Origin of the sequence: Rhodococcus sp. BP-261 (assembly GCF_019835205.1) — a bacterium.
Lineage (GTDB): Bacteria > Actinomycetota > Actinomycetes > Mycobacteriales > Mycobacteriaceae > Rhodococcoides > Rhodococcoides kyotonensis_B.
The window spans coordinates 1-107146 of the sequence record NZ_JABUCO010000018.1; the positions used below are offsets into that span (position 1 = coordinate 1).

At 65.3% G+C, this 107146-nt stretch carries 93 protein-coding genes, 4 tRNA genes and 2 pseudogenes; 61 read left to right on the top strand and 38 right to left on the bottom strand.

All coding sequences use genetic code 11. The features are described from left to right. Positions 1 to 1257, top strand: a pseudogene (locus HQ354_RS18185) (hypothetical protein); the annotation flags it as partial. Positions 1258 to 1303: 46 nt separating this feature from the next. On the opposite strand, the gene menE reads toward HQ354_RS18185, so the two are convergent. Genes menE through HQ354_RS18210 form a run of 5 tightly spaced genes read right to left on the bottom strand, consistent with a single transcriptional unit; the run spans position 1304 to position 4618 of the window. Then, a complete protein-coding gene (menE, locus tag HQ354_RS18190) occupies positions 1304 to 2461 on the bottom strand; it encodes an o-succinylbenzoate--CoA ligase (protein WP_167679245.1) in 1158 nt (385 codons plus the stop codon). A gap of 9 nt (positions 2462 to 2470) precedes the next feature. Further along, entirely contained in the window at positions 2471 to 2785 is a 315-nt protein-coding gene (locus tag HQ354_RS18195) for a DUF3349 domain-containing protein (protein WP_114328202.1), read from the bottom strand. Continuing rightward, positions 2786 to 3112 (bottom strand): DUF3349 domain-containing protein, encoded by a 327-nt coding sequence (locus HQ354_RS18200; RefSeq protein WP_167679243.1) that lies wholly within the window; start codon positions 3110 to 3112, stop codon positions 2786 to 2788. It abuts the gene before it with no gap. A 17-nt stretch (positions 3113 to 3129) separates the two neighbouring features. Beyond that, positions 3130 to 3441 carry a hypothetical protein gene (locus HQ354_RS18205; RefSeq protein ID WP_167679241.1) on the bottom strand — a complete coding sequence of 104 codons (312 nt, stop codon included), beginning with the start codon at positions 3439 to 3441 and terminating at the stop codon, positions 3130 to 3132. A 10-nt stretch (positions 3442 to 3451) separates the two neighbouring features. Continuing rightward, positions 3452 to 4618 (bottom strand): inorganic phosphate transporter, encoded by a 1167-nt coding sequence (locus HQ354_RS18210; RefSeq protein ID WP_167679239.1) that lies wholly within the window; start codon positions 4616 to 4618, stop codon positions 3452 to 3454. A gap of 198 nt (positions 4619 to 4816) precedes the next feature. Between HQ354_RS18210 and HQ354_RS18215 the strand changes: the two genes are divergently transcribed. Both HQ354_RS18215 and HQ354_RS18220 read left to right on the top strand, forming a co-directional pair. Then, on the top strand, positions 4817 to 6022 hold the full coding sequence (locus HQ354_RS18215) for a hypothetical protein (RefSeq protein WP_167679236.1): 1206 nt from the start codon (positions 4817 to 4819) through the stop codon (positions 6020 to 6022). 69 nt (positions 6023 to 6091) lie between these two features. Further along, positions 6092 to 7363, top strand: coding sequence for an EAL domain-containing protein (locus tag HQ354_RS18220; protein WP_167679234.1), 1272 nt, complete (start codon positions 6092 to 6094; stop codon positions 7361 to 7363). On the opposite strand, the gene HQ354_RS18225 is transcribed toward HQ354_RS18220, so the two are convergent. From HQ354_RS18225 to HQ354_RS18235, 3 genes are all read right to left on the bottom strand, one after another. Next, complete coding sequence (locus HQ354_RS18225; protein WP_068429270.1) at positions 7364 to 7750, bottom strand: VOC family protein; 387 nt, start codon at positions 7748 to 7750, stop codon at positions 7364 to 7366. A 56-nt stretch (positions 7751 to 7806) separates the two neighbouring features. Further along, on the bottom strand, positions 7807 to 8877 hold the full coding sequence (locus HQ354_RS18230; RefSeq protein ID WP_308115227.1) for a GGDEF domain-containing protein: 1071 nt from the start codon (positions 8875 to 8877) through the stop codon (positions 7807 to 7809). Positions 8878 to 8960: 83 nt separating this feature from the next. Beyond that, positions 8961 to 9854: a 1,4-dihydroxy-2-naphthoyl-CoA synthase gene (locus HQ354_RS18235; protein ID WP_167679230.1), complete on the bottom strand. Its 894-nt coding sequence runs from the start codon at positions 9852 to 9854 to the stop codon at positions 8961 to 8963. A gap of 83 nt (positions 9855 to 9937) precedes the next feature. Here HQ354_RS18235 and HQ354_RS18240 point away from each other — a divergent pair, with 83 nt between their 5' ends. The 3 genes from HQ354_RS18240 to HQ354_RS18250 are packed head-to-tail and all read left to right on the top strand — an operon-like array spanning position 9938 to position 12032. Continuing rightward, positions 9938 to 10567, top strand: a complete 630-nt coding sequence (locus HQ354_RS18240; protein ID WP_167679229.1) for a PaaI family thioesterase — start codon at positions 9938 to 9940, stop codon at positions 10565 to 10567. Beyond that, a complete protein-coding gene (locus tag HQ354_RS18245) occupies positions 10564 to 11535 on the top strand; it encodes an o-succinylbenzoate synthase (RefSeq protein ID WP_222635346.1) in 972 nt (323 codons plus the stop codon). Before HQ354_RS18240 ends, HQ354_RS18245 begins: the two co-directional genes overlap by 4 nt. A 50-nt stretch (positions 11536 to 11585) precedes the next feature. Beyond that, positions 11586 to 12032 (top strand): hypothetical protein, encoded by a 447-nt coding sequence (locus HQ354_RS18250; protein ID WP_068429278.1) that lies wholly within the window; start codon positions 11586 to 11588, stop codon positions 12030 to 12032. Between the two features lie 62 nt (positions 12033 to 12094). On the opposite strand, the gene HQ354_RS18255 is transcribed toward HQ354_RS18250, so the two are convergent. Together HQ354_RS18255 and HQ354_RS18260 are read right to left on the bottom strand one after the other, a co-directional pair. Beyond that, entirely contained in the window at positions 12095 to 13528 is a 1434-nt protein-coding gene (locus HQ354_RS18255; RefSeq protein WP_222635345.1) for a DUF2252 domain-containing protein, read from the bottom strand. A 34-nt stretch (positions 13529 to 13562) separates the two neighbouring features. Continuing rightward, entirely contained in the window at positions 13563 to 14159 is a 597-nt protein-coding gene (locus HQ354_RS18260) for a flavin reductase family protein (RefSeq protein WP_068429284.1), read from the bottom strand. Positions 14160 to 14232: 73 nt separating this feature from the next. Here HQ354_RS18260 and menD point away from each other — a divergent pair, with 73 nt between their 5' ends. The 4 genes from menD to HQ354_RS18280 all read left to right on the top strand — a co-directional run bounded on the left by menD (position 14233) and on the right by HQ354_RS18280 (position 20319). Continuing rightward, positions 14233 to 15843 carry a 2-succinyl-5-enolpyruvyl-6-hydroxy-3-cyclohexene-1-carboxylic-acid synthase gene (gene menD / locus HQ354_RS18265; RefSeq protein WP_222635344.1) on the top strand — a complete coding sequence of 537 codons (1611 nt, stop codon included), beginning with the start codon at positions 14233 to 14235 and terminating at the stop codon, positions 15841 to 15843. A 229-nt stretch (positions 15844 to 16072) separates the two neighbouring features. Continuing rightward, entirely contained in the window at positions 16073 to 17572 is a 1500-nt protein-coding gene (locus HQ354_RS18270) for a sigma-54-dependent Fis family transcriptional regulator (protein WP_254303584.1), read from the top strand. Positions 17573 to 17678: 106 nt separating this feature from the next. Then, the gene (locus tag HQ354_RS18275; protein WP_068429331.1) at positions 17679 to 19178 is read left to right on the top strand and encodes an aldehyde dehydrogenase family protein; all 1500 of its coding nucleotides are present in this window, start codon (positions 17679 to 17681) and stop codon (positions 19176 to 19178) included. A 28-nt stretch (positions 19179 to 19206) separates the two neighbouring features. Beyond that, positions 19207 to 20319: an NDMA-dependent alcohol dehydrogenase gene (locus tag HQ354_RS18280; RefSeq protein WP_068429294.1), complete on the top strand. Its 1113-nt coding sequence runs from the start codon at positions 19207 to 19209 to the stop codon at positions 20317 to 20319. Between the two features lie 40 nt (positions 20320 to 20359). On the opposite strand, the gene HQ354_RS18285 is transcribed toward HQ354_RS18280, so the two are convergent. After that, a complete protein-coding gene (locus tag HQ354_RS18285; protein WP_068429297.1) occupies positions 20360 to 20878 on the bottom strand; it encodes a DUF2505 domain-containing protein in 519 nt (172 codons plus the stop codon). Positions 20879 to 20936: 58 nt separating this feature from the next. On the opposite strand from HQ354_RS18285, the gene HQ354_RS18290 reads away from it, so the two are divergent. After that, positions 20937 to 21386, top strand: a complete 450-nt coding sequence (locus tag HQ354_RS18290) for a DUF3592 domain-containing protein (RefSeq protein ID WP_068429299.1) — start codon at positions 20937 to 20939, stop codon at positions 21384 to 21386. Positions 21387 to 21490: 104 nt separating this feature from the next. After that, complete coding sequence (locus HQ354_RS18295; protein ID WP_068429302.1) at positions 21491 to 22441, top strand: ferritin-like domain-containing protein; 951 nt, start codon at positions 21491 to 21493, stop codon at positions 22439 to 22441. 71 nt (positions 22442 to 22512) lie between these two features. Here HQ354_RS18295 and HQ354_RS18300 read toward each other — a convergent pair whose 3' ends face one another. Further along, positions 22513 to 23097: a TetR/AcrR family transcriptional regulator gene (locus tag HQ354_RS18300; RefSeq protein WP_084423893.1), complete on the bottom strand. Its 585-nt coding sequence runs from the start codon at positions 23095 to 23097 to the stop codon at positions 22513 to 22515. Positions 23098 to 23234: 137 nt separating this feature from the next. On the opposite strand from HQ354_RS18300, the gene HQ354_RS18305 reads away from it, so the two are divergent. Both HQ354_RS18305 and HQ354_RS18310 read left to right on the top strand, forming a co-directional pair. After that, complete coding sequence (locus HQ354_RS18305) at positions 23235 to 24371, top strand: glycosyltransferase family 1 protein (RefSeq protein ID WP_222635343.1); 1137 nt, start codon at positions 23235 to 23237, stop codon at positions 24369 to 24371. 13 nt (positions 24372 to 24384) lie between these two features. After that, the gene (locus HQ354_RS18310) at positions 24385 to 25077 is read left to right on the top strand and encodes a demethylmenaquinone methyltransferase (protein ID WP_084423894.1); all 693 of its coding nucleotides are present in this window, start codon (positions 24385 to 24387) and stop codon (positions 25075 to 25077) included. A gap of 27 nt (positions 25078 to 25104) precedes the next feature. Here HQ354_RS18310 and HQ354_RS18315 read toward each other — a convergent pair whose 3' ends face one another. Next, positions 25105 to 26328, bottom strand: coding sequence for a geranylgeranyl reductase family protein (locus tag HQ354_RS18315; protein WP_068429340.1), 1224 nt, complete (start codon positions 26326 to 26328; stop codon positions 25105 to 25107). A 170-nt stretch (positions 26329 to 26498) separates the two neighbouring features. Here HQ354_RS18315 and HQ354_RS18320 point away from each other — a divergent pair, with 170 nt between their 5' ends. Both HQ354_RS18320 and htpX read left to right on the top strand, forming a co-directional pair. Beyond that, positions 26499 to 27518, top strand: a complete 1020-nt coding sequence (locus HQ354_RS18320) for a polyprenyl synthetase family protein (protein WP_308115228.1) — start codon at positions 26499 to 26501, stop codon at positions 27516 to 27518. 130 nt (positions 27519 to 27648) lie between these two features. Then, positions 27649 to 28509 carry a zinc metalloprotease HtpX gene (gene htpX, locus HQ354_RS18325; RefSeq protein ID WP_068429310.1) on the top strand — a complete coding sequence of 287 codons (861 nt, stop codon included), beginning with the start codon at positions 27649 to 27651 and terminating at the stop codon, positions 28507 to 28509. A gap of 61 nt (positions 28510 to 28570) precedes the next feature. Here htpX and HQ354_RS18330 read toward each other — a convergent pair whose 3' ends face one another. Continuing rightward, a complete protein-coding gene (locus tag HQ354_RS18330) occupies positions 28571 to 29071 on the bottom strand; it encodes a YajQ family cyclic di-GMP-binding protein (RefSeq protein ID WP_068429313.1) in 501 nt (166 codons plus the stop codon). Between the two features lie 155 nt (positions 29072 to 29226). Between HQ354_RS18330 and HQ354_RS18335 the strand changes: the two genes are divergently transcribed. The 11 genes from HQ354_RS18335 (at position 29227) to rplA (ending at position 33966) form a co-directional block, all read left to right on the top strand. Next, a tRNA-Tyr gene (locus HQ354_RS18335) sits at positions 29227 to 29309 on the top strand. 151 nt (positions 29310 to 29460) lie between these two features. After that, positions 29461 to 29533: transfer RNA gene (locus HQ354_RS18340), tRNA-Thr, on the top strand. 81 nt (positions 29534 to 29614) lie between these two features. After that, positions 29615 to 29687 (top strand) — tRNA-Met (locus HQ354_RS18345). Between the two features lie 60 nt (positions 29688 to 29747). Next, positions 29748 to 29915, top strand: a complete 168-nt coding sequence (gene rpmG / locus HQ354_RS18350) for a 50S ribosomal protein L33 (RefSeq protein ID WP_027498281.1) — start codon at positions 29748 to 29750, stop codon at positions 29913 to 29915. Between the two features lie 209 nt (positions 29916 to 30124). After that, positions 30125 to 30610 carry a (3R)-hydroxyacyl-ACP dehydratase subunit HadA gene (gene hadA / locus HQ354_RS18355; RefSeq protein ID WP_174551472.1) on the top strand — a complete coding sequence of 162 codons (486 nt, stop codon included), beginning with the start codon at positions 30125 to 30127 and terminating at the stop codon, positions 30608 to 30610. Continuing rightward, positions 30597 to 31022: a (3R)-hydroxyacyl-ACP dehydratase subunit HadB gene (gene hadB / locus HQ354_RS18360; protein WP_068429316.1), complete on the top strand. Its 426-nt coding sequence runs from the start codon at positions 30597 to 30599 to the stop codon at positions 31020 to 31022. Before hadA ends, hadB begins: the two co-directional genes overlap by 14 nt. 158 nt (positions 31023 to 31180) lie before the next feature. Continuing rightward, positions 31181 to 31253: transfer RNA gene (locus HQ354_RS18365), tRNA-Trp, on the top strand. Positions 31254 to 31318: 65 nt separating this feature from the next. Beyond that, complete coding sequence (gene secE / locus HQ354_RS18370) at positions 31319 to 31774, top strand: preprotein translocase subunit SecE (RefSeq protein ID WP_068429319.1); 456 nt, start codon at positions 31319 to 31321, stop codon at positions 31772 to 31774. A gap of 61 nt (positions 31775 to 31835) precedes the next feature. Then, the gene (gene nusG / locus HQ354_RS18375; protein WP_068429322.1) at positions 31836 to 32666 is read left to right on the top strand and encodes a transcription termination/antitermination protein NusG; all 831 of its coding nucleotides are present in this window, start codon (positions 31836 to 31838) and stop codon (positions 32664 to 32666) included. A 65-nt stretch (positions 32667 to 32731) separates the two neighbouring features. Further along, the gene (gene rplK, locus HQ354_RS18380) at positions 32732 to 33166 is read left to right on the top strand and encodes a 50S ribosomal protein L11 (RefSeq protein WP_068099499.1); all 435 of its coding nucleotides are present in this window, start codon (positions 32732 to 32734) and stop codon (positions 33164 to 33166) included. Between the two features lie 80 nt (positions 33167 to 33246). Next, positions 33247 to 33966, top strand: coding sequence for a 50S ribosomal protein L1 (gene rplA / locus HQ354_RS18385; RefSeq protein WP_068429325.1), 720 nt, complete (start codon positions 33247 to 33249; stop codon positions 33964 to 33966). Between the two features lie 216 nt (positions 33967 to 34182). On the opposite strand, the gene HQ354_RS18390 is transcribed toward rplA, so the two are convergent. Next, positions 34183 to 35085, bottom strand: a complete 903-nt coding sequence (locus HQ354_RS18390; protein ID WP_068427686.1) for an alpha/beta fold hydrolase — start codon at positions 35083 to 35085, stop codon at positions 34183 to 34185. Positions 35086 to 35097: 12 nt separating this feature from the next. Further along, a complete protein-coding gene (locus tag HQ354_RS18395) occupies positions 35098 to 37062 on the bottom strand; it encodes a CocE/NonD family hydrolase (protein WP_068427687.1) in 1965 nt (654 codons plus the stop codon). A gap of 430 nt (positions 37063 to 37492) precedes the next feature. On the opposite strand from HQ354_RS18395, the gene rplJ reads away from it, so the two are divergent. From rplJ to HQ354_RS18460, 13 genes are all read left to right on the top strand, one after another. Beyond that, positions 37493 to 38068 (top strand): 50S ribosomal protein L10, encoded by a 576-nt coding sequence (gene rplJ, locus HQ354_RS18400; protein WP_068427689.1) that lies wholly within the window; start codon positions 37493 to 37495, stop codon positions 38066 to 38068. A gap of 81 nt (positions 38069 to 38149) precedes the next feature. Further along, the gene (gene rplL, locus HQ354_RS18405; RefSeq protein ID WP_068427691.1) at positions 38150 to 38539 is read left to right on the top strand and encodes a 50S ribosomal protein L7/L12; all 390 of its coding nucleotides are present in this window, start codon (positions 38150 to 38152) and stop codon (positions 38537 to 38539) included. Between the two features lie 341 nt (positions 38540 to 38880). Next, entirely contained in the window at positions 38881 to 40077 is a 1197-nt protein-coding gene (locus tag HQ354_RS18410) for an ABC transporter ATP-binding protein (protein WP_174551439.1), read from the top strand. 5 nt (positions 40078 to 40082) lie between these two features. Continuing rightward, positions 40083 to 40877, top strand: a complete 795-nt coding sequence (locus HQ354_RS18415) for an ABC transporter permease (RefSeq protein WP_068427693.1) — start codon at positions 40083 to 40085, stop codon at positions 40875 to 40877. 6 nt (positions 40878 to 40883) lie between these two features. Next, positions 40884 to 41744 (top strand): ABC transporter permease, encoded by an 861-nt coding sequence (locus tag HQ354_RS18420; protein WP_068427695.1) that lies wholly within the window; start codon positions 40884 to 40886, stop codon positions 41742 to 41744. Continuing rightward, positions 41741 to 43102, top strand: a complete 1362-nt coding sequence (locus HQ354_RS18425; RefSeq protein ID WP_114328238.1) for an MCE family protein — start codon at positions 41741 to 41743, stop codon at positions 43100 to 43102. The genes HQ354_RS18420 and HQ354_RS18425 overlap by 4 nt, the downstream gene beginning before the upstream one ends. Then, a complete protein-coding gene (locus HQ354_RS18430) occupies positions 43099 to 44166 on the top strand; it encodes an MCE family protein (RefSeq protein WP_068427698.1) in 1068 nt (355 codons plus the stop codon). Before HQ354_RS18425 ends, HQ354_RS18430 begins: the two co-directional genes overlap by 4 nt. Next, positions 44163 to 45155 carry an MCE family protein gene (locus HQ354_RS18435; RefSeq protein WP_068427700.1) on the top strand — a complete coding sequence of 331 codons (993 nt, stop codon included), beginning with the start codon at positions 44163 to 44165 and terminating at the stop codon, positions 45153 to 45155. The genes HQ354_RS18430 and HQ354_RS18435 overlap by 4 nt, the downstream gene beginning before the upstream one ends. Continuing rightward, positions 45155 to 46435, top strand: a complete 1281-nt coding sequence (locus HQ354_RS18440; RefSeq protein WP_114328240.1) for an MCE family protein — start codon at positions 45155 to 45157, stop codon at positions 46433 to 46435. Before HQ354_RS18435 ends, HQ354_RS18440 begins: the two co-directional genes overlap by 1 nt. 14 nt (positions 46436 to 46449) lie before the next feature. Beyond that, positions 46450 to 47721 (top strand): MCE family protein, encoded by a 1272-nt coding sequence (locus tag HQ354_RS18445; protein ID WP_165839480.1) that lies wholly within the window; start codon positions 46450 to 46452, stop codon positions 47719 to 47721. Continuing rightward, entirely contained in the window at positions 47718 to 48965 is a 1248-nt protein-coding gene (locus HQ354_RS18450; protein ID WP_068427706.1) for an MCE family protein, read from the top strand. The genes HQ354_RS18445 and HQ354_RS18450 overlap by 4 nt, the downstream gene beginning before the upstream one ends. Positions 48966 to 49006: 41 nt before the next feature. Next, positions 49007 to 49738, top strand: coding sequence for a hypothetical protein (locus tag HQ354_RS18455; RefSeq protein ID WP_308115229.1), 732 nt, complete (start codon positions 49007 to 49009; stop codon positions 49736 to 49738). A gap of 65 nt (positions 49739 to 49803) precedes the next feature. Further along, on the top strand, positions 49804 to 50607 hold the full coding sequence (locus HQ354_RS18460) for a hypothetical protein (protein WP_222635341.1): 804 nt from the start codon (positions 49804 to 49806) through the stop codon (positions 50605 to 50607). Between the two features lie 65 nt (positions 50608 to 50672). Here HQ354_RS18460 and HQ354_RS18465 read toward each other — a convergent pair whose 3' ends face one another. After that, a complete protein-coding gene (locus HQ354_RS18465) occupies positions 50673 to 51296 on the bottom strand; it encodes an N-acetyltransferase (RefSeq protein ID WP_068427712.1) in 624 nt (207 codons plus the stop codon). Further along, positions 51286 to 53454: an MMPL family transporter gene (locus HQ354_RS18470; RefSeq protein ID WP_222635340.1), complete on the bottom strand. Its 2169-nt coding sequence runs from the start codon at positions 53452 to 53454 to the stop codon at positions 51286 to 51288. The genes HQ354_RS18465 and HQ354_RS18470 overlap by 11 nt, the downstream gene beginning before the upstream one ends. Positions 53455 to 53645: 191 nt before the next feature. Between HQ354_RS18470 and HQ354_RS18475 the strand changes: the two genes are divergently transcribed. Beyond that, positions 53646 to 54635 (top strand): 3-oxoacyl-ACP synthase III family protein, encoded by a 990-nt coding sequence (locus HQ354_RS18475; protein ID WP_222635339.1) that lies wholly within the window; start codon positions 53646 to 53648, stop codon positions 54633 to 54635. A gap of 68 nt (positions 54636 to 54703) precedes the next feature. Here HQ354_RS18475 and HQ354_RS18480 read toward each other — a convergent pair whose 3' ends face one another. Both HQ354_RS18480 and HQ354_RS18485 read right to left on the bottom strand, forming a co-directional pair. Next, positions 54704 to 56047, bottom strand: a complete 1344-nt coding sequence (locus HQ354_RS18480) for an aminotransferase class I/II-fold pyridoxal phosphate-dependent enzyme (protein ID WP_068427716.1) — start codon at positions 56045 to 56047, stop codon at positions 54704 to 54706. Then, positions 56044 to 62475 (bottom strand): type I polyketide synthase, encoded by a 6432-nt coding sequence (locus tag HQ354_RS18485; protein ID WP_068427718.1) that lies wholly within the window; start codon positions 62473 to 62475, stop codon positions 56044 to 56046. Before HQ354_RS18485 ends, HQ354_RS18480 begins: the two co-directional genes overlap by 4 nt. A 1088-nt stretch (positions 62476 to 63563) precedes the next feature. On the opposite strand from HQ354_RS18485, the gene HQ354_RS18490 reads away from it, so the two are divergent. Both HQ354_RS18490 and HQ354_RS18495 read left to right on the top strand, forming a co-directional pair. Continuing rightward, entirely contained in the window at positions 63564 to 67070 is a 3507-nt protein-coding gene (locus HQ354_RS18490; RefSeq protein ID WP_068427720.1) for a DNA-directed RNA polymerase subunit beta, read from the top strand. A 97-nt stretch (positions 67071 to 67167) separates the two neighbouring features. Further along, the gene (locus tag HQ354_RS18495) at positions 67168 to 71124 is read left to right on the top strand and encodes a DNA-directed RNA polymerase subunit beta' (RefSeq protein WP_068427722.1); all 3957 of its coding nucleotides are present in this window, start codon (positions 67168 to 67170) and stop codon (positions 71122 to 71124) included. A 96-nt stretch (positions 71125 to 71220) separates the two neighbouring features. On the opposite strand, the gene HQ354_RS18500 is transcribed toward HQ354_RS18495, so the two are convergent. Then, entirely contained in the window at positions 71221 to 71634 is a 414-nt protein-coding gene (locus HQ354_RS18500; RefSeq protein WP_068427724.1) for a VOC family protein, read from the bottom strand. 110 nt (positions 71635 to 71744) lie between these two features. Between HQ354_RS18500 and HQ354_RS18505 the strand changes: the two genes are divergently transcribed. Beyond that, positions 71745 to 73361, top strand: coding sequence for an alkaline phosphatase (locus HQ354_RS18505; RefSeq protein WP_222635338.1), 1617 nt, complete (start codon positions 71745 to 71747; stop codon positions 73359 to 73361). 54 nt (positions 73362 to 73415) lie between these two features. On the opposite strand, the gene HQ354_RS18510 is transcribed toward HQ354_RS18505, so the two are convergent. Together HQ354_RS18510 and HQ354_RS18515 are read right to left on the bottom strand one after the other, a co-directional pair. Beyond that, positions 73416 to 75038 carry a GMC oxidoreductase gene (locus HQ354_RS18510; protein WP_068427728.1) on the bottom strand — a complete coding sequence of 541 codons (1623 nt, stop codon included), beginning with the start codon at positions 75036 to 75038 and terminating at the stop codon, positions 73416 to 73418. 120 nt (positions 75039 to 75158) lie between these two features. Continuing rightward, on the bottom strand, positions 75159 to 75524 hold the full coding sequence (locus HQ354_RS18515) for a VOC family protein (protein ID WP_222635337.1): 366 nt from the start codon (positions 75522 to 75524) through the stop codon (positions 75159 to 75161). 145 nt (positions 75525 to 75669) lie between these two features. Here HQ354_RS18515 and HQ354_RS18520 point away from each other — a divergent pair, with 145 nt between their 5' ends. Continuing rightward, positions 75670 to 76173, top strand: a complete 504-nt coding sequence (locus tag HQ354_RS18520) for an SRPBCC family protein (protein ID WP_114328256.1) — start codon at positions 75670 to 75672, stop codon at positions 76171 to 76173. Between the two features lie 41 nt (positions 76174 to 76214). Continuing rightward, complete coding sequence (locus HQ354_RS18525; RefSeq protein WP_222635336.1) at positions 76215 to 77186, top strand: MsnO8 family LLM class oxidoreductase; 972 nt, start codon at positions 76215 to 76217, stop codon at positions 77184 to 77186. On the opposite strand, the gene HQ354_RS18530 is transcribed toward HQ354_RS18525, so the two are convergent. Next, entirely contained in the window at positions 77165 to 77302 is a 138-nt protein-coding gene (locus tag HQ354_RS18530; RefSeq protein ID WP_157105363.1) for a hypothetical protein, read from the bottom strand. The two genes, HQ354_RS18525 and HQ354_RS18530, sit on opposite strands and share 22 nt — an antisense overlap. Positions 77303 to 77310: 8 nt before the next feature. Here HQ354_RS18530 and HQ354_RS18535 point away from each other — a divergent pair, with 8 nt between their 5' ends. Further along, positions 77311 to 78162, top strand: a complete 852-nt coding sequence (locus HQ354_RS18535; protein WP_068427732.1) for a helix-turn-helix transcriptional regulator — start codon at positions 77311 to 77313, stop codon at positions 78160 to 78162. A 30-nt stretch (positions 78163 to 78192) separates the two neighbouring features. Beyond that, positions 78193 to 78396, top strand: coding sequence for a hypothetical protein (locus tag HQ354_RS18540; RefSeq protein WP_068428988.1), 204 nt, complete (start codon positions 78193 to 78195; stop codon positions 78394 to 78396). A 1-nt stretch (position 78397) separates the two neighbouring features. Here the strand turns inward: HQ354_RS18540 and HQ354_RS18545 are convergent, their stop codons facing one another. After that, entirely contained in the window at positions 78398 to 78889 is a 492-nt protein-coding gene (locus HQ354_RS18545) for a histidine phosphatase family protein (protein ID WP_068428990.1), read from the bottom strand. A 120-nt stretch (positions 78890 to 79009) separates the two neighbouring features. On the opposite strand from HQ354_RS18545, the gene HQ354_RS18550 reads away from it, so the two are divergent. Further along, positions 79010 to 80680 carry a hypothetical protein gene (locus HQ354_RS18550; RefSeq protein ID WP_222635335.1) on the top strand — a complete coding sequence of 557 codons (1671 nt, stop codon included), beginning with the start codon at positions 79010 to 79012 and terminating at the stop codon, positions 80678 to 80680. 141 nt (positions 80681 to 80821) lie between these two features. Here the strand turns inward: HQ354_RS18550 and HQ354_RS18555 are convergent, their stop codons facing one another. Next, a complete protein-coding gene (locus HQ354_RS18555; RefSeq protein WP_157105364.1) occupies positions 80822 to 81004 on the bottom strand; it encodes a hypothetical protein in 183 nt (60 codons plus the stop codon). Positions 81005 to 81271: 267 nt separating this feature from the next. Here HQ354_RS18555 and HQ354_RS18560 point away from each other — a divergent pair, with 267 nt between their 5' ends. Together HQ354_RS18560 and HQ354_RS18565 are read left to right on the top strand one after the other, a co-directional pair. Continuing rightward, positions 81272 to 82462 carry a hypothetical protein gene (locus HQ354_RS18560; RefSeq protein ID WP_068427737.1) on the top strand — a complete coding sequence of 397 codons (1191 nt, stop codon included), beginning with the start codon at positions 81272 to 81274 and terminating at the stop codon, positions 82460 to 82462. Then, positions 82459 to 83958, top strand: coding sequence for a hypothetical protein (locus HQ354_RS18565; RefSeq protein WP_157105365.1), 1500 nt, complete (start codon positions 82459 to 82461; stop codon positions 83956 to 83958). The genes HQ354_RS18560 and HQ354_RS18565 overlap by 4 nt, the downstream gene beginning before the upstream one ends. Positions 83959 to 84151: 193 nt before the next feature. On the opposite strand, the gene HQ354_RS18570 is transcribed toward HQ354_RS18565, so the two are convergent. The 6 genes from HQ354_RS18570 to HQ354_RS18595 all read right to left on the bottom strand — a co-directional run bounded on the left by HQ354_RS18570 (position 84152) and on the right by HQ354_RS18595 (position 89639). Further along, the gene (locus HQ354_RS18570) at positions 84152 to 84637 is read right to left on the bottom strand and encodes a hypothetical protein (RefSeq protein WP_068427741.1); all 486 of its coding nucleotides are present in this window, start codon (positions 84635 to 84637) and stop codon (positions 84152 to 84154) included. Positions 84638 to 85279: 642 nt separating this feature from the next. After that, complete coding sequence (locus HQ354_RS18575) at positions 85280 to 85816, bottom strand: DUF2716 domain-containing protein (protein WP_254303572.1); 537 nt, start codon at positions 85814 to 85816, stop codon at positions 85280 to 85282. A gap of 290 nt (positions 85817 to 86106) precedes the next feature. Further along, a complete protein-coding gene (locus HQ354_RS18580; protein ID WP_068427747.1) occupies positions 86107 to 86640 on the bottom strand; it encodes a DUF488 family protein in 534 nt (177 codons plus the stop codon). A gap of 380 nt (positions 86641 to 87020) precedes the next feature. Next, positions 87021 to 88004, bottom strand: a complete 984-nt coding sequence (locus HQ354_RS18585) for an ANTAR domain-containing protein (protein WP_367946711.1) — start codon at positions 88002 to 88004, stop codon at positions 87021 to 87023. After that, complete coding sequence (locus HQ354_RS18590) at positions 87910 to 88389, bottom strand: GreA/GreB family elongation factor (protein ID WP_222635333.1); 480 nt, start codon at positions 88387 to 88389, stop codon at positions 87910 to 87912. The genes HQ354_RS18585 and HQ354_RS18590 overlap by 95 nt, the downstream gene beginning before the upstream one ends. A gap of 359 nt (positions 88390 to 88748) precedes the next feature. Next, positions 88749 to 89639, bottom strand: coding sequence for a LysR family transcriptional regulator (locus tag HQ354_RS18595; RefSeq protein WP_068427753.1), 891 nt, complete (start codon positions 89637 to 89639; stop codon positions 88749 to 88751). A 74-nt stretch (positions 89640 to 89713) separates the two neighbouring features. Between HQ354_RS18595 and HQ354_RS18600 the strand changes: the two genes are divergently transcribed. The 6 genes from HQ354_RS18600 to HQ354_RS18625 are packed head-to-tail and all read left to right on the top strand — an operon-like array spanning position 89714 to position 95034. After that, positions 89714 to 90913: an MFS transporter gene (locus HQ354_RS18600; RefSeq protein WP_174551442.1), complete on the top strand. Its 1200-nt coding sequence runs from the start codon at positions 89714 to 89716 to the stop codon at positions 90911 to 90913. A gap of 33 nt (positions 90914 to 90946) precedes the next feature. Continuing rightward, on the top strand, positions 90947 to 91537 hold the full coding sequence (locus HQ354_RS18605) for a biotin transporter BioY (RefSeq protein ID WP_254303556.1): 591 nt from the start codon (positions 90947 to 90949) through the stop codon (positions 91535 to 91537). After that, on the top strand, positions 91534 to 92634 hold the full coding sequence (locus tag HQ354_RS18610) for a class I adenylate-forming enzyme family protein (protein ID WP_068427757.1): 1101 nt from the start codon (positions 91534 to 91536) through the stop codon (positions 92632 to 92634). Before HQ354_RS18605 ends, HQ354_RS18610 begins: the two co-directional genes overlap by 4 nt. Then, positions 92631 to 93758, top strand: a complete 1128-nt coding sequence (locus tag HQ354_RS18615) for a thiolase family protein (RefSeq protein WP_222635332.1) — start codon at positions 92631 to 92633, stop codon at positions 93756 to 93758. Before HQ354_RS18610 ends, HQ354_RS18615 begins: the two co-directional genes overlap by 4 nt. Beyond that, entirely contained in the window at positions 93755 to 94435 is a 681-nt protein-coding gene (locus HQ354_RS18620) for an energy-coupling factor ABC transporter ATP-binding protein (protein WP_222635348.1), read from the top strand. Before HQ354_RS18615 ends, HQ354_RS18620 begins: the two co-directional genes overlap by 4 nt. Continuing rightward, positions 94432 to 95034, top strand: a complete 603-nt coding sequence (locus HQ354_RS18625) for an energy-coupling factor transporter transmembrane protein EcfT (RefSeq protein WP_068427763.1) — start codon at positions 94432 to 94434, stop codon at positions 95032 to 95034. Before HQ354_RS18620 ends, HQ354_RS18625 begins: the two co-directional genes overlap by 4 nt. 29 nt (positions 95035 to 95063) lie before the next feature. Here HQ354_RS18625 and HQ354_RS18630 read toward each other — a convergent pair whose 3' ends face one another. Beyond that, positions 95064 to 96506 (bottom strand): bifunctional lytic transglycosylase/C40 family peptidase, encoded by a 1443-nt coding sequence (locus HQ354_RS18630; RefSeq protein WP_068427766.1) that lies wholly within the window; start codon positions 96504 to 96506, stop codon positions 95064 to 95066. 192 nt (positions 96507 to 96698) lie between these two features. Between HQ354_RS18630 and HQ354_RS18635 the strand changes: the two genes are divergently transcribed. Then, complete coding sequence (locus HQ354_RS18635; RefSeq protein ID WP_243636595.1) at positions 96699 to 97082, top strand: RidA family protein; 384 nt, start codon at positions 96699 to 96701, stop codon at positions 97080 to 97082. 8 nt (positions 97083 to 97090) lie between these two features. Here HQ354_RS18635 and HQ354_RS18640 read toward each other — a convergent pair whose 3' ends face one another. The 3 genes from HQ354_RS18640 to aroQ are packed head-to-tail and all read right to left on the bottom strand — an operon-like array spanning position 97091 to position 98885. Beyond that, positions 97091 to 97660 carry a vitamin K epoxide reductase family protein gene (locus tag HQ354_RS18640; protein ID WP_068427769.1) on the bottom strand — a complete coding sequence of 190 codons (570 nt, stop codon included), beginning with the start codon at positions 97658 to 97660 and terminating at the stop codon, positions 97091 to 97093. Then, positions 97657 to 98388, bottom strand: coding sequence for a thioredoxin domain-containing protein (locus tag HQ354_RS18645; protein WP_167674894.1), 732 nt, complete (start codon positions 98386 to 98388; stop codon positions 97657 to 97659). Before HQ354_RS18645 ends, HQ354_RS18640 begins: the two co-directional genes overlap by 4 nt. A gap of 59 nt (positions 98389 to 98447) precedes the next feature. Then, positions 98448 to 98885, bottom strand: coding sequence for a type II 3-dehydroquinate dehydratase (gene aroQ / locus HQ354_RS18650; protein ID WP_222635331.1), 438 nt, complete (start codon positions 98883 to 98885; stop codon positions 98448 to 98450). Positions 98886 to 98951: 66 nt separating this feature from the next. On the opposite strand from aroQ, the gene HQ354_RS18655 reads away from it, so the two are divergent. Beyond that, positions 98952 to 100238 (top strand): nitrate/nitrite transporter, encoded by a 1287-nt coding sequence (locus HQ354_RS18655; protein WP_068427773.1) that lies wholly within the window; start codon positions 98952 to 98954, stop codon positions 100236 to 100238. On the opposite strand, the gene HQ354_RS18660 is transcribed toward HQ354_RS18655, so the two are convergent. Next, positions 100213 to 101730, bottom strand: a complete 1518-nt coding sequence (locus HQ354_RS18660; RefSeq protein ID WP_068427775.1) for an adenylate/guanylate cyclase domain-containing protein — start codon at positions 101728 to 101730, stop codon at positions 100213 to 100215. The genes HQ354_RS18655 and HQ354_RS18660 overlap by 26 nt on opposite strands. A gap of 195 nt (positions 101731 to 101925) precedes the next feature. On the opposite strand from HQ354_RS18660, the gene HQ354_RS18665 reads away from it, so the two are divergent. Together HQ354_RS18665 and HQ354_RS18670 are read left to right on the top strand one after the other, a co-directional pair. Continuing rightward, positions 101926 to 103593 carry an MDR family MFS transporter gene (locus tag HQ354_RS18665; RefSeq protein ID WP_222635347.1) on the top strand — a complete coding sequence of 556 codons (1668 nt, stop codon included), beginning with the start codon at positions 101926 to 101928 and terminating at the stop codon, positions 103591 to 103593. Positions 103594 to 103704: 111 nt separating this feature from the next. Then, positions 103705 to 105828, top strand: a complete 2124-nt coding sequence (locus tag HQ354_RS18670) for an ArnT family glycosyltransferase (protein WP_374107348.1) — start codon at positions 103705 to 103707, stop codon at positions 105826 to 105828. 109 nt (positions 105829 to 105937) lie between these two features. Here HQ354_RS18670 and HQ354_RS18675 read toward each other — a convergent pair. Next, positions 105938 to 107146 (bottom strand): annotated as a pseudogene (locus HQ354_RS18675) (hypothetical protein); the annotation flags it as partial.

The following is a 107146-nucleotide window of genomic DNA, read 5'->3' on the forward strand; positions in this document are numbered from 1 at the left end:
ACCACGGCCGACAACGACGACGAAGTAAGAGACGCGAGCGCAGTCAGCGATGCGGGCAACGACAGTGACGCGTGCGAGGCTGGCGACCAGAGTCAGGCTAGCGACGAGACCTGCAGCGGCGGAGGCGGCGAAAACGAGGCCGACGGCGAGAGCACGGGGACCGAGACCACCGAGAGTGAAAACACAGCGGCCAAGACCGCCGAGACCGCCCAGAGTGAAAACACGGCGGCCGAGACCGACGACCGGGTCGAGGAAAACGACGGCGACGCGGCTGACGACCGGGTCGAGGAAAACGACGGCGACGCGGCTGACGACCGGGTCGAGGAAAACGACGGCGACGCGGCTGACGACCAGGGCGACCAAAACGACTGCGACGCGGCCGAAGACACGGCTGCGGCCTCAAATGACGGGTGCGCGGCATCCGAAAGGGACGCCGCCGCAGCTACCGGAGGCTCGATACCCGTCGATCATCTGACGTTCCACCCACTCGGACGCGGGCGACGCCGACGCGGACTGAACCTACCAAAACCGGCTGCAGGCGCCGCTCGCGCACAGACCGTCCCCAACGACACCGGCCCCTACCGCGGCTCCTACACACTCATCGCCGCCCTCGAGAAAGCGATCGCCGCCAACCCTGCTGTCGCGCAAGCGCTCTACCCCGACGGTCACGGCGGATTCATCGAACCACCCGCCGGGGCGCTGCAGTACAAGCCCCGCGCACAGCTCGCCGACCTGGTCCGCCACCGCGACCGCACCTGCCGATTCCCCGGCTGCGACGTCCCCGCAGCCAGCTGCGAACTCGACCACATCATCCCCTACCTCCACCACGACCCCGCCCGCGGCGGCTGGACGATCCTGACCAACCTGCACTGCCTGTGCCGCTACCACCACTCCCTCAAAACCATGGGCGCCTGGCACACCACCACGCTCGCCGGAGCCATAGAACACTGGACATCGAACTCTGGCAGCACCGCCGTCACCCTCCCCGGAAACAGCGTCGGCGCAACCGATCTCACCGGCCACACACTCACACCACACATACCCCGCAAACGCAGACCCACATGCGAAAAGACATCACACGAACCGAAATCGACAGCCCCACCGCCCGTCGAGCCCGACAAAACCAGCGAGACAGAAAAGACCAGCCAGGCCGAGAAGGCCAGCGAGACAACCACCCACGATGAACCCACCGACCCCTGGAACGTCGACATCACCGGAAAAGAAAGGGTAGACGCCGATGACCCAGCACCGTTCTGAGCAGACGGCGACCCGCCAATATCGTTGTCGCCGTGCGGCGTCGGCGTTACGCGCCTCGGTGGAGAGGGTCGTCCAGCAGCTGTTTCCGCAGACCCGCGCGGTCCACTTTCCCCGGCCCACGCACGGGCAACGCGTCGACCAGGAAAAGCTCACGCGGCGCGGCAGTCGGATCGAGCGTCCGAATCACGTGCTCGCGCAACGACTCCAGTGTCAACGGCCCGGACGCGACGACCGCAGCCACGACGCGCTGGCCCAGCCGCTCGTCGGGCAGACCGAGAACCGCGCATTCACGCACCAACGGGTGTGTCACCAGCGCTGCCTCGACCACCTGCGGCACGACCGTCAGACCGCCGGTCGAGATGGCCTCGTCGAGCCTGCCCTGGATCGACAGCACGCCGTCGGTCAGGAGGCCGGCGTCGTCGGTGCGGAACCATCCCGGCTCGGCGAACGCGGGATGATCCGGCATGCCGCGATACCCGAGTGCCACGGTCGCGCCACCGAGCACGACGCGGCCGTCGTCGAGGCGAACGGTCACTCCGTCCAGCGGCACACCGTCGTAGACGCAGCCGCCCGCGGTCTCACTCATGCCGTACGTACGAACCAACCGTATTCCGGCCGCACATGCTCTCTCCCGCAACGGAACCGGCGTGGCCGCACCTCCGAGCAGGACGGCGTCGAACGACGCCAATGCCTCCGTAGCCGCGGGATCGTCGAGCACCTTGACCAACTGCGTCGGCACCAGCGACGTGTATCGACGCCCGGACATGCGCGCGACGGCACCCGGGAGCAACGACGGATCGAAGCCGGCCGCGACGTCGAGAATCACCGGATCGGTTCCGGCGAGAGCGCTACGCAGCAGCACCTGCATCCCGGCGATGTGATGGGCGGGCAACGCCAGCAACCACGAACCGGGCCCACCCAGCCGGTCGTACGTTGCTGTTCCACTGGCCCGCAGCGCCGACGCCGACAGCATCGCGCCCTTCGGTGTTCCCGTCGTCCCGGAGGTGGCGACCACCAACGCAGCCGCGTCGTAGATCTCGGTGCCCGGCGCGAGGGCGTCGCGCAGCCTGGCGGTTTCCCGCTCGTCGGCCGCGGGGACGGGCAGGACCGCAGGGGAGCTGCCGTCCAGAACCGAGCGAAGCCGCGGCAGGAGATCTGCCGCGGCTTCACCGGTGGGAATCTTCAATTCTTCGAGCAAGTTCACATTGCAAGCCTATTCCGGCGGCTCGATCGTGAACGGGTCGGCAAGCGGCCACCCACCCTTGGCGAGGTTGGCACGGACGCGGGCGATGTCCTCTTCCCGCGGCATCTCGTTGGTCACCTTCGTGATCGTCACCGCGATGCCCGCCTTGTCGGCTGGGATCTGACCGTCGGCGATGAGCGCGTCCATCACCGCCTGGACCTCGTCGTCCGACAGACGACGTGCCAAGAGCGCGAACAGCGGCACGTAATCCGAATCGGGCACACCCTCCGGATAGCCCACGCGAAGCCACCCGAGGATCGAGGCCAAGAACTGAGGCACTGCCATCTACTTCAGCGACGCGGGATCGGCGAGCGGCCAGCCACCGGCGGCGAGCCGAGCCGACACACGCGTGATGTCGTCGGCGGTGGGCTCGTGGTCGACGAGCTCGCGGATGTACGTGCTGATCTCCTCGTTCGAGATCGCGCCGTCCTGAAGCGCTCCGCTGACGGGGGAGACGAGGGACAGAACGACCTCGTGCACCTGCGCATCGGTCAGTTCGGCCTTGCGCAGCAACGCGACGAGCGGGAAACGATCCTTGGGCGGAACTCCCTCCGGGTAGCCGGCGCGAAGCCAGTTCAGGACGGAGCCGGGAAACGTGCTTGTCTCGGTCATGGAAGGTGTCCTTCTGATCAGAAGACGGAGATGCCGAAGGTGCTGTCCAGGAAGTCCTTCATGATGAAGAGAATTCCGGCGACGATGGCGACGATCACGACGGCGAAGCAGAGAGCTGCTGCCGCGGTGGCGACTACCGGACGTGCAGTGGTGGAGCCTGCTGAAAGACCCGACGAAGCGGTGGCGGTCGTCGAACCGTCGTCGCGCGCTTCACCGATGGACAGTGCTTTGAGCCCGACGGCGAAGATGGCCGGCAAACCCGCACCGAGGAGAAGTCCGACGAGGACGACCTGCCACAGCGAGTCGATCGTGTGCTTGAGCGTTTCCATTGTGTGTGTCCTAAACCGTTGTGGTCGTCTTGGCGTCGGCCGGAACCAGTCCGCCGTCCCACTCGTCGTTGACGTTGTTCGGGTCGATCGGCTGGCGGCGCGAGCGGATGTACATGAAGGCTGCCAGCGCGACGAGGATCGCGAAGACGACGAGGATGCCGGGGAGTCCGCCGATGACGTCGGCGAGGAACCAGCAGATCGCGCCGACGATGGCGGCCGACGGCAGAGTGACGACCCAGGCGACGGCCATGCGTCCGGCGACGCCCCAGCGCACTGCCGCGCCCGGCTTGCCGAGTCCCGATCCGAGGATCGAGCCGGTCGCGACCTGCGTCGTCGACAACGGGAGTCCGAGGTGGCTCGACGTGAGAATGATCGCGGCCGAGGAGGATTCGGCTGCCATACCCTGCGGCGACGCGATCTCGACGAGACCCTTTCCGAGGGTGCGGATGACGCGCCAACCACCGAGGTAGGTGCCGAGTGCGATCGCGAGAGCACAGGTGACCTTCACCCAGAGAGGCATCTCCGAGTCGGGGGTGACGGTGCCGTACGCGACGAGGGCCAAGAAGATGACGCCCATCGTCTTCTGCGCGTCGTTGGTGCCGTGAGCGAGCGAGACCAGCGACGCCGACCCGATCTGGCCCCAGCGGAATCCGCGTTCCTTCGACTTCTCGGGGACGGCGTTGGTGATGCGGTAGATGACCCACGTACCGACGGTGGCGACGAGGCCTGCGACGACGGGTGCGAGCACTGCGGGGAGGACGATCTTGCTCCACACGCCGTCCCAGACGACACCCGAGGTGCCGAGGCCGGCGATGGTGGCGCCGATCAGTCCACCGAAGAGAGCGTGCGACGAACTGGACGGAATGCCCAGCAGCCAGGTCGCGAGGTTCCACAGAATGCCGCCGACGAGTCCGGCGAAGATGATGGTCAGCAGTGCCTGACCTCCGGTGTCGCCCAGATTCACGATGCCCTTCGCGACCGTGGCTGCGACCTCTACGGAAAGAAAAGCGCCGACCAGATTCAGGACGGCGGACAGGGTGACCGCAACCTTGGGCTTCAGTGCCCCGGTTGCGATCGACGTCGCCATGGCGTTGGCGGTGTCGTGGAAACCGTTGGTGAAGTCGAAGGCCAGAGCCGTCACGACGACCACCAGAAGGACGAGGAATTCTGCGCTCACGAGAAAATTGTGGGGCCGGTCCCGCCGAAAACGATAATTTCGTTCGAAGTGTTCTTTTCGGGTTTCTGCAGGACCCCTCCCGTTCACCTTCCGTTCACTCTTTTGCCTTATATGTCCGATTTGCGTGCGACCCCCATCACTCGGCTACGAGCGTCGGCTCGAGCGACACTGTGGGACCGCTGTGGAACAGTGGAAAGCATGGATTTCGACGACGCTCCCAGCGGTGGGTTACCCAGCGGCGGGCACGGTGTGGACGAGGCCGTCGCGGCCGCGTTGTCGTACCTGGATTCGGTGGATCCCGCGACGGCTGCCGACGCTCGAACCGGCTGGGAGGGCCTGCGTCTCGTCTCGCCCGCCGCAGGTCCGACGCAGAGTTCGGTGCAGTCGTTCCTGTGGCTGCATCTGCGGGTTCTGGTCGACGACGCGGGTCGTGCCTGGGAGATCGCACAGGCGCTCGCCGACCTGCTCGATCGACTCGGTCACGCCCGCTACGCCGACATCGCGCGCGGCGAGAGCACCCGAACACTGCTGCATGCCGACGACGAAACGTGGCAGCAACTCTTGTCCGACGCCGTGGCGCGGTCGGGTATCGGTGCGGAGAACACCGAACTCGTCACGTGGCAGGAAACGCCCGTCGGCCCCGAGCGGGCGATGGTCGACCTGATCGGCGAAACGCTCGAAGTCGCAACGATCGCAGGCGAATTCGCCCCGAAGCGACTCGGCGGCGCGCCTCTGCGTGACACCACCCTCGCCTCGCGTCGGCGCGGCGTCACCGACTCGGTACTGCGGTCCGAGCGTGCGGGTGGTGTTCTCCTCGAGCAACTGCTCGATCACCGTCTCGAGCTCTGGACTCGATACAGTCCGCCGCGCGCCGAGCTGTATCGGGATCTCGCCCAGCCGCTGCACGACGCCGGTGAGCCTGCCTACGGATGTGTCCGACGGCTCGAAGGCCTGCTCGCTCAGGTCGGGGAGGGTGTCGACGTCGACGCCGACCTGTCGGATGTGTCCGGACGCCTGTTGCAGCGGCTCGGACTCGTCCGCAAACACCATCGTCGGCTCGTGCCGACGACGCGTGCCCGCGGCATCAGCGCCGATCGGATGTGGGCCACCGTCGTCAGTCGATTGATCGGTACCGACTACCACCCCGACGCCATAGCCGCCGAGGTGATGGTGGCCGAGGTCGCCCGTGGGCAGTGGCCCCACGGCACCACCATGTTGACCACCGCACTGCTGCGGGCGGAGGGATGGACCACCGATCCCGATCCGGACGCCGACGCCGTCCTCGTCGACCTCGTCACGCTCGGGTCGCCGCGTGAGACGGACACCCCGTCGTCGGACGCGATGCGGCTGGCTGCGGCCGTGCTCCGACACCGACTCCTCCATACTCGGCTTCCCGCTCTCTGATCGGAGGCCGCCGCTAAGCTGACAGCTGCCTGTCCCATCCGACGGGTGGGACCGTCATCGGGAGGCGCAGTGGAACACGATGCCGTCGAACCGAACCGACGGTCGCAGGCGCGACGTCAGAGCGACTCGGCACGTCGATACCTCGACCTCGAAGCGACGACGCTCGCCCTGCGGTCGACCGTGGAACTGGCTGCGCGCAGCGTCGGATTCGCGATCGCGCAGCTGAACGTTCTCGACGAGAACACTCAGTACACCCTCGTGAACATCGGTGGCCCTCCCGTGTCGACCGTCGATCGGTCGACGACCCTGTGCGACGACGTCGTCCGCTCCGAGAAGCCGGCCGTCGTCGCGCGCAACCGCATCGACGCGACGGTTCGCCAGCGAGGCATCCTCGACGAGGTCGGCGTCGCCGCATACGCGTCGGTGCCGCTGCGTGGTCGCGAAGGCCTGGTGATCGGAACGCTGTGTCTGCTCGACCGAATGCCGCGCGACTTCAGCGACGGGCAGTTCCAGGAACTGGAGCAGTTCGCGTCGATCCTCGAAGAACAGCTCGACCTGCACCGACGCGTCGGATCGAGCCCGACGCGACTCGACAACGACCACGACCTGACCGGAGCGCTGGACGCCGGACAGATGGTGCCGTGGTTCCAGCCCATCGTCGACATGCGCACCGAGAAGACCGTGGGGTTCGAGGCGTTGGCGCGCTGGCATCACCCCACGAAAGGGCTCGTCGCCCCTGCGGACTTCGTGCCGTTCGCCGAATCCACCGAGCTGATCATCGACGTCGACCTCGCCGTGATGCGGCAGGCGGTGAACGAAGCCGAGAAGTGGCATACCGTGCGCCCCGACCTGCGGCTGAGCGTCAACCTGTCCGGTCGTCATCTCAAGCACCCCGACGCGGTCGCGCAACTGCAGAGCTCGGTCGCCACGTCGTCGGTGTCGCCGTCCATGATCTCGTTGGAGCTGACGGAAACGACGTCGGTCAGCGACGGCCCGTTGATTCGCCGGCACATCGAGGACGTGCATGCCCTCGGGTTCCGTGTGCTGCTCGACGACTTCGGATCGGGATGGTCCTCGCTCGAACGCCTGGTGACGCTCGAGCCCGACGGCATCAAGATCGACGGCCAGCTCACCAAGTTCGTCGACACCGAGCGTGGCCGCGCGCTGCTGCGCGCGTTGTCGGTCGTCGCGCAGGATCTCGAGATGTCGATGATCATCGAAGGCGTCGAGACGCGGGAGCAGGCAGACATCGCGCTCGACCTCGGATGCACTCTGGCGCAAGGCTTTCTGTGGTCCAGGCCGCTGTCGGCGAGCGCGGTGCGGCGCTCGCTGAATCTGTAGTCAGTCGCCGCGCACGTCGCGTCGCAACGGATGATCCGACGGGATCTCGACGAGAACGATCGGAACGCCGTCGGGATCGCGCAGCCACATCTCGATCAGACCCCACGATTCCTGCTTCGGATCCCGGTCGACCGCGACGCCACGCTCGCGCAGCTCGGCGGCCGCGGCCTCGATGTCACGAACCTGGAGCCACAGGGCACCGTCGAACGTGCTCGGCGTCGACGAACCGCCGTGGGCCGCGACCTCGATGAGGCTCTGGCCCGCGAAGAAGACCGTCCCCGCGCCGTACTCGCGGTGCACGGCGAGTCCGAGGTCGTCGCGGTAGAACGCGAGCGTGCGGTCGTAGTCGGCGGGACGCAGGATGGTTCGACCGCTCAGTATCTCCACGACACATCGATACCACAGGATTCGGACATCACGCGGTGAACCGATGCGTGCACAGGTCAGATCAACTGCGTCGCCACGCGGTTTCCGCCTGCGGCCTTCGCCTTGTACATCATCGAATCCGCCACGCGCGACGCGGTTTCGACGGTGTCCGCGCCGTTGATCCACAGGTCGGAATCGGCGTACAGGATCGCGGCCCCCACGCTGACCGTCACCGGAACCGCGTCGTTCTCGCCGTGCAGCGCGCGCCGAATTCCGTGGATCAGCGCGTCGATGTGCAACCGGGAGGTGACGACCGCCGCCAGATACTCCTCACCGCCGGTGCGTCCCAGAATGCCGTAGCGCGCGACGTGCGCGGTGAGGCGTTCGGCGACGCGGCAGATCACGGCGTCGCCCTCGTCGTGCCCGTAGACGTCGTTCACGGACTTGAACCTGTCGATGTCGACGACGATGATCGCCGCGCACCGACCTTCCTGTCGTCCCTGCTCCCACAGAACCGCGAGTCCGTTGTCGAGGCCGCGACGGTTGAGCAGTCCGGTCAGCGGGTCGAGGACCGAACTGCGGGCGTCGGCGGACAACGTCGTCAAGAAGATGTGCGACGTGACGGGCACGCTCATGATGCCGAGAAGGACGACGTTGGTCTGCACGAGCAGCGTGATCGGATCGACGTCGCCGCGGAGCCAGAGCGCCGTCGCGAACGTCAGCGTCGTCACCGACGCGAACACCAGGTGCGCGACGACCCAGCGCGGGCTGAGGAAGAACGTCACGAACGCGCCGATGACGGAGAACAGGACGCACCCCAACAACGCGTTGTGCCAATCGAAGACACTGAGCTCGGCGGCGACGCCGAGGTCCGCGTACAGCGCGAACGCGACGACGCCTTTCTTGCCGGGGAACGGAAGCAGCAGCCACATCGCGGCGATGACGATGTTGGCGGTGCTCAGTGTCAGCGTCAGCACCGTTGCGGCGGTGCCCGTCGGCCCGCCCTCGGCGAACAAGCTGAGAAACGCCATCAGGCTGATGTTGAGCATCGACAGCGCGACGATGGCCCGGACGATCCGCCCCGACGGATGCGTGTTCTGGAACTCGGTCATCCATTCGTAGTCGTGAGACTGAACGAACCACTCCACCACGGACTCCCACGCGCCGCCGGGGCGTTCGCTCCGACGGCGTGTGAGGGGGTCACGAGAGAGGGACAATGCGGCGCCCGGGCTCAGAAGTAGCGCGGGAACGGCGACCAGTCCGGGTCGCGCTTCTGCAGGAACGAGTCACGGCCTTCGACGGCTTCGTCCGTCATGTACGCCAGGCGCGTCGCCTCACCGGCGAACAACTGCTGTCCGACCAGCCCGTCGTCCTGAAGATTGAACGCGTACTTGAGCATTCGCTGAGCCTGCGGCGACTTCGAGTTGATCTTCTTCGCCCAATCGATGGCCACGTTCTCGAGTTCGTCGTGATCGACGACGCGGTTGACGGCGCCCATGGTGTGCATCTCCTCGGCCGTGTACACCTCGCCGAGGAAGAATATCTCGCGAGCGAACTTCTGGCCCACCATCTTCGCGAGATACGCACTGCCGTAACCGCCGTCGAAGCTGCCGACGTCGGCGTCGGTCTGCTTGAACCGCGCGTGTTCCCGGCTCGCGAGGGTCAGATCGCACACGACGTGGAGGCTGTGTCCGCCGCCCGCGGCCCACCCGTTGACGAGACAGATGACGACCTTGGGCATGAATCGGATCAGGCGCTGGACCTCGAGGATGTGCAGTCGGCCCGCCCGTGCTTTGTCGACGGTGTCTGCAGTGTCGCCTTCCGCGTACTGGTAGCCGCTGCGTCCACGGATGCGCTGATCCCCGCCCGAGCAGAACGACCACACGCCGTCCTTGGGTGCGGGACCGTTACCGGTGAGCAGCACGGTGCCGACGTCGGAGCTGACGCGCGCGTGCTCGAGCGTCCGGTACAGCTCGTCGACGGTGTGCGGGCGAAAAGCGTTCCTGACCTCGGGCCGATCGAACGCCACGCGCACCGTGTCGTCGGTGACATGACGGTGGTACGTGATGTCGGTGAGATCCTCGAAGCCGGGAACGGGTTGCCACAGAGCAGGGTTGAAGGTCACCCAGTTCACGATAGAGCCACCTGCCGACGTCGGAACCGGTACGCCTGACAATTGTGCGATTCGAGGAGAGATACGGTGAGGCGGTGACGGATAGTGCAGGTAAAAACGACTACGAGCACCACGGCGGATTCCCTCGGTACACCCCCGCAGAGGTCGGGCCCGAGTACGGCAGACTCGTCGACGCCCTCAGGACGCTGCAGGACCTGGCGGTCAGCACGGCGCCGACGCCCGAGGTGACCGAGGACGCCGCCGAACGCGTCGAAGCTCTGATCGACCTGTTGAAGCCGTTCACCGTTCCGGAGGGCGAGCAGCCTGCAGGCCGCGTCCTGTCGCTGCCGGGACGCGGCTCGCTGCTGATGCTGCCGTGGACCGTCGAGAAGTTCGACGCCGAAGGTGTCCGTAGCCGTGGCATGTTCCGGCGCTATCACCTCGGCGGCAACGGCGCTGCGCACGGCGGGACGCTCCCGCTGCTGTTCGACGACCTGTTCGGCATGATCCAGCATGCGTACGGCCGCCCGATCAGCCGTACTGCGTACCTGCACATCAACTACAGAAAGATCACGCCGCTCGACACCGAGCTCGTCGTCGAGGGCAGCGTCGACAAGGTGGAAGGTCGCAAGACGTTCATCAGCGCGGTGCTGAAAGACCGCGAGGGCACGGTCCTCGCCGACTGCGAGGCTCTCATGGTCCAGCTGTTGAAGGGCCAACCGTGATCCCGTCCATCGACGAACTGCTCGCCGAGTCGGCTGTTCTCTCGTTGCCGATGCGGACGAAGTTTCGCGGCATCACCACACGCGAGGTCATGCTGATTCGCGGGCCGGGCGGGTGGGGCGAGTTCTCGCCGTTCGTCGAGTACGACGACCAGGAGTCGGCGCCGTGGCTGCGTTCGGCGATCGAAGCTGCATGGGACGGACCGCCCGAGCCCTATCGCGCACGAGTGCGCGTGAACGCGACCGTGCCTGCCGTCTCCGCGGCCGACGTACCCGGCATTCTCGCGCGGTACCCCGGCGTCGACACCGCGAAGGTGAAGGTCGCAGAAAAAGGACAGACGCTGGCCGACGACGTCGAACGCGTCCGGGCAGTGCGCGCCGAGATCCCGCGGGTGCGCGTCGACGCCAACGGCGGATGGACCGTCGACCAGGCAGTCGAAGCCCTCACGTTGCTGACCGAGGACGGAGACCTCGAATACGCCGAACAACCCTGCGCGACGGTTCCCGAGCTCGTCGAGGTCCGCAGGAGGCTGCCCGGAGTGCGCATCGCCGCCGACGAGAGCATCAGGCGCGCCGAGGACCCGCTGCGCGTCGTGCGGGCCGGGGGAGCGGACGTCGCTGTGCTCAAGGTCGCCCCGCTGGGCGGTATGCGAGCGCTGCTCGAGCTGGCCGGTGAACTCGGCGAATACGGCGTGCCCGTCGTCGTCTCCAGCGCACTCGATTCGGCCGTCGGGATGGCGTCGGGACTCGCGGCCGCGTCGGCGATTCCACGGCTCGAGTTCGCGTGTGGACTCGGCACCGGAAGCCTGCTGGAAACGGACGTCGCGGACGGGGCCGAACTGGTCGACGGAACCCTCCCGGCCGGACCCGTCGAACCCGCCCCCGAACGGTTGCGCGCACTCGCCGCGTCCGACGAGCGAACCAGGTGGTGGCACCAGCGACTTCGGCGGACCTACACGCACCTGCGGTAATCTTCCGGCGGTTACGTACTGACCTGTAAATACCCGGGAGGAAAGTCGAAGTGGTTGCTGCTCTGAAGGAATCGTTGCTCGACGAGTCGAAGCGCGACGTGCTGCTCGCCGACGTCATCGAACTGATCGACGCCGAGGTGTCGGACAAGAAGGGCGCAAGCGGCCTCGCCGTCAAGGGCGGCTACGGTGCCGTCAAGAAGGTCGGACCGTCGTACATCGAGCGGGCCGTGGAAGCGCTGTGGCCCGACTTCGTCACGCAGCTCGAGCCGTTCTGGCAGTCCTACAACGCTGCGCCGGCAGGAACGTTCGCCGACTACCTCGTCGCGAACTCCGACCAGGTCTCGAACGCGCTGCTGTCGGTCACCGACTCGCGCATCGAGGAGACCGACAAGGGCGTCGTGAAGAAGTTCTACGGCAGCCTGCGCGGTTCGGCGCAGAAGAACGTCGCCGAGGCGCTCCCGCGTCTGGGCGCACTGGTCACCAAGTACGCCGGATAGGCGCCTTCGGCGCACGTGCACGGAAATGCATAGCCCGCTATGTATTTCCGTGCACGTGGCGGCTATGTATTTCCGTGCACGTGGGTCGCGAAGCGGCCCGCCCGCACAGCCTCGACCAGCAACGCGTGATCGGCCTCGGTCTGATCCGCGTACAACCGTGCGAACCTGCTCAACGCGACGTCCACCGCATCGGACGTGCCCAGGTAACCCGCGATCATCGACGCCCCACTCGTGCGGGCGTGTCCCTTCGCCAACAGCCGGCCGACGACGCCCGCATAGTCCACGAGCGCAGGCGCATCGATCGATCCGAGGTCGATCGTGCCCTTCATGTTCCTGAACTGCCGCACGTAGTACTGACGCCCGTCGATCGTCGTCCACCCCAGCAGAGGGTCGCTCACCGTCTGCAGATCTTGCTGGTACTCGACGACGCGTTGTCCCTGATGCGCGTGCCACGCCGACTCACCGTGCACGTACGGCGCCAGCACCGAACGCCTGGCCTGCTTGAGCTGCAGGAACACGACGTCGTCGGGACTCGATCCCTCCAGCAGTGCGACGTAGGCGCGCAGCCCGACACTGCCGACGCCCACGACCCGATGCGCGACGTCGATCAACGTGTATCCGCCGAGCACTCGCCGCCAGTGCGGAGACAGCGTCGTCAGATACTCGTCGAGTCCTTCGGCGAGCAGCTCCTCGTCGCGCGCCGAGATGCGCGTGGTGATCGGCGGCTCCTCGACGAGCCGCCGCTTGCCCTCGTGCTCCTCGGTGAACTGCGGCAGCACGCGGTCGCTCGTGCGTCGCCTGGCCTTCTTGGTCGCCCGTTTGATCTCCTTGCGCAGCGAACCCTCGGTGGCGTCGGCCTCGAGCTTGTCGGCGGTCAGACGCTGGAACGAGCGCGACATCAGCGGCTCGTCCGCCAGACGCGACACCTCGATGCGATACGCCCGAACACACGCGACGACGGCTTCCTCGCACTGCTGCTCGGTGCGTCCGTTCTGCCGGCCCGCCACCCAGATGCTGGCGGCGAGGCGTCGTAGATCCCATTCCCACGCGCCGGGGTGGGCCTCGTCGAAGTCGTTGAGGTCGATGACCAGATCGCGTTCGGGGGAGGCGTAGAAGCCGAAGTTACCGAGGTGCGAGTCACCGCTGACGACGGGCGTTATCCCCGTCGACGGCAACATCGCGACGTCGCGTGCCATGACGATCGCGGTTCCACGCAGGAACCCGTACGGCGATTCGACCATCCGCTCGACGCGGACAGGGATCAGCCAGTCGATGCGCCCGTCGTGCGAGAACTCGATCTGACGGATCGGATCGAGTCGGTTCGCGGGCGGTGTCCAGTCGCCCATCGACTCACGAGACACCCTGTCCCGCAGGCTCTTTCCGAGACGATAGCGCTCCTCGCGCGGAACCGGTCGGGCCCGGAGAGTGGCGAACGATCTGCCGTCGACGTCGACGATGTCGGGGACGACGGTGTGGCCGTGTCGAGCTTCGTGCATGAATGAACTGTAAAACCGAGCGTCGGCCTGCGCGTCAGGAAGGGGTGCCGGGACGCTCGATCGACGTCACCGCGGGCGGCAGTCCCCACTCGGTACGCCCGAGTCGGCTCAGCGGAGCGATCGCCTCGAACGACGGCAGCCCGTCGGCAGCGAGGAACTCGGGACGGACGGCCACCGCGACGACGTCGCCCATCACGACGAACGAGTTACCGACCTCGACGACGCGGTGAAGCGTCGCCTCGATCGCGATCGGTGATGCCGCGACGCGAGGCGCCTTGACTCTCTCGCTCGGTTCGCTCGCGATGCCGAGCTCGTCCAGCTCACTGACACCGTGGTCGTAGCCGGCGGACGACGCGTTGACCTGTTCGAGCAACGGCTCGGTGGCCAGGTTGATCACGAACTCGCCCGTCGCCTCGATGTTCCGCAGGCTGTCCTTGCGGCCGACGGACGTGAATTGCACGACAGGCGGGTTCGCCGACGACACCGAGAAGAAGCTGTAGGGCGCGAGATTGGCCACGCCGTCGGCCGACACCGTCGACACCCACGCGATGGGACGCGGCACGACGGACGCCGTGAGCAGGGGATAGAAGGCGCGTGACGGCAACTCGGCCGCATCGAAGACTGTTCGCACCGATCCATCCTGTCAAAGACCATGCACTCGGGCCGACCGACGCCTCCACCCGAGAATCTGACAATCTGAAGTAGTGAACCCATCCACTGCTCAGGCTGCCGCCGTCGTCGACGAACTCGTGCGCGGCGGCGTCCGCGACGTCGTGTTGTGCCCAGGCTCCCGGAACGCGCCGCTGGCGTTCGCGCTGCAGGAAGCCGACGCCGAGGGCCGTCTGAGTCTGCACATGCGCATCGACGAGCGGACCGCGGGCTTCCTCGCGATCGGCCTGATCATGGGCAGTGGCCGTCCGGTTCCGGTCGTCATGACGTCGGGCACGGCCGTCGCGAATCTCGGTCCCGCGGTCCTCGAAGCCAACTACGCGCGCGTCCCGCTGATCGTGCTGAGCGCGAACCGGCCTTACGAGATGCTCGGGACCGGCGCGAACCAGACCATCGAGCAGCTCGGTCTGTTCGGCAGCCAGGTGCGCGCGACGATCAGCCTCGGCCTCGCCGAGGACGACGCAGGCCAGAACAGCCAGTGGCGTAGCGCGGTGTGCCGCGTCCTCGCCGCAGCCCGCGGCACGCGATCCGGGAACGCAGGCCCGGTGCATTTCGACATCCCGCTGCGTGAGCCGCTCGTGCCGGATCTCGCCGACCCCACACCCGCGCCCGAAGGTCGCGACGGCGGCGCAGCATGGACGACGACGCAGCAGGCGACCCTCGACGTTCCCGTCGACATCGATCTGTCGGTCGACACGATCGTCGTCTCCGGTCACGGTGCGGCGCTGCGCCCCGAGCTCGCAGGTCTGCCGACCGTCGCCGAGCCGACCGCGCCGCTGCACGGTCTCCCGCTGCACCCGATGGCTCTGGCGCAGCTGAAGCCGCGGCAGGCGATCATTACCGGACGTCCGACGCTGCACCGACCGGTGTCGGCCCTCCTCGCGGATCCGGCTGTCGACGTCTTCGCTCTGACGACGGGTCCGCGCTGGCCCGACGTCTCCGGCAACGTCCTCGCGACGGGCACGCGTGCGGTCGTGTCGGGCTCCCCGCGGGACGCGTGGATCGAACGCTGCCGGACGCTGTCGGCCAAGGCCGATCTCGCGGTCCGCGACCAGCTCGCGTCGCACCCGAAGCCGACGGGTCTGCACGTGGCTGCGACGGTCATGTCGTCCTTGCGTGACGGCGACCAACTGCTGCTCGGCGCCTCCAACCCCGTGCGCGACGCCGCCCTGGTCAGCTATCCCGCGCCCGGCGTGCGTGTGCTGTCCAACCGCGGCGTCGCGGGCATCGACGGAACCGTGTCGACGGCCGTCGGCGCGGCGTTGTCCCGGGGTGGGCGCACGATCGCGCTGCTCGGCGACCTGACGTTCCTGCACGACGCGTCGGGCCTGCTGATCGGGTCCGGCGAGCCGCGGCCGAAGGATCTGACGATCGTCGTGGCCAACGACGACGGCGGCGGCATCTTCGAACTGCTCGAGCAGGGCGATCCGCAGTACGCGGGCGCATTCGAGCGCGTGTTCGGCACGCCGCACGGCATGGATCTCGCGGCACTGTGCGCGGCGTATCGGATCGAGCACAGGAGTGTGGACACAGCCCAGCTCGCCACCGCCCTCCAGGACAACGCGGATCAGATCAGGGTGCTCGAAGTGACGACCGAACGCTCCGGCCTGCGCGAACTGCACGCGGGGATCAGGGCGCGCCTCTAGCTGTACGAATTCCGAACAGTTCCGGGTCACTCCGACGCGAGACTATGATCTGGAACACAGTAGGAACGTCGGAGGTGCCACGATCGTCACTATCGAACAGCACCCGGTCCGTCCCGAGATCGCACTGTCGTGGAAGCGGTCGCTTCTCAGCGGTGTCGACCCGTCGGCGACGGTCGCCGTCGATGTCCAGGTCGAGATCGACAGCAGGCTGCTGCGCGCCGCCGCGCCGGTGCTCGAACAAGTCGGTCAACAGATCGCGGGCACCGGGTTCTGCGTGCTGCTGGCCGACCGCGACTGCCGCGTCGTCGCCTCCGTGTACGCCGACGGGACGATCCGCCGTGCCGTCGAGCGTCTCGGAGTGTTCGACGGCGCGCTGCTGGGCGAGGACTCGGCCGGGACCAACGCGGTCGGCACGCCACTCGAGACCGGGCGAAGCATGGTCATCCACGGCGACGAACACTTTCTGGAGAGCTTCAAGGGTCTCAGCTGCTACGGACACCCGGTGATCCATCCGGTCACGGGGCGCGTCGAAGGCATTCTGGACATGACCGGCGTTGGAGCACACGCCAATCCGCTGTTCGCCCCGTTCCTGGCGAGAGCCGCGTCGGACATCGAGGCACGGTTGCTCGAGGGCTCGAAAGCGTCCGAACGACGGCTCGTCGACGCCTTTCAGCGCATCTCGCACCACAAACACGTCGCGGTGGCAGCCATCAGCGACGACTTCCTGCTGACCAACCGAACCGCGATGGACGTGCTCGACACCGAGGATCACGCCACCTTGCGTGAGCTCGCGTTGGATCTGGGTGCCGACGGCAGCCGCGTCGTCGCCGTCGACCTCGCGTCGGGAATACGGGCGAAGGTCAAGGCCGACCGTGTGGCAGGGGCCGACGGCGGTGCCCTGTTCACCGTGTTCGCCGACAAGAAGCGATCACCGATCCGACGCAGCGAGCACTCGTCGCGTCGACAGCGCTACGAACACGACGTCCGACTCGCCCGCACCGACGCCGGTGCGCTGTCGATCAGCGGTGAGCCGGGGTCGGGTCGGACCACCGCCGCGGCGGAGGTCGCAGGCGACGGCCCGGTGACTTGGCACAACGCGACGTCGATCGCCTTCGACGGTGTCGACGACTGGACGCGCAGGCTCGTCGACGCCGGACGCGAACCGGGGGTCATCGTCGTCGAGAACGTCGAACTGGTGCCGGAAACGCTGCTGCCGATCCTCACCGACCTCGTGTCGACCCCGCGCGACGGGCACCGCGTCGTGCTGACCGGCGCACCCATGTCGCACCTGCCGACGGCGACGGCCGCGCTCGTCAGTCGGTGTCCGAGCAGGCTGCATCTCACTCCGCTGCGTGAGCGTCGACCCGAGATGGCCGAACTCGCTCGAACGATTCTCGACGACGTGGCACCCGGAGTTCGGTTGGCGCCCAGCGCACTCGACGCACTCGCGTCGGCGCACTGGCCGGGCAACTTCGCCGAACTGAAGGTGGTGCTGACCAGCGCGGCCGACGCCCGGTCGTCGGACCGCATCGACGTCGCCGATCTGCCCGAGGATTATCGGTCGAGTACGCGCGCGTCACGACTCGGCGGTCGAGAGCAAGCCGAACGGACGGCGATCATCGACGCTCTGAAAACGTGCGGCGGCAACAAGTCTCACGCCAGCATGCAGCTCGGCATCAGTCGCAGCACCCTCTACGCGCGGATGCGCGCGCTCGACGTGACCTGCTGACGGACGGCCCGTGTCGTGTGTTCGAAGATCGAACAGTTACATCGCCTCACACGACGGAAATATGGCCTGCATCACATGAGTGATCGACCATATGAAGGAGCGTTCGATGACGGCCGTTGCAGACCACCCCATCCCGAGCGAGGCACGACACTTCCTGGCAGGACCGAAGAAGCTGTACATCGACGGACAGTTCGTCGACGCGGCGTCCGGTCGGACGTTCGCGACGTACAACCCCGCCGACGGAGAGAAGTTGACCGACGTCGCCCACGGTGAGGCCGAGGACGTCGACCGCGCGGTGCGGGCAGCGCGTCGGGCGTTCGAGGACGGGCCGTGGTCGCGCATGAAAGCCAACGAACGCGAACGACTCATCTGGCGTGTCGGCGACATCCTCAGCGAACGCGCCGACGAGTTCGGGCAGCTGGAAGCGCTGGACAACGGAAAGTCCGCCGTCATCGCCAGTGCTGTCGACGTCGCCTGGGCTGCAGACGTTTTCCGCTATTACGCGGGCTGGGCGACGAAGATCGAGGGCAGCACGGTCAACGTCTCGATGCCCTTCGCGCCGGGCGGTGAATTCCACGCCTACACACTGCGCGAGGCGATCGGAGTGTGCGGCCTGATCATCCCGTGGAACTTCCCGATCCTGATGGCCTCGTGGAAGCTGGCACCGGCATTGGCCGCGGGCAACACCGTCGTCCTGAAGCCGGCCGAGCAGACACCGCTGACGGCTCTGCTGCTGGCCGAGGTCTTCGAGGAAGCGGGCTTCCCACCGGGAGTCGTCAACGTCGTGACCGGTTTCGGTGACGCGGGAGCGGCACTGTCCGGGCACGAGGACGTCGACAAGGTGGCGTTCACGGGGTCGACCGAGGTCGGCAAGAAGATCGTCGACGCGGCCAAGGGCAATCTGAAGAAGGTGACGCTCGAACTCGGTGGGAAGAGCCCGAACATCGTGTACGCGGACGCGGATTTCGATGCGGCAGTGGAAGGTTCGCTGAACGCGTGGCTGTTCAACCACGGACAGTGCTGCGTTGCGGGCACACGCCTCTACGTCGAGGACTCGATCTTCGAGAAGTTCACCGAGGCGGTCGCGCACGCGGCGAGCCAGGTCAAGATCGGACCCGGCCTCGACCCCACCACCCAGCTCGGCCCGTTGATCTCGCAGGAGCAGTTCGACAAGGTGACCGGCTACCTCCATGCGGGCATCGCCGACGGCGCACGCGCGCTGACCGGTGGAAAGCGTTGGGGCGACAAGGGATACTTCGTCGAGCCGACCGTGTTCGTCGACGTCGATCCGTCGTACTCGATCGTGCAGGAGGAGATCTTCGGCCCCGTCGTTGCGGCACTTCCGTTCTCGGCCGACGACGGCCCCATCGCCGCGGCCAACGATTCGATCTACGGCCTGGCCGCAGGCATCTGGACGCGCGACATCTCGAAAGCGCACAGGACGGCCAAGCGGCTCAAGGCCGGCTCGGTCTGGATCAACCAGTACAACGGCTTCGACACCGCCATGCCGTTCGGCGGATTCAAGCAGTCCGGTTGGGGTCGCGAGCTCGGCGCGTCGGCCATCGATCTGTACACCCAGACCAAAGCAGTGAACATCGCCCTCTGAATTTCACTTCGACCGACGGGACAAGAACATGAAGACCACAGCAGCAGTACTTCTCGAAGCAGGCAAGCCGTTCGAACTGATGGAGCTCGAACTCGACGGACCCGGTCCCGGTGAGGTGTTGATCAAGTACACGGCAGCGGGGCTGTGTCATTCGGATCTGCACCTGACCGACGGTGATCTGCCTCCACGCTTCCCGATCGTGGGCGGCCACGAGGGATCGGGCATCATCGAAGAAGTCGGCCCGGGCGTGACCAAGGTCAAGCCGGGGGATCACGTCGTCTGCAGTTTCATCCCCAACTGCGGGACGTGTCGCTATTGCGCGACGGGTCGACAGAACCTGTGCGACATGGGCGCCACCATTCTCGAGGGTTCGATGCCCGACGGTTCGTTCCGATTCCATTCCAAGGGAACGGATTTCGGCGCGATGTGCATGCTGGGCACGTTCGCCGAGCGGGCGACGATCTCGCAGCACTCCGTGGTCAAGGTCGACGACTGGCTGCCGCTCGAGACTGCCGTGCTCGTCGGATGCGGAGTGCCGTCGGGATGGGGAACCGCCGTCAACGCGGGCAACCTCCGAGCCGGCGACACCGCGATCATCTACGGAATCGGCGGCCTCGGCATCAACGCGGTGCAGGGCGCGGTCGCGGCGGGATGCAAGTACGTCGTGGTCGTCGACCCGGTTGCGCTCAAGCGCGAGACCGCGCTGAAGTTCGGTGCGACGCATGCCTTCGCCGACGCCGAGAGCGCCGCCGAGAAACTGAACGAGCTGACGTGGGGGCAGGGAGCCGACGCCGCGCTGATCCTCGTCGGAACCGTCGACGAAGACGTCGTCAGCGCAGCCACCGCAGCGATCGGCAAGGGCGGAACCGTCGTCATCACCGGGTTGGCGGATCCGACGAAGCTGACGGTGCACGTGTCCGGCACCGATCTGACGCTGAATCAGAAGACCATCAAGGGAACGCTGTTCGGATCGATGAACCCGCAGTACGACATCGTCCGGCTGCTGCGTCTCTACGACGCGGGTCAGTTGAAACTGGACGAGCTCATCACCAGCAAGTACAGCCTCGAGGACGTCAACCAGGGATACCAGGACCTGCGCGACGGCAAGAACATCCGCGGCGTGATCGTGCACGACGCGTAGTTCGACGATCGGGCCGGCAGCGCGTCCGCTGCCGGCCCGATCAGTCCTGGCCTTCCTGCTGTTCTCGCTCGGCCGCCCAGTCGTGTGTCTCCTGGGTTTCCTGCTCGACCATGTCTCGGACCATGTCGTTGATGAGCGACTCGATCTTGCCGCCGATGAGCGGAATCTTGACGGTCGACGTGCCCTTGACCGTGATGATCGAGCCGGTGCCGTCCGGGCGCAGTGACATGGTCCCGTTCACCGACGCGGGGATGGCCGTCGCGCCCCCGGCCAGGGTGCCGTCGGCGCGGTCGCCGTCGAACGGGCCCCACGAATCGGTTCGAGTGACGAGCAACCGACCTCGGACGACCTTCTTGACGAACCCGGGTAGCTCCGACGTGCCGACCTCGTCGGTGATGTCGACGGTCAGACCGCCGTGATCGTGTCTGGTCAGCTCGTACCCGTCGGTCTTCTGCGCCCTCTCGAACCGGGCGAGCCACTGCTCTTCGCTGTTCAGAGCCTCGTAGACCTCCTCGGGAGAGTGTTCCGACGAGACCGTGAACTCGAAGTCGCGCGACATAGCAGCAGAGGCTACCGGAGCAGACGCCCGTCGGCGCCCCTGAGTAACGTCTACCGTCGTGGCATCCAGGGACAGCGACGACGGCAGGTCGCAGGCGTGGCGTCGGGCACGAATCTGCGTGATCGTCGTGGCGACCGGCATCTCGGTGTTGGCCGTGCTGTTGGTCGTCGCCGCCTGGAAGAACGACCGCACCATCACCTCCGACGAAGGCACTGCCACGGCCGAGGTCCTCTCCGCCGGCAAGCTGCGTTCGGCCGTCAGCTTCGTCACCCCCGACGGCGTCACACACAACCCGCAGCTCGGAGTGCTGTACCCGACCAATCTGATCGCCGGCCAGCGCATCGACGTCGAATACGCGAAGTCCGATCCGGATCTCGTGCGGGTCTCCGGCCGCGACGCCTCCGTCGCCATCGTTCCCGCGGGCTCGGTCGTCGTCGTGACCTGGGCCGTCGCGGTTCCCGTGCTGCTCCTGCTGCGACGACGCGAGCGGCAGCACCTGGCCGTCTGAGCCGCACTTCGATGTTTGGGTTCGCTACTCGTGGGTAACGCAGCGCCCGTGTCCCGGTGACACGTCGAAACGAGAACGACCCAACGACCGAAGGGGCTTTAGCGATGACTTCATCCACGTTGCTCGCGCAGTTGCGGGCCGTACTACAACTCACGAACACCGAGATCCAGGTCGCGGAAACACGCGTGGCCCAGGCGCGCACGGACGCGGTGCGCACGGAACTACTTCAGAACGCCGAGAACGGTCGGAAGCGGGCGGCGGAGATCGAGACGACTCTGCGTGACCTCGGCGGACTGCCCGACGTCGTCGCACCGTTCCTCGGGCGCACGCTCGCGCTGTTCAAGACCGTCGCCGAGCAGGCGCAGCCGTTCGACGAGGCACTTCTCGGCGATCTGGCGCTGGAACAGCAGCTGCTCGGCCGCGCCAAGTACATCAAGGCGCTCGCGACGGCGGACGACGTCCCGTCGGCGGTGCGTCTGGCCGAACGCCTGATCACCGCGCACAGCGCGACCGTCGACTGGCTGCAGACGGTACTGGCCGAGGACGCCCTCGGTGGCCCCGCGGCTCTCCGACGGACTCCGCTGCAGGCGGCGGCAGGCAGCGCCGTCAAGCTCGTGAATACACCTGCCGCCTGGTCCGCACGCGGACTGGACTACGCCGTCGACGTCGCGCGCACGACCCCGAGCCGCCTCGGGGAGTTGCTCGGGAGGGGCGCACACGCGGGCACCATCGCAGCCCGAGCAGTGTCGGCCGGTGGCGACGCGGCACTCGAAGCAGCCGAGGACGTCGTCCGCGACGAAGGTGCGGATTCCGTCGCCGAAGCACTGCACTCGGTGCGGACGGGCACGGCGCTCGAACCAGGAGACCTGCCGATCGACGACTACGACACGCTCAACGTGAACGACGCCGTCGCGGAGATCAAGGAGCTGACGGACCCGGACGACATCAGAACGATCGTCGCGTTCGAAGAGGCGACCAAGAACCGTCAGGGCGTCGTCTCGGCTGCGCAGACGCGTCTCGCCGCACTGGCGAAGGACATCGTCGGGGTCGACTGACTGCTCGGACGGATGTCCGGTGCGGATGCGGCCCGTCGGTCGCATCCGCATCGTCGTCTTCTTCGGGCGGCCTACGCGATGACCGACACGAACGCCGCTTCCAGCACGGACGCCACCGAATCGGATTGTCCGAGATAGCCGTTCACCATCGCCCCGTCGCGCAACATCATCAGCTGTCGTGCTGCGGATGCGACCTCGGAGACACCGGCGTCGGCAGCGAGCGCGGCGAAGTACTGCAGAATCCACTGTCGGTGCGCGTCGACGGCCACGCGAACCGGGTCGGCGGGATCGGCGAACTCCGCTGCGGCGTTGATGAACGCACATCCTCGAAAGCCCGGCCTGCAGCTCGCGGCCCCGATTCCGGCGGCCAACGCACGAAGCGAACCGGCCGGATCGCCGTCGCGGCGAATGCTCGTCAACCACTCGCGTTCTGCTGCTGCCTGCCCTTCCAGATAGGCGACGACGAGATCGCTCTTGGTGCGAAAGTGGCGATAGAACGTCACCTTCGTGATACCGACCTGCTCGATGATCTTGTCCGCGCTCGTCGCGCGAATCCCGTTCGCGTAGAACTGTTCGTTCGCCGCGGTGAGGATGCGCGCCCGCGTGTCCGACGCCGACGGCCGCGGTGTCGTCTTCTCCGAAGTCTCGGCCTTCATGCCGGCAGTCTACGGTTCCGCGGTGGACGAACCAGTAACTATGTCGGCGCGACGCGACGGAAGCATTCGTGTGAACTTCGCTCGCCCGTAACGTCGCCGAAGCCGGCTGGCCCGAGACGCTCCTCACACTGAGGAACGTGCGAGTAGCCATCGTTGCGGAATCGTTCCTGCCCAACATGAACGGCGTCACCAACTCGATTCTCCGAGTGCTCGAACACCTGGAGCGAGGCGGACACGACGCCATGGTCGTCGCGCCGGACAACCCCGCAGGCAAGCCGCGGGCCGACGTCGAACACGGCCGCGTCCCCGTCAACCGTGTACCTGCGGTGATGGTCCCCAAGGTCAGCTCCCTCCCCGTCGGTGTTCCCGGACCCGGTCTGACGGCCACGATCCGGGCGTTCGAGCCCGACGTCGTTCATCTCGCGTCCCCATTCCTGCTCGGTGCAGGCGGACTGGCCGCGGCCAACCGCATCGGTGTTCCCGCGGTGGCCGTGTACCAGACCGACGTCGCCGGATTCGCCGAAAGCTACGGCCTCGGGCTGACATCCAAGGCCGCGTGGCGCTGGACGCGTCGCGTGCATCGCGGTGCCGCACGGACGTTGGCGCCGTCGTCGTCGGCTGTCGAAGCGCTCGAACACCACGGCGTTCCGCGGGTCCACCGGTGGGCGCGAGGCGTCGACGCCGTCCGATTCGCCCCCTCGGCGCGACGCGAGACGCTGCGTCGACGTTGGTCGCCCGACGGCAAGATGATCATCGGATTCGTCGGCAGGCTCGCCCCGGAGAAGCACGTCGAACGTCTCGCGTCCATCGCCGACGACGTGCAACTCGTCGTCGTCGGTGACGGTCCGGAACGGCACGCGTTGGAGAAGCTGATGCCGTCGGCGATCTTCCTGGGTCAGCTCGGGGGAGACGAACTCGCGCAGGCGTATGCCAGCTTCGACGTCTTCGTGCACCCGGGCGAGCACGAGACGTTCTGTCAGGCGGTCCAGGAAGCACTCGCCAGCGGCATCCCGGTCATCGGTCCCGACGCCGGAGGTCCGCGCGATTTGATCACGCACTGCCGCAACGGCTATCTGCTTCCCGTCGACCGGTTCGCCGAGCTGCTGCCGAGTGCCGTCGCCGCGCTGCGATCGCCGGTGACTCGCGCACGCTTCGGTGAGGCGGCGCGCAAGTCGGTACTCCACCGCACGTGGCCTGCGATCTGCGACGAACTGCTCGGGCACTACGACGACGTTCTCGGCTGGGAACGTCGCAGGACGCTGCGCACTGCATGAGTAAGCTCGAGACGTGCCAACAAGTTCGCGTGCAACGCTCGAGAAGGACCCACACGAGGTCGCGTCGATGTTCGACGGCGTCGCTCGCCGTTACGACATCACCAACACCGTGCTGTCGTTCGGCCAGGATCGGAGTTGGCGCAAGCTCACTCGGGCCGCGCTGAACCTGAAGCCGGGGGAGAAGGTCCTCGACCTCGCCGCGGGTACCGGGGTGTCGACGGTCGAGCTCGCACGCAGCGGCGCGTGGTGCGTCGCCACCGATTTTTCGAAAGGCATGCTGCACGCGGGTTCCGGACGGCCCGTGCCGATGGTCGCAGGCGACGCGATGCACCTGCCGTACGCCGATGCCAGCTTCGACGCGGCCACCATCTCGTTCGGGCTGCGCAACGTCTCCGACTTCCGGGCAGGCCTGCGAGAGATCGCCCGCGTCACCAAGCCCGGTGGCCGGCTCGTCGTCTGCGAGTTCTCGACGCCGGTCTTCACGCCGTTCCGCACGGTGTACATGGAGTACCTGATGAAGGCGCTCCCCGCCGTCGCCCGCGCGGTGTCCAGCAACCCGGATGCGTACGTCTACCTCGCGGAATCGATCCGCGCGTGGCCGACGCAGGAGGAGCTGGCGCGCACGATCGCCGACTGTGGGTGGTCGAACGTCCAGTGGCGCAACCTCACCGGAGGGGTCGTCGCGCTGCATCGCGCAGTGCGCTAGCGCGCCCGCACGGGTGGCGCAGCCGCATCACGCGAACGGCGGGCGTTCGTCGATCTTCAGCGACGCACTGCCCGACGCACGCCACGCGCGTGCGACGAGGTCCGAATCCGCCTCGGTGACAAGGTTTCCCATGACGCGGACGGCGACGGTCATCAGTGCGCGCGACCGCATTCCGATCGGACCGGTGGCGGGCAGGAACCGCGGCACCGTCAGTAGACCGGCGAGGCGTCGCGCGATCGAGAACGCCTGACCGTAGTGCTCGCGCAGAATCTTCGGCCACACCTCGGTGAGCTCGGCCTCGTCCAGGATGTCGACGACCAGGCGCCCGCCCTCGAGACCGTAGTCGATGCCCTCGCCGTTGAGCGGATTCACGCACGCGGCCGCGTCGCCGATGATCGCCCAGTTGGGGCCTGCGACGTTCGAGACCGCTCCGCCCATCGGCAGCAGCGCCGACGCGACGGCTCGGAGGTCGCCGGTCAGTTTCCAGTCGTCGCGACGCTGCGACGTGTACAGATCCAGTAGCGGCCGCAGCGCGCCGGATCCTGGGCGCTTGGCGGTCGCGAGTGTGCCGACGCCGATGTTCACCTCGCCGGTGCCGAGCGGGAAGATCCAGCCGTAACCGGGCTGAAGTGTTCCGTCGCCGTCGCGCAGTTCGAGATGCGACGAGATCCACGGATCCGACGAGCGTTCCGAGCCGATGTACGCCCGAGCGGCGACGCCGAACGTGGTGTCCCGATGCCACTCTCGACCGAGTTTCTTGCCGAGGGGGGAGCGCACACCGTCGGCGACGATCACCCTGGTGCACCGAATCTCGCGGCCGTCGGCGAACACGACTGCCGTGACCGCGTTTCCATCACGCCGGACGTCGACGGCTTTCGCGCCTTCGAGCATCGTTGCGCCGGATTCGATTGCGGCGCTGCGTATTCTGTCGTCGAGTTCCGTTCGGGGCACCGCGCTGCCGACGGCAGGCAACGACCCGCCCGGCCATTCGAGCTGCAGCTCCTGCCCGAATCCCGTCAACCGCAGACCGCGGTTCTCGGCCCGGCCGCGCACCCATTCGCCGAGACCCAGCCGATCGAGCTCGGCCATCGCCCGCGGGGTCAGACCGTCGCCGCACGTCTTGTCGCGGGGGAAGGTGGCGGCGTCGGCGAGGACGACGTCCCTGCCGGCGCGGGCAGCCCACGCGGCAGCAGCGGAGCCGGCCGGGCCGGCTCCGACGACGAGAACGTCGGTGGAAAGGGGAGCGTTCACGCCTTCCAGTAAAGCAGCGGCGCGACGGCCCTCGCCGACCGAACCGAACCTTCCGTCATGGGCTACGACACCTTCCAACCATGTCACCCACTAGGTTCACTACGGTAGAACGAGGTACGTCGAGAGACGCCGAGAATCCGCGGACGACGAAGAGGACAGGACCAACAACTGTGAGCACAGACGACACGACTGGAACGACGGTCGTTGCCGGGGTCGATCTGGTCGATCCAGAGCTTGCACGAACCGTGGCCGCAGGACTGGAGAACGTCGAGAGTCTGATGATCTCGGAACTCTCCGACGGCGAGGACTTCCTGACCGAGGCCGCCCTTCATCTCGCGAAGGCGGGTGGCAAGCGGTTCCGCCCGCTCTTCACCGTGCTGACCGCGCAGTTGGGACCGAACGCGTCGGACGAATCGGTGGTGACCGCGGCGACCGTCGTCGAACTCGTTCATCTCGCGACGCTGTATCACGACGACGTCATGGACGAAGCGTCCATGCGACGCGGCGCCGAGAGCGCGAACGCGCGTTGGGGCAACAGCGTCGCGATCCTGGCAGGTGACTACCTGTTCGCACACGCGTCACGACTGGTGTCGACGCTCGGTCCCGAGGCCGTGCGCATCATCGCCGACACGTTCGCCGAACTCGTCACCGGTCAGATGCGCGAGACGATCGGTGTCAAGAAGGATCAGGATCCCGTCGCACATTATCTGCGCGTCGTCTGGGAGAAGACCGGGTCGCTGATCGCGGCCTGCGGACGTTTCGGTGGCACGTTCTCCGGTGGCGACGCCGACCACATCGCCTCGCTCGAGCGACTGGGCGACGCCGTCGGCACCGCGTTCCAGATCTCCGACGACATCATCGACATCTCGTCGGTGTCCGCGCAGTCGGGCAAGACACCCGGCACCGACCTGCGTGAAGGCGTGCACACGCTGCCCGTTCTGTACGCGCTCCGCGAGGAGGGTCCCGACGGCGACAGGCTGCGCGAACTCCTCGACGGGCCCGTCACCGACGACGACGCCGTCACCGAGGCGTTGGCCCTGCTCGATCGCTCGCCCGGGATGGCGAAGGCGAAGGCGACGCTGTCCGATTTCGCCGCCAAGGCGCATGCCGAACTCGCGACGCTGCCCTCGGGGCCCGCGAACGACGCGCTGGGCCGGCTCGTCGACTACACCGTGGAACGGGTGGGCTGACGCAGTCAGTGGTGGGATCGGGCGCAGCTGGGCTGACATCTCGTTTCGGAAGGGCTGACGCGGGAACCTCGACAGGTGTCGCGGTCGTTTCTCGATTGAGGGAACGACGAAACGAAGGAAGTGGCGACCAATGAGCTTCGCGAACGGGGCAAAGACTTTCGGGCTGCTCGTGGGCATGTCGGCGCTCATCGTGTTCATCGGGTCGCTGTTCAACAGTCCGGGGATTCTGCTCGCGTCGGTCGCCCTCGCGGTCGGCGTGAACGGATGGGCGTACTTCAACAGCGCCAAGCTCGCGCTGCGGTCGATGCACGCGCAGCCGGTCACCGAGGTCGAACAGCCGGCGATGTACCGGATCGTCCGCGAACTGGCCACCACCGCTCATCAGCCGATGCCCGCGCTGTACATCAGCCCGACCAACAATCCCAATGCCTTCGCGACCGGCCGCAATCCTCGCAACGCGGCCGTCTGCTGCACGACGGGCATCCTGCAGATCCTCGACGAACGTGAACTCCGCGCCGTACTGGGTCACGAGCTGTCGCACGTCTACAACCGCGACATTCTGATCTCGTCCGTCGCCGGCGCGATGGCCGCGGTCATCTCGGGTTTGGCGAACTTCGCCATGTTCGCGTCGATGTTCGGCGGACGCGGCAACAACGGGGCCAATCCCATCGCGCTGCTGCTGGTCTCGTTGCTGGGACCGATTGCGGCGACCGTCGTGAAACTGGCTGTGTCGCGGTCGCGGGAGTATCAGGCCGACCAGTCCGGCGCCGAGCTGACCGGCGACCCGTTGGCACTGGCGTCGGCGCTACGGAAGCTGGAGCGAGGCGTGCAGGCTGCACCGCTGCCGCCCGAGCCGCGTCTGGCGTCCGAGTCGCATCTGATGATCGCCAACCCGTTCCGCGTGGGCGACCGCGTCGGGAAGCTGTTCTCGACGCACCCGCCCATGGCCGACCGGATCGAAAGGTTGGAACGGATGGCTCGGGGCGGCTGACGCCGCACGTGAGTGCGAATGTGCACTGGGCTATACATTCGCACTCACGGGTGCGAAGCACCTACCGGTAGTTGACGAACTGCAGCGCGATACCGAAGTCCTCGGCCTTCAGCAGCTGCTGGACGGCCTGCAGATCGTCGCGCTTCTTGCTGCTGACGCGCAGCTCGTCGCCCTGGATCTGAGCCTTGACGCCCTTGGGGCCGTCGTCGCGGATCTTCTTGGAGATCTTCTTCGCGTTCTCGCTCGTGATGCCCTGGAGGAGCTTTCCGGTGACCTTCCACACCTTGCCCGACGGGGCAGGGTCGTTGGTCTCGAACGCCTTCAGCGAGACGTCGCGACGGATCAGCTTCTCCTTGAACACGTCGAGGGCTGCCTTCACCTTCTCCTCGGACTCGGAGGTGATGACGATCACCTCCGACTCCCCGCTGCCGGACCACTCGATGGTGGTGCCCGAACCACGGAAGTCGAAGCGGGTCGCCAACTCCTTCGCAGCCTGACCGAGAGCGTTGTCGACCTCTTGCCGGTCGACCTTGCTGACGATGTCGAAGGAAGAATCTGCCACTGAGGAACTCCTGTGTCGTATCGAATGTTCACGTGCTGCGCACCCGACGTTAGCCGCTCCGCACCCCCGCTATCCACCCGGTTTGCGTTCTGGGGGCACAGTCGTTGTATTCTTTTCAGCGCATCGAAGAGAGCATGAATCTTCGACGTACACCCGGCAGATTGCCCGAGCGGCCAATGGGAGCGGACTGTAAATCCGTCGGCTTATGCCTACGTAGGTTCGAATCCTACATCTGCCACCCGAAGGGACCCCAGCGAGTTCGCTCGCTGGGGTTTCTCCGTGAAGAGGAAGTGCAGCGAGCCCGCTGACCACGTAATTTGGTAGTCGGCGTTCGAACTGTGTAACCTCTTGAAGGCTTCGGCGCACGGGAAACCGTGAACAGATGCCACGCCCCCTTAGCTCAGTCGGCAGAGCGTTTCCATGGTAAGGAAAAGGTCAACGGTTCGATTCCGTTAGGGGGCTCGCTGGATTGGATGGTTCGCCCAGACGATTCGCTACCGAGTCCGCCTCGGCAGTGAGAAGGTGTAGGGGTGAGCAACCTGAGGCGGTGTAGCTCAGTTGGTAGAGCAAACGACTCATAATCGTTGCGTCGCCGGTTCAAGTCCGGTCACCGCTACACAAGAAGAATGCACAGTCCTGATTCTCCGGATCAGAGTTACCTGAAAGTAGGCATCCAGTGGCCTCCTCCACCGATGTGCGGCCCAAGATCACCTTGGCCTGCGAGGTTTGCAAGCACCGTAACTACATCACGAAGAAGAACCGCCGCAACGATCCCGACCGCATCGAGCTGAAGAAGTTCTGCTCCAACTGCGGCACGCATCGCGCTCACCGCGAGTCTCGCTAGTAGCGAGCCTCTCGGCTGCAGGTTCTCGTTCGAAGTCGACGCCGCGCGTTAGGCTTACTTCTTCGCCCTAACGGATTTTGCGTCCTGGGTAGAAAAGGTACGAATTCCGCGTGACCGAAACCGATTTTCGCGTGACAGCGACGGCGCAGTCTGTTGCGCCGTCGCACAATTCAGAAGTTCCGCAGGATCCCGCTGCGCACGCCGCCGCGATGGTCGGCCACCATTACAAGGTGGATCAGCCGTACGAGGTGGGCCGGGAGAAAGTGCGTGAGTACGCGCGTGCAGTCCAGGACTGGCACCCTGCTCACCACGACGAAGAGGCAGCGAAGAGCTTCGGCTACGACGGGCTGATCGCGCCGCTCACCTTCATCTCGCTCGTCGGCATCATCGCGCAATCGCGGATGTTCAAAGAGTTCATCACCGGGTACGACCCGAGCCAGATTCTCCAGACCGACCAGCGTCTGCAGTTCCACAAGCCGATCCAGGTAGGCGACGAGCTCAGCTGCGAGGTCTTTCTCGAATCGTTCCGTCAGATGAGCGGCAGCGACATCATCACGACGAAGAACATCGTGACCGATCAGAACGGCGAGCTGGTGCAGACCACGTGGACCACACTGGTCGCCCGCACCGGTGGAGAAGTCGACGAAAACATCGCCCACGCAGTGAAGGAAGTGATCATGCATGGCGCTTCGTAATTTCGCGGACGTATCCGTGGGCGACGAGCTCCCCGAGCGCGTCGTCAAACTCACGCGCGGCGATCTGGTCAACTACGCCGGCGTGTCCGGTGACCCGAACCCGATCCACTGGAGCGACGAGGTCGTGAAGCTCGCGGGTCTGGACAACGTCATCGCTCACGGCATGTTGACGATGGGTCTCGGAGCAGGCTTCGTCACGTCGTGGCTCGGAGACCCCGGTGCCGTCACCGAATACAACGTGCGTTTCACGAGCTCGGTCTACGTGCCTGCGGACTCCGCTGCGTCGGTCGAGTACTCCGGCAAGATCAAGTCCGTCGACGCGGAAACGAAGTCGGCGGTCATCGCGATCACGGCCAAGTCCGAGGGCAAGAAGATCTTCGGACGCGCGACGGCCACCGTTCGCCTGGCCTGACCAGGTGGATTTCAAACTTTCATAGCCTGTGCAGTACACTGAGATTTCTGTGGTTGTCCAGCGCTGCGCGCTGCCTGAGTTCTCCTTTGGAGAGTTGTAGGGGTAGCGCGTATGTTGTGTGACCGCAGGACGGTCCGATCCAGTGCGGATCGAACCGAAGGGGCGTAGCTCAATTGGTAGAGCAACGGTCTCCAAAACCGTAGGTTGCAGGTTCAAGTCCTGTCGCCCCTGCCCACGTTGCACTCCCTCGCTCCGGCGAGGGTGTACGACAATTTCGGCTACTGAGAGGAACGACGGTGAGCGAGGAGCGCGGTAAGCGCGACGAGACGTCGGAAGATCTTTCCGCGTCGGACTCGTCGACATCCGACGACACTGCGTCCGCCACCGACGAGGCAGCTGCATCCCGATCGGGCGCTGCCGGTTCCGAAACCTCGGCCCGTCCGACCGGAAAGCGCACTACGCGCCGGACGCGCGCCGCATCGGTCGAGAAGACGCCGGCCGCCGCGTCGTCGGTCACCAAGGTCGCGACTCGCTCCGACAAGCCGCGTGAGCCGAAGCGCATGAACATCTTCAAGCGTCTGCGCAAGTTCCTCCGCGAGGTCGTTGCCGAGCTGCGCAAGGTCATCTGGCCCAATCGCAAGCAAATGGTCACCTACACGAGCGTTGTGCTCGTGTTCGTGGCATTCATGGTCGCGTTCATCAGCGGCCTGGATTTGGCGTTCACTCAGGGCGTCGAATGGCTGTTCGGCTGACCGGTATGGGTGAGCAGAACATGATCGACCCACGTACTGAACGAGAGAAAGGGTGCCTGCTGTGAGCACGCCGCACAACGACGCCACCGAAGTGGCCGCATTCGACGCCGATGTCGAGGCGACCCACCAGGGCCTCGAGGCGGAGCAGGCCGCTCAGGACCGCGAGACCGACGAGGCTATCGCCGACGCCGTCGAGGCAGAGGGCGCCGATGACGCGCAGGCCGACGATGCCGTCGCCGAAGGACTGGCCTCCGAGGCCGACGAGGTCGAAGACCCCGTCGCCGAGCTGAAGGCTGCGCTGCGACGCGCCCCCGGTGACTGGTACGTCATCCACTCGTACGCCGGTTACGAGAACAAGGTGAAGGCCAACCTCGAGACCCGCGTCCAGAACCTCGACGTCGGCGACTACATCTTCCAGGTCGAGGTTCCGACCGAAGAGGTCACCGAGATCAAGAACGGCCAGCGCAAGCAGGTCAACCGCAAGGTACTGCCCGGCTACATTCTGGTGCGTATGGACCTGAACGACGAGTCGTGGGGCGCGGTGCGCAACACGCCCGGTGTCACCGGATTCGTCGGCGCCACGTCGCGTCCGTCGCCGCTGACGATCAACGAGGTCGTCAAGTTCCTCATGCCGCAGCAGGGCGAGAAGAAGGAAGCCAAGGCTGCAGGCGCCACCACCGATGCCACCGCGGCGGAGACCACGGCGAAGCCGACCATCGAGGTCGACTTCGAGGTCGGCGAGTCGGTCACCGTCATGGACGGCCCGTTCGCGACGCTCCCCGCCAGCATCAGCGAGGTCAACGCCGAGCAGCAGAAGCTCAAGGTGCTGGTCTCCATCTTCGGCCGTGAAACTCCGGTCGAGCTCGGCTTCACGCAGGTCGCCAAGATCTAGCGGGCCGAACCACAGAACTTGCAGTAGTAACCGCAAGAAACCCGAGCGAATACAAGGAAAAAGAAATGCCCCCGAAGAAGAAGAAGCTAGCCGGGATCATCAAGCTTCAGATCCAGGCAGGACAGGCCAACCCTGCTCCTCCCGTCGGCCCCGCGCTGGGTCAGCACGGCGTCAACATCATGGAGTTCTGCAAGGCGTACAACGCCGCGACCGAGTCGCAGCGCGGAAACGTCGTGCCGGTGGAGATCTCGGTCTACGAAGACCGGACCTTCGACTTCAAGCTGAAGACCCCTCCGGCCGCCAAGCTGCTGCTCAAGGCTGCAGGCGTTGCCAAGGGCTCCGGCGAGCCGCACAAGACCAAGGTCGCCAAGGTCACCATGGACCAGGTGCGCGAGATCGCCAAGACCAAGCAGGAAGACCTCAACGCCAACGACATCGACCAGGCCGCGAAGATCATCGCCGGCACTGCTCGCTCGATGGGCATCACGGTCGAAGGCTGATCCTCAGCCGCAGCAGTACCCCCGTGGGAGGGCCGGCCAGGCCCGTCAACCACACTGAACTCACGATTGGACAGTAAGACATGGCAAAGCGCAGCAAGGCCTACCTCGAGCAGGCCGCAAAGGTCGACGCAGACAACCTGTACTCGCCGCTTCAGGCAGCGAAGTTGGCCAAGGACACCGCGTCGAGCAAGTTCGACGCAACCGTCGAGGTCGCCGTTCGTCTCGGCGTCGACCCTCGCAAGGCCGACCAGATGGTGCGCGGCACCGTCAACCTTCCCCACGGCACCGGCAAGACCGCTCGGGTCATCGTTTTCGCCGCTGGTGAGAAGGCTGTGGAGGCCGAAGCAGCAGGAGCCGACGTCGTCGGCGCCGAGGATCTGATCGAGCGCATCCAGGGCGGATTCCTGGACTTCGACGCCGCGATCGCGACCCCGGACCAGATGGCCAAGGTCGGCCGTATCGCCCGCGTCCTCGGACCGCGTGGCCTCATGCCGAACCCGAAGACGGGCACGGTCACCAACGACGTGACCAAGGCCGTCAACGACATCAAGGGCGGAAAGATCAACTTCCGCGTCGACAAGCAGGCCAACCTGCACTTCGTCATCGGCAAGGCATCGTTCGACGACGCCAAGCTGGTGGAGAACTACGGCGCCGCTCTCGACGAGATCCTCCGCGCGAAGCCGTCGTCGGCAAAGGGCCGCTACGTCAAGAAGGTCACCGTCTCGACGACGACCGGACCTGGCATCCCCGTCGACCCGAACCGCACGCGTAACCTGCTGTCGGACGACGTCGAGGCCTGATCCAGCTCGACTTACGAAAGCCGACTCCCATTCATGGGGGTCGGCTTTCGTCGTATCCGGGGGGCGGCGGCGGTCGGACCGAGGGCGTCCTTCGGTCACTCAGAGTGAGCGAGGGCGTCCTTCGGTCACCTGGAGAGTTTCGCCGGTCTGGAGCGAGGGCGTCCAATGGTCGCCCAGAGTGACCGGATGTGACATTCGGTCGGAGGGGCGGAGAGCTCAGACCCGCCCGAAGTTCGACGACAGTTCCCCGAGGATCTCGTCCCACAGAGGCCGCGGGAGGTCGTGGCCCATTCCGTCGATGAGGTGCAGCCTGGAATTCTTCGCCGCTCGGGCGACGGCTTTTCCACCGGTGGGCCGCATCAGCCGATCGGCGCGGCCGTGGACGACGACGGTCGGCCCTGCGATCTGCGTGGTGTATCGCCGCAGGCTTCCCGTGCCGGTGACCGCAGCCATCTGACGTAGTGCGCCTGCGGGACAGTAGTTGCGGTCGTACATCTGGCCCGCGGTCTCGAGGAGTTCGTCCATCGGCGTCGGGTAGGCCGGGCTGCCGATGATGCGCCGCGTGTTCGCGGAGTGCCGAACGATCTCCTCGCGCGACGCTCCTGGCCCTGGCCCCTTCATGAGCGGGATCAGGGCGCGCGGATCGGGCGGCGGTAGAAACGCTTCGTTGGTGCTGGAGAAGATGATCGCGGTGCTGAGCACTCGGTCCGGGTACAGCCCCGACAGAATTTGTGCGATCATTCCGCCCATCGATGCTCCGACGACGTGCACTCGGTCGATGTCGAGGTAGTCGAGCAACCCGATTGCGTCGGCTGTCATGTCCAGCAGCGTGTAGGGCACGGTGCTGGGTGCGCCGAGTCCGGTTCGCAGCAGTCGTAGCAGCGCCGAACCCTGGATGCGCATTGCGTCCATCTTGGTCGACAAGCCGATGTCGCGGTTGTCGAACCTGATCACTCGGAAACCCATGTCGACGATGCGTTCGCAGAACTCGTTGGGCCACAACGTCATCTGCGCACTGAGACCCATGATCATCAGCACGGCGGGATCGTCGGGGTTGCCCATGTCCTCGTACGCGATGTCGAGCGAGTTCGACGCCGCGAAGCCGGTTCGGGTCTGCACGATGACCTTCTTTCACCAACCGGGTGTGCCGAGCAGCGGGACGACGAGGAAGCTGGGCTCGTCGGCGTCGAGAACGACGTCCTGTCTGCGGCCCCTCGTGCGCAGCAGGTCGGGGAGTATCGGCATGAATCGTGGTGCGTCGGTCGCGAATACGTCGACGCGGAGGCGGTGACCTACTCGGACGACGGCCTCGGTCGTCAGCAGGTCGATGTCGAGAATCACCGGCTCGCCCACGGGCACATCCAGCATGGAGGCCTCGGTCAACGGGTGGTGCGGCTTGGTGTAGTCCCCGTTCGGCGCGAAGAGGGACTTCTCGTCGTCGATGGCCCGACGGGAGGTCAACAGTGCACCGTTCGTGATGACCGTCGAGGTGCCGTCGGGTGCGACGTCGCAGACCATGATGGCCCACAACGCTTCTCGCGCATGGCACACGACCTGCATGTGCAGATTCATCGGGCCGGAGACGACCGTGTCCGCGTGGGCAGGGCCGGTGGTGAACGTGGCGGCGGCGCCTTCCGCGAAGCGATTGTCGTAGGTGAACCCGCCGCCGAACACCGCGGTGATCCCGGCCAACACCTGCGTCGTGTCACGAGACACCGTCGGGCGAAGAGACGGACGAACGGTGAAGATTCCGCTGGATCCGTCGGGCGTGCCGACGAGACTGCCGTCGGCTACTGCATGCGCGGCGACGCCGGAAGTCTTGGCAGAGAGGTAGAGCCGCGTCGGCTGCGCGTGAGGAGCGGGAAATCGCCCATGCGCTGTCCACGTACCGCCCTGACTGCGGAGAGTGACGGGTCCGTACTTCTCGATTCCGTTGTCCTCGTCGCGGAGCCAACGATCGAACCAAGCGCGTTCGAGCACGTCGAGACGAGGTGGGAACCCCGGTCGTCCGAAACCGATCCCCGGATTGCCGTGATAGCCGTCGCCGACGAGAAGCTGTTTGTGGCCGCGTTCGAGCGCGAGCCGGTTGTAGATGTCGGGGGCCGAGCCTCCGAAGATGTCGTGCCAGCATCCGTAGACGAAGGTGGGTACGTCGATCTGTTCGATGTCGGCGTCGATGTTGTCGTAGTAGGGGTCGTCGTAGATTCTCGTGTCACCGCCGGTCAGGAATCCTCTGGCGAGATCGAGCATGTGAGTGGCGGGGGAGGACGCGCGATCTCGGAGCCAGGTGACGACGTCGAGGCCCTGCAGCGACGGCACCCATTTGAGCCCGTTCACGGTCGTCAACCACAGCTGTATGAAGAAGGACGGCGCACCGCCGGTCGCGAAGATCTCACGAACGATGTCGACCGATCCTTCGACGGCGAACACCGCCTCTAGCCCGTTCGGCCTCTTCGCTGCGGCCTGCAGTGCGTTGATCGCCGAGTACGAGATGCCCGTCATTCCGACGCGGCCGTTGCTCCACGGCTGGGAGGCACTCCATTCGATGATCTCGATGGAATCCAGCTGCTCTCGATTGCCGAGAACATCCCACTTGCCTGCCGACGACCCGGTGCCTCGTGCGTCGACGATGACCTGGACGTACCCGCTGCGGATCAGGTGACGATTGACCGACAACAGATCGGCTGCACCGCCGTCGACGATGCGGGTTATCTCCGTGATCCCTTCGAAGGGGGTGCCGCTGAGGTCGAGTCGGCGCGAGAGCCCACGGAGTGCTCGACCCAGCACGGGCGTCCCGAGAAGCGCATCGATGCCCGTCACGAGGCCCTTGTTGTACGGCGTGATGTTCAGAACCACCGGAAGCGGGGTCGCGACGGCAACTCCTGCGACATCGGCGGGGCGAAAGACGTCCGCCCGTAGAACGGTCCCGTCGCTCATCGTGATCGGAACGTTCGACGCTCGTGCGATCTCGGGATAGCGGGGCGGTGCCTCGACGAGGTTGCGCCACGCGGTCGCTGCGTCGCCACCGCTGGGGTCGCGTACTCGCTCCTGGGCGTGCCCAGGACGCAGGAGGGGACGTGGCTGCGCTGCCGTCATGTATCCGATTGAACCGTCAAAATGCTCGGTTGTCCTGTGAGCGGCGATTGTTGTGCGCAGCTGACAGCAACGCTCGGGCAAACTTGGTGGGCAGTCACATCCGAAAACGGTGAGGCGCACTGTCGGGCCGTTTTGGCGTAGTGGCACTGCTCGAGGTACTGTTGCCGACGGTTCGGATGTGGAATGCATCCGGTCCACCCAATCGAGTTCTACCCAAGACCGTTGGTCACCGCCTTCTCCAGGGAATGCGGTTGAAGGTCCGAGTTTCTCGGACGGCCCACGCAGGAGGACGAGGTAAGGGACCTGTTCGACGGCGTCTTCGCGACGCTGTTCTCATGTCTACGCCCCGTGTGCTTCTTGCGCCGGGGCGTTCGTCGTTTCTGCCGGACCTCTCGCGATCGACATTACTTCCCACGAGAGGAGGCGAAGTATGGCAAAGCCCGAAAAGGTCTCGGCAGTATCCGAGATCACCGAACAGTTCAAGGGTTCGACGGCTGCCGTCGTCACGGAATACCGTGGCCTGTCGGTGTCCGGTCTGACTCAGCTCCGGCGTGCGCTCGGCGAAGGTGCCACGTACTCCGTCGCCAAGAACACCCTGGTCAAGCGCGCTGCTGCCGAAGCCGGCATCACCGGGCTGGACGAGTTGTTCGTCGGACCGACCGCCATTGCATTCATCAAGGGCGAGCCGGTCGACGCTGCGAAGGCCATCAAGGCGTTCGCAAAGGACAACAAGGCCTTGGTCGTCAAGGGCGGCTACATGGACGGCGCGACGCTGTCCGTGGACGAGATCAACAAGATCGCGGACCTCGAGTCCCGCGAGATCTTGCTGGCAAAGCTTGCAGGTGCCATGAAGGGCAACCTGTCGAAGGCTGCCGGCCTGTTCAACGCTCCGGCGTCGCAGGTTGCACGTCTGGCCCAGGCATTGGCAGACAAGAAGGCCACCGAGGCACCGGCTTCTGCCGCTGCCGAGGCACCGGCAGAAGCAGACGCTCCCGCCGAAAGCTGATCCGCACTTTTCAGCGAACAGCTACACACCACCACCTGTGTCGCGGATCAGCGACTCGGTACTAAAGGAAGGACCGCCACCATGGCGAAGCTCAGCACCGAAGAATTGCTCGACCAGTTCAAGGAGCTCACCCTCCTCGAGCTCAGCGAGTTCGTGAAGGCATTCGAGGAGACCTTCGAGGTCACCGCAGCTGCTCCCGTCGCCGTCGCCGCTGCAGGCGCTCCGGCTGCCGGTGGCGCTGACGCTGCCGAGGAGCAGGACGAGTTCGACGTCGTCCTCGAGTCGGCCGGCGACAAGAAGATCCAGGTCATCAAGGTCGTCCGTGAGGTCGTTTCCGGCCTCGGCCTGAAGGAAGCCAAGGACCTCGTCGAGAGCGCTCCGAAGGCCATCCTGGAGAAGGTTGCCAAGGACGCAGCCGACGCTGCCAAGGAGAAGCTGGAAGCAGCCGGCGCCAAGATCACCGTCAAGTAATTCTTGCCGGGCCGATCACGGTCTGTCGCTTCATCGAAAGAGGGCCACCTCCCGTGCGGGAGGTGGCCCTCTTTCTTTCGTCCGTGCAGCGTCTTGTCGATGCGGAGCGGTCGGAAGCGCCATATTCTGTGGTCTGTCACAGTGCCGACACGTTGGTTTTCGTCACAAATCCGGCGAGTCGTACGCGTGTCTCAGTGACATGAGTCACACTAAGCTCAGGATCTCGGCCCGCCTCGGGGATTATATTACTGGGCAGTAAGCTCCTGTGTCGGTGCGGACACTCGTATGCGATAGAGTGACCGGGCCCACATCCGGTGATGTGTACGAACTTGGAGGTCAGAGTGGGAGTCGAGGTTTCGGTCGAGGGTCTGACCAAGTCTTTCGGTGTTCAGAAGATTTGGCAGGACGTATCGCTGACGCTGCCGTCGGGAGAGGTCAGTGCACTCCTCGGGCCGTCCGGCACCGGCAAGTCGGTGTTCCTGAAGTCCCTGATCGGTCTGCTGCGGCCCGAGCAGGGCAAGATCTTCATCGACGGAACCGACATCCTGCAGTGCTCGTCGCGTGAGCTCTACGAGATCCGCAAGCTGTTCGGCGTGCTGTTCCAGGACGGCGCTCTGTTCGGGTCGATGAATCTGTACGACAACGTCGCGTTCCCGCTTCGCGAGCACACCAAGAAGAGCGAATCCGACATCCGCAAGATCGTGATGGAGAAGCTGGAGCTGACGGGTCTCGTCGGCGCCGAGGACAAGCTTCCCGGTGAGATCTCCGGCGGTATGCGCAAGCGCGCGGGTCTGGCCCGTGCCCTCGTGCTCGATCCCGAGATCATCCTCGTCGACGAGCCGGACTCCGGTCTCGACCCGGTGCGCACCACGTACATCTCGCAGACGTTGATCGATATCAACGCCGAGATCGATGCGACCATTCTCATCGTGTCCCACAACATCAACCTCGCGCGGACGGTGCCGGACAACATCGGCATGCTGTTCCGTCGCCAGTTGGTCATGTTCGGTCCCCGTGAGGTCCTGTTGACCAGCGAGGAGCCCGTCGTCAAGCAGTTCTTGAACGGCACGATGATCGGCCCGATCGGCATGTCCGAGGAGAAGGACGAGGCGCAGATGGCGCACGAGCAGGCGCTCGTCGACGCCGGACACCATGCGGGCGGCGTCGACGACGTCGAAGGAATCGTGCCGCAGATGAAGGCGACGCCCGGGACGCCGGTTCGCCAGGCCGTTGCTCGCCGGCAGGAAAGGGTGCGACGCATCATGCACACGCTGCCGCACAGCGCGCAGGTCGCCATCCAGGAAGACCTCGACGCCACCAACTCGTCTCAGCAGGTTCCCGCCTATGCAGGACAGAGCTACGACGACGGCTCCGGTTACCAGCAGCAGTACGACCAGACCGGCTACGAGCAAGCGGGATACGACCAGCAAGCGGGCTACGACAATTCCGGGTACGAGCAGACCGGCTACGACAACTCGGGCTACGACACCGGATACAGCGACCAGGGCCGCGGCTCGTCGCAGGGGCGGGGACAGTAAGGGCTATGGGGGGTTCCAAGAAATCCGCGCTCGCACCGGCTAGCGCAGCACTGACGCAGGCCGGAAATATCGTCGAATTGTTGGTGGACGTCGTCCGCAACACGTTCAGGCGCCCGTTCCAGCTTCGCGAGTTCATCGAGCAGGCATGGTTCATCGCCAGCGTCACGATCCTGCCGACGGCACTCGTGGCCATTCCGTTCGGTGCCGTCGTGTCGCTGCAGACCGGCTCGTTGATCAAGCAGCTCGGAGCCGAGTCGTTCACCGGCGCCGCCAGCGTGCTCGCCGTCATCCAGCAGGGCAGTCCGATCGTGACGGCGCTGCTGATCGCCGGCGCCGCCGGGTCTGCTGTGACGGCAGACCTCGGGTCGCGCACCATCCGCGAGGAGATCGACGCGATGCGGGTGCTCGGTATCGATCCGATCCAGCGCCTCGTCGTTCCTCGTGTCCTTGCGATGATTCTCGTGGCCCTGCTGCTGAACGGTCTCGTGTCCGTCGTCGGCATCGCGGGCGGCTACTTCTTCAACGTCGTGCTGCAGGGCGGAACTCCCGGCGCGTACCTGGCGTCCTTCTCGGCGCTCGCGCAGTTGCCCGACCTCTACGTCGCCGAGTTGAAGGCCGCCATCTTCGGCCTGATCGCGGGAATCATCGCGTCGTACAAGGGTCTCAACCCGAATCCCGGCCCGAAGGGGGTCGGTGAGGCAGTGAATCAGACGGTCGTCATCACGTTCCTGTTGCTGTTCTTTGCCAACCTCATTCTCACCCTGGTGTATCTCCAGGTCGTGCCGGCGAAGGGAAGCTGACCCGCAATGACCATCGCCAAAGGTCGTGGCGACCGTACTCTCATGCGCGCGAAGCGAATTGCGAACGCGCCGCTGACCGTGCTCGACAGCGCGGGCGAACAGATGTCGTTCTACGCGCGAGCCATCGGATGGATCCCGCGCACGCTGATCCACTACAAGAAGGAAACCCTTCGTCTGCTCGCCGAGGTCACCTTCGGTAGCGGCGCGCTCGCCGTCATCGGCGGCACCATCGGCGTCATCGTGATGATGTCCGGCGCAACGGGTGTCGTCGTCGGCCTGCAGGGTTACGCAGCGCTCGAACAGCTCGGCAGCTCGGTGCTTACCGGCTTCCTGTCGGCGTACATCAACACCCGTGAGATCGCGCCCGTCGTCGCCGGTCTGGCGTTGTCGGCGACGGTCGGCGCAGGATTCACCGCGCAGCTCGGAGCCATGCGGATCTCCGAGGAGATCGACGCACTCGAGGTCATGGCGGTACCGAGTGTGCCGTTTCTCGTCACGACGCGCATGATCGCCGGATTCATCGCGGTCATCCCGCTCTACATCGTCGGTCTGCTCGCGTCGTACATCGCCTCTCGCGGCATCAGCACGATCTTCAACGGGCAGTCGGGCGGGTCGTACGACCACTACTTCAATCTGTTCCTACCGCCCGAGGACGTTCTCTATTCGTTCCTGAAGGTGTTGATCTTCGCCTTCGTGCTGATCATGATCCACTGCTACTACGGGTTCCATGCTTCGGGCGGACCTGCCGGAGTCGGTGTCGCAGTGGGTCGTGCCGTGAGGACCGCCATCGTGACGGTCGCTGTTCTGGACTTCTTCCTCAGTCTTGCCATCTGGGGAACCACCACCACAGTGAGGGTTGCAGGATGATCGACTCGCCGTCTCGCCTCAGGCGACTTCTGTTGGGTCTGGCATTCTTCTTGGTTCTCATCCTTTTCCTCGGGTGGTCCATCACGTCGTACAACAAGACGTTCAAGAAGGTCGTCAGCATCGATCTGATCACCGACTCGGTGGGCAACGCCCTGCCTGCCAACGCGGACGTGAAGGTCCGCGGGTTGATCGTGGGTGAGGTGCGCTCGGCGTCGACCGTCGACGGCGTCGTCACCGCGCATCTGGCGATCGATCCGGACAAGGCGGAGCTGATCCCGTCGAACACGACGGCGCGTTTGCTGCCGAAGACGCTGTTCGGTGAGCGCTACGTGTCGCTGATCGTCCCGGAAGGAGACACGGCGTCGCCCATCACGAACGGCACCGTGCTGCGCCAGGACACGAGCGGCGACGCCATCGAGGTGGGCCAGCTGCTGGACAACCTGCTGCCGCTGCTCGAAGCCATTCCGCCACAGGACCTGGCCAATACGCTCGGTGCGTTGGCGCAGGGATTGAGTGGCCGCGGTGCGGAACTCGGCATGACGATCGATCGGCTCGAACGCATCTTCGGGAGCTTGAACACCGAGTTGCCGAACATTCAGGAAGATCTGCGTGGTCTCGCCGACTTCTCGCAGACCTACTCCGACGCTGCCCCCCAACTGGTGGACGCGCTCGAGAACCTGAGTGTCACCGGCAACACGTTCGTCGAGCAGCGTCCTGCGGTCGACACGTTGATCGCGACGCTGACATCCACCAGCGGAACGACAGCGGACTTCCTGCAGGCCAATTCGAACAACCTGATCAACATCGCAGCGAATTCGCGTGAGGCACTGGAACTTCTGGCCAAGTACTCGCCGTCGTTCGGGTGCACGTTCTCGCAGTTCGTTCCGACCGTCGCCGAGGCGCAGAAGGTCATCGGCGTCGGAGACGAGTATCGGGGCATCAACGTGACCGCGTCGTTCGTCAACCCGAAGGGTCGTTACCTGCCCAACCAGGACGAGCCGCGTCTCTTCGACAACCGCGGACCGAAGTGCTACACCCCGGCGAACACCGATGCGGGCGAGTTCTTCCCGCAGTACCCGGGCGGATCGGCCAACGACGGGTCCTACCAGGTGCCGTCGAGAAACCCAGGACCGCAGGAGATCCCCGAACTTCCCGCACCGCAGCTGTCGGGCGTGCCTGCTGCGACGGGTACCGACGGCCAGGCGACGCCTGCGGGGTACGAAGGGTCCGATTTCGAGCGTGACACCCTCGCCGTAATCTACGGCGAGGCCGGGGGAGTGGCTCCAGGTGAGATCCCGTCGTGGACGACGACTCTCGGAGCGCCCGCACTGAGGGGAGCGGAGGTGACCATCAAATGAGAGGACTTGCAGCTCCACTCGTCAAACTGATCGTGTTCGCGGTGGTGACCATCCTGGCGACCGCCACGCTCGCGTTCTCGATCGCGAACATCAGCGGCGGAGGCGGCGAGAAGTACAGCGCGATCTTCAGCGACGTCGCGTCGCTCAACAAGGGCGACGAGGTGCGGATCGCCGGTGTTCGCGTCGGTGACGTCAAGAACATCGAAATCGTCAACGAACGCGAAGCACGCGTCGAGTTCAGTGTCAACGGTCGCGACTACCTCCCGTCGACCGTCACTGCGAACCTGCGATACCGCAACCTGGTGGGGCAGCGCTACATCGCCCTCGAACAGGGCTCCGGAGAGCAGGGCGGAAAGCTGAACCCGGGCGGGGAGATTCCGCTTTCGCAGACCAAGCCCGCCGTCAATCTGACGACGCTGTTCGACGGCTTCCGGCCGCTGTTCACGACGCTCAACGCCGACGACGTGAACAAGCTGTCGTACCAGATCATCCAGGTGTTCCAGGGCGAGGCGGGCACGATCTCCGACCTGGTGCGCAGCACCGCGAGCCTGACCAACACGGTCGCGGACAAGGATCGGGTCATCGGGGCCGTCATCACCAACCTGAACACGGTGTTGGAGACGGTGAACCAGCACGACAAGGATCTGGATTCGCTGATCGTCAACACGCAGCAGCTCGTGTCGGGGTTGTCGGCCGATCGTGACGTCGTCGGGTCCGCCGTCACGTCGCTGGCCGGTCTGACGGACGCGACCTCGGATCTGCTGGAGCCGACGCGACCCGCGATCCAAGGATCGATCGCGTCGTTGAACACGCTTGCGACGACGCTGAACAATCGCGAGGAAGACCTGACGAAGGTCATCCAGACACTGCCGAAGAAGCTCGACAAACTGATTCGCACCGCGCAGCAGGGATCGTGGTTCACGTTCTACCTGTGCGGCATCGACATTCAGGCCGGGCCGGGCACTTCGCCGAACTTGAACCTGCCGACGGGACTGCCGACTGTGAATCAACCGCTGTACACGAACGCGGCCGAGCGGTGCAAGGCTGGGGGGATCCAGGGATGAAAAAGCGTAGCCCGGTAGTGGCCGGTGCGCTCGGCATCATGATCGTGCTGCTCGCGACCGTCGCCGTGTTCTTCCTCGACCGTCTGCCCATTCTGGGTGCAGGGTCGGTGTACACCGCGGAGTTCTCCGAGGCAGCAGGTCTCAAGCCCGGCAACGAAGTGCGCATCGCGGGCGTCAAGGTCGGCAAGGTCGATTCCGTCGATCTCGCCGGCGACAAGGTGAACGTTCAATTCCGCGTGCAGGACGCGTGGATCGGCAACAACTCGTCGGCTTCGATCCAGATCAAGACGCTGCTCGGCCAGAAGTACCTGGCCATCGATCCGCGCGGCGACGAGGTCTTGAAGCCGAAGGATCCGATTCCGCTCGAGCGCACGACATCTCCGTACGACGTCATCGACGCGTTCTCGGACGCGGCGCGCACCATCACCGACATCGACACCGACCAGTTGGCGTCGAGCTTCCAGACGCTGTCGCAGGCGTTCTCGGAGACGCCGGACGACATTCGCGCATCGCTCGACGGTGTCAGCAGGCTGTCGCAGACCATCGCAAGTCGAGATGCCGAGTTGCAGAGGCTGTTCGAGGCGACCGGCAAGACCTCGAAGGTGCTGGCCGACCGTAACCAGGAGTTCAACCGCCTCATCGCCGACGCCGGTCCGTTGCTCGAAGAACTGAACAACAGGCAGCAGTCGATCTCACAACTGCTGACGGGTACGCAGCGGCTGTCCACGGAACTCACCGGATTGGTTCGCGACAACGAGCAGCAGATCAATCCGATGCTCCAGCAGTTGAACGGAGTCATCGACATCCTGAACGCGAACAACGACTCCCTGTCCAGGGCGCTCGAGCTCTATGCGCCGTTCGTGCGCTTGTACGCCAACGTCACGGCGAACGGCCGGTGGCTCGACATCACCCTCGCCAACCTGACGCCGCCCGGTCTGCCGCTCATTCCCGGCTACCGTCAGCCCGCACGCGATCTCGGGGGCAACTGATGACCGACACCGCACAGAAACAGAAGACGTCCGGCATCGGCAAGGGCGTCATCGCAGCCGTCGTGATCGTCGCGTTGGTCGTCGCAGCCGGTCTGTGGTGGCTGTTCACGCGCGCCGGCGCCACGAACATCACCGCGTACTTCGACAAGTCGGTCGGTATCTACGAGGGCTCGGATGTCCGTGTGCTCGGTGTCGCGGTCGGTGAGGTCACCTCGGTCACCCCTCAGGGCGACCAGGTCGAGGTCCAGATGCGCGTGAAGCGCGGCATCGACATCCCGGCCGACGCGAAGGCAGCGCAGATCACGCCGTCTCTGGTGTCGGACAGGTACATCCAGCTCGCGCCCGCGTACAGCGGTGGCGACACGATGGCCTCCGGCGCGGTCATTCCGCGCGATCGCACGGCAACTCCCGTCGAGGTCGACCAGATCTACGCGAGCATCGACGAACTCTCGACGGCTCTCGGCCCCGAGGGTGCCAACAAGGACGGCGCGCTGACCGATCTGGTGAACACCGGTGCTGCGAACCTCGATGGCAACGGAGAAGCGTTGGGCGACAGCATCACTCAGCTGTCCGAGGCGTCGCGCACACTCAACGAGTCGCGCGGCGACCTGTTCGACACGGTCAAGAACCTGCAGACGTTCGTGTCGGCGCTCGCCGCGAACGATCAACAGGTCCGAAACTTCAACAATCAGTTGTCGGATCTCACGAGCTTCCTGAACGGAGAACGCGAGGATCTCGGCGCGGCGCTGAACCAGCTGTCCATCACGCTCGGTGACGTCGCCGGATTCGTCGCGGACAATCGAGATCAGCTGGTGCAGGCCGCCGATGGTCTCGTTCAGCCGACGCAGACGTTGGCCGACGGCAAGGAATCGCTGGTGGAGACGCTGACGCTGCTTCCGCTCGCAATCAGTAACCTCGTCAACGCGTACGACGCCGAATCGGGAACGCTGGCGTCCCGCGCCAACCTGCAGAACGAGACGCAGGACCCGTTGGGCACGGTGTGCAGATTGATCGACCTCGGCAAACTGGTGCCGGGAGATCCGCGCTTCGAGCAGCTCGGTGCGCAGATCCAGCCGATCATCGATCGATGCAGCGAATTCACGACCTTGATTCAAGGGCCCGTGCGGGATTCGGGCGTCGTTCTGCCGTTCGGTGTCCTCAGCGGTACGACCGAACAGAACGCCGTCGTGCCGGGAACGGTGCCCGGCACCGTGTCGCCGCGTCTCGGCGAGAACAACACGCTGCCCGGTTTGCAGCAGTCGCTCGGAGGGGGACAGTGATGGGGAGGTCGGTCATGCGTACGCGTCCACTCGTCGTGCTCGCCGGTGCGACGGTCGTCGGCTTGTCGGCGACGGCGTGTTCGCAGGGCGTCTACGGCATTCCGCTGCCCGGTGGCGCGGACACCGGAAGCAACCCGATGCATCTGACCATTCAGTTCCAGGACGTGCTCGACCTTGTCCCGCAGTCGACGGTGAAGGTCGACGGTGTCGAGGTCGGCCGAGTCGATTCGATTTCGGTGCCGAACGGTGAGTGGACCGCGAACGTGAACGTCATCGTCGACAATTCGGTGGATCTGCCCGCCAATGCGCTTGCCGCAGTGGAGCAGACGTCGATCCTCGGTGAGAAGTTCGTTCAGCTGACGGTGCCTGCGGGTGACGCCGATCCGCAGAAACTGCAGGACGGCGACACGATCCCGCTGGATCGCACGCGGTCGACGACGAACATCGAGCAGGTGCTCGGCGCGTTGTCGATGGTCCTCAACGGCGGTGGCGTCGGCCAGCTCGCTCCGGTCGTCAAGGAACTGAGTGCTGCGTTCGACGGTCGCGAGGGCAAGACACGCAGTCTGCTGGAACAGGCGAACACCCTCATCGGTGGCCTCGAAGAGCAGCGCGACGACATCACCCGGGCGCTCGACGGTCTCGACGTTCTGACGACCGAGGTCAGCGGCCAGACCGAGAAGATCGATCGTGTGCTGTCGGACCTTCCGATCGCGACGGACGTTCTCGAGCAGCAGCGTCCGCAGTTGACGCAGATGCTCGGCCAGCTGGATCGACTCGGCGCCGTCGGCACCGACGTGATCAATCGGTCCAAGGACAACCTGATCGCCGATCTGCGTGCGCTGCGGCCGACGTTGCAGGCGCTCGCCGAGTCGAGCGAGGACATCGTCACGACGCTGCCGCTCATCCCGACCCTCCCGTTCCCCGACGGCATCGAGCAGATCACACAGGGCGATTCGGCGAATCTGTACCTGTCGCTCGATCTGTCGATCGGCACCACGCTGCGCAATCTCGGTGTGGGAGAAGGCGATCCGGTCTACATCCCGCCGAAATACGGTGACACGCTGCCGCTGGTCGATCCGTCGAACCCGTACTACAACGGCAACGGACCGCGCCCGGGATGGCCGACGATCTCGCTGCTGCCGTTGCCGCCGATCATTCCCAATCCGTCGCCGCCGCCGGGAGTTCCGGTCGCGCCAGGAACCGAACCGGTGGACTCGCCCGTGAACGAACCGACTCCGTTCGCTCCGTTGAACGACCTGCTCGAACAATTCGGAGGTGGACAGTGAGATCGCGGCTGGTCAGGATTCAGCTGTTCGCATTCATCGCCGTCGCGGTGCTCGGCATCGTGTACGTCGGTGGAAAGTACGTCCGAATCGACAATCTGCTCGGCTTCGGGCAGTACGACGTCAATGCGCAGTTCGCGGACTCGGGCGGCATCTTCACCAACGCCGAGGTGACGTACCGCGGTGTGCCCGTCGGGACGGTCGGTGCGTTGTCGCTGACGTCGGACGGCGTGAACGTCGAACTGCTGTTGAACAACGGTGGGCCGGACATTCCGTCGTCGGCGAAGGCCGTCGTGGCCAACCGCTCTGCGATCGGTGAGCAGTACGTCGACCTGCAGCCGACCAGCGACGAGGGTCCGTACCTCGAAAGCGGTTCGGTCATCGTCGAGGCGGACACGGCAACGCCCGTTCCGGTCGAGAACGTGCTCGCGAGTGCGGACAGTCTCGTCAGTTCCGTTCCGTTGCAGAACTTGACGACGGTTGTCCAGGAACTGGGCACGGCATTGAACGGCAAGGGCGACGATCTGCAGGTCCTCCTGGACTCGCTGAACACGCTCACTCAGTCCGGTGACGAGGCGTTGCCCCAAACTCTCGCGCTCGTTCGGGACAGCCGGACGGTTCTCGACACCCAGTCGGATCAGGCGTCGGCCATCCGTCAGTTCAGCACCGACCTGAACAACGTGACGGCCCAGCTGCGCAGCAACGACCCGGACATTCGACGACTGATCAACACCGGCACTGCCGCCAGCGATCAGATCGGTGCGTTGATCGACGAGGGCGGTCCGGCGTTGACGACCGATCTGAACAACCTCAACGAGGTCACCGAGCTTGCCGCGCCGCGCACGCTCGCGTTGCAGCCGCTGCTGATCTTCCTGCCCGCGTTGGCCGCTGGATCGAGCACGTTGACCCCGGGCGACGGCACGATCCATCAGGGTCTGCTGCTCGAGACGAACAACCCGCCGCCGTGCACGGTCGGCTACGAGGGCACCCAGGCGATCCTCGCGGAGGAGAAGGCGAAGAACCCGAACTTCGACATGTCCGAGGACAACTACCCGCTGAACCTGCAGGCCAACTGCACGACGCCTCAGGGCAGCGTGACAGGTGTTCGTAGTTCCAACCGCATCGTCTTCGCGGATCCCGAAACCCCGCAGCCGTGGGATTCGAAGCCGAAGGTCGATCCGGACAAGCTCAACTTGAATCCGATTGCGACGCAGCTCGCACCGCTGATCGGTGTCACTCCGAAGTAAGCGGATCGGGTGACGAAGTTACCGAGTAGTAGGGTGTCAGTGTGACGTCAAACACCGAAGCCCAGGAGCCGACTTCCGGCGCTCCTGGGCCATCGAGCGAAAATGTCGGCCGAAAGAGCAGCAGGACTCCGGTTCTGATCGGCGTATCCGTCGTCGCGATCGTCGCCCTGGTAGCGGCCGTGTGGTTCGGAATCGGGTACGTGAACGCGCGATCCGACAAATCGGTTGCCGACACCCGCGACTCGGCACTCACCGGTGCCCAGCAGGTGGCGATCAACCTCAACACCGTCGACGCCGCCAACATCGATCAGTCGTTCGACGACATGAAGTCGTCCATTACCGGCGACACGATGCTGAACGATCTGGAAGCAACACGGTCGTCTATCGACGACGCGGTCCGCACGTCGGGAGCCAAGAGTTCGGCCGAGTTGATGCACTCGACCCTGACCGAACTCAGCGCCGACGAGGGCACAGCCACCGCACTGGTCGTCATCGCCGCGACGACGACGTGGCCTGACCGTCCGGCGCAGAAGGTCAAGCAGACCATGCGGTTGTTCATGGAAGACGTCGACGGTACGTGGAAGGCCAACAAGGTCGACCCGATCGGAACACCGATCGCGCTCGACGCGTCGGGCGGGCAGACGGACTCGAACGGATTGCCGCTCGACCCCAATGGAGCTCCCGCCCCGACCACTGAGCCCGCCGACCCGAACGCGGTCCCGTCCGAAACCGCGGAGCCTGCGCCCGCTCCCGATGCGACCGGCGGGCAGTGACATCCGTCCTGCCCTGACCATCGGATAGTGGCATTTTTCGAAAGAACTACGAGGAGTTGTCCGCAGTGCCTCCACAGCGCCGGAAGATCGTTCCCCCCAACACCACCAGCAAGGCTCGGAAGAAGGTGGCGGGCAGCAATCGCAGAACCGAGCCCGACGCCGTCGCGTCCGACGCAGCGACTCCGGACACCACGGCGACCTCGGATTCCACCACGCCGGTAGACCTTTCGAAGGCTGCGAAGCCCGACGCCGCCGCGCCTGAACCCGAGGCTCCCGCAGAACCGCCCGCTCCCGCGGAACCTGCCGCTCTCGCGGAACCTGCCGCTCCTGCGGAGCCCGCCGCTTCCGAGGCGCCTGCCGCTTCCGAGGAGCCTGCCGCGCGGACCAGCTGGACGCCGGTTGTCGCAGTGGGGGTCGCTGCCGTCGTGTTCGGTGCTGTCGCCGTCGTTGCTGCGCTGAAGCCCGGTGCGGACGTCGACAATTCGGCGTGGGTCGACCAGAACGCGACGTCCGAGGTCACCGCTGCGGCGACGGACGCATTGAAGACGCTCTACACCTACAGCGACGCGACGATCGACGAGGACTTCGACAAGGCCCGCGCCGTCCTCAACCCCGACATGCTCGCCGAGTTCGACCGAGTGGCCGACACGACGAAATCGGCTGTGCGCCAGACTCAGACCGCAACGCAGGCCGACATCTCCGATATCGGCGTCACGCGCCTCGAACCCGATCACGCCGAGATCGTCGCACTGCTCAATGTCAGTGCCACGCAAGCGGGCGTCGCGCAGGGAAATGCCGAGGGGCCCATCGTCGTGAACATGGAGAAGACCGACGGTAAGTGGATTCTTTCTGCCATCTCCGATCAGTAAGCGGTATCAGCAGCCCGAACCGGTTGATGATCTTCTCGCAGCCGCCACGACGGAAGGCGAGCCGGCTACGGCCCGCTCGTCACCTGCGCGGGCGGGCGGTTCATGCGGTACACGAGCGGACCTTTCGGCCCGATGGTCGTCGTGCCTACCGGTTCGAAACCCATTGCGGTCCAGAAGGGAATGTTTCCCTCCTTGCAGATCCCGTAGGTGATGCGACGTTCGTGGTCCATTCGCTCGAAGATGGAGCTCGTCAATGCCCGTCCGACGCCCGAACGATGCAGTGACGGCTCGATTCCCAGATACACCCACAGGACGGCCTGGTCGTCGGGGGCTCCGGCGAGCAGCGTCCTGTCCATCTGGATGCCGGGTCGGACGCCGCGTCCCATGGCCCACAACAGGTGCGGTCCGCTGATTGCCTTGCGCCACCACGGTTCCGGCGGTGAGTCGTGCGGATACCAGAGGCTGACGCCGACGATCCTGCCGTCGATGGTCGCGACCTCGGCCCCGTCGATGGGCAGATACCGATGACGGATCAACGCGGACATCATGCGTCGTTGCTTCTTCGGTCGTGTGCGGTCGTTCGGGAAGAAGTACCCGCTGACCGGATCCTCGACCTGGAATGCGCGGGCCATCACTTCGGACATCTCTCGGATGTCTGCTTTCGTGGCGTACCTGATCTCAACCGACATTCTCGTTGTCCTTTTCCAATCGGGTCGGAATAGACGCGTGCACAAGTTTTTTCGGGTGCAGCCACCAGTTGGCCTCGCCCATCAGCTTGACCGTTGCGGGGACGAGCAACATGCGTACGACGGTGGCGTCGAGTATCAGTCCGACGATGATGCCGATTCCGACGAGGCGCATCATCGCGAGTTCGGACAACGAGAAGAATGCGGTGACGGTGATGAGCAGCAGTGCGGCTGCCGTGACGACGCGGCCGGTGCGTGCGGCGCCGATTCTCACTGCGTCACGCGTACTCGCGCCTGCGTCGTGCGCTTCGACGATGCGGGACAGCAGGAAGATCTCGTAGTCCGTGGACAATCCGAACACGACGGCCATGATGAGGATGCTCATGGTGGCTTGCAGCGGCGCCGGTGTGATCCCGACGATCCCTGCCCCGTGGCCGTCGTGGAACACCCAGGTCAGCACGCCGAACGTCGCGGCCAGGCTGAGTATTGCCATGACGATTGCTTTGGTGGACAACACGATCGAGCGAAACGCGGCCGTCGTGACGACGAACGTCGCAGCGATCATGATCGCGAACATCCACGGAATGGTGTCGTAGATCGACGAGATGCCGTCCTGGCTCAACGCTGTCGCTCCGCCGATGCGGATCACGGTGCCGTCCGGCGCCTCGATGTCGCGAAGGCGGGACACGGTGTCGAGTGCGCTCTCGGTGCGATCCGGTGAGGTCAGGATGGCCCTGATGACCCCGTAGTTCTCGGCGCTGCCCGACGGTATGGCGGCCGCGATGCCGTCGACGCGTCCCATCTCGGCGGCCAGTTGCTGCACGACGAGGGCGTCCGGGGGAGAACCGTTGTCGGACTGGACCATCACCGTGACGCCCGAGTTGGCGAGAGGGAAATCGGCGAACAGCTTGTCGGTCGCGATGCGGGCGGGCGCGTCGGAGGGCAGTCCCTTGTGGTCGAGGTCGCCGAGTGCGACGCCGAAGATCGGCGCCGCGAGCAGTCCGAGGAACGCGAGAATCGAGACCGCGACGACGGCGGGCCGTCGCATCACGCGCTCGGCCACCGAACCCCAGAACCGTTCGGCGCGAGCGTCACCGCGCTCGGCTGCGCCCCTACGCCAACTCAACGAATCGATACGTGGCCCGAGCACTGCGAGTGTGGCGGGCAGCGCCGTCAGCGACACGAACGCCGACACCGCGACCGCAGCCATTCCGCCGAAACCGAGTGACCGAATCATCGCCTGCGGAAAGATCAGCATGCCGACGAAACCGCACACGAGCAGCAGCGCCGAGAACGCGACGGTGCGACCTGCCGTGGCCATCGTGCGATACACGGCCTGGTCGACGGCGGCGCCGCGTCGTAGCTCCTCCCTGAATCTCGTCAGGACGAACAAGCTGTAGTCGACGGCCATGCCGAGGCCGACGAGGCTCGCGATGTTCGTGGCGAAGATGCTCACCTCGGTGAACTGCGACAGCACTCGCATGACGGCAAGGGACGCCAGAATGCTGAGACCGCCGATGCACAGCGGGACGGCGGCGGCGGTGACGCCCCCGAAGATGACGAGCAGCAACACCATCAGGATCGGGAACGTGATGGTCTCGGCTCGGACGAGATCGGACCGCGCCTCGGTGTTGTACGCGTCGGCGATGGTCGAGAAGCCGCCGAACTGCACGTCGACACCGTCGATCTGCAGGTCGTCTCGAATGTCGACGAACGTCTTGACTCGCGCGTCCTCGTCGCCGGTCATCGTCAGGACGGCCAGCGCGGATCGTCCGTCGAACGACGTCAAGCCCTGGGCGATGGTCGGCGGCATGTTCCAGTACGTCACCGGATCGCGAGCGAGGAGCGAGGAGTCGATGCCCGCAAGGTTCTGCTCGACGTCGCCGCGGATGTCCTCGACGGTGCGGCCGTCGGTCGGCGTGTACAGAACGGCGACGTCCGGCACCTGACGACCGAACTGTGCCTCGACGATCCGGTCGACCTGCGCTGCCTCGCTGCCCGGGTCCGAGTATCCGCCCACGCTGAGCTGGCTCAGCACGCCGACGCCCCACACGCCTGCGACGACGATGACGGTGACGCATGTGGCGACCACGAATCGAGCACGGCGAACCACGAATTGCGCGAACGTGTTCGGACGCGCCGTTCGATCGCCACGTGTCATGAAGCCCCCCGGGTGACCGCGAAACGGCCTTGAATGAACGCGAGAGTACACCGATCGTCCGACGCGGGCGACACTGTCGACGAAGTCCGTGCGATGTTATCGTGCAGCCGCGCAAATATGTTCCGCTGCTGCACGTTTCGCACCGCACCATGATCAAGCGTTCAACTTCCGCGCCTACGATGTGGAGAAGTATGAATACCAGAAATTCTTCGGTGGCGGTCCGTCATTTCGCCGATGCACTCCCGGACCGAGTGGTGGACAACGCCGAGCTGTGTGCCACGGTCGATTCGAGCGACGAATGGATCAGAGCAAGGACCGGCATCGAGGCACGACGATTTCTCGAGGACGGTGCCGCGGCATCCGACCTGGCGCTGAGGGCCGCGAGATCCGTACTGCACCAGAGCGGCCTTGCGGCAATGGATCTGGACGCGATCGTGTTGGCGACAGTGAATCCGGATCAGCCGTTCCCGTCGACGGCGCTCACCGTTGCTCAGTCGCTCGGTGCGGTCCGGGCCGTTCCCATCGATCTGACGCAGGCGGCGTGTTCCGGCGGGCTGCTCGGGCTGGAACTGGCCGCGTCGATGATCGGAGATCGTTACCGAATCATCCTGGTGCTCGCGGTGGAAGTGCTGTCGCGCCAGACGAATCCGAACGATCGGACGACGCGCATCTTCTTCGGTGACGCGGCAGGCGGTGCGCTCGTGACCGCGGAGACGGATCCCGCGAGGGGGATCAGGTCGTCGACCATCGAATCGGAACTGGACATGTCCGTCGGTATCAGCGGCGGGGGATCGCGTCATCCTCTCACTGCCGACGCCGTCGCGGACGGTCGACACTTCGTGTACATGGACGGTCGACGAGTGTGGAAACTGGCGACGGTGCTGCTGCCTGCGGTGGTGCGCAAGGCCGTCGACGACGCGGGGTTGACGCTCGACGACGTCGATCATCTCGTTCTCCATCAGGCCAATCGCGCCATCATCGAGACCGTCGTCGACACGCTCGGTATGCCGCGGGAGAAGGCGCCCATCACGGTGGACAGACTCGGAAACACCGGCGCGGCCAGTATTTTCACGGTTCTTGCCGAGCTCGAGCGCGCGAAGCTCACGAGCCAGGGGAAGGTGACCGTCATCGCGACCATCGGTGCCGGATTCATCTGGGGCGCAATCGTTCTGATTCACTAGGGGCGTCGCCCTCGTGCGTGCGAATGTATAGCGGGCTATACATTCGCACGCACGTGCGCCGAAGGCGCCTACCCGAGAATCTCCGCAACCGTCGTCAACGCGGTGTCGATCTGCTCGCGCGTGTGTTCGCTCGAGATGAAAAACCGCAGGCGCTCCTCGCCGAGAGGCACCGACGGGTGGGTGATCGAATTCGCGTTGATGCCCGCCTGCAGCAGGCCGACTCCGGCCAGCACCGCCTTCTGCGTGTCACCGACGATGATCGGCAGAATCGGCGTGCCCTCGGCGAGGCCGGTGCGGAATCCGAGGGCTTGACTCTGCGCGAAGGCGTACGACGCGTTGTCCCGCAGTCGAGCAACGCGTTCCGGTTCGCGGTCGACGATGTCGAGCGCGGCAAGTGCGGCGGCGATCGACGCCGGAGCAGGTGCAGTCGCGAACATGCTGAGACCGGGCGCGGAGTACTTGAACGCACGAATCAGTTCGCGTGAGCCGGCGAGAAATCCGCCGACGCTGCCCAACGCCTTGGACATCGTGCCCATCCAGACGTCGACGGCGTCACCGGGGAGGCCGTACAGCTCGCGGATGCCGTGGCCGTGTTCGCCGAGGACGCCGAACGAATGTGCCTCGTCGATCATCACCGCGCAGTCGTACTTGCGTGCCACGTCGATCAGCGGGGGGAGCAGCGCGACGTCGCCGTCCATGCTGTAGTGGCTTTCCAGAACGACCATCGCACGCCTGAAGCTGCCGCGCGACATCTTCAAGACCGCTTCCAATGCGGCAGGATCGTTGTGTCGGAACGAGATTCGCCGACACCCCGCCCATTCGGTACCGGACACGATACTGCTGTGCACCAGGGCGTCGCAGACCGCGAGATCGCCCTGGCCCAGCAGATATCCGACGGCGGCTGCATTGGTCAGGTAGCCGCTCGTCGTGATGACGGCGTCGTCGACGTCGTACGTCTCGGCGATGCGACGTTCGAACTCGGCGTACAGCGGGATCTGCCCGGACACGATGCGGCTGGCCGATACCGACGTGCCGTACTCGTCGATCGCCGCCTTCGACGCCTCCGCGACCCGCTTGTCGGCGCTGAGCCCGAGGTAGTTGAAGCATCCGAAGTTGATCATGTCGCGATCGAGCTGGCGGATCGTGGGTCCGCTCGTGCCCTGGTGCGGCAGGTACAGCGGGTTCGGCACGTTCAGACTGTCGAACATGCGATCCACGCCGTCGAACTGCGCGACGGTGGCAACGATGTCCGGGTGCGCCAGCAGGCCACGGTCACCGGGGGCCGCGACACTGCTCGGTTGTGGGGTTCGCGGTGCCGTCGGTGCCGACTCGGCGGTCTCGGTCACCTGCACCGTCGAATAGCCGGTGCGTGCGAGCAACTGCCTCGCGATCTCGCGGGAGTCGGCGGTCACGATGCGGTCCCGACGGGCTCGTGCGCGGCGTCGGCGTCCGGTGCAGGCATGACGTCGACCGCGATGGGCGACGGTGCCGGTGCCGCCTCGCCCTCCGCCCGCGCGGTGAGTGTCGCCGCGAGCTTCGCGCCGATGGCCGAGAGGCCATGTCCTCGGCCGAATTCGAGCACCGACAGTTCGAGGCCGACGGCTTTGCCGACGCGCGCCGCGAATTCGACGGCCATCAGTGAGTCCAGTCCCAGCTCGGGCAACGGCGTCTGGACGTCGACTGCATCGGCGTCGATTCCCATCACGACGGCCAACTGCTCGGCGAGGACGAATGTCATGACCTCCGCGCGCTGCTCTTCCGGCAGGGCGAGGATCTCGGCTTGCAACGCCGAGATTCCCGAGCCTCCGGTGCTGGCCGCCGCGATGTGTGCAGCGAACCTCGGGATGTTGGCCGATGCCGGGTTGGCGACGCCCCACTGCTCCCAGTCGATGCCGACGAGGGCGACGTGTGGGATGTCGAGGGTCAGGGCTTCGCGAAGGTACAGCGTGGCGACGTCCATGTCGATGTTCCTGAACCCGAGCATCTCGAGATAACGCACCACTTCCGGCTTGGCTTCGGCCATCCCGCCACCGCCCATCGATCCCCAGCTGACGGTGAACGCGGACTTTCCCCGGTTCCGACGCGACCACGAGAGAGCGTCGAGCACCGAGTTGGCCGCCGAGTACGACACCTGGGGAGCGCCGCCGGTGAGACTGCTCATCGACGAGAACATCACGAAGATGTCCGGGTCGACGTGCGCCTCCTCGAGCGCGCGATCCATGTTCACCGCACCGCTGACTTTAGGGAGGAACACGCTGCGCAGCGAGTCCTGGTCGATGTCGGCGACCGGGTGGTTGTTGACCACGCCTGCCGTGTGGAAGACACCGCGGAGTGGATGCGCGTCGTCGATTCGGCCGATCATCGAGGCAACCGCGTCGTAGTCGGCGATGTCGACGAGTTCTTCGCTGACCAAAATGCCTGCAGCCGAGAACGATTCGAGATTCTCGCGGGCCCGATCCGTCGTCGCGCCATTGCGTCCGACAAGAACGAGATGACGGGCACCGGAGTCGACGAGCCACCGCGCGACGGCGGAACCGAAGGCGCCGAAGCCACCGGTGATCAGGTAGGTGGCGTCGGGATCGATGTCGACCGTCGGAATTCGGGGCTTCACGACGGGTGCGTCCTCGTCGAGGCTGAGCACGACGCGACCCGTGTGGCTCGATCTGACGACGGCGTCGAACGCCTCGCCGACCTGATCGAGCCGGTAGGTCGTGTACGGCAGGTGCACGTAGTCGCCTACCTTCATCTTGTCGACGACCTCGCGGGTGATCTGCCGGGCCAGATCGGGCTTGAAGTTGAACATGCGATCCATGTCGACCGCGTAGAACGTCAGGTTCTTGTCGAACGGTTTCAGGTCCATGACACCGCCGAAGTAGATGTCCGCCTTGCCGATCTCGACGATTCGCGCGAATTCGGCTGCCACATGCAGGTTCTGGGCCATGATTTCGCCGGGGGAGGAGTTGAACACGACGTCGACGCCCAGGCCGTCGGTGAGTGTCATGACGTCCTCGGAATAGTTCAGCGACCGCGACGCCAGCACGTCGTGCGCGCCCGCCTCACGGGCCACCTCCCGACGCTCGTCCGTGCCCGCCGTTCCGATGACCCTCGCGCCGAGCGCTCGTGCGACCTGAACGGCCGCGAGTCCCATGCCGCCTGCGGCGCCGTGCACGAGAACCGTCTCACCCGGTTGCACGCGCGCCAGGTGAACGAGGCCGTAGTGCGAACAGAGAAACGGCAGGATCGACGAGCACCAGCCCGCTTCCCAGCCGTCGGGAATGGGCATCGTGCCGCCTTCGTCGATGCCGACGGTGACGTAGCGACGCATCATGTCCCGGGCACACACGCCCATCTGATCACCGGGAGCGACCTCGGTGACGCCCGGTCCGACGCGGGTGACGACGCCCGCGCCTTCGAGTCCGAGTCGCGTCCCGAAGTAGGTGCCGTCGAGTTCCTTGTCGGTCAGCACTCCCATGACCTTCAGGGGATCCTTGTAGTTGAGGCCGATCGTCTCCATGCGCACCTCGACCTCACCCGGCCCGGGAGCGCGACGGTCGTGCACGCGAAAGGCCAGGTCCGACAGCAGCTTCGACTTCGGTACCTCGACCGCGAACGATTTTTCACGGTCGCGCAGGACGGTGGGCTGCTCCCGGACCGCGAGGTGCTCGTCCAGGTTGCTCTTCAACGTGATCACCCAGCGCGAGGTCTGCCGCAGTGCGACCTCGTCGGCGACATCGGAGGCGAACGATCCGCATGCGAACGTCTCGGTGACGAGTTCGGAGTCCGTAGTCGAGGGCTCGGTGTCGACGAGCCGCCATCCGGCGGCGGACTGCTCGTTCCGCAGCGAGCGCCTCGCGCCGACGAGTCCCGCGTGGGTCAGGTCGGCGCCGTCGATGTCGCCCGGCATGCAGAACGCCCGCTGGGTGACGACGGCTGTCGACAATGATCCGGGATCGACGGCGGGCCCGGTCTCGTCGCCGTAGATCGCGAGGTGAACAGCACGCGCGACGACGAGCAGCGACGCGACCGAGTCGGCCGGCTCGTCGAAGCGGCCGGCCACCGCGACGACGGTGACGTGGTCGACGCCGTCGACCGACAGCGCCTCGCGGAGGGCGGCCACCAACTCGTGGTGCGTCGTCGAATCCGCGTGCAGGACCGATGAATTCCGACGCGACGCGGCGATCGCGTCGACTCGCGTGGTCGTCGACGCGTCGGCGTGACCGAGTACGACGACGAGCGCGAAGTCGCGGGCTTGCTCGGGGAGAACGGCGCCGGGATCGCGGTTGTCCCGAAGCTCCCACACCGGTTCGTAGAACACCGACGACATCTGCGCGTGCAGGCTCTGCGGCGGAGCGATGGGACGGAATTCGACGGCGTTCATCGTCACCGCGGCACGTCCCTCGTCGTCGGTGACGGCGATGTCGGCACGCATCGGATCGGTCGACGTGCGCCGGACGACGACGGTCGCGTGGTCGGGAATCGGTCCGTAGCGTCGCACCGTTCCCATCGCTGCGGGCACGACGGCGCCGGTGACTCCGGACGGATTCGCCAGCGTCGCAACGCATTGCAAGGCGGTGTCGAGAACGGCCGGGTGGACGAGGTGGCCGGAGCCGGCTTGCGCGGCTGCGTCGATGGATGCGACGACGATGTCGGCGCCGATCCGTGCCGACTCGATTCCCTGGAATGCCGGCCCGTACTGCAGTCCAGCCGCATGCAGCAGCGGATACAGAGCCTGCCCGGTGATCTCGTGTTCGACGTCGGGAGTGTCCGCCGCGACGAACGGTGCCTCGAAATTTCCTTCGACGAGGCGACCGGTCGCGTGGAGCGACCAGCTCGTCGACGACGCGGGCCGCGAGCGGATGACGAAACGTCGCGTGCTGTCCTCGACGGCGACCTGCAGCACGGGCACGTCGTGCGTGTCGACGACGAGGGGAGCGACGAACTCGACGTGTTCGAGGCCGACCTCGGGGCGGTTCGACCGCACCGCGGCCGCACTGAGGGCCGCGTCGAGATACGCGGTTCCCGGTAGCAGCACGAGGCCGTCGACGACGTGGTCGCGTAGCCACGGCAGCTGCGAAACCGCCAGTTCGACGGTCCATTCCGACGCGGCCGCGGCGGTCCGGTCACCGAGCATCGGGTAGACGGTGTTCGTGCCGAATCGGTCGGCGACCGAGGCCTCGTCCTCGTTCCACACGCGCGTGCGCTGCCACGGGTACGCGGGGAGGTCGACGTGCGGCGACGCGACAGCGTCGCCGGGGGCGAAGATGCGTCCGTCGAACGCGCCCGCGGCGTACAGGCCGGCCACCGTCGCAGACAGGCTCACGACGTCGTTCTGCTTGCGGACGAGTGTGCCGATCGACGTGCCGGGATCGCCCGAGCGAATCAAGATCTCACGGATGTTGCCCGACAGGACGGGGTGCGGCCCGACTTCGAGGAACAGACGTCGGCCCTGCGCGATCAGTGCGGCGATCGTGTCGGCGAACCGCACCGGCTTGCGGACGTTGTCGCACCAGTAGGCGGCGTCCCAGTGTGCGCCCGTGACGCGTTCGGCGGTGACGGTCGAATAGAGCGCCAGCCCGGGAACGTGCGGATCCAGGGATGCGAGAGCCGACGACACCTCGCCGAGAATCGGATCCATCAGATGGCTGTGGTACGGCACCTCGACGTGCAGACGCTTGGCGAATATACCTGCTGCGGTGAGGGATTCGGCCAAAGAGGTGAGGTGTTCGACGTCGCCTGCAAGCGTCACCGCGGTCGGGCTGTTGACGGCTGCGACGGACACGTGGGACACCATGTCGTCGCCCGCCTCGGCGAGTCGGGCCAGGGCGTCGGCCTCCGACAGTCCGACGGCCAACATCGATCCGCTGCCGGCCGTGGTGGCCTGCAGCCGCGCGCGATGACAGCTGACGAGGAGAGCGTCGTGCAGACTCAGTGCGCCACTGATGTAGGCGGCGCTGACCTCACCGACGCTGTGGCCGACGACGGTGTCGGGTTCGATTCCCATGGACCGCAATTCGGCGACGAGCGCCACCTGCACCAGGAAGTTCGCGGGCTGCGCGACTTCGGTGTCGGTGACGCGCGACGACTCCTCGTCGCGGCTCAATTCCTCGATGATTGACCATCCGGCGATCTCGGTGAACGCGTCGTCGATGATCCGGGCTTCATGGGCGAAGACGCCACCCTCGTTCAGAAGGTCACGAGCCATGCCCCACCACTGCGGTCCCATGCCGCTGAACACGAACACGGGTGCGCCGCCGCCGTCGACGGTATGTGCGGATTGTCCGGTACCCGAGGCGAATTCGCGTAGGACTTCGAGCAGGGTGGTGGCGTCGGTGTACTTGACCGACGCGCGGACGGGGTGGTGTGCCCGACGCGTCCACGCCGCTGCGGTGAATGCGCGCACGATGTCGTCGGCGGCATCCGGTGCGGCTTCGACAAGGGACTGCAGACGGTCGGCGAGAGTCGCCGCGACCTCGCGGACGGCTGCGTCGGTGCGGGCGGAGAGTGGGAAGATCCGCGGACCCGACACGCGAGGCGTCGACACCGCGGAGGCGGGCGCGTCGTGCATGATGACGTGCGCGTTGGTGCCGCCGTAGCCGAAACCGTTGATGGCGACGACGGGCCGGGAGTACGCGTCGGGGAACGGTTCGGGATCCAGCGGGATGCGAATCTGCAGGTCGTCGAACAGAATTGCAGGGTTGAGCGCCTCCAGCCAGGCCTGCGGCGCGATGGTTCTGTGGTGGATCGACAGGGCGCTCTTGATGACGCTCGCGATGCCGGCGGCTGCCTCGGTATGGCCGATCGACGCCTTGATGGATCCGACGACGAGCGGAGTCGTACGACCGGGCACCGTGCCGTAGGCGCCGCCGAGTGCCTCGATCTCCAACGGATCGCCGACGGCCGTGCCCGTTCCGTGTGCCTCGACGTATCCGACCTCACTGGGGTCGATACCGGCCTCCGCGCAGACCCGTTCGGCCAGCGTGCGCTGCGAGACGGGGTTCGGGACGGGGATGGCGATCGTGCGCCCGTCCTGGTTGACGCCGGATCCGCGGATCACCGAGTAGATCCGGTCACCGTCGCGCACCGCGTCGGCGAGCGGCCGGAGCAGCACCATGCCCGCACCCTCACCGCGGCCGTACCCGTCGGCGGTGGCGTCGAACGACTTGGATCGGCCGTCGAACGCGAGGAAGCGGCCCTTGCACATCGAGACGAACGTCTCGGGACGGATCATCGTGTTGACGCCGCCGACGAGCGCCATGTCGCATTCACCGCGGTCGAGGGCGCGGACGGCCTCGTGCATCGCGACGAGCGAAGACGAGCACGCCGTATCGATGGTCATCGACGGACCGACCAGGTCCAACGCGTACGAGATGCGGTTCGACAACAACGTGTGCGACGAACTGGTGGCACTGTGCGCATTGATGAACGGGCGCACCGACGGCGCACCACGAAGCCCGGCCGAGTCGTTGGTGAATCCGCCGACGTAGACGCCGATCGGAGCGCCCGTGATGCGGCCGGCGTGCCCCGCGTCGTCCAGGGCTTCCCATGCGACCTCGAGTAGCAGACGCTGCTGCGGATCGGTCACCGACGCCTCACGTGGGGAGATGCCGAAGAATTCGGGATCGAAATCCCACAGCGACTGCGTCAGAAACCCGCCGCGACGGGTGTACATGCGCCCCGGCGCCTCGGGATCGGGGTCGTAGAACCGGTCGGCGTTCCACCGATCGGCAGGGATGTCGACGATGCCGTCGCCCTTCGAGATCATGAACTCCCAGAAACTCTGCCCGTCGTGAACTCCGCCCGGGAATCGGCATCCGATACCGACAAGTGCAATCTCGACCATGAATCTCCCCCGACTACTGTGCGACGGCCCACCAGAGATGTGAGCCCCGTCCGACCCCGAATACGTACTGCGCTCGTGAAGACAGCGAACTCCCCGAGTCGGGTGAATACAACCAGACTCTGCACCGAACCGCCATAGGAATGATGGTGCGGCACTCGTTGTCTCGATACGCGTTGGCAAAGTACAAGATTGAACTTTGCCTGGGGGTGGGGCGGTTCTGCCGTGGTCGCTATCGTTGTGAATAGCGTTGCCAGGCAATAGATTTCGAATGAAGCACAGGAACTGTTGCGGCGCAACGAAATCCGACCATTCCGGCGCTGTGGGTCGTTACAGATTTACAGCGAGTGCGAACGGTGTAACGCGGCCGACTGGAACGCTCCCATGTGTGTCCGGGGTGAGCGGCTGGGTGGCCCCGCGCCCCGTACCGCGCACGTTGCAGCGAATGCGCGGGTTGCAACGTGCGCGCCGGCTGGAACCTGCGCGGCTGTGATCCCGGGTGGGCCCCGCGCCCCGTACCGCGCACGTTGCAGCGAATGCGCGGGTTGCAACGTGCGCGCGGGCTAGAACCTGCGCGGCTGCGATTCCGGGGTGGCCCGAGTTCCGTATCGCGCACGTTGCAGCGAATGCGCGGGTTGCAACGTGCGCGCCGGCTGAAACCTGCGCGGCCGCGATCACGGCCCCCTGGAACCCGCGCGCACGAAAACCGGACCGGCCCGAGACCCGCCGGTTTTGCGCCACGCGGGGCTGTCCCTCTTGACGCGGGCGCGGCGAGGGGTCACTCTTGTCCCGGAAGCACCCCGCAGCGATCGGGAGGACCGATTCGCAGACCCGCGACACGCCGCCGAGCGCCACGCAGGTTCACATCTCGGGTGCTACTTTTGATGCCCCTGTTGCGCTCTGCGCCGATGTGGGGTACCTTTGGACGTTGCGCTGGCTGCCTCCTGTCCACCTCTCGATTGCTGTGTCTGCGAAGTCGAACTTCGAAGAGATTGCAGTGGGGATTCGGTCTTGGTTGTGACCAGTGAATTCGCCCCACATATAGCAAGCAGATACAGCGGCGGTCGCACTGCACGAGCGGCCCGCGTGAGGTGCTGGAAGGACGCATCTTGGCAGTCTCTAGCCAGACCAAGGCAGTTGTCGGAACACCGGGAGCCCCGAGGAGGGTTTCGTTCGCGAACATCCGCGAACCGTTGGAGGTACCCGGTCTCCTCGATGTACAGACGGACTCTTTCGAATGGCTGGTAGGCGCGCAGTCCTGGCGCGACCGTGCCGCCGCGCGCGGTGACGGTGAAGTCACCGGTGGTCTCGAGGACATCCTGACGGAGCTCTCTCCGATCGAGGACTTCTCGGGCTCGATGTCTCTTTCCTTCTCCGATCCTCGATTCGACGAGGTCAAGGCCTCGCAGGACGAGTGCAAGGACAAGGACATGACGTACGCGGCTCCGCTGTTCGTCACTGCCGAGTTCATCAACAACAACACCGGTGAGATCAAGAGCCAGACGGTGTTCATGGGTGATTTCCCCATGATGACCGACAAGGGCACGTTCATCATCAACGGCACCGAGCGTGTCGTCGTCTCGCAGCTCGTTCGTTCCCCCGGCGTCTACTTCGACCACACGGTCGACAAGACGACGGAGAAGGACCTGCACAGCGTCAAGGTCATCCCCGGCCGTGGTGCATGGCTCGAGTTCGACGTCGACAAGCGCGACACCGTGGGTGTTCGTATCGACCGCAAGCGTCGTCAGCCGGTCACCGTGCTGCTGAAGGCTCTCGGCTGGACCACCGAGCAGATCACGGAGCGCTTCGGCTTCTCCGAGATCCTGATGGCCACGCTCGAGAAGGACAACACCGCCGGTACCGACGAGGCACTCCTCGACATCTACCGCAAGCTGCGTCCGGGCGAGCCCCCCACGAAGGAGAGCGCGCAGACGCTCCTGGAGAACCTGTTCTTCAAGGACAAGCGCTACGACCTCGCTCGCGTGGGCCGCTACAAGATCAACAAGAAGCTCGGCCTGAACTCCGGCCAGCCGATCGTCGCGTCGACCCTCACCGAGGAAGACATCGTCGCGACCATCGAGTACCTCGTGCGTCTGCACGCAGGTGAGACCTCGATGACGGCTCCCGGCGGCGTCGAGGTTCCCGTCGAGGTCGACGACATCGACCACTTCGGCAACCGTCGTCTCCGCACGGTCGGCGAGCTGATCCAGAACCAGATCCGCGTCGGCCTGTCCCGCATGGAGCGCGTTGTTCGCGAGCGGATGACCACTCAGGACGTCGAGGCGATCACGCCGCAGACCCTGATCAACATCCGTCCCGTCGTGGCTGCGATCAAGGAGTTCTTCGGAACGTCCCAGCTGTCGCAGTTCATGGACCAGAACAACCCGCTGTCGGGTCTGACGCACAAGCGTCGTCTGTCGGCTCTCGGCCCCGGTGGTCTGTCGCGTGAGCGCGCGGGCCTCGAGGTTCGTGACGTCCACCCGTCGCACTACGGCCGCATGTGCCCGATCGAGACCCCCGAGGGTCCGAACATCGGTCTGATCGGTTCGCTCTCGGTGTACGCGCGGGTCAACCCGTTCGGCTTCATCGAGACGCCGTACCGCAAGGTCGTCGACGGCCAGGTCACCGACGAGGTCGACTACCTGACGGCCGACGAAGAGGATCGCCACACGCTCGCGCAGGCGAACTCGCTCGTCGACGATCAGGGTCGCTTCGTCGAGGACAAGATTCTCGTCCGTCGTAAGGGTGGAGAGGTCGAGTTCGTCTCGTCCGCCGACATCGACTACATGGACGTCTCGCCGCGCCAGATGGTGTCCGTCGCCACCGCGATGATTCCGTTCCTCGAGCACGACGACGCCAACCGTGCCCTCATGGGCGCGAACATGCAGCGTCAGGCCGTCCCGCTGGTGCGCAGCGAGTCGCCGATCGTCGGTACCGGCATGGAGCTCCGCGCTGCCGTCGACGCCGGTGACGTCGTCATCACCGACAAGACGGGCGTCGTCGAAGAGGTGTCCGCGGACTACGTCACGGTCATGGCCGACGACGGCAGCCGCAAGACGTACCGCATGCGCAAGTTCGCGCGCTCGAACCAGGGCACGTGTGCCAACCAGCGTCCGATCGTGGACGAGGGTCAGCGCGTCGAGGCCGGCCAGGTCCTCGCCGACGGTCCCTGCACCGAGAACGGTGAGATGGCGCTCGGCAAGAACCTGCTGCTCGCGATCATGCCGTGGGAAGGCCACAACTACGAGGACGCGATCATCCTGTCGCAGCGCCTCGTGGAAGAGGACGTTCTCACCTCGATCCACATCGAAGAGCACGAGATCGACGCCCGCGACACCAAGCTCGGTGCCGAGGAGATCACTCGTGACATCCCGAACGTCTCCGACGAGGTCCTCGCCGACCTCGACGAGCGCGGCATCATCCGTATCGGTGCCGAGGTTCGTGACGGCGACGTGCTGGTCGGAAAGGTCACGCCGAAGGGCGAGACCGAGCTGACCCCGGAAGAGCGTCTGCTGCGCGCCATCTTCGGTGAGAAGGCTCGCGAGGTTCGTGACACGTCGCTGAAGGTTCCTCACGGTGAGAGTGGAAAGGTCATCGGCATTCGCGTGTTCTCGCGCGAGGACGACGACGACCTGCCTCCCGGCGTCAACGAGCTCGTGCGCGTGTACGTCGCGCAGAAGCGCAAGATCCAGGACGGCGACAAGCTCGCAGGCCGCCACGGAAACAAGGGCGTCATCGGCAAGATCCTCCCGCAGGAGGACATGCCGTTCCTGCCCGACGGCACCCCGATCGACATCATCCTGAACACGCACGGTGTTCCGCGTCGTATGAACATCGGTCAGGTTCTGGAGACCCACCTCGGGTGGATCGGCAAGACCGGATGGAACGTGCAGATCGCCGCGGACGGCACGAAGCCCGATTGGGCCGACCGCCTTCCGGAGGAGATGCTGGCGGCTCCGGCCGACAGCAACATCGCCACCCCGGTGTTCGACGGCGCCAAGGAGCACCAGCTCGCTGGTCTGCTCGAGAGCACCATCCCGAACCGTGACGGCGAGCAGATGGTCGGCCCCGACGGCAAGGCCACGCTGTTCGACGGCCGCTCCGGCGAGCCGTTCCCGTACCCGGTGTCGGTGGGCTACATGTACATCATCAAGCTGCACCACTTGGTCGACGACAAGATCCACGCTCGTTCGACCGGTCCGTACTCGATGATCACGCAGCAGCCCCTCGGCGGTAAGGCCCAGTTCGGTGGTCAGCGCTTCGGTGAGATGGAGTGCTGGGCCATGCAGGCCTACGGTGCGGCATACACGCTGCAGGAGCTTCTGACCATCAAGTCCGACGACGTGGTCGGTCGCGTGAAGGTGTACGAGGCCATCGTCAAGGGCGAGAACATCCCCGAGCCCGGCATTCCCGAGTCCTTCAAGGTGCTCCTCAAGGAGCTCCAGTCGCTGTGCCTCAACGTGGAGGTGCTGTCCTCGGACGGCGCAGCCATCACGATGGCCGACGGCGACGACGAAGATCTCGAGCGTGCGGCAGCCAACCTGGGAATCAACCTTTCCCGCAACGAAGCTGCCACGGTCGACGACCTCGCCCAGTAGTTCTTGGTCCCCGGGCCTGCAGTGACGCGGGCCCAGGGGCGTTAGTTCTTGTTTTCGATTCGGCAGTACAACACCCATCACGGGGAAAGGAAGTTACGTGCTCGACGTCAACTTCTTCGATGAACTCCGCATTGGCTTGGCCACGGCGGACGACATCCGTAACTGGTCCTACGGCGAGGTCAAGAAGCCGGAGACCATCAACTACCGCACGCTCAAGCCCGAGAAGGACGGCCTCTTCTGCGAGAAGATCTTCGGCCCCACCCGGGACTGGGAGTGCTACTGCGGCAAGTACAAGCGCGTCCGCTTCAAGGGCATCATCTGTGAGCGCTGCGGCGTCGAGGTCACTCGCGCCAAGGTGCGTCGTGAGCGCATGGGCCACATCGAACTGGCTGCACCCGTCACGCACATCTGGTACTTCAAGGGCGTCCCGTCGCGCCTCGGTTACCTGCTCGACCTGGCTCCGAAGGATCTGGAAAAGATCATCTACTTCGCTGCCTACGTCATCACCTCGGTCGACGACGAGCTCCGCCACAACGAGCTCTCGACGCTCGAGGCCGAGATGGAGGTCGAGAAGAAGGCTGTCGCCGATCAGCGCGACGCCGATCTCGAGGCTCGCGCGCAGAAGCTCGAAGCCGACATCGCCGAGCTCGAGGCAGAGGGCGCGAAGTCCGATGTCCGCCGCAAGGTCAAGGACGGCGGCGAGCGCGAGATGCGTCAGCTCCGCGATCGTGCGCAGCGTGAACTGGATCGTCTCGAGGAGATCTGGAACACCTTCACCAAGCTGGCTCCGAAGCAGCTCATCGTCGACGAGCTGATCTACCGTGAGCTCACCGACCGCTACGGCGAGTACTTCACCGGCGCCATGGGTGCCGAGTCGATCCAGAAGCTCATGGAGACCTTCGACGTCGACGCCGAAGCCGAGATCCTGCGCGAGACCATCCGCAGCGGCAAGGGCCAGAAGAAGCTTCGCGCACTGAAGCGTCTGAAGGTCGTCGCAGCGTTCCAGGCCGGCCGTAACTCGCCGATGGGCATGGTCCTCGACGCCGTCCCGGTCATCCCGCCGGAGCTTCGTCCGATGGTGCAGCTCGACGGTGGGCGTTTCGCGACGTCCGACCTCAACGACCTGTACCGCCGCGTCATCAACCGCAACAACCGCCTCAAGCGACTGATCGACCTCGGTGCTCCCGAGATCATCGTCAACAACGAGAAGCGGATGCTGCAGGAGTCGGTCGACGCCCTGTTCGACAACGGCCGTCGTGGACGTCCGGTCACCGGACCGGGTAACCGCCCGCTGAAGTCGCTGTCCGACTTGCTCAAGGGCAAGCAGGGTCGTTTCCGTCAGAACCTGCTCGGTAAGCGCGTCGACTACTCGGGCCGTTCGGTCATCGTCGTCGGTCCTCAGCTGAAGCTGCACCAGTGTGGTCTGCCGAAGCTGATGGCTCTCGAGCTGTTCAAGCCGTTCGTGATGAAGCGTCTGGTCGATCTGAACCACGCGCAGAACATCAAGTCGGCCAAGCGCATGGTCGAGCGTCAGCGTCCCCAGGTGTGGGACGTCCTCGAAGAGGTCATCGGCGAGCACCCCGTGCTGCTGAACCGTGCACCTACGCTGCACCGGTTGGGCATCCAGGCGTTCGAGCCGCAGCTCGTCGAGGGCAAGGCCATCCAGCTGCACCCGCTCGTCTGTGAGGCGTTCAACGCCGACTTCGACGGTGACCAGATGGCCGTGCACCTGCCGCTGTCCGCCGAGGCTCAGGCCGAGGCACGCGTGCTGATGCTGTCGTCGAACAACATCCTGTCGCCTGCATCGGGCCGTCCGCTCGCCATGCCGCGTCTGGACATGGTCACCGGTCTGTTCCACCTGACGCGCCTCGATCCGGGCGCCAAGGGCGAGCACGTCGACGCCAGCGCCGACGCCGCCGAGTTCGGTACGTACTCGAGCCCGGCCGAGGCACAGATGGCCGTCGATCGTGGCGTGCTGACCGTGCAGTCGCAGATCAAGGTTCGGCTGACGCAGCAGCGTCCGCCGCGCGACATCGAGGCCGAGCTGTTCCCGAACGGCTGGAACCGTGGCGACGGCTGGACCGCCGAGACCACCCTCGGACGCGTCATCTTCAACGAGCTGCTTCCGGCGGACTACCCGTTCGTCAACGAGCAGATGCCGAAGAAGCGTCAGGCCACGATCATCAACGATCTCGCCGAGCGCTACCCGATGATCGTCGTCGCGCAGACCGTCGACAAGCTCAAGGACGCAGGCTTCTACTGGGCCACGCGTTCGGGCGTCACCATCTCGATCTCCGACGTGCTCGTGCCGCCGGAGAAGCCGCAGATCATGGAGTCGTTCGAGGCCCAGGCCGACCAGATCGAGAAGAAGTACCAGCGTGGTGCTCTCGACCACGCCGAGCGCAACTCGGCTCTGGTCAAGATCTGGCAGGACGCGACCGAGCAGGTCGGTAAGGCCATGGAGGCGCACTTCCCCGACGACAACCCGATCCCGATGATCGTGAAGTCCGGCGCAGCCGGAAACATGACTCAGGTTCGTTCGCTCGCCGGCATGAAGGGTCTGGTGACCAACCCGAAGGGTGAGTTCATCCCGCGTCCGATCAAGTCTTCCTTCAAGGAAGGCCTGACGGTCCTCGAGTACTTCATCAACACGCACGGTGCTCGTAAGGGTCTGGCCGACACGGCGCTTCGTACCGCCGACTCGGGCTACCTGACGCGTCGTCTCGTCGACGTGTCGCAGGACGTCATCGTTCGCGAGGTCGACTGTGGCACCGAGCGCGGCATCACCACGACCATCGCCGAGAAGCTCGCCGACGGCACGATGATCCGTGACGCTCACGTCGAGACCAGCACCTACGCTCGTACGCTGGCCGCCGACGCGACCGACGACAACGGAAACGTCATCGTCGCTCGTGGACACGACCTGGGTGACCCAGCCATCGATGCTCTGCTCGAGGCAGGCGTCACGACGGTCAAGGTCCGTTCGGTGCTCACCTGCACCACCGGCACCGGCGTCTGCGCCACGTGCTACGGACGCAGCATGGCGACCGGCAAGCTCGTCGACATCGGTGAGGCCGTCGGTATCGTCGCCGCACAGTCCATCGGTGAGCCCGGTACCCAGCTGACCATGCGTACCTTCCACCAGGGTGGTGTCGCCGGAGACGACATCACCGGTGGTCTGCCTCGCGTGCAGGAGCTGTTCGAGGCACGTGTGCCGAAGGGCAAGGCTCCCATCGCGGACGTGTCGGGACGCATCCAGCTCGAGGACGGCGATCGTTTCTACAAGATCACCATCATTCCGGACGACGGCGGCGAAGAGGTTGTCTACGACAAGCTCTCGAAGCGTCAGCGTCTGCGCGTCTTCAAGCACGACGACGGCACCGAGCGCCTGCTGGCGGACGGTGACCACGTCGAGGTCGGCCAGCAGCTCATGGAAGGTGCTGCCGATCCGCACGAGGTTCTGCGCGTGATGGGTCCTCGCCAGGTTCAGATTCACCTGGTGAACGAGGTCCAGGAGGTGTACCGGTCGCAGGGTGTGTCGATTCACGACAAGCACATCGAGACGATCGTGCGCCAGATGCTCCGTCGCGTCACGATCATCGACTCCGGCTCCACCGAGTTCCTGCCCGGTTCTCTGACCGAGCGCAGCGAGTTCGAGGCGTCGAACCGTCGGGTCGTGTCCGAGGGCGGCGAGCCCGCAGCCGGACGTCCGGTCCTGATGGGTATCACCAAGGCGTCGCTGGCAACGGATTCGTGGCTGTCGGCAGCGTCCTTCCAGGAGACCACTCGTGTGCTCACCGATGCGGCCATCAACACCCGCAGCGACAAGCTCATCGGCCTCAAGGAGAACGTCATCATCGGTAAGCTCATCCCGGCCGGAACCGGTATCAACCGGTACCGCAACATCCAGGTGCAGCCGACCGAAGAGGCACGTGCCGCGGCATACGCGGTGCCGTCGTACGACGATCAGTACTACAGCCCGGACGGCTTCGGCCAGAACACCGGTGCCGCAGTGCCGCTCGACGACTACGGTTTCTCCAACGAATACCGGTAGGCGCCTTCGGCGCACGTGAGTGCGAATGTATAGCCCGCTGTACATTCGCACTCACGACGAGAGCCCCGCATCCTGTGAGATGCGGGGCTTTTCGCGTTATCGGTGGCAGACCGCTTCGAGGTCGATACCGTTGAGATCCCGGACGAACGCGCCGTAGTACGACGCGTGGTACTCGGGCTGCAGGCCGGGCGGTCGCAGTTCGACGGCACCGGCCGCCAAAGCGGCGACGTGGAAGGCGTCGACGGTGTCGTGGTCGGCAGCGGTGAACGCAAGATGGGTGTGCGGACCGATCTGCGCACCTGGGGCGTCGACGATCCAGAAGAATGGTTTTCGGTCGGCCCATCCGAAGGCGATCATGGGGAGCTGGTCGGTGCCCGCGGGAACCCGCATGATCTCGGTGATGCCGAGGGGTGCGAGGGCGGCGCCGTAGAAGGCTGCGCTCGCGGAAAGGTCGGAGACGCCGACGTTGAGATGGTCGATCTGCGATCCTGAGCGATCCGGTGTGGTCATGGAACACAGCATGCCGTCGATTGCGGACAACTACGGCCCTTCGTGATCGGTTCATGTGCACGTCCCCTCGATGACGGGTCCCGTTGACCGGCGTCCGAGAGCCTCGAACGATGGTGAGACGAGGAAGCGACGTATCCATCGGCCGTGACATCTCCCTACGAGGGGGCTCGACGCGGCGACAATTTCTGACGTGGAGTGCGCTTGTCGGTGCGCTGGCGTTCACTCCCGAACTGGCCGGGTCGCCCGTTGCGGATGCACAATCGGTTGTCCCGCCGGACTTTCCGTTCCGACTGGGTGTTGCGTCCGGTGACCCGCTGCCCGACTCGGTGGTCCTGTGGACTCGGCTCGCGACGGATCCTTTCGCGCCGCTGGGTGGTATGAACCCGGGCGTCGTTCCGGTGCAGTGGCAGATCGCAGCCGACGAGAAGTTCGGGCGCATCGTCACCCAAGGTGTCGAGCTGGCTACGGAATTCGACGGCTGGTCGGTCCACGTCGACGTGAAGGGACTGGAGCCGGCCCGCGAATACTTCTACCGTTTCCTCGTCGGTGCACATGCCAGCACCGTGGGTCGCACGAAAACTGCTCCGGCACCGGGTCAGTCGCTCGGCCGTCTCGACTTCGCGTGGGCCTCGTGCCAGAAGTGGGAAGACGGATTCTTCGACGCGTACAAGGATCTGGCGTCGTCGAATCTCGATGTCGTGTTCTTCCTCGGTGACTACATCTACGAGTATGCGATCAAGGACGAGGGAGCGCGCGCAGGTAAAGCGCGGCCCGACTCTGCCGCGCGAGAAACCAATGTGCTCAACGACTATCGCGACCGGTATGCCATGTACAAGGCCGACGAGAATCTGGCTGCGGCGCACGCGTCGGCTCCGTTCGTGACGACGTTCGACGATCACGAGGTCGACAACAACTGGGCGTCGCAGATCAGTCAGGACGACGACGATCCCAAGCAATTTCTCCTCCGAAGAGCCGATGCCTTCAAGGCGTGGTGGGAGAACACACCGGTCCGCGCAAATCTGAGACCCTCAGGCCCCGATATGAAGGTGTACCGGCGCTTCTCGTTCGGCGATCTGGTCGACTTCTCCGTTCTCGACACCCGCCAGTACCGCAGCGATCAGGCGAACGGCGACGGCGAGCACGCGCAGAACGCCGAGACCGCGGACCCGTCGCGCACCATCACGGGCGCCGAGCAGGAGCAGTGGATTCTCGACGGCTTCTCCTCGCCATCGAAGTGGAATTTCCTTGCGCACCAGACTGTCATCTCGGATCTCGCACGCGGACTCGACGCCGACCGCAAGGTAGGAATGGATCCCTGGAGCGGGTACGAGGCGTCGCGCCACCGCATTCTCGATGGTGCACGCGACCGCGGAACGAACAACGTGGCGTCGATCGTCGGCGACATCCACCGCACGATCGTGTCGGAGCTTCGACGCGACTACCAGGATCAGGTGTCGCCGGTGGTGGGTGTCGAGATCGCGACGACGTCGATCGCGTCGGGCAAGGACGGTGCCGACGTCGACACGACAGGCGCCGCTATTGCGCACGGCTCACCCCACGTGAAGTTCGGCAATGCGCGACGCGGCTATCTGCGTGCGTCGTTGACGCCGGGCGAATGGCGTTCGGAGGTACGGGTTCTCGACGCGGTCTCCACACCCGGCAACGCCGTCCGCACGGCTGCGACGGTCACCGTTCCGGACGGCAGCCCCGAGATCGACCTGCGCTGACGCACCGGTGCGTGGAGAGCTGGACCCCGATGCAACTATCCACGCACGGCCGCGTCAGCGCCCATCGGCGATGATGCGAGCGACGTTGCGCTCGGCCAACGCGGTGATGGTGAGCGACGGGTTGGCCGCACCCGTGCTGCCGGGGATCAGGGCGCCGTCGACGACGTAGACGCCGTCGTGGCCCTTGACCCTGCCGTACGAGTCGGTGACGTCACCGAGCACCGCCCCGCCGAGCGGATGGGCGGTGAAGGTGTCGTCGACGTCGCGGGTGAACGGTTCGGCCGAGACGACGGTTCCGCCGGCTGCTGCCATCCGATTCTGTACTGCGCGTAGGGCTTCGACGGTGTCGCGGCTACCGCCCTTCGGCCAGGACAGCGACATCGAGTCGGTCGCGGCGTTGTAGGAGAAGTTCGCGCGCAGGGGATCGATAGTCATGCCGAGTGAGCCGAGGAATCCGAGGTCCCAGGGAACGCCGGGGACGTACCAGTTCTCGACGGTCAACGGAAGTCCCGACTCGTCGACGATGCGCGACGCACACGGCGCACCCTGCGGTCCGCCATTCGCGGGGCCGAGCGAGCGGGTCATCGACGCGTCGCCGTTGGTGCCGAAACCGCGGCCGACGAACTCGTTCAGGTTGCCGAGTGCGCCCGTCGCCTGGGCGCGCAGCAGCAGTTCCGTCGTGCCGATCGATCCTGCGCCGAGGACGAGCGAATCGCATGTGAGCGTTCGGGTTTCGACGACGTTGCCCTCGGGGTCGAGGCGTCGCACCTCGACGCGGTAGCGGCCACCCGATTCGGTGCCGATGGCGGCCACCTCGTGGCTGTGCGCGATGAGTGCGTTGCCGGTGCCCTCGGCTTGCGGGATGTAGTTCTGGGTCAGGTCGTGCTTGGCGCCGTTGCTGTTGCCGAAGGTGCTCGCCCCGATGGTCGCCGACGGACGCGACCGGCCGGACATCTCGTCGCGGAGGACGTTCCAATTCCAGTTGCCGTCGACGGGCTCGGGTGAATAGCCGGCGCGTCGGGCATGGTCGTCCCACGTACGAGAATGCGAGAAGTTGGGACTGTTGTAGATGTCGGCAGGCATGGTCGACGGCAGCAGCATCGAGCGCGCCTTCGGGTACCACGTGGCGGCCATCTCGTCGTACGAGAGGCGCCCGCCGAAGGACATGTCGAAGAAGCGCTTGTCGGGCGCGATGGTGACGCCGGTGTAGACGATGGATCCACCGCCGACGGCCGCACCACGCCACACCGAGAGGTTCTCGAAGCGCGTCGTGTCGAGCACACCGCCGAAGCGGTCGACGGGCCCCACGGGCATGCCCGTGATGTTGGTGAACGATCCCTGACGCCACAGACCACGGCCGTCGGCTGTCATGTCGGCAGTGAAGATGTCGCGCCACGGGTCACGTGGCCAGCGCAGGCCGCGTTCGAGGACGGTGACCCGACGCCCGGCCTGAGCGAGCCTCAGGGCAGCGGCACTGGCGCCGAAACCGGAGCCGACGACGATGACGGACGAGTGATCCGGCGGTCGAGGGGGATCGGCGAACAACTCCGGAACGAGGTTGCGGATCGAGCCGACGCCGATGGGGATCGCGCCGGCCCGGGACGCCGATACCAGCGGCGGTGCGGCCATTCCGACCAGTCCCGCTGCTGCCAGTTGAAGCAGTTGCCTGCGTTTCACGTGTTTCGTCCCCTGCACTCGACCCCGACCCGCCGGACATTCTTCCCTATCCGGTTGCCAAAAAGCGACCGTATGTCGGGAAAATGCTGGTTTCCGCTGGTCGAGCGCAGGTCGTGCGGACTAGCCCTTCGGTAGCTCCTGCACCGCCCACTTGTTGCCGTCGGGATCGGAGAAGTACACGAACTTCCCCCAGCCCTGGTCGACGACGGGATCGATCTCCAACCCGGCGGCCGTGAGGTGGTCGTAAGCCTCTTGCGCGCTATCGACGACGACCTGCATGCCCTCGACGCTGCCGGGTGCAGCTTTCGTGATGTTCTCGCTGATGGCGATCGAACACGCCGAACCGGGCGGGGTCAGTTGCACGTAGCGAATGTCGTCGGTCGGGCGCTCGTCGTAGTCGGCGACGAACCCGATGCTGGTGTAGAACTTCTTGGCCCGGTCCACGTCGGTCACGGGGATCATGATGAGTTCGATGCGAATGTCCACGATGTCTCTCCTCGGTCTCGATCGGTTGACGGGTCTCAGTGTGACCCGAATCGCGGACAGCTTCGGTCCTCTGTGTGCGGGGCGATGAATTTTTCGCTCGCGCCGGGTCGGAACCTGCGACGACGCCTACGAGAAGGAACGAGAAATGCACGACATCAACGACCCGGAACGCCTGTCCGTCAGCCGCACCGTCTCCGCGCCCCCGTCGACCGTGTTCGCCTTTCTGGCCGACCCGTCGAACCACCACCGCACCGAACCGACGGATTGGGTGCGCGACGCCATCGAACCGACCCCGATCACAGGCCCCGGTCAGGTCTTCCCCATGAACATGTACATCGAGCAGGCAGGGGGCCACTACGTCATTCACAATCTCGTGACGGTCTTCCAACCGAACCGCGCTATCGGGTGGTTGCCGACGACAGTGAACGACGACGGGGTGCTCGAGGCCGGCGGGTGGTGGTGGCGCTACGACCTCGCCGAGGACGGTGACGGCACCCGGGTCACGTTGACCTACGACTGGACCGACACGCCGTCGTTCGTCCGCGACCAGATCGGGGGCATGCCTGCCGTCCCGACCGAGTTTCTCGAACGGTCTCTGGCCTCGTTGGATGCGGCAATCGTCGAGGATCGTGAGGGTCTGCCCGCTTGACCTCCAGAAATATGCGCGACGCGTAACTCGTTGCCTCTGACGTGCTTCTGTCGCTTCTCGATCGCTCCCGAACCCGTGACGGCTCGTCCGACGCGACGGCGCTTCACGCGACCATCGACCGTGCCGTCAACGCGGAGAAGCTCGGCTACCACCGATTCTGGGTAGCCGAGCATCACGGGGTCCCCGGGATCGCGAGTGGCGCACCGCCGGTGCTGTTGGCGGCGATTGGTGCCAGGACGTCGAGCATCCGGATCGGGTCGGGCGGCGTCATGCTCCCGAACCATCAGCCGTTCGTCGTGGCCGAGCAGTTCGCGATGCTCGAAGCGCTCTACCCGGGCCGGGTCGACGCCGGGGTCGGCCGTTCGGTGGGATTCACCGAGCCGGTGCGCAGGGCTTTGCGCACGGTAGCAGCGGACACGTTCATCGACGACCTCGCCGAACTCCGTAGTTACCTGGACAGCACCGGCCCGGTCACGGTGCGGCCTGCGGTGCCGTCGCCGCCGGTCTACGTGCTCGCGACGGGGCAGGGGTTGGCCGTCGCGGCGGAGGCGGGACTTCCCGTCGTCGTCGGCGGCCCGATCTTGCACGGCGACGGTTCCGCGATCGACGACTACCGACGTCGGTTCCGTCCCACCGAGCGCAACCCTGCGCCGACGGTGATCGTGTCGCTCGACATCACCGTCGCCGAAACGGCGTCGAGAGCGCGAGAGTTGGTGCTCCCCGAGGCATGGGCGATGGCGCAATCGCGACGGACGGGCGAATTCCCGCCGCTGACACCGGCGTCGAACATCGATCTCGACGCGGCTCCGACGCGTGTGCGCGATCGCGTCGAGAAGTCCATTGCCACCGGCGTTCACGGAACGCCGGAAATGGTTGTGGCACAGCTCGATCGGTTGAGCGATCGAACCGGCGCCGACGAGATTCTGGCATCGACGTCGACCTACGACCGAGAAGCCCTGTTCGACGCCGATGCCGCGTTGATGGATCTGGTTCAGGCCTCGCTGTCGAGCTGAGCCATCTGGGCCTCGGCGTATCGGTCGCCCGCGACGGCGTCGGCAGGCGCGGCCTTGTCGATGCGCTTGTCGTGGGACTGCCGATCCCTGGCTGGGCGCGCCGGAGAAGAGCACACTGAACGACGTGGAACGAGACCAGCTCGCAGACTTCCTTCGCCGACGCCGTGAACTCCTGACTCCCGCCGACGTCGGTGTCGCGCCCGGCGTGAGGCGTCGAACACCGGGGTTGCGACGCGACGAAGTGGCCTTGCTGGCCGGGATGTCCACCGACTACTACACGCGCCTCGAGCAGGGGAGAGGTCCGCATCCGTCGACGCAGATCCTGAGCTCGCTGGCGCGTGCGCTGCGTTTCGACGACGACGAGCGCGACCACCTGTACATTCTGGCCGGGCAGGCGCCTCCGACGCGGATCGGTGCGGACAAACACGTCGGCCCCGGTTTGATGCATCTGCTGACCAAGCTCGACGACACCCCGGCGTTCGTCGTCACCGATCTCGGCGAGATCCTGGCCTACAACACGATGTTCGACGCCTTGTCCGGCGGCGTGCCCGAGTACACCGGCATGGACAGGTACGTGGTGTGGCGGTTCTTCATGGATCCGAACGCACGACGCGGATTCGTCGAGGACGACTGGGATCGCATGGCGCACAAGCAGGTTGCGGATCTGCGAGCCGTCGCAGCGCGCCGAGCCGGTGATCCCGAGGCGACGACACTCGTGTCCCGTCTACGTGCCGAGAGCGAGGAGTTCGAGTCGGTCTGGAGCGAGCACCGGGTGGCGTTCAAGGCGTCCGCGATCAAACGGTTCGTACACGCGGACGTCGGAGTCGTCGCGGTGCACTGCGAGACGCTCGCGACGCAGAAGGAAGGCCAGCATCTCATCGTCTACTCGCCCCTTCCGGGGACCGATGCCCGCGAGAAGTTCGACCTGCTCAGGGTCATCGGCACCCAGACGATGCGCGCTACTGTGGAGAACTAGGACATATCCGACGCAGGAGAGGTGCTCGACATGGCAGGCAAGAAGCTCGACCGCGTTCATGCTCAGTCCGCACTCGAGACGGTGCGCGAAAGCCCCGGCATTGCGTTGATCGCCGCTGCACCCGCATTGGTAATCTTCGCGCTCGTGTGGTGGCTCGCAGGTTTCGGAACCGCCCTTCTGCTGCTCATCGCACTCGGCGTCGTCGGGTTCGTCGGCGCGAAACTGAAGAGCTGAGCTAGCGCGGCACGTGGAAGTGCGTCAGCGCGCCGGTGCCGCGTCCGATCTCCGACCATGACGTGTCGAAGGTGAGAACAGCGATCGCCGACGTCGGAAATTTGCGGCCGATCTCGATGGCTGCCTCGGAGCCGGTGGCTTCGCCCAATTCCAGTGCGGTGAACGGTATTCCGGGCGCATGGCCGACGACGAGCAGTGTCGAGACGGAGTCGTCGGTCAGTGCGACCTCGTCGATGATCTCCTCCGGCGACGCCCCGTAGATGCGCTCCTCGTAGGTCACGGGTGCGTCGATCTTCGTTGCGGCGAGTGTTTCGCGGGTGCGCGTTGCCGTCGAGCACAACACGGCGTCGACGGCGCCGAAGTGCTCGGTGATCCACTGGCCTGCCAGTCCCGCTTCGCGCTCGCCACGCTCGGCGAGGGGGCGGTCGAAATCTTCCACCCCGTCGGGGTAGGCGGACTTGCCGTGTCGCATGAGCACCAAAGTTCGCGTCATGAGTACCACCGTATCGCGCACGGATGTCGGTCCCTCGTTCTAGAGTCTCCTCGTCGAACAGCGGTGAGTGAATCCGGGGGGGACCAACGCGTGCGAACGATGTCGACGGTTTTCGGGGTAATGGTCGTGTTGCTACTGGCAGGCATTCCGGCGGTCGCGCAACCTGCCGTCTCGCGAAGCGAGGAGCAGATCGAATCGTCGTCGCCGGTCACCGACGTCGTCGGATCCGTCGTGTCGGTGCTTGCCCCACTACCGCCCGACGCGCTCCGACGTCCTCCGGAATGCGACTACCTCTCCTACCTGCGGTGGCGGTCGGTCGATGGCCCGACGGAATCGACCGCGGCAGACCGCATTCTGGTCGCGCAACCGGGAATCTACGAGGGTGCCGGTGCCTTCGAGTCCGTTGCCCGTAACACCGTGTCCGCTGCCGCCGCGGCGGGATCCCATATCGAGTTCTGGGCATTGGATCGACGGTCCAATTGCATGGAGGACCACACCGGTACGCAGGCGGCGCTGGCAGCGAGAGATCTGACGGTCGCGTCGGACTACTACTACGGCGGCGCCGAGGTGGACGGTCGACGATTCGGCGGTTTCGTCGACGGCGACGCGACGGCGTGGCTCGCGCGCCAGGGACTCGAACAGACGCTGCGGGATCAGTACGACGTGATGCGCATCGAGATGCCGGATCCGGCCATGCGCAAACAGAAGATGCTGTGCGGCGGACACTCGCTCGGCGGTTTCGTGACGGGCTACTTCGCCGAGTGGGATTTCGACGGCAATCCCGGCACACTCGACGACGCCGGATTCAACCAGTGCGCCGGCTATTTCGCGCTCGACACCATCGTGAAAGCGGGAACGCCACCCCTGCTGAGAGGCATTCCGGATCTGGAAGTGCCTCGCGCAGTGGCCGATCCGATCGCCGACCTCGCGGCCCGTGTCGACGGTGCACTGCCGGTGCTGCGACTACCGGCCGTCATCAACCCCGAGACCACCAATCTCCTTGCGATGGCGGGCGTCGCAGCCAGCATCGATCCCGACGGCGTGAACGATCTCGTTGACGTTCTGCCGCGCAACACGAACATCGATGCGACACTGCGGGTTCTGCTGTCGAAGGACACCGCGACGGCTGCGACGGGCAGCCCGTCGGTGCGAACCCTGAACGCCACCAACGACGCCGTGCTCGGCGCACTGCTCGACGACAATTCCCAGCCTTTCGGCTTTCTCCAGGCAAGCGTCGGCTTCATCGGCGCACAGCCCGTCGTGGACAAGTCGTTTCCCACTCTGCCCGGCATGGAGTCACTTCCGGTGATCGGTAGTGCGCTCGGCGATGCGCGCAAAGCTGCACCGGCGGTGTTCGGCGATCCTGACGTCGTGTACACCTGGAACGATTACGACGCGCTCGACGGCTCGGAGCAGACCGCGCGCTACACCGATTCCACCAGTGAGGTCACATCCATCACTCAGCTGGCTCGCAGTCTCGCGGAGCCGCCGCTGGACTTCACGGAGTGGTATTTCCCGACTGCGTTGACGTTCGATCTGGCTCAATCGGGCGCCACCGCGATCAGTGGACATCGGATACACCGAGACGGAGCGGACCGTAGCCCGATCCTCACGCTGCAGGGAAGCGGCGGAATCGATCTGCCTCCGTCGGGCCATCCGAACGACACGCGAATCGTCGTGCAGGGGTACAACCACCTCGACGTGCTGACGGCGGCGCAGACTCAGAACAACGGCCTTCCGGAGGTGGTGAGCACCGAGCTGGCTCGATTCGCAGCCGATCCTGAGCTGTGACCGGACACTGGACGTGGTCTATAGGAAGTTAGCGAAATCTACCCTCCAATTGTGCGCTTTCGACCCTTGAAACCGCACAATCGAAGGGTAAATTTGTCAAAGCCTGGAGGAGTGAGGTGCGCTCGCCCCTTGTCGGCGAAGTCAGGTGGCCGATACACGCCGCGCCCACAGTCGCGCCAAAGCGAATGTGGCGGCGAGAACCAGCAGCACCGCAAGGACGACCGGAATCGTCGTCGACACGCGGGTGGTGAAGTCGTAGAGCCATGCTGTCCCGACCCCGGCCGCGGTGGCAACCAGGCCGCCGACTGGAAGGGCTATTGCCACGCAGCGCACGGTCCGCCCGACGAGCTCGTCTGCGCGTGCACGCAGCGCGATCCGGAGGCTGACAACGCCAGGGATTGCATGTCGACGGGTGTTGTTCCCACTGACGTCCACGCAACCTAATCAAAAGGGACTGCGGAAACTTATGGACCCGATGTCGCCGTTGGTCATCTCGTAAGCTTCGGTCATGAAGACGTGCGGTGAGTCCTGGTCTTTCCTCGGCAGCAACCGGCGGACTGCTGGAACAAATCCGCTGCCGGGACCGATTTCGTGACGTACACCGGAACTGTCCATGCTGACCATCACCAGTTCGTTGTGGGATCGCAGTCCGCAGAGACCTACGAACCGACTGCGACCGGCAGCGTCATCGAAGTCGGGCCGAACTTCGTGACTGTCATGACCGGGGTCGCCTACGGCCCGGTATCGGTGATGGTCGAGCTACTTGAAACCGATCCCGGCGACCCCAGCACCAGCGGCGAGTGGGAAGTCATCGAAGAAGCCACAATCAAGGTAAGCGAACCGTTCCGAGTCCTCACCATGGGCGGCGAGGTCGCCCAGGACTTCCCGACGCTATCGATCCCGAAAGGGCTCAACACCTTTCGAGTCAGCGGACGCGGACGAGATGCAAACTGGGACTTGACCGTCACCGACCCAACGGAGTCGTACCTCGTTCAGATCTGGAGAGTTGCCAAAACCGCCGCAATGCGTCGACTCCACAAGACCGACACGGCCTGGAACAACGACATCATCGTCCACAAGGTCAGAAACTGGTGGGACCCCGATCCCGTCGCGGACGCAACCATGTACATCAAGTACGGCTACGAACAGATGGCGCGCTCGGTCAAGCAAAACGCTATCGACTGGGGCGGGCGGCCGCCCACCGACAAGATCGCACGCGTGCCCTACGCTCAACAATTCGCAGGGCACGACCGAATGCTCGTCGACGCCATGGCCCGAGCCCGCGCACCCAAACTGCGCACGATCGCTGCGTGGGCTGCGCGGCGGGCCTACACGATCGCCGGTGTCGCGGACATCGATTGGATCCGCGGGGGCCTCGAGGCGTTCGACAACGGCTCTCCGCTTCCAGTCCCGTTCGACGACCGGCACAGCACCAAAGTGTGGGACGCCTTCCACGACGACGCACGCATCCATCTGTGGGAAACGTCGGACAACGGCGAACAGGTCCCGACGCTTGCTTTGGCCTCGGTGAACGCTCTGACAGACGCAAGCGGGAGCGAGCCACTACCGGCAGTGTTCAACGTTCTCCACACCGTGGCCCAAGTACAAGCACGGGTCGATGTCCCAGGGCGAGTGTTGTTGCAGAGTCAGGACTACGACTACCCAAAGATCATTGCCGATCTGCGACGGGAATTCTTTCCGAAGCTGGCGCCCGCGGATCAGTACGAACGCTGGATCGGCCACACGGTCGACGATGTCCTACAAGCGAATCCAGGCCGATGACTGTGCGTGTGTTGACCGTGATGGTCGACGGGTGGCTAATCGAGGACGGATCAGTCCGGCCGCCCGCGGTGGGGGAGCCGTTGGCGATCAGCCTCGAGTTCTTTCGTTGCGCAGAACCCGTCACCGATCCGAGACTCGGGTCGATTCGAGCCGTCGCGCACCCCACGTTGGACCGCGAACCGTTGCGCCACCCCGATGGTCACTTGCAGTGGGAGACCGTACTTCGGGGCGACGGATGGTCGGCAGCATGGCGGGCAGATCGCCCGGTTGTCGGGCAGATCGCCGAAAATGGGAGCTTCTTCGTCGATCATGCCGGCCGGACTGAACCTGTGCGCGGTCTGGTGACGCGGGTTCGCAACGTGTTCGGCACGCTGGTCTACGGTGATCAGGGTTGGATTCACGGCACGGCCGATACGCTCGAGTTGGAGGATATCGAGACGTCGCCGCGGTGGTTCGACAACGTCCCCGGCGACCGGGATCCTGAACCAGGCGACAGCAGGCGGCACCACATGGGAGTGGTGATCGACCTCGACCTCGACAACGTCCCGCCGGCGCCGATCCGGCCTCGCGTCGTACCGTCGGCCGTCAGCGCCGCTGGATCGACGCTGTGGCTCCTGGACGGGGAGTTGCCGGTCTTAGTGCGTGTTGTCGATCCGATCGGTGCTGCGGCAGCGACTGAGTACGTGCTGCCTGCGGGTGTGGTGAGCGCGCTCGCGGATCCCCGACCACGACGGGTGTTCGCTGACTATTCAGGATGCTGGGTCGCCGGTAGATCGGACGTGTTGCGGTGCAACATTGTTGACGGCGTTGTGTCCGTTGTCCGGTTCGATTTGGGTCCCGTCCGATTCGCGACCGCCCGACAAGGTTCGTTGCTGGTCGTCACCGAAGACCACGTAGTCATCATCAGCAGTAGTGGTGAGCAACAGAATGTTTCGACGCCTAGCGGCGGTCTGCGCCCTGTCATCGATTGCGCTCCGACCGATACAGGTTTCCTGCTGCTGACGCTGGGACGTCCCCGCCGCACTGTCGAGGTTTCCGAGATCGACCGAAGCGGCTATTACCGTCCAGGTCATGAAATCGAGAGCCCCGTAGCGTTATTCGTGGTTCGAACAGTCGCCGGCATTCGAGTGTTCACCTACCACGGCGTCATCGACGCTCGGTCGGGCGAGACGTTACTCGCGCAGCGATTTCTGTCGGGCGGGCGGATAGGTAACCATGTATGGATTGTTCAGCACCGCCCGAGCGGTTATGGACATCACGGGTGGTGGCCCGTCGACGACGGTGATCAGCTCCCGCCGAGAGAAGACGGGCGATGGTTGTTCGTCGTACTGAATCCAGTCACATTCGCGGTGTTGTCCGTTCGGCCGATCAAGACGTCCAGGCCCGATGTCACTGTCGATGAGGAAGGCCGCATTTGGATTGCCGGGCTCGGTGTGCGCGGAATCGAAAGGGGCGGCAGGACAGTCGAACTCGACGTCGCGTCGCTTTTGTCCTGACCGTTCGCGTCGAGGGCAATGTGTGCGGTCGTCGATCGGCGGTTGAAAGATCGGTCGTGCCACACAGCCATGAGCTCGTACCACTGGCCGTCGAGGTGGGTCGCGGTGAAGTCGTCGAAGCCAGTTGGGTACCCATCTCGCGCTCCATGCGTCGAACACGTTCGAACGCTACGAGAGGACACCGGCCCTTGCTCTATCGGTGTCTGCAGAGGGATCCGATATCGGCGACGACGCTCCCATCATGCGGGTCGACCCATCGTGCACCGGTCTCGTCGGCCCGTGGCCTTAACAGATACCGCCCTCGGCTCGGCCATTGTACGAATTGGTATCCAGCGAGTTTGTCTTGCACAACTTCCGCCACCCATGCGGCGGCATCGGCGTAGGACGCGTCCATCGACATTCCCGCGCCGCGACCGAAGCCGCCGATATCGTCGTTGCCATCCCAGCCAATGGACACGTGATAGTCGGGATCGATCTCGAACTCCCACGTCAGATGACGCATCGTCACCTCACGCCCCGCCCGAAGGCACTGCAAGTCGCGCCCGACGGCGTCGAGCGCACGCATCCATGCCTCGGGCGGATCGAACTCGGGATTGCCCATGGGCTGGCCTGCGCCGTCGAAAAGCGGGAACCGCCAGATCAGGCTGTCGCTCCGCAGCTGCTCCCACAGACTTCGCATAGTTCGCCCTCTTTCGATCGTCGCGTCAGTCTATGTGCCAGTTGAGGTCAGGGGCGCACGCGGCAGCGCGGTCCGTTCGAAAGATGAGAAGCTTGGTCCATGACTTTCGAAGCCACCGAACGCCGTTGAACGACGACGACCGAAGCGAGTCCGGTGCGCTCACTGCGTTTCTTCCATTTCTGGGCGTGCTGATGGGGTGTGTCCTGGGGTGGTTCGGCGCAACGTGGGCAGTTCGTAATGCACCTGATCTATTGCCGATCTTCGCTGTGCCCGTGAAGGATCGGGCCTCGATTGCACCTGGCCCGCCTATCGCCTACTGGCTGACATGGTTGGTCCCGCCGGCGATAATGTACAGCGTAGGGGCGTTGGTGTTGTGGCGATCCCGACGGGGACGTGCGGTGGTAGCTAGTTTTCTGATCGGGTTCACGCTGATCTACGTCGGCTTCGCGTCGTTGTGGATTTCGCTGGACACTCAGGGTTTCTCTCCGAGCTGACCTCGAGGGTTCTGACAGAGGTCCGCGTTCTGGTCGAGTATGCGGCATCGTCCTGGAAACGGTGTCTGCACTGATCTGCGATGGATCGGCGGGCCGGGTAACGCTGCGTCGGCCACGCCCACGGGACCGGCGCGAGAGCCAGTCGACGTCAGTCGATCGGGTGGCCGTTGGTACGGAGTGTGGGGAGCCAGGTGGCGAGTGTGCGTCCGAGCGTGGCGACCATTCGGGGTCCGTACACGCACAAGGTTTGTTCCCAAGGGTGGCCGAACGTGCCCTCGCTGAAGTTGTCTCGGCCGAAGATGTAGTAATCGCCGTTCGGGTAGACGGGCACGCGCCACTCTGCGTGCTCCATTGCGGCGGCGTGGGCGTTCGCGTCGAAGCGGTAGCACCTGTGTTGCCAGTCGAGGACCACGAAGGTGGGGTCGTCAGCGAATTCGGTGACGAAGCACCGCAGGGCTTCGGCGTTGACCGCGTCTACTCGGGCAGCGGCGGACGACTTCGTGCGGATGGGGTCGGCGCTTACGTCGAAGGTTATCGATGGAGACGGTTCTATGATTGCTGGCCACGTCTCGGAGTCGATCCCAGGGCGAAACCCGTATCTACCCTCGAATATCTCCCAATACTGTTCCTGCACAACCCTGTCCAGTTCCGACCACCCCGCGGGCAGCGGAGACCTGAAGTCCATGGTCAACTTGGTTGTCATCAGCTCATCGTGCCAAGTCGACTTTCTTCAGTCGAATGGATCGTGGTCCATCGGTGTCTGTGTCGTGGCGTCATCAAGGCTGGGCTGACGGTCGATCGGTCGCCCATTCCGGCCCAGGCGCCCGTCTTGCGTTGCGCTTGGTTCCCGCGGCGTCGAGGTCATGCACGAAGACCTGTCGGTATTACCTGATGCCTTCGGTGCAGAGCACTGTCCCACTGTGGTCGGTGACGCCGTACTGGGTTACTGCACTGTGTCTCAATACCTTCGGTAGGTCAGGGTGATCGGTCGCCGTCCCATACCACCACTGCGTCGTCGCGAAGCCGGGCGCCGGCGGCGACAGGATGTAGGGACATTTTTCCATCGTGTGCGAGGTGATGCACTGTCACACCGTATTGCAGGGTGGCGACGTCGGCGACCAGGCGGCGATGACACCGCCACCACACGCTTTCACTGCACAGCATGGCAACTGCGCTCTCCGTCGAGCGTTCGAGCAGTTCGCCGATCGCGTCGGCGAAGTCCTGTGTTCGGGTGTACGCAGCGTAAGCCGCGAATTGAGGGACTTGCCACCAAGTGTCTTGTGCGGGCTCGCCTGCCGGCAGACGGCGACGGCCACCGAGCCGAGGCTCGTGCAGGTACGCAATTCCGATCGCAGGTACCCACTGTGCCATGGCATCTGCTGCGACGTCGGGGTTTCGGCGACTGCCGGGGAATCTGCGGATATCGACGATCGCATCGAGTTCAGCGGTGCGGAACAACTCGGTGAGACCGTGCCGATCGAGTGTGCCGTGCCCTACCGAAATCAACATCCTCCTATCCTCGCCGATCGCACGACGGCAGGTTCGAGGCGCGCTGGTCAGGCATGCGTTCAGGACATCGACCATGGCCCGTATCTGCGCGTGTAGGGCGGTTACGAGTTCTGGGCGTCCTTCTGCCTGCACATGGTCGATGAGCATGTGCGCGCAGCGCAACGGCCGGGGTGGATCGCGAGGTCATGAACGCATCCCTTCGATTGGTTTGCGAAGCACCGAAAACTCGGCACGGACAGCGAGTCTGCGTTGTTGCCCTCGTCTAGCGTTCTACCTCAGTAAGCCGGCAGATGGTTCCCCGACGGGTACTTGTCGGGGGAACCATCCAAGGCGCGCACTACTTTGACCCGAACTTGCGAAGGTAGTTATTCCGGGCCACTTCAACGCTTACGTTTCCGCGTCGTCGAGGCATCGTCGAGAGCTTTCGCGCGCTTCTCGGCGCGCTTCTCCTTCAGTGACTGCGTCGGTTTTCGAAGAGATTTTCCTGGCATCCGGTCAGCCATCGAGATCGGCCTTTCGATAGTTGGAACTGTTGTCGGTTGGTCCATGAGAGGTGGACGAGGGGTGTGTGCGGTGAGGAGCAGATGATCGAAGCGCTCGCGCAACGGTGGCTCCGCCATGCCGCACTCACCGACGGCGTCGAGCAAACGTGTTGCAATCAAGGATATTTCGGTACCGGTGTCGTGCGAGCGCCACATCAAAAGGTTCAGGGCTCGGTCGGCGGAAATTCCGTAAACCAGCATCAACATTCCGGTAGCTCGATCGATGCGCGGCTGCGTCGTACCGACGCTGTGGCCACGCTCTGCGACGGCCAGTTCGACATCGTGGTCGTATGTTTCGGTGATGTCGATGTAAAGACCGGAGGTTTTCAGGTCGTGCGCTGTCGAACCCGCAGCTCGGCTACCCAACAGCACGACGTGTCGACAATGTCCGCGGGTGTCGAGAATACGAATCTTCCGAGAAGTCGGCGTCGTGGATTCGGCCATTTTCGCCATGACACCGAAAGCGTGGCCGCGGTCGGCGTGGTGAACGTGGGAAAGGACCGTTGCGGTGGTCGGTGTCATGTCCTGGGCGGGGTATCCGTGTAACGCGGCCACGTCGGGAGACCAATGCCATCGCTCGTCTGCGAGGGAAAATGAGAACTTTCCGACGGGACCGAGCGGCCTCGATGTTTGCACTGCGAATGTGCTGGTCACATCCACCTCGTTTGCTGGGATGATTTCTCGGGACAGTAGGGCGATCGTCGGCGGAAAGGTGACGACCAGGACGTCACGCAATTCCGACGACGTGCACCGTGCACGACGAGCCCGTCGGAAGCGTGTACGTGCGTGTGTCGCCTGCCCTGCTGCCGACCAACGCCGCACCCAATGGTGACGTCGACGAGCAGGTATCACCTACGCCGGCATCGGCGAGAACGCCGGAACTCACGAGAGTGAAGGTCTCGACGTCGTTGTCGTCGTCGCCGAATCGCACTGTGACGACGGAACCGACGTGGGCCGTTCCGTTCTCGACCGGCGTGCAGGTGGTGCTGCCGGCGATGAGTGCGTTCAGCTCGGCCATCCGACGGTCCACCGTGAGCAGTGACTCGAGTGCGCGATGGTAGGGGTCGTTGTTGTCGAGATCTCCCATCGCACGATGTACTGCGACGTTGTGCGACAGCACCGTTCGTCGCTCGATCAAGACCGTCAATTCGTCGCGGAGATCATCCGAATTCGACGAGCCGATCGGCGCATTGTCGATGACAGTCATACTTTCTCCTAGCGCAGTGTTTTTGTGGCGGCGACGATGCGAATGCTGCTTCGTCGCGAGATAGGTTGGCCCTGCAACTCAAAAAAGTGACGCAAAATGGGAAGCATCGGACGAGAATGGTCCGAAATGTTCAGCGGACGAGGCCGAAATGATCTGCGTTGCAAACGATCCAGTCGGAATATGCGCGGATCGCACGCGAGGTGGTGAAGCGTCGAAACGCTAACCCACCTGCGCAACGTCGGGGATCACGGCCCACACCTTCTTTCCACTCGAAGTCTTGATGCTGACTGTAGCGCAGAAAAAATAAAAAGCCAGTCGCTGACGTCGAACGGCTACGCAAAACCCGCCCTACTATTTTTCTACTCTTGACGCCCGCGTATGCCGATACGGTCGAGAAAAACCCGCGCAGCCGAATTGACCGGACGCCGCGTACGACTTACCAGCGCCAACGATCGCCGAGGCGCGGGGACGACGTCGATGTCGAGCTGCTGCAGAGTCGGTCGTTCCTGCGCGATGGCCACGGGTATGACCGCGACGCCCAGCCCGCGTTCCACGAGATCGAGGAGACGACGCATGTCGCTGACTCGAAACGCTATGTCGCGCACCACTTTCGAATCGTCGAACAACGCGTCGACCACGGTTTGCAGTCCGACGCCCGCCTCGAAATCGACGTAGGGGTACTCGCCGAGCGTCGACAGTGCGACGCGGCGGCGGTCGGCGAGCGAATGGTTCGCGCCCACCACCGCCGTCAGGGGCTCGTCGTAGGTGCGTAGTGCGAACAGGGATGTGGGCACCGGCTGCGCATCCAGGGCCACGAACGCGCAATCCAGCGAGCCTTCCTCGACTGCGTCCAGCAACGTCGTCGTGGTTGCCTCGCGCAGCACGACCTGCACCCTCGGGTAGTCGTTGTGGAACGTTTCGAGGACGGCGGGTAGGTCCACGGCGGTGAACGTCTGCACGGCACCGACCGCCAGTGATCCCGATTCGAGGTTGTCCACGCCTCGGAGATCGTCACGGGCAGCGGCCACGTCGCCGATGATGCGGCGAGCATGTGAAAGCAGAACGGCACCAGCGGATGTCAGCAGGACGCGTCGCGTCGTGCGCTCGAAGAGCTGCGCGCCCACCTGACGTTCGAGGGCTCGCACCGACGAACTCAGAGCCGATTGGGAAATGTGCAGTCGCTCTGCGGCTTTGGTGAATTGCTCGAGGTCTGCGACCGCCACGAAGTGTTCGAGTTGTCGCAGTTCCATTGTTCGACTCTATCGAACGAAACGATAGAAATTATGTGTTGGATCGATGAAGCGATTCTCGCGACGATGCAGTGATGCGAACACGTGCAACTGCCGACGCACCACTGGACTCACGCCTGACCGCGGTGATGGCACTGATTTCCGGCCTCGTGGTGGCGAACAGCTATTACGCGCAGCCACTGGTCGACGCGATCGCCGAGAGCCTGCACGCGTCGACCACGAATGTCGGACTGGTCGTCACTGCGAGCCAGATCGGGTACGCGGTGGGGCTGGCGATGCTCGTCCCTCTCGGTGACCTCGTCGAACGCAGAAAGCTGTTGGCCGTCATGTTGACCGTGACGTGCGCGGCCCTCGTGGTCATGGCAGCAGCACCGTCGTGGCAGGTCCTGGCCAGCGCAGCCGTGATAGCCGGTGCGGGCTCCGTGGTCGGTCAGGTTCTGGTGCCGCTGGCCGCGTCGTTGGCCTCCGACGACGAACGCGGACGCGTGATCGGCAACGTCATGACCGGGCTGTTGCTGGGCATTCTGTTGTCGCGGGTCGTCGCCGGTCTCATCGCGCAGGTCGGCGGTTGGCGGGCTGTCTTCGTGGTCGCGGCGTCGTTGATGGTTCTCGCGTACGTGCTGGTGCGGACCCTGCCGACGGTTCCGCCCGACGCTTCGCTTACGTACCGGGGTCTGCTGGCGTCCGTCGTGGCATTGGTTCGCGAGGAGCGCGTTCTCCGGTGGCGGATCGCGTACGGAACCACGACCTACGCGTCGTTCGGCGTCTTCTGGACGTCGGTGGGATTCCTGCTCGCGGGGCCTGCCTATGGCTGGTCCGACGCGCGAATCGGGCTGTTCACGCTGGTCGGCGTCGCCGGTGCGCTGGCGGCGCGGTTCGCGGGTCGGCTCGCCGATCGTGGCTACGCGCAGCGCCAGACAGGGCTGTTCGTCCTCGCCACGTCGCTCAGTTTCCTGCTCCTTGCCGTCGGCGAACAGCACGTTCTGGCTCTGGCGGCAGGTGTCGCGCTGCTCGATCTCGGCATCCAGGGCACCCACATCAGCAACCAGAGCCTGTTCTACCCGCTACGACCCGACGCCCGCAGCCGACTCAACACGGCGTACATGACCACCTACTTCCTGGCGGGGTCGATCGGCAGTGCACTGTCCGTCGTGGTCTACACGTGGGCGGGATGGCCGGCAGTCTGCGCGCTGGGTGCCGCGTTCCCCGCACTCGGTTTCGTGCTGTGGGTGGTCGAGTCGTTTTCGAACCGCCGCTCCCACCTGCTACCTTGAACGCCGTTCAAGTTCGCATCACGAGGAGTGAGCATGGCAGGCGCACAGGAGTCGACAGTGGCCGGTTCGAATTTCCGTATCTCGGCCCGTGACATGGCTCAGATCGCTGTATTCGCTGCGTTGCTGGCAGCGCTCGGCCTGCCCGGCGCCATCACCGTCGGCTTCAGTGGTGTTCCGATCACGCTGCAGACGCTCGGCGTCATCCTCGCCGGAGCGATCCTCGGTGCCCGCAAGGGGACGCTGGCCGTCGTCGTGTTCATCGCACTGACGCTGATCGGCCTACCCCTGCTGTCGGGTGGACGCACAGGTCTGACCGCTCTCGCCGGACCCAGCGCCGGGTACCTCATCGGCTGGATTCCCGCCGCCTTGGTCATTGGCCTGCTGACGGCACGCATTCTGCCGAAGTATCCCGTCGTGCTCGGCCTGCTGATCAACGCGCTCGGCGGCATTCTCGTCATCTACGTCTTCGGTACGTTCGGCCTGCTGCTGCGTACCGACATCGGAGTCTGGGGTGCCATCTCCGCCAACTTCGCATTCCTGCCCGGTGATGCGCTGAAGGTCGTCATCGCTACCGTCGTCGCCAAGAGCGTGCACCGCGCCTACCCGGGCCTGATCCGTTCGTGACCGAAGTGCTCGGCGGAGTAGGTGACGCGCCGGCACTGAGGTGGGCCGGCCGGACCGTCACCTATGCCGAGTTCGACGCAGCGATCGACGCGTGGCCCGACGAGCCCGTGTGCGACGCGTCGGAACTCGATGTTCCGACGGCCCTCGTCGCCGTCTTTGCCGCTGCCCGCCGGGGCACAGCAGTACGCGTCGAGAATCCCGATGCCAGGCCCGAGTCCCGCGAAATTCCCGTGGGAGCCTGGCTGCTCGTCGCCACGTCCGGATCCACCGGACGCCCCAGGCCACTGGCGCGTACCGTCGCGTCGTGGGCCGACAGCTTCGATGCATTCACCGCGATCACGGGTCTGAAGCCCGAGGACACGGTCCTGATCACCGGCCCGCTGCACGCGACGATGCACCTTTTCGCGGCCGTCCACGCGTTGCACATCGGTGCGTGCGTCACCGACGACGAGCAGATCGCGACGGCCGCGCACGCCGTGCCCGCGGTACTGCGGCGGCTCGTGCACGACGCTCCACAGCTGCGGACCGTCGTCGTCGCCGGAACCGCACTCGACGCCGGCGCGCAGGAGCGTGCCGCAGGCCTCGACCTCATCGAGTACTACGGCGCCGCCGAACTATCGCTCGTTGCCGCGCGCAGGGTGCCCGAGCCGCTGAGACTTCTCGACGGCGTCGAGGCACGAGTGGACGACGGGTTGCTCGTCGTCCGCAGCCCGTACGCTGCGCTCGGAACGCCCGAGTGGCTCGGCGTCGGCGACCTGGCCGAGCTGTCCGACGACGGCACACTCGCCGTGTTCGGCCGCGGCGATGCGGTCATCGACGTCGGGGGCACGACCGTGGTCGCCGAGGATGTCGAACGCATTCTCGACGCCATCGACGGTGTCCGAGCAGCTGCCGCGATCGGTACACCGCACGACGTGCTCGGCGCGACGGTCACCGCGGTGGTCGAGCTGGACGGCGACCTCGACACGGTCAAACAGCACGCCCGTCGCCGACTGCAGAAAGAGGCGGTTCCACGCCGCTGGGTGGTCGTCGACGAGTTGCCACGTACGGGCAGCGGAAAGATCGCGCGTGGTCGGGTGAAAGACTCGTTGTCATGACTGCGATGCCCGTTCTGGTTGCGCCGTGGCGGACGCCGATCGGAAATGCCGGGCACGGTCTCAAGAATCTGACGACGACGGATATTGCCGCGCCCGTGCTGTCCGCGGTCGTGACGTCGCTGCGCGAATCGGGATGCTCCGACGAGGTCGACGACGTCGTGCTCGGCAACTGCCTGGGTCCGGGCGGTGACCCGGCCCGCATCGCGGCCCTGCGCGCCGGACTCGGCGTCGACGTGCCCGGCGTGACCGTCGACCGCCAATGCGGATCGGGCCTCGACGCCGTCATGCACGCTGCGATGCGTGTCCGCAGCGGCGAGGACCAGCTGATCCTGGCCGGTGGCGTCGAGTCGGCCAGTACCGCGCCGTGGCGCTTCTGGCCACCGGCATCTGATGAAACTCCCGTCCGCTACACCCGTGCTCCCTTCGCGCCCGACGGCTTTCCCGACCCGGACATGGGCGTCGCCGCCGACGATCTCGCGCGCAAGCTCGGAATCAGCCGCGAGCGGCAGGACGCGTACGCCGCGCGGTCGCATGCACGCGCCGCGGCCACCGACTTCTCCCACGAGATCGTCCCGATCGTCGGCCTCTCTCGCGACGAGCGAATTCGACCCAACATGACCCAGCAGAGGCTCGCGCGCCTGCGCCCGAGCTTCGGGGCCGACGGCACCGCGACCGCGGGCAACTCGTGCGGAATCTCCGACGGCGCAGCCGCTCTCGCGGTGACGACGGAAGCGCGCGCGAAAGGACTTCCCGCACTGCGTGTTCTGGGTTCGGCGGTGGCCGGGTCGGATCCGGCGCTACCGGGCCTCGGTCCGGTGCCTGCGATCGAGAAGGTACTACGACGCAGCGGCGTCGCGCTGGCGGACGTCGGAATCGTCGAGATCACCGAAGCATTCGCGTCGGTCGTCCTGGCGGTGACGGACAGCCTCGGCGTCGACGAGAACATCGTCTGCCCGCAGGGAGGGGCCATTGCGATGGGGCATCCGTGGGGCGCGTCGGGCGCAATTCTGTTGGTGCGCTTGGCAGCTCGAATGCTTGTGGGCGACGGACCCGAGGTAGGGCTTGCGGCCTGCGCCATCGGCGGTGGGCAAGGTATTGCGATGATCGTGGAGCGTGCGTGGTGAGTGAGATCGTGTTCGACTCGGTGCGGCACTCGTTCGGGGAACGAGAAGTGTTGCGCGGCATCAGTTTGACTATCACCGAGCGCCGCGTCGGCATCATCGGCACCAACGGATCGGGCAAGTCGACGCTCGCGAGGACGATCAACGGTCTGCTGACCCCGACGTCGGGCACCGTCACCGTCGACGGCGTGGACGCGTCGAAGAAGGGCGCACAGATCCGCAAGAAGGTCGGCTTCGTCTTCACCGACCCGGACACCCAGATCGTGATGCCGACGGTCGCCGAGGATCTCGCGTTCTCGCTACGCCGGTCCGGGCTGAGCAAGACCGAGATCGCCGAACGTGTCCGGGAGATTCTGGTGCGCTTTCGGCTCGACGGCCATTCCGACCATCCGTCGCATCTGCTGTCCGGTGGGCAGAAGCAGTTGCTCGCGATCGGTGCCGTGCTGATCCGGCATCCCGAGGTCGTCATCGCCGACGAGCCGACGACGTTGCTCGATCTGCGCAACGCACGCGTCGTCGCCGAGGCACTGAATTCGATGGATCAGCAAGTGATCGTCGTGACGCATCAGCTGGTCTTGCTCGACGGTTTCGAGCGCGTCGTCGTCATCGACGACGGTCGCGTCGCCTTCGACGGCACCCCGGACGACGCCGTGCCCGCCTATCGAGAGCTCGTCGCGTGATCGGGCTGTATCGACCGGGGAACTCGCTGCTGCACCGACTGCCTGCGGGCGTCAAACTGGTGCTGCTCATCGTCGCGATCCTCGCCGCGACGATCCTGGTCCGCACGCCAGTAGCCGTCGGTGCAGTCGCGGTGGTCGTCGCAGCACTGTTCGCGACAGCCCGCATTCCGGCGAAAGTCGCTGTCGCGCAACTACGTCCGATCGTCTGGATGCTCCTGATCATCGGTGTGTTCCAGGTGATCATCACGTCGTGGCAGCGTGCCCTCGTCGTGTGCGGGCTGTTGCTGATCTCCGTCGCGCTGGCGGCACTCTTCACGCTGACGACGCGGATCAGCGACATGCTCGATACCGTCTCTCGCGCACTGCAGCCGCTACGACGGTTCGGCGTCGACCCCGAGCGCGTCGGTCTGATGCTCGCCCTCGCGATCCGGTGTATTCCGCTGCTCGCCACGATCGTGCACGAGGTCGCGGAGGCGCGGAAGGCGCGCGGCCTGCAGTGGTCGATGACGGCACTGGCCACACCGGTTCTCGTGCGGGCACTGCGGACCGCAGATGCCATGGGCGACGCCCTCGTGGCCCGCGGCGTCGACGACGACTGACACCGGCGCCGTCGACGGGAGGTAGCTGCTCAGAGCACGTGCCGCGCCTTCATGCCCGCGAACACCGGTGCGACTCGGACGACGTCGCCCGTGGTGGGTGCGTGCACCATCTGACCGTTGCCGATGTAGATGGCGACGTGGCCGGGGCCGCCGGATTGCCAGTTGCCGAACAGCAGATCGCCGGGTTGCGCCATCGACAGCGGAATTTCGGTACCGACGTTCCACTGAGTCTCGGACGTGCGCGGTAGTTTCAGCGTGCCGTTCGACGCCTTGTACACCGCGTACGACGTCAGTCCTGAGCAGTCGAACCCGCCGCCCGACGGGCCGTTGATGTTGCCGCCGCCCCACACGTAGGGCAGGCCGAGGTAGTCCATGGCGAGCTGTACGACGCGGCCGCCGATTCCGGCAAGGTCGAGCGCCGAGAACGGCGTCAGCAACGCGGCGAACTGTGGTTCCATCGCTCGGATCTTGGCGACGTACGGTTTCGTCTGATTCTCGTAATCCGGTGTTCCCGACGGCATTCCGCCTGATCGAAGCACGGCTCCGGCGCCTGCGTTGTACCCGGCGATCGTCAGATCCAGTGTGTCGCCCTGGACTCGTCCGTCGGACTTCCATTTCGATACCTGAGAATGTATGTCGCACAACAGGTTTCCCGACGCCATGACCGAGTCGGCGATGCCGTTGATGTCGGCCACTCCGTCGCCGTCGGCGTCCTTGCCGTACTTGCGCCACGTCGACGGCATGAACTGGCCGGGGCCTCGTGCGCCCGAACTCGACACGGGTGACGTCGGGCCGTAGCGAAAACCGTTCTCCGCGGCGTACAGCGCAGCGATGGTCGGGGCCGTGACGCCCTCGCAGAGCGATCCGGCGCGCGTCAGCCAGGGGACGAATGCGGTGATCGCACCGATCGGCGACAGCGAGACACCGGTGAACGTCGCGGGCATGCCCGGGAACAGTGCCCGGCGAACGGCTTCGGCGGCAGGCATGAACGCGGTCTGGTTGGTGAGGTCGGACAGCGAGAAGCTGAGTGAGCCGAACTGCATCGTGCCTGCACCGGACGGGAACAGCGACGGCGCGAACGCACTCGGTGCGACGGGAACGCTCGCCGCCAATTCCGTGGTGGGCAGGGTGGGTGATTCCGGAACCGGCGGCTCGGGTGCCGGGGCGGCCCCGGCTTCCGGCGCCGGCAGCGCCTCCGGCTCGGCGGGCTTCTCGAGCAACAGTGGGTCAGTGGCGGTTTCGAGGGCGGCGGCGCCGTTGTCGAGTGCTGCGCTCGCCGCGTCCCGCGCCGGCTCGGGCATCGACTTCAGCAAGTCGTCGAGTTGCTGCGTCAGCCCGGGCGCGCTGTTCTCCGCTGCGGCAGCCACATCCTCGGCCGCATCCTGGACAGGTTGGGGGAGATCGGTTCCTGCTACGGCGCCTGCGGCGGACACGATGACGGCAACTATCACTGCGATCGGATCGCCTGCCATGTACAACTCCTGGTGCTCGAGCTCTCCCCGACATGCCACGCCAACCCCTTCGCGTGAGCTGACTCACACATCATGCCTTGCCGAGATGATTCGCGGGCCGAAACGGAAACGAGTTCTAGTACGGCCGTGCCGGTGTTGGGTTCGCAGTAAAGTTGTCCCCGATCACAAGGAGGGGTCGTCATCACCAGAAAAGTGCTGTCACCGGACACAGTCTGGGACCCGGGTGAGCAGTTGTTGTCGCAGTGCGTCGTCACCTCGAACGCCTCGCGCACCCTGTATCTGTCGGGACAGACGGCGATCACCGCCGACGGTCGATTCGCCGGTATCGACGACGTCGAGGCGCAGATCAGGTTGGCCTTCGAGAACATCCGGCTCATCCTCGCGGCCGCGGACGGCACGCTGGACGACGTCGTGAAGGTGACGGTGTACTTCGTCGACATCGGCAATCTGGATACGTACACCAGAATTCTGGGTGAGCTGTTCCCGCAGACACGGCCCGCGCAGACCGTCGTCGAAGTAGCTCGTTTGGCGATGCCCGAATTACTGATCGAGATCGACGCTGTGGCAGTGCTCTAGAAAGTCTTTCAGATCAGCGTCGCCCAGTAATCCGAGAAGCGGATACCGATTGCGACGACGACGATCGCGTACCAGACAGCGAGGATCGTCCACCGCCATTCGAGCAGGAGCCTCGCCGCCGTGCCTGCGCTCTGGCGATCGACCAGCTGCGACAGCGACACGACGAAGATCGGCATCGTCACGGCCCAGACGACCATGCAGTACGGGCAGAGTGCGCCGATCTCGTACAGGCTCTGGTAGATCAGCCAGTGGACGAACACCTCGCCGAGGAGCGTGCCGAGGCTCAGACCGAGCCAGTACCAATGCGGGAGTTCGACCTTCGCGAGCGTCAGAACGCCGGTGACGACGACGATCGAGAACGCGACGATGCCGAGGATCGGATTGGGAAATCCGAAGACCGCGGCTTGTTCGGTGGTCATGACCGAGCCGCAGGACAGTACCGGGTTCAGGCTGCACGACGGCACGTACGACGCGTCCTCGAGCAGCTTGATCCGCTCGATCGTGAGTGTCAGTGCGGCGAGGAGTCCGAGGACGCCGCCGATCGACAGGACCCACGCGGTGACCCTCGCGGGTCTCACTGTGCTGCGGAAATGGCCGCGCGCAGGCCGTCCGGCGTCGGGTTCTGGACCACGGTGCCGTTCACCGAGACGGTCGGGGTGCCGGTGACGCCGCCCTGCAGCACGGTCTGGGTCTGGCTGGTGACGTAGTCGGTGTAGGTGCCGTCGGTGATGCAGCCGGCCACCTCGGCACTGTCCGCGCCTGCAGAGGCAGCGATGGCGACGAGCTCGTCGTCGGTCAGACCGCTGCCGCCCTCGGCGGGCTGCTGCTCGAACATGGCCGTGTGCCACGCCGGCCAATCGGCGATGTCCGCGTCCGCGACACACATGCTCGCGTTGGCTGCGCGGGTGGAGTAGTTGGTCGACGACATGCGGTCGAGAATCGCGATGGGCTTGTAGTCGACCGCGACGGTGTTGTCGGCGACGAGGCCCGAGAGGGTGTCACCGCTGATGGCTTCGAACTGCTTACAGGCCGGGCACTGGAAGTCCTCGACGACCGTGACGACGACGGCGGCGTTCGGGTCGCCGATGCGGATGGCGCCGTCCGAGGTGACTGCCGACGGGGTGGCGTCAGGTGTTGCGGTGCTGTCGTCGGACTTCTTCGATGCGATCGAGAATCCGATGACGGCGATGAGCGCAATGAGTACGACGGCGACACCGATCTGGATCAGTGTGCGGCGCTGCTTGTCCCTCTTGCCCTGCAGAGCGGCAGCGGCTGCCTGTGCCTTCTTCTTGCTGTTGTTGCTCACTGGTTCCCTCGCTCACCCGAAAAAGTCCTCCGGCCAGGATAAGCGCGCGAACCTGAGCGCTACGTAAGAGCGACGATCCGCTCGACGGCGTATCCGTAGCCCGCGATGCCGAGTCCGGCGATCACTCCGCTGGCGATGGGGGAGACGAACGAGTGGTGACGGAACTCCTCGCGTGCGTGGACGTTGCTGATGTGCACTTCGACGATGGGCACCTCGGGGATGACGAGTGCATCCCGGAGTGCGACGGACGTGTGAGTGAGACCACCGGGGTTGATCACGATGCCCGACGCCTTCCCACGGGCTTCGTGGATCCAGTCGATGAGCATGCCCTCGTGATTCGACTGTTCGGCGCGGACGGTGCGTCCGTGCGCGGCAGCGGTTTTCTCGCACAGGGCGACGACGTCGTCGAGCGTTTCGTGACCGTACACGTCGGGCTGACGGGTACCGAGCATGTTCAGGTTCGGTCCGTTGAGCACCAGGATGTAGCTGTCGGTCATGGGATTGCTCACTTTCTCTTCGCCTCGCGCCGCCGGGTCGAATCCTTCCACAGGCCACCCGGCAGAATGTTCACAGTGAAAACGGTGTGGGTCGTGTGGGGAGTCGGCGTCTTCGCGTACATCGTCGCCATCCTTCACCGCACTGCTTTCGGCGTCGCCGGTCTCGAAGCGGCGTCTCGTTTCTCGATCAACCCAGCGGTGTTGTCGTCGTTCGTCGTGCTGCAGGTCGTCGTGTACGCGGCGATGCAGATCCCGGCAGGACTGCTGTTGGACCGTGTCGGATCGCGCAAGATGATCGCGCTCGGTGCGCTTCTGATGACGACGGCGCAGGTCATGCTGGCCGTGACGGAGTCGCTGCCGGTGGCCGTCGCGGCCCGTGCCCTCGTCGGTATCGGTGACGCCCTGACGTTCATCTCGGTGCTGCGGCTGGTGCCGCGATGGTTCCCGCCGCGTCAGGTGCCGATCGTGTCGCAGCTGACCGGTCTGATCGGGCAGTCGGGACAAATTCTGTCCGCGGTGCCGTTCCTGATTCTGCTGCAGGGACCCGGGTGGACATTCGCGTTCGGCAGTGCCGCGTCGCTCGGCCTGTTGGCTTTCGTGCTCGCGTTGTCCCTGATTCGGGACACACCTGCCGGCGCCGACGTCGTCGAATCGACGACGTCCCTGCGGGAGACGTTCGGGTCGATCGGCCAGGTGTGGAAGCGCCCTGGCACGCGGCTCGGCTTCTTCAGTCACATGGGCACGCAGTTCTCGATCACCGTGTTCGCGCTGCTGTGGGGCATTCCGTACCTGACGTCCGGGCAGGGTCTGTCGGCGTCGACGGCAGGAGGGTTGCTGTCCATCTCGGTGGTGTCGTCGGTGTTCTCCGGCATCTGCCTCGGCATCCTCACCGGCCGGTATCCGATGCGTCGGTCGTGGTTGGTGCTGGCCGTCATGGTCAGCAATGCCGCGATGTGGGGCATCGTGCTGGCGCTGCCCGGCCCCGCGCCGTTGTGGCTGCTGGTGCTGCTGGTCGTCGTCATCTCGGTCGGTGGTCCCGGGTCGATGATCGGGTTCGACTACGCCCGTACCTTCAACCCGAGCGCGAACCTCGGTACGGCTCAGGGCATGGTCAACATCGGCGGGTTCACGGCGTCGCTCCTCGTGATCGCCGCGATCGGGTGGATTCTGCAGGCGCTGGGCGGTTACACGTTCGACGCGTTCCGCGTCGCCTTTCTCGCGCAGTACCCGGTGTGGATCGTCGCGATCGTCGGGGTGTTGCTGACGCGTCGCAAGACTCGTCGTCAGCTGGCCGACGAGGGCATCTACCCGCACACGATGCGGGAGGTCATTCAGCGCGTTCGCGACCGGTAGTGCTTCCCGCGAGCGTCGCGACGGCCGTCGGCGCGGCCAGACCCCGCAACGTGACGTGCCCTGTGCCATGCCACTGCTCGGCCTCGTCGGCCGCGGCGACGTCGACGAGATCCGCCGCGACGAGGACCCGCGACGGTTCGGTCTTCGCCAGGTCCGACAGCCTCGCCGCACAGTTCACCGGCTCGCCGATGACGGTGTACTCGTAGCGTGTTTTCGCACCGATGTCGCCGGCGAAGACCTGTCCGGCTGCGACGCCGATTCCGAAATCCATCGAGTCGAGTACCTGCAGCGCGACGCGCAGATCGCGTGCGGCGCGCAACGCAGCCGTTGCCGGGTCGTCGATGGGCTGCGGCGCACCGAAGATCGCGAGTGCCGCGTCGCCCTCGAATTTGTTGATGAAGCCGAGGTTGTCGTCGACGGTTTCGACGACGATCGCGAGAAACTCGTTCAATGCTTCGGCGACGCGTTCGGGCGGATGATCGACGGCGAACGACGTCGACCCGACGAGGTCGATGAACAGCACCGCCGCGTAGCGGACGTCGCCACGGGGGAAGTCCGACTCCTCGAGCGCGCGCGAGGCGACCTGTGCGCCGACGTGTCGACCGAACAGGTCACGAAGACGCTCACGCTCGGCCAACCCGGCGGCCATGCTGTTGAATCCGCGCTGCAGAGTTCCGATCTCGGAAGCGTCGTAGACCGGGACCGCGACGTCGGTTCTGCCGTCTTCGATTTCCGTCATGGCCGAGCTCACTTCACGGACGGGCTCCGACACGGACCGGGCGACGAGTATCGTCCCGCGCAAGCCGGTGGCCAGCGCGATCGCCGACACGATCAGTATCGGGAGCTCGATGGGTGCCTCGATCTTCAGGGGCGTACCGGTGGCGTGGACGACGACGATGAGCGTGATCGCCGCGACGGGAATCGCCGTGCAGACCAGCCACGTGCCGATGAGCCGGGTGAGGACGGATGATTCCGGCCGCGTTCTCGGTGCCGTCGCCGACGCGAGCGCGGCCACCGGGCGGAGTGCTCGCTCGGTGAGAAGGTAGCCCGTGCCCGCGGTCGTCACGGCGCCGAAGACCGTGCCGACGACGATCAGCACGGTGATGTCGCGATCGGTGTCGTGGGTCAGCAGCGCAAGCGCGAAACCGAAGACGAGCCACATCACCAGGTGGGAGATCGTGTGACGCAGCGGTGTTCGGACAGCGTGCCGGGACTGTCCTGCCGTCGGGACGTCCCCGCGCGCGACCCACCGCAGAGTGGGAACGATCAGCAGGACACCTGCCGCTGCGCCGGTCGTGATGCCCAGCGGCACGATCCAGCGGAATGCGCTGTAGGCCGGGTCGGTCAGGACACCTGCCACCGACGTCGACTCGGATCGAGCCAGTAGAGCGACGACGAATCCGACCTGGACCGCGGCGACGACGTTGAGGACGATCAGCGAAATGCCGTAGTGCGCCGCAACTCTGCGAACCTGAACCTGGTTGTCGGGCATGGTGTCGAATTCTGCTCTTCTCACGTGCCCGGCCGGGTGAAATCTCTTTGCAATCTCATCCGGCCGCGAGCATGCTGGTGGTCTGCTTTTTAGTTGCATGACGTAAGCAAACAAAACGTAAAGGTGTGACCAAGCGTGGTATCCCAACCTGACGTGACGGCATCCGATTCCGGCGAGTACAGCCACCGGGAGATCATGACGATCCTGTCCGGGCTGATGCTCGGCATGTTCCTCGCTGCGTTGGACCAGACGATCGTGTCGACGTCGGTGCGTACGATCGCCGACGACCTCAACGGGTTCTCGATCCTGGCGTGGGTGACGACGGCGTACCTGATCACCTCGACGGTGTCGACGCCGTTGTACGGCAAGCTGTCCGATCTCTACGGGCGCAAGCCGTTCTTCATGACGGCCATCTCGATCTTCGTCGTCGGCTCGATGCTGTGTGGGATCGCGACGTCGATGTACGAGCTCGCTGCGTTCCGGGCCGTGCAGGGCCTCGGCGCGGGCGGTCTGATGTCGATGGCGCTGGCCATCATCGGCGACATCGTGCCGCCCCGTGAGCGAGCGAAGTACCAGGGCTATTTTCTGGCCGTGTTCGGCACGTCGAGCGTCCTCGGTCCCGTCATCGGTGGCCTGTTGGCCGGCCAGTCGTCGATCCTCGGGATCACCGGGTGGCGCTGGGTCTTCTACATCAACGTTCCGCTCGGCATCATCGCGCTCGTCGTGGTGTGGCGGGTGCTGAATCTGCCCGTGTATCGGCGGGAGGCGCGCGTCGACTGGTGGGGAGCGGTGTTGCTGACCATCGGCCTCGTCCCGTTGCTGATCGTCGCCGAGCAGGGCCGCGTCTGGGGATGGACGTCGGCGCGCGCGTCGACATGCTTCGCCATCGGTGTCGTCGGCGTCGTGCTGTTCGTTCTGGTCGAGATCAAGATGCGCGACGACGCCCTCATCCCCATGCGGTTCTTCCGGAACCGGCTGTTCGCGCTGTGTATCGCGGTCAGTGTCATCGCCGGTGCGGCGATGTTCGGTGGTATCTCGCTGTTGCCGCAGTATCTGCAGGTCGTGAAGGGCTCGTCGCCGACGCTCGCCGGGTATCAGACGCTTCCGCTCGTCGGGGCGCTCATGGTCGCGTCGATCGTGTCGGGTCGCGTCATCTCGAAGACCGGCCGATACAAGATCTTCCCGATCGTCGGCACCGCGTTGATGGCGGTTGCGATGTTCGCGTTCCACTACGTGGGTGCGGACACCCCGCTGTGGCAGACGATGATCGTGATGGCTGTGTTCGGCATCGGACTGGGGTCGATGATGCAGCCCCTCACGTTGGCGATCCAGAACGCGATGCCACCGAAGGACATGGGTGTGTCGACGTCCGCGGCGACGTTCTTCCGCCAGATCGGAGCGACGCTGGGTGTCGCGGTGTTTCTGTCGATGCTGTTCAACCAGCTCACTCCGAAGACCGGGGATGCGCTCGTGGCGGCCAGTTCGGATCCCGAGTTCCAGGAGGCTGTGAAGACGGCTGCCACAAGCAGTGATCCGCTCGAGTCCGGCTTCGCGAACGCACTGATCACGCACGATTCCTCGGTCGCGGGGAGTGCGCTGACCGACTCGTCGTTCATCCAGAAGATCGACTCGGTTCTGGCCGAGCCGTTCCGCATAGGTTTCTCGAACGCGATGGACTACGTGTTCCTGGCGGTGTCGATTCTGATGGTCGTCGGATTCGTGCTCGTGCTGTTCGTCGAGGAGGTGCCGCTGCGGACGATGTCCGGCATCGCGGCCGCGCGTCAGGAGCGGGAGGCGGAGGCGGCTGCTCAGGACGCTTCCGACGATGCGGCTGGGGCCGAATCGGAGGAGAAGCGTCGGTAGTACCTCGTTCGACGGCGCCCGAGACTCACTGCTTTCCTCGAGCGAGCTCCCAGGCCTGCCGCAAGTAGCGGGGTCACTCTGGTCACAAGACATCTTCGATGGAGGACCACCGTGACCACACCACTTCTGCCACCGCGAGCGACTCCGCAGCCGCGCGCTGCGTCTCGGCACCGCCGCGCGCGTCGTTTCACGTCGAACCGCGATCATGTTCTGCTGGCCGCGCTGCTCGTCGCCACGGCGGTGCTCTATCTGTGGAATCTGACTGCGAGCGGCTACGCCAACACCTTCTATGCCGCGGCGGCGCAGGCGGGTTCGAAGGACTGGACGGCGTGGTTCTTCGGTTCGCTCGACTCGTCGAACTTCATCACCGTCGACAAGCCGCCGGCGTCGCTGTGGGTGATGGGCCTCTCCGCGAGGATCTTCGGATTCTCCAGCGCGAGCCTGCTCGTCCCGCAAGCGCTCATGGGTGTCGGCGCGGTGGCGACGGTGTATGCCGCGGTGAAGCGGGTCGCGAATCCGACTGCCGGTCTGCTGGCCGGTGCTGCGTTGGCGTCGATTCCCGCTGCTGCTCTGATGTTCCGGTTCGACAATCCCGACGCGCTGCTGGTGCTGCTGATGACGGTGGGCGCGTACTTCGTGGTGCGGTCGTTGCAGACTGCGGTCGGTCTTCGTGCTGCGATGTGGCTCGCGTTCGCCGGTGTCGCACTGGGATTCGCGTTCTTGACGAAGATGCTGCAGGGCCTGCTGGTGTTGCCCGCGTTCGGACTGACGTATCTCGTTGCGGGACAAGCACGTCTGCGTGCGCGCCTGCTGCATCTCGTCGGTGCTTTCGCGGCGTTGATCGCCGGTGCCGGGTGGTGGGTCGTGACGGTCGCGTTGTGGCCTGCCGATGCTCGTCCGTACATCGGTGGTTCGACGGACAACACCGTGTTGGATCTGGTGCTCGGCTACAACGGGCTCGGGCGCATCTTCGGAGGAAGCGGCAACGGCGGTGGGGGCGGTGGCGGCGGAATGAGCGGCGCCGCTGCGGGTTCCAGTTTCGGCGGCGCCACCGGCCTGGATCGGTTGTTCGGCAGCGAGATGGGTATCGAGATCTCGTGGCTCGTTCCGGCTGCGCTGATCGCGTTGGTGTTCGGGTTGATTGCTCGCGGTCGCGCGCCGCGGACGGACCTGCTGCGAGCCTCGCTCGTGCTGTGGGGCGGCTGGTTCCTCGTGACGGGCCTGATCTTCAGTTACATGTCCGGCACGATTCATCCCTACTACACGGTGGCTCTGGCGCCCGCGATCGCAGGTCTGATCGGTACGGGCGGGTACGCACTGTGGTTGCGCCGTGAATCGGTCTGGGGCAGAGCGGGTCTGGCGACAGTCATGCTCGCTGCCGGAATCTGGTCGTGGGTCTTGCTGAACCGCAATGCCGATTGGCTGCCCGCATTGAAATGGATCTTGTTGGTGGGCACGGTCGTCGGAGCTGCGCTGTGGCTTGCGGCCGGTCGGTTCCGGAAGTTGGCGGCTGTCGCGCTGATCGTCGGGGCGCTGGCAGGACTCGGTGGTGGGACGTCGTACGCCATCGCGACGGCGGCGACCGCGCATGGTGGATCCATCCCGACCGCTGGTCCGACCGGTGCCGTCTCGGATACCGGTATGGGCGGCGGCATGGGTGGCGGCATGGGTGGCGGCGGCATGCGGATGCCGAGTGACGGTCAGGCGCCCGGTGGTGAAATGCCGAGTGGTGAGATGCCGGCCGGTGGAATGTCCGGCGGTGAGGTGCCCAGCGGTACGGGTGATGGTCAGCAGCCCGGCGCGTCGGTGTCCGACAGCACCCAGGGCGGTACTCCGTCCGGCGGCGCTCCGTCCGGCGGCCCGGGTATGTCGTCGCAATCGTCCGATGCGGTGAACGAGTTGCTCGAATCTGCCGGCACCACGTGGTCGGCCGCGGTGAACGGTTCGCAGTCGGCCGCGACGTACGAGCTGGCTACCGATACGGCCGTCATGGCGATCGGTGGGTGGAGCAGTGACCCTGCTCCGACGCTCGACCAGTTCATCGCGTATGTCGCGGACCATCAGGTGAAGTACTACATCTCGAGTGGTCAGGGCGGAGGCATGGGCGGACCGGGCGGTCCCGGCGGTGGCTCGGACAGTACGTCGTCCGAGATCGCAGAATGGGTGGCCGCCAATTTCACGGCCACGACTGTCGACGGCACGACTGTCTACGACCTCAGCACCTACGCCGGCTGAGCCACGCAGCACCAAGACATGGCAGCCCCCGACCTCAGGCCATGACGCGTAGATCCCCTGTCCTGCCATCACGGTGGGGCAGGGGATCGTCGTTGTCGGATCGCCTGTGTCAGAACGGTGCTGGGTCATCGGCGTCTACCCTTTCTTTTCCGGTGATGTCGACGTTCCAGGGGTCGGTGGGTTGATCGTGGTTGGTGGTCTCGCTGGCCTTCTCGGCCTGGCTGGTCTTTTCTGTCGCGTTGGTCTTGTCGGGCTCGCTGGTTTTGTCGGGCTCGTCGGGCGGTGGGGCTGTCGATTCCGGTTCGTGTGATGTCTTTTCGCATGTGGGTCGGCGTTTGCGGGGTATGTGTGGTGTGAGTGTGTGGCCGGTGAGATCGGTTGCGCCGACGCTGCTTCCGGGGAGGGTGACGGCGGTGCTGTCGGAGTTCGATGTCCAGTGTTCGATGGCTCCGGCGAGCATGGTGGTGTGCCAGGCGCCCATGGTTTTGAGGGAGTGGTGGTAGCGGCACAGGCAGTGCAGGTTGGTCAGGATCGTCCAGCCGCCGTGGGCGGGGTCGTGGTGGAGGTAGGGGATGATGTGGTCGAGTTCGCAGCTGGCTGCGGGGACGTCGCAGCCGGGGAATCGGCAGGTGCGGTCGCGGTGACGGACCAGGTCGGCGAGCTGTGTGCGGGGCTTGTACTGCAGTGCTCCGGCGGGTGGTTCGATGAATCCTCCGTGGCCGTCGGGGTAGAGCGCCTGCGCGACAGCGGGGTTGGCGGCGATTGCTTTCTCGAGGGCGGCGATGAGTGTGTAGGAGCCGCGGTAGGGTGCGGTGTCGGCGGGGACAGTCTGTGCGCGAGAGGCGCCTGCAGCGGGTTTCGGCAGGCGTAGTCCGCGTCGGCGTCGCCCGCGTCCGAGTGGGTGGAACGTCAGATGATCGACAGATGCCGGGCGTCCGGTAGCTGCGGGGTCATTCTCGGATTCGGCCGCGGCGTCCCCGGCATCACCCTCCGGCTCGGCGCTTTCGTGACCGGCCGTTCCTTCGGCCGCCTCGCTGCCGTCTTCTTCGACCTGGTCGTCGGCCGCGTCGCTGTGGTTTTCCTCGACCTGGTCGTCGGTCTCGGCCGCAGGAATTCCACTCTCGGCGGTCTCGGTGGTCTCGCTGTCGTGACCAGCCCCGCCCTCGACCGCGTCGCTGTCGCCTTCCTCGCCTTCGCCTTCGTCGGCGGCAGTGGTCGTGCTGTTCGCGTCCTGCTCGGCGCCTTCGGTGTCGGTGCCGGTGTCGGTTTCTTCTGCGGTCGCGGCTGCGTCGCTTACTTCGTCGTTGTCGGCCGTGTC

Excerpts from the sequence above, each read along its gene's own strand:
- HQ354_RS18195 (WP_114328202.1), bottom strand. The coding sequence starts at position 2,785 with ATGGCAGTGCCTCAGTTCTTGGCCTCGATCCTCGGGTGGCTTCGCGTG.
- HQ354_RS18200 (WP_167679243.1), bottom strand. The coding sequence starts at position 3,112 with ATGACCGAGACAAGCACGTTTCCCGGCTCCGTCCTGAACTGGCTTCGC.
- HQ354_RS18205 (WP_167679241.1), bottom strand. The coding sequence starts at position 3,441 with ATGGAAACGCTCAAGCACACGATCGACTCGCTGTGGCAGGTCGTCCTC.
- HQ354_RS18215 (WP_167679236.1), top strand. The coding sequence starts at position 4,817 with ATGGATTTCGACGACGCTCCCAGCGGTGGGTTACCCAGCGGCGGGCAC.
- HQ354_RS18255 (WP_222635345.1), bottom strand. The coding sequence starts at position 13,528 with ATGCACGAAGCTCGACACGGCCACACCGTCGTCCCCGACATCGTCGAC.
- HQ354_RS18275 (WP_068429331.1), top strand. The coding sequence starts at position 17,679 with ATGACGGCCGTTGCAGACCACCCCATCCCGAGCGAGGCACGACACTTC.
- HQ354_RS18280 (WP_068429294.1), top strand. The coding sequence starts at position 19,207 with ATGAAGACCACAGCAGCAGTACTTCTCGAAGCAGGCAAGCCGTTCGAA.
- HQ354_RS18285 (WP_068429297.1), bottom strand. The coding sequence starts at position 20,878 with ATGTCGCGCGACTTCGAGTTCACGGTCTCGTCGGAACACTCTCCCGAG.
- HQ354_RS18295 (WP_068429302.1), top strand. The coding sequence starts at position 21,491 with ATGACTTCATCCACGTTGCTCGCGCAGTTGCGGGCCGTACTACAACTC.
- HQ354_RS18300 (WP_084423893.1), bottom strand. The coding sequence starts at position 23,097 with ATGAAGGCCGAGACTTCGGAGAAGACGACACCGCGGCCGTCGGCGTCG.
- htpX (WP_068429310.1), top strand. The coding sequence starts at position 27,649 with ATGAGCTTCGCGAACGGGGCAAAGACTTTCGGGCTGCTCGTGGGCATG.
- hadA (WP_174551472.1), top strand. The coding sequence starts at position 30,125 with ATGGTCGGCCACCATTACAAGGTGGATCAGCCGTACGAGGTGGGCCGG.
- hadB (WP_068429316.1), top strand. The coding sequence starts at position 30,597 with ATGGCGCTTCGTAATTTCGCGGACGTATCCGTGGGCGACGAGCTCCCC.
- rplK (WP_068099499.1), top strand. The coding sequence starts at position 32,732 with ATGCCCCCGAAGAAGAAGAAGCTAGCCGGGATCATCAAGCTTCAGATC.
- rplA (WP_068429325.1), top strand. The coding sequence starts at position 33,247 with ATGGCAAAGCGCAGCAAGGCCTACCTCGAGCAGGCCGCAAAGGTCGAC.
- HQ354_RS18395 (WP_068427687.1), bottom strand. The coding sequence starts at position 37,062 with ATGACGGCAGCGCAGCCACGTCCCCTCCTGCGTCCTGGGCACGCCCAG.
- rplJ (WP_068427689.1), top strand. The coding sequence starts at position 37,493 with ATGGCAAAGCCCGAAAAGGTCTCGGCAGTATCCGAGATCACCGAACAG.
- rplL (WP_068427691.1), top strand. The coding sequence starts at position 38,150 with ATGGCGAAGCTCAGCACCGAAGAATTGCTCGACCAGTTCAAGGAGCTC.
- HQ354_RS18415 (WP_068427693.1), top strand. The coding sequence starts at position 40,083 with ATGGGGGGTTCCAAGAAATCCGCGCTCGCACCGGCTAGCGCAGCACTG.
- HQ354_RS18420 (WP_068427695.1), top strand. The coding sequence starts at position 40,884 with ATGACCATCGCCAAAGGTCGTGGCGACCGTACTCTCATGCGCGCGAAG.
- HQ354_RS18425 (WP_114328238.1), top strand. The coding sequence starts at position 41,741 with ATGATCGACTCGCCGTCTCGCCTCAGGCGACTTCTGTTGGGTCTGGCA.
- HQ354_RS18430 (WP_068427698.1), top strand. The coding sequence starts at position 43,099 with ATGAGAGGACTTGCAGCTCCACTCGTCAAACTGATCGTGTTCGCGGTG.
- HQ354_RS18435 (WP_068427700.1), top strand. The coding sequence starts at position 44,163 with ATGAAAAAGCGTAGCCCGGTAGTGGCCGGTGCGCTCGGCATCATGATC.
- HQ354_RS18440 (WP_114328240.1), top strand. The coding sequence starts at position 45,155 with ATGACCGACACCGCACAGAAACAGAAGACGTCCGGCATCGGCAAGGGC.
- HQ354_RS18445 (WP_165839480.1), top strand. The coding sequence starts at position 46,450 with ATGCGTACGCGTCCACTCGTCGTGCTCGCCGGTGCGACGGTCGTCGGC.
- HQ354_RS18465 (WP_068427712.1), bottom strand. The coding sequence starts at position 51,296 with ATGTCGGTTGAGATCAGGTACGCCACGAAAGCAGACATCCGAGAGATG.
- HQ354_RS18470 (WP_222635340.1), bottom strand. The coding sequence starts at position 53,454 with ATGACACGTGGCGATCGAACGGCGCGTCCGAACACGTTCGCGCAATTC.
- HQ354_RS18475 (WP_222635339.1), top strand. The coding sequence starts at position 53,646 with ATGAATACCAGAAATTCTTCGGTGGCGGTCCGTCATTTCGCCGATGCA.
- HQ354_RS18485 (WP_068427718.1), bottom strand. The coding sequence starts at position 62,475 with ATGGTCGAGATTGCACTTGTCGGTATCGGATGCCGATTCCCGGGCGGA.
- HQ354_RS18500 (WP_068427724.1), bottom strand. The coding sequence starts at position 71,634 with ATGACCACACCGGATCGCTCAGGATCGCAGATCGACCATCTCAACGTC.
- HQ354_RS18505 (WP_222635338.1), top strand. The coding sequence starts at position 71,745 with ATGGTGAGACGAGGAAGCGACGTATCCATCGGCCGTGACATCTCCCTA.
- HQ354_RS18520 (WP_114328256.1), top strand. The coding sequence starts at position 75,670 with ATGCACGACATCAACGACCCGGAACGCCTGTCCGTCAGCCGCACCGTC.
- HQ354_RS18540 (WP_068428988.1), top strand. The coding sequence starts at position 78,193 with ATGGCAGGCAAGAAGCTCGACCGCGTTCATGCTCAGTCCGCACTCGAG.
- HQ354_RS18545 (WP_068428990.1), bottom strand. The coding sequence starts at position 78,889 with ATGACGCGAACTTTGGTGCTCATGCGACACGGCAAGTCCGCCTACCCC.
- HQ354_RS18550 (WP_222635335.1), top strand. The coding sequence starts at position 79,010 with ATGGTCGTGTTGCTACTGGCAGGCATTCCGGCGGTCGCGCAACCTGCC.
- HQ354_RS18565 (WP_157105365.1), top strand. The coding sequence starts at position 82,459 with ATGACTGTGCGTGTGTTGACCGTGATGGTCGACGGGTGGCTAATCGAG.
- HQ354_RS18570 (WP_068427741.1), bottom strand. The coding sequence starts at position 84,637 with ATGCGAAGTCTGTGGGAGCAGCTGCGGAGCGACAGCCTGATCTGGCGG.
- HQ354_RS18575 (WP_254303572.1), bottom strand. The coding sequence starts at position 85,816 with ATGGACTTCAGGTCTCCGCTGCCCGCGGGGTGGTCGGAACTGGACAGG.
- HQ354_RS18580 (WP_068427747.1), bottom strand. The coding sequence starts at position 86,640 with ATGTTGATTTCGGTAGGGCACGGCACACTCGATCGGCACGGTCTCACC.
- HQ354_RS18590 (WP_222635333.1), bottom strand. The coding sequence starts at position 88,389 with ATGACTGTCATCGACAATGCGCCGATCGGCTCGTCGAATTCGGATGAT.
- HQ354_RS18595 (WP_068427753.1), bottom strand. The coding sequence starts at position 89,639 with ATGGAACTGCGACAACTCGAACACTTCGTGGCGGTCGCAGACCTCGAG.
- HQ354_RS18600 (WP_174551442.1), top strand. The coding sequence starts at position 89,714 with ATGCGAACACGTGCAACTGCCGACGCACCACTGGACTCACGCCTGACC.
- HQ354_RS18605 (WP_254303556.1), top strand. The coding sequence starts at position 90,947 with ATGGCAGGCGCACAGGAGTCGACAGTGGCCGGTTCGAATTTCCGTATC.
- HQ354_RS18615 (WP_222635332.1), top strand. The coding sequence starts at position 92,631 with ATGACTGCGATGCCCGTTCTGGTTGCGCCGTGGCGGACGCCGATCGGA.
- HQ354_RS18630 (WP_068427766.1), bottom strand. The coding sequence starts at position 96,506 with ATGGCAGGCGATCCGATCGCAGTGATAGTTGCCGTCATCGTGTCCGCC.
- aroQ (WP_222635331.1), bottom strand. The coding sequence starts at position 98,885 with ATGACCGACAGCTACATCCTGGTGCTCAACGGACCGAACCTGAACATG.
- HQ354_RS18655 (WP_068427773.1), top strand. The coding sequence starts at position 98,952 with ATGTTCACAGTGAAAACGGTGTGGGTCGTGTGGGGAGTCGGCGTCTTC.
- HQ354_RS18660 (WP_068427775.1), bottom strand. The coding sequence starts at position 101,730 with ATGCCCGACAACCAGGTTCAGGTTCGCAGAGTTGCGGCGCACTACGGC.
- HQ354_RS18665 (WP_222635347.1), top strand. The coding sequence starts at position 101,926 with ATGACGATCCTGTCCGGGCTGATGCTCGGCATGTTCCTCGCTGCGTTG.